Annotated in this window: 79 protein-coding genes and 1 tRNA gene; 40 read left to right on the top strand and 40 right to left on the bottom strand. The window is 58.8% G+C overall.

The features are described 5' to 3' along the window. On the bottom strand, positions 1-1720 hold a 1720-nt coding region (locus EII11_RS07940; protein WP_205649268.1), incomplete at its 3' end, for an N-acetylmuramoyl-L-alanine amidase. Positions 1721-1861: 141 nt separating this feature from the next. Here EII11_RS07940 and rfbB point away from each other — a divergent pair. Continuing rightward, positions 1862-2866 carry a dTDP-glucose 4,6-dehydratase gene (rfbB, locus tag EII11_RS07935; RefSeq protein ID WP_124871233.1) on the top strand — a complete coding sequence of 335 codons (1005 nt, stop codon included), beginning with the start codon at positions 1862-1864 and terminating at the stop codon, positions 2864-2866. Then, positions 2863-3828, top strand: coding sequence for a glycosyltransferase family 2 protein (locus tag EII11_RS07930; RefSeq protein ID WP_124871202.1), 966 nt, complete (start codon positions 2863-2865; stop codon positions 3826-3828). Before rfbB ends, EII11_RS07930 begins: the two co-directional genes overlap by 4 nt. 138 nt (positions 3829-3966) lie before the next feature. On the opposite strand, the gene EII11_RS07925 is transcribed toward EII11_RS07930, so the two are convergent. The 3 genes from EII11_RS07925 to EII11_RS07915 all read right to left on the bottom strand — a co-directional run bounded on the left by EII11_RS07925 (position 3967) and on the right by EII11_RS07915 (position 7009). Beyond that, entirely contained in the window at positions 3967-4866 is a 900-nt protein-coding gene (locus EII11_RS07925; protein WP_165867117.1) for a lysylphosphatidylglycerol synthase domain-containing protein, read from the bottom strand. 44 nt (positions 4867-4910) lie between these two features. Continuing rightward, the gene (locus tag EII11_RS07920) at positions 4911-5738 is read right to left on the bottom strand and encodes a glycosyltransferase (RefSeq protein WP_165867116.1); all 828 of its coding nucleotides are present in this window, start codon (positions 5736-5738) and stop codon (positions 4911-4913) included. 284 nt (positions 5739-6022) lie between these two features. Then, complete coding sequence (locus EII11_RS07915) at positions 6023-7009, bottom strand: glycosyltransferase family 2 protein (RefSeq protein WP_124871192.1); 987 nt, start codon at positions 7007-7009, stop codon at positions 6023-6025. Between the two features lie 172 nt (positions 7010-7181). On the opposite strand from EII11_RS07915, the gene EII11_RS07910 reads away from it, so the two are divergent. Both EII11_RS07910 and glf read left to right on the top strand, forming a co-directional pair. Next, positions 7182-8507 (top strand): UDP-glucose dehydrogenase family protein, encoded by a 1326-nt coding sequence (locus EII11_RS07910; protein ID WP_124871189.1) that lies wholly within the window; start codon positions 7182-7184, stop codon positions 8505-8507. A gap of 20 nt (positions 8508-8527) precedes the next feature. Then, positions 8528-9688 carry a UDP-galactopyranose mutase gene (gene glf / locus EII11_RS07905; protein WP_124871186.1) on the top strand — a complete coding sequence of 387 codons (1161 nt, stop codon included), beginning with the start codon at positions 8528-8530 and terminating at the stop codon, positions 9686-9688. Between the two features lie 93 nt (positions 9689-9781). Here glf and EII11_RS07900 read toward each other — a convergent pair whose 3' ends face one another. Further along, entirely contained in the window at positions 9782-10573 is a 792-nt protein-coding gene (locus EII11_RS07900; RefSeq protein ID WP_124871182.1) for a TIGR03089 family protein, read from the bottom strand. A 112-nt stretch (positions 10574-10685) separates the two neighbouring features. On the opposite strand from EII11_RS07900, the gene EII11_RS07895 reads away from it, so the two are divergent. Genes EII11_RS07895 through EII11_RS07885 form a run of 3 tightly spaced genes read left to right on the top strand, consistent with a single transcriptional unit; the run spans position 10686 to position 16023 of the window. Beyond that, on the top strand, positions 10686-10982 hold the full coding sequence (locus EII11_RS07895) for a WhiB family transcriptional regulator (protein ID WP_124871178.1): 297 nt from the start codon (positions 10686-10688) through the stop codon (positions 10980-10982). Between the two features lie 8 nt (positions 10983-10990). Further along, complete coding sequence (locus EII11_RS07890; protein ID WP_165867115.1) at positions 10991-14176, top strand: glycosyltransferase family 2 protein; 3186 nt, start codon at positions 10991-10993, stop codon at positions 14174-14176. Further along, complete coding sequence (locus EII11_RS07885; RefSeq protein ID WP_124871172.1) at positions 14173-16023, top strand: DUF5719 family protein; 1851 nt, start codon at positions 14173-14175, stop codon at positions 16021-16023. Before EII11_RS07890 ends, EII11_RS07885 begins: the two co-directional genes overlap by 4 nt. A 9-nt stretch (positions 16024-16032) precedes the next feature. Here EII11_RS07885 and EII11_RS10875 read toward each other — a convergent pair whose 3' ends face one another. Then, a complete protein-coding gene (locus EII11_RS10875; RefSeq protein WP_240623109.1) occupies positions 16033-16509 on the bottom strand; it encodes a metallopeptidase family protein in 477 nt (158 codons plus the stop codon). A gap of 79 nt (positions 16510-16588) precedes the next feature. Here EII11_RS10875 and EII11_RS11015 point away from each other — a divergent pair, with 79 nt between their 5' ends. Further along, positions 16589-17224, top strand: a complete 636-nt coding sequence (locus EII11_RS11015; protein WP_124871169.1) for a DUF3499 domain-containing protein — start codon at positions 16589-16591, stop codon at positions 17222-17224. A gap of 111 nt (positions 17225-17335) precedes the next feature. On the opposite strand, the gene EII11_RS07870 is transcribed toward EII11_RS11015, so the two are convergent. Next, the gene (locus EII11_RS07870; protein ID WP_165867114.1) at positions 17336-18187 is read right to left on the bottom strand and encodes an RDD family protein; all 852 of its coding nucleotides are present in this window, start codon (positions 18185-18187) and stop codon (positions 17336-17338) included. Positions 18188-18206: 19 nt separating this feature from the next. On the opposite strand from EII11_RS07870, the gene EII11_RS07865 reads away from it, so the two are divergent. Beyond that, the gene (locus EII11_RS07865) at positions 18207-19199 is read left to right on the top strand and encodes a stage II sporulation protein M (RefSeq protein WP_124871162.1); all 993 of its coding nucleotides are present in this window, start codon (positions 18207-18209) and stop codon (positions 19197-19199) included. A 60-nt stretch (positions 19200-19259) separates the two neighbouring features. Here the strand turns inward: EII11_RS07865 and EII11_RS07860 are convergent, their stop codons facing one another. From EII11_RS07860 to EII11_RS07840, 5 genes are read right to left on the bottom strand one after another with little or no spacing between them, the layout of a single operon-like run. Next, a complete protein-coding gene (locus EII11_RS07860; RefSeq protein WP_124871160.1) occupies positions 19260-20636 on the bottom strand; it encodes a DUF58 domain-containing protein in 1377 nt (458 codons plus the stop codon). Next, positions 20636-21805 carry an AAA family ATPase gene (locus EII11_RS07855; RefSeq protein ID WP_240623108.1) on the bottom strand — a complete coding sequence of 390 codons (1170 nt, stop codon included), beginning with the start codon at positions 21803-21805 and terminating at the stop codon, positions 20636-20638. The genes EII11_RS07860 and EII11_RS07855 overlap by 1 nt, the downstream gene beginning before the upstream one ends. Beyond that, positions 21792-23096 carry a DUF4350 domain-containing protein gene (locus tag EII11_RS07850; RefSeq protein ID WP_124871157.1) on the bottom strand — a complete coding sequence of 435 codons (1305 nt, stop codon included), beginning with the start codon at positions 23094-23096 and terminating at the stop codon, positions 21792-21794. The genes EII11_RS07855 and EII11_RS07850 overlap by 14 nt, the downstream gene beginning before the upstream one ends. After that, positions 23093-23719 carry a DUF4129 domain-containing protein gene (locus EII11_RS07845; RefSeq protein WP_124871154.1) on the bottom strand — a complete coding sequence of 209 codons (627 nt, stop codon included), beginning with the start codon at positions 23717-23719 and terminating at the stop codon, positions 23093-23095. Before EII11_RS07845 ends, EII11_RS07850 begins: the two co-directional genes overlap by 4 nt. Further along, on the bottom strand, positions 23719-24915 hold the full coding sequence (locus EII11_RS07840; protein ID WP_165867113.1) for a DUF7847 domain-containing protein: 1197 nt from the start codon (positions 24913-24915) through the stop codon (positions 23719-23721). Before EII11_RS07840 ends, EII11_RS07845 begins: the two co-directional genes overlap by 1 nt. A gap of 206 nt (positions 24916-25121) precedes the next feature. Between EII11_RS07840 and mtrA the strand changes: the two genes are divergently transcribed. From mtrA to secA, 6 genes are all read left to right on the top strand, one after another. Beyond that, entirely contained in the window at positions 25122-25802 is a 681-nt protein-coding gene (gene mtrA, locus EII11_RS07835) for an MtrAB system response regulator MtrA (RefSeq protein ID WP_124871148.1), read from the top strand. A 27-nt stretch (positions 25803-25829) separates the two neighbouring features. Then, complete coding sequence (gene mtrB, locus EII11_RS07830; RefSeq protein WP_124871145.1) at positions 25830-27458, top strand: MtrAB system histidine kinase MtrB; 1629 nt, start codon at positions 25830-25832, stop codon at positions 27456-27458. Further along, a complete protein-coding gene (locus EII11_RS07825; protein WP_124871142.1) occupies positions 27455-29119 on the top strand; it encodes an LpqB family beta-propeller domain-containing protein in 1665 nt (554 codons plus the stop codon). The genes mtrB and EII11_RS07825 overlap by 4 nt, the downstream gene beginning before the upstream one ends. Positions 29120-29197: 78 nt before the next feature. Further along, entirely contained in the window at positions 29198-29863 is a 666-nt protein-coding gene (locus EII11_RS07820) for a ComF family protein (protein WP_124871139.1), read from the top strand. A 198-nt stretch (positions 29864-30061) separates the two neighbouring features. Next, entirely contained in the window at positions 30062-30712 is a 651-nt protein-coding gene (gene hpf / locus EII11_RS07815; protein WP_124871136.1) for a ribosome hibernation-promoting factor, HPF/YfiA family, read from the top strand. A gap of 359 nt (positions 30713-31071) precedes the next feature. Beyond that, positions 31072-33861, top strand: coding sequence for a preprotein translocase subunit SecA (secA, locus tag EII11_RS07810; RefSeq protein ID WP_124871133.1), 2790 nt, complete (start codon positions 31072-31074; stop codon positions 33859-33861). A gap of 45 nt (positions 33862-33906) precedes the next feature. Here secA and EII11_RS07805 read toward each other — a convergent pair whose 3' ends face one another. Then, positions 33907-34458, bottom strand: a complete 552-nt coding sequence (locus EII11_RS07805; protein WP_124871130.1) for an Rv3235 family protein — start codon at positions 34456-34458, stop codon at positions 33907-33909. Between the two features lie 9 nt (positions 34459-34467). Continuing rightward, positions 34468-35667 (bottom strand): LysM peptidoglycan-binding domain-containing protein, encoded by a 1200-nt coding sequence (locus EII11_RS07800; RefSeq protein WP_124871127.1) that lies wholly within the window; start codon positions 35665-35667, stop codon positions 34468-34470. A 117-nt stretch (positions 35668-35784) separates the two neighbouring features. Here EII11_RS07800 and EII11_RS07795 point away from each other — a divergent pair, with 117 nt between their 5' ends. Beyond that, positions 35785-36342, top strand: coding sequence for a hypothetical protein (locus EII11_RS07795; RefSeq protein ID WP_124871124.1), 558 nt, complete (start codon positions 35785-35787; stop codon positions 36340-36342). Between the two features lie 72 nt (positions 36343-36414). On the opposite strand, the gene EII11_RS07790 is transcribed toward EII11_RS07795, so the two are convergent. Next, positions 36415-36627: a helix-turn-helix domain-containing protein gene (locus tag EII11_RS07790; RefSeq protein ID WP_124871121.1), complete on the bottom strand. Its 213-nt coding sequence runs from the start codon at positions 36625-36627 to the stop codon at positions 36415-36417. A 146-nt stretch (positions 36628-36773) separates the two neighbouring features. On the opposite strand from EII11_RS07790, the gene EII11_RS07785 reads away from it, so the two are divergent. Genes EII11_RS07785 through EII11_RS07775 form a run of 3 tightly spaced genes read left to right on the top strand, consistent with a single transcriptional unit; the run spans position 36774 to position 39556 of the window. Next, positions 36774-37403: a hypothetical protein gene (locus EII11_RS07785; protein WP_124871118.1), complete on the top strand. Its 630-nt coding sequence runs from the start codon at positions 36774-36776 to the stop codon at positions 37401-37403. Beyond that, entirely contained in the window at positions 37400-39061 is a 1662-nt protein-coding gene (locus EII11_RS07780; RefSeq protein WP_124871114.1) for a CpaE/TadZ family protein, read from the top strand. Before EII11_RS07785 ends, EII11_RS07780 begins: the two co-directional genes overlap by 4 nt. Positions 39062-39097: 36 nt before the next feature. Continuing rightward, on the top strand, positions 39098-39556 hold the full coding sequence (locus tag EII11_RS07775; RefSeq protein ID WP_124871111.1) for a DUF6912 family protein: 459 nt from the start codon (positions 39098-39100) through the stop codon (positions 39554-39556). Here the strand turns inward: EII11_RS07775 and EII11_RS07770 are convergent. The 5 genes from EII11_RS07770 to EII11_RS07750 form a co-directional block, all read right to left on the bottom strand. Beyond that, positions 39553-42771: an AAA family ATPase gene (locus EII11_RS07770; RefSeq protein ID WP_124871108.1), complete on the bottom strand. Its 3219-nt coding sequence runs from the start codon at positions 42769-42771 to the stop codon at positions 39553-39555. The genes EII11_RS07775 and EII11_RS07770 overlap by 4 nt on opposite strands. Before the next feature lie 2 nt (positions 42772-42773). Next, the gene (locus tag EII11_RS07765; RefSeq protein ID WP_124871106.1) at positions 42774-44219 is read right to left on the bottom strand and encodes an exonuclease SbcCD subunit D; all 1446 of its coding nucleotides are present in this window, start codon (positions 44217-44219) and stop codon (positions 42774-42776) included. A 408-nt stretch (positions 44220-44627) separates the two neighbouring features. After that, positions 44628-45746 (bottom strand): ribosome small subunit-dependent GTPase A, encoded by a 1119-nt coding sequence (gene rsgA / locus EII11_RS07760; protein WP_124871103.1) that lies wholly within the window; start codon positions 45744-45746, stop codon positions 44628-44630. Then, complete coding sequence (locus EII11_RS07755; protein ID WP_124871100.1) at positions 45746-47329, bottom strand: 3-phosphoshikimate 1-carboxyvinyltransferase; 1584 nt, start codon at positions 47327-47329, stop codon at positions 45746-45748. The genes rsgA and EII11_RS07755 overlap by 1 nt, the downstream gene beginning before the upstream one ends. Positions 47330-47337: 8 nt before the next feature. After that, on the bottom strand, positions 47338-47838 hold the full coding sequence (locus EII11_RS07750) for a DoxX family membrane protein (protein ID WP_124871097.1): 501 nt from the start codon (positions 47836-47838) through the stop codon (positions 47338-47340). Positions 47839-47990: 152 nt separating this feature from the next. Here EII11_RS07750 and EII11_RS11010 point away from each other — a divergent pair, with 152 nt between their 5' ends. Then, entirely contained in the window at positions 47991-48065 is a 75-nt protein-coding gene (locus tag EII11_RS11010) for a 50S ribosomal protein bL37 (protein ID WP_420820448.1), read from the top strand. 372 nt (positions 48066-48437) lie between these two features. Here EII11_RS11010 and EII11_RS07745 read toward each other — a convergent pair whose 3' ends face one another. Further along, positions 48438-49037 (bottom strand): GDSL-type esterase/lipase family protein, encoded by a 600-nt coding sequence (locus EII11_RS07745; RefSeq protein WP_124871093.1) that lies wholly within the window; start codon positions 49035-49037, stop codon positions 48438-48440. 173 nt (positions 49038-49210) lie between these two features. Next, positions 49211-53086: a multifunctional oxoglutarate decarboxylase/oxoglutarate dehydrogenase thiamine pyrophosphate-binding subunit/dihydrolipoyllysine-residue succinyltransferase subunit gene (locus EII11_RS07740; protein ID WP_124871089.1), complete on the bottom strand. Its 3876-nt coding sequence runs from the start codon at positions 53084-53086 to the stop codon at positions 49211-49213. Positions 53087-53449: 363 nt separating this feature from the next. On the opposite strand from EII11_RS07740, the gene EII11_RS07735 reads away from it, so the two are divergent. From EII11_RS07735 to fucO, 10 genes are all read left to right on the top strand, one after another. Further along, on the top strand, positions 53450-54778 hold the full coding sequence (locus EII11_RS07735; protein WP_124871224.1) for a hemolysin family protein: 1329 nt from the start codon (positions 53450-53452) through the stop codon (positions 54776-54778). Next, positions 54775-55821, top strand: coding sequence for a hemolysin family protein (locus EII11_RS07730; RefSeq protein ID WP_124871086.1), 1047 nt, complete (start codon positions 54775-54777; stop codon positions 55819-55821). The genes EII11_RS07735 and EII11_RS07730 overlap by 4 nt, the downstream gene beginning before the upstream one ends. A gap of 178 nt (positions 55822-55999) precedes the next feature. Beyond that, a complete protein-coding gene (locus EII11_RS07725) occupies positions 56000-56914 on the top strand; it encodes a M23 family metallopeptidase (protein ID WP_240623107.1) in 915 nt (304 codons plus the stop codon). Beyond that, the gene (locus EII11_RS07720) at positions 56911-57708 is read left to right on the top strand and encodes a glycerophosphodiester phosphodiesterase family protein (protein ID WP_124871083.1); all 798 of its coding nucleotides are present in this window, start codon (positions 56911-56913) and stop codon (positions 57706-57708) included. The genes EII11_RS07725 and EII11_RS07720 overlap by 4 nt, the downstream gene beginning before the upstream one ends. 55 nt (positions 57709-57763) lie before the next feature. After that, complete coding sequence (locus EII11_RS07715) at positions 57764-58468, top strand: SA1002 family membrane protein (RefSeq protein WP_124871080.1); 705 nt, start codon at positions 57764-57766, stop codon at positions 58466-58468. 127 nt (positions 58469-58595) lie between these two features. Continuing rightward, a complete protein-coding gene (locus tag EII11_RS07710) occupies positions 58596-59591 on the top strand; it encodes an ABC transporter ATP-binding protein (protein ID WP_124871077.1) in 996 nt (331 codons plus the stop codon). Between the two features lie 78 nt (positions 59592-59669). Next, positions 59670-60521, top strand: a complete 852-nt coding sequence (locus EII11_RS07705; protein ID WP_124871074.1) for an ABC transporter permease — start codon at positions 59670-59672, stop codon at positions 60519-60521. A 47-nt stretch (positions 60522-60568) separates the two neighbouring features. Further along, a complete protein-coding gene (locus EII11_RS07700; RefSeq protein ID WP_124871071.1) occupies positions 60569-61867 on the top strand; it encodes a sensor histidine kinase in 1299 nt (432 codons plus the stop codon). Then, a complete protein-coding gene (locus tag EII11_RS07695) occupies positions 61864-62469 on the top strand; it encodes a response regulator transcription factor (protein WP_124871068.1) in 606 nt (201 codons plus the stop codon). The genes EII11_RS07700 and EII11_RS07695 overlap by 4 nt, the downstream gene beginning before the upstream one ends. Positions 62470-62684: 215 nt before the next feature. Then, positions 62685-63836, top strand: coding sequence for a lactaldehyde reductase (fucO, locus tag EII11_RS07690; protein WP_124871065.1), 1152 nt, complete (start codon positions 62685-62687; stop codon positions 63834-63836). Positions 63837-63968: 132 nt separating this feature from the next. On the opposite strand, the gene EII11_RS07685 is transcribed toward fucO, so the two are convergent. From EII11_RS07685 to EII11_RS07670, 4 genes are all read right to left on the bottom strand, one after another. Next, the gene (locus EII11_RS07685) at positions 63969-64808 is read right to left on the bottom strand and encodes a hypothetical protein (RefSeq protein ID WP_124871062.1); all 840 of its coding nucleotides are present in this window, start codon (positions 64806-64808) and stop codon (positions 63969-63971) included. A gap of 16 nt (positions 64809-64824) precedes the next feature. After that, complete coding sequence (locus EII11_RS07680; RefSeq protein WP_240623106.1) at positions 64825-65520, bottom strand: endonuclease III domain-containing protein; 696 nt, start codon at positions 65518-65520, stop codon at positions 64825-64827. Positions 65521-65529: 9 nt separating this feature from the next. After that, positions 65530-66156 (bottom strand): CPBP family intramembrane glutamic endopeptidase, encoded by a 627-nt coding sequence (locus EII11_RS07675; RefSeq protein WP_124871059.1) that lies wholly within the window; start codon positions 66154-66156, stop codon positions 65530-65532. Between the two features lie 282 nt (positions 66157-66438). Beyond that, positions 66439-66511: transfer RNA gene (locus tag EII11_RS07670), tRNA-Arg, on the bottom strand. A gap of 244 nt (positions 66512-66755) precedes the next feature. On the opposite strand from EII11_RS07670, the gene EII11_RS07665 reads away from it, so the two are divergent. The 4 genes from EII11_RS07665 (at position 66756) to EII11_RS07650 (ending at position 73267) form a co-directional block, all read left to right on the top strand. Further along, complete coding sequence (locus EII11_RS07665; protein WP_124871056.1) at positions 66756-67205, top strand: ribose-5-phosphate isomerase; 450 nt, start codon at positions 66756-66758, stop codon at positions 67203-67205. A gap of 132 nt (positions 67206-67337) precedes the next feature. After that, entirely contained in the window at positions 67338-69017 is a 1680-nt protein-coding gene (gene argS / locus EII11_RS07660; protein ID WP_124871208.1) for an arginine--tRNA ligase, read from the top strand. Positions 69018-69020: 3 nt separating this feature from the next. Continuing rightward, positions 69021-70478 (top strand): diaminopimelate decarboxylase, encoded by a 1458-nt coding sequence (lysA, locus tag EII11_RS07655; protein ID WP_240623105.1) that lies wholly within the window; start codon positions 69021-69023, stop codon positions 70476-70478. A 176-nt stretch (positions 70479-70654) separates the two neighbouring features. Continuing rightward, positions 70655-73267: a S8 family serine peptidase gene (locus tag EII11_RS07650; RefSeq protein WP_124871053.1), complete on the top strand. Its 2613-nt coding sequence runs from the start codon at positions 70655-70657 to the stop codon at positions 73265-73267. Between the two features lie 118 nt (positions 73268-73385). Here EII11_RS07650 and EII11_RS07645 read toward each other — a convergent pair whose 3' ends face one another. The 4 genes from EII11_RS07645 to EII11_RS07630 form a co-directional block, all read right to left on the bottom strand. Beyond that, positions 73386-74225: a class II fructose-bisphosphate aldolase gene (locus EII11_RS07645; RefSeq protein WP_124871050.1), complete on the bottom strand. Its 840-nt coding sequence runs from the start codon at positions 74223-74225 to the stop codon at positions 73386-73388. Next, complete coding sequence (locus EII11_RS07640) at positions 74225-75166, bottom strand: 1-phosphofructokinase family hexose kinase (RefSeq protein WP_124871045.1); 942 nt, start codon at positions 75164-75166, stop codon at positions 74225-74227. The genes EII11_RS07645 and EII11_RS07640 overlap by 1 nt, the downstream gene beginning before the upstream one ends. A gap of 52 nt (positions 75167-75218) precedes the next feature. Then, entirely contained in the window at positions 75219-76154 is a 936-nt protein-coding gene (locus tag EII11_RS07635) for an ROK family protein (protein ID WP_124871042.1), read from the bottom strand. 100 nt (positions 76155-76254) lie between these two features. Next, a complete protein-coding gene (locus EII11_RS07630) occupies positions 76255-77136 on the bottom strand; it encodes an SIS domain-containing protein (RefSeq protein WP_124871039.1) in 882 nt (293 codons plus the stop codon). A 227-nt stretch (positions 77137-77363) separates the two neighbouring features. On the opposite strand from EII11_RS07630, the gene EII11_RS07625 reads away from it, so the two are divergent. The 5 genes from EII11_RS07625 (at position 77364) to EII11_RS07605 (ending at position 83976) form a co-directional block, all read left to right on the top strand. Beyond that, a complete protein-coding gene (locus tag EII11_RS07625; protein ID WP_124871037.1) occupies positions 77364-78158 on the top strand; it encodes a DeoR/GlpR family DNA-binding transcription regulator in 795 nt (264 codons plus the stop codon). Between the two features lie 73 nt (positions 78159-78231). After that, complete coding sequence (gene gnpA, locus EII11_RS07620) at positions 78232-80403, top strand: 1,3-beta-galactosyl-N-acetylhexosamine phosphorylase (protein ID WP_124871034.1); 2172 nt, start codon at positions 78232-78234, stop codon at positions 80401-80403. Between the two features lie 186 nt (positions 80404-80589). After that, the gene (locus EII11_RS07615; RefSeq protein ID WP_124871031.1) at positions 80590-81933 is read left to right on the top strand and encodes an ABC transporter substrate-binding protein; all 1344 of its coding nucleotides are present in this window, start codon (positions 80590-80592) and stop codon (positions 81931-81933) included. Between the two features lie 268 nt (positions 81934-82201). Beyond that, positions 82202-83065 (top strand): carbohydrate ABC transporter permease, encoded by an 864-nt coding sequence (locus EII11_RS07610; protein WP_124871028.1) that lies wholly within the window; start codon positions 82202-82204, stop codon positions 83063-83065. Then, positions 83065-83976 (top strand): carbohydrate ABC transporter permease, encoded by a 912-nt coding sequence (locus tag EII11_RS07605; RefSeq protein ID WP_124871025.1) that lies wholly within the window; start codon positions 83065-83067, stop codon positions 83974-83976. Before EII11_RS07610 ends, EII11_RS07605 begins: the two co-directional genes overlap by 1 nt. A gap of 88 nt (positions 83977-84064) precedes the next feature. On the opposite strand, the gene hrpB is transcribed toward EII11_RS07605, so the two are convergent. From hrpB to EII11_RS07555, 10 genes are all read right to left on the bottom strand, one after another. Continuing rightward, complete coding sequence (gene hrpB, locus EII11_RS07600; protein WP_165867112.1) at positions 84065-86899, bottom strand: ATP-dependent helicase HrpB; 2835 nt, start codon at positions 86897-86899, stop codon at positions 84065-84067. A gap of 11 nt (positions 86900-86910) precedes the next feature. Then, complete coding sequence (locus tag EII11_RS07595) at positions 86911-87831, bottom strand: aldose-1-epimerase (RefSeq protein ID WP_124871019.1); 921 nt, start codon at positions 87829-87831, stop codon at positions 86911-86913. A 9-nt stretch (positions 87832-87840) separates the two neighbouring features. Beyond that, positions 87841-88674 (bottom strand): HpcH/HpaI aldolase family protein, encoded by an 834-nt coding sequence (locus EII11_RS07590; RefSeq protein WP_124871016.1) that lies wholly within the window; start codon positions 88672-88674, stop codon positions 87841-87843. Further along, entirely contained in the window at positions 88659-89444 is a 786-nt protein-coding gene (hpaH, locus tag EII11_RS07585) for a 2-oxo-hept-4-ene-1,7-dioate hydratase (RefSeq protein ID WP_124871013.1), read from the bottom strand. Before hpaH ends, EII11_RS07590 begins: the two co-directional genes overlap by 16 nt. 210 nt (positions 89445-89654) lie before the next feature. After that, positions 89655-91529: an FAD-dependent monooxygenase gene (locus EII11_RS07580; protein ID WP_124871010.1), complete on the bottom strand. Its 1875-nt coding sequence runs from the start codon at positions 91527-91529 to the stop codon at positions 89655-89657. Positions 91530-91669: 140 nt separating this feature from the next. Then, a complete protein-coding gene (locus tag EII11_RS07575) occupies positions 91670-92332 on the bottom strand; it encodes a GntR family transcriptional regulator (protein ID WP_124871007.1) in 663 nt (220 codons plus the stop codon). A 138-nt stretch (positions 92333-92470) separates the two neighbouring features. Continuing rightward, on the bottom strand, positions 92471-93877 hold the full coding sequence (locus tag EII11_RS07570) for an MFS transporter (RefSeq protein ID WP_124871004.1): 1407 nt from the start codon (positions 93875-93877) through the stop codon (positions 92471-92473). Continuing rightward, a complete protein-coding gene (gene hpaD / locus EII11_RS07565) occupies positions 93874-94941 on the bottom strand; it encodes a 3,4-dihydroxyphenylacetate 2,3-dioxygenase (protein WP_124871001.1) in 1068 nt (355 codons plus the stop codon). The genes EII11_RS07570 and hpaD overlap by 4 nt, the downstream gene beginning before the upstream one ends. A 78-nt stretch (positions 94942-95019) precedes the next feature. After that, the gene (hpaE, locus tag EII11_RS07560) at positions 95020-96552 is read right to left on the bottom strand and encodes a 5-carboxymethyl-2-hydroxymuconate semialdehyde dehydrogenase (RefSeq protein ID WP_124870999.1); all 1533 of its coding nucleotides are present in this window, start codon (positions 96550-96552) and stop codon (positions 95020-95022) included. Between the two features lie 61 nt (positions 96553-96613). Continuing rightward, complete coding sequence (locus EII11_RS07555; RefSeq protein WP_240623104.1) at positions 96614-98068, bottom strand: fumarylacetoacetate hydrolase family protein; 1455 nt, start codon at positions 98066-98068, stop codon at positions 96614-96616. Positions 98069-98383: 315 nt separating this feature from the next. Between EII11_RS07555 and EII11_RS07550 the strand changes: the two genes are divergently transcribed. Further along, on the top strand, positions 98384-99871 hold the full coding sequence (locus EII11_RS07550; RefSeq protein WP_124870993.1) for an NAD-dependent succinate-semialdehyde dehydrogenase: 1488 nt from the start codon (positions 98384-98386) through the stop codon (positions 99869-99871). Positions 99872-100045 lie beyond the last annotated feature (174 nt).

The following is a 100045-nucleotide window of genomic DNA, read 5'->3' as shown; positions in this document are numbered from 1 at the left end:
GGGTGTCCTGGTCGAAGGTCCATCCCTTGATGGTTAGGGTTTGTGTGGCGCTGTTGGAGATGACCTCTTCAAAGTTCCCACGAGGGCTGGTACCGGGATCGTGGTGTTGCAGGTCCGATGCGGAGGGGGCGGTGGTGCTGTAGATCTCCTTGTGGGCTAGGGAACGGATAAGGGGCAACGCTTTGTATCCACCTTCGCCAGGACAAGCGGTGGCGAAGGTGTCGCGGTGCCCGGAGATACGTGGAAGCTGGATAGTTTGCCCTTTGCGGAACTTACTATTCCCACCCTTAGTCGTAAAGGGGGCAATTTCTTCAGGGTCAACACCGACTCGTTTCAGTTGCCATGCGGCAAGCTTCGCGACGGTGGCAATAGTCGCCTCCGAAGGGCTCTCAATGGAGTAGTTCCCCATCATCGAGATACCCATGGTGCCGGAGTTGAAGCCTGCCGAGTGTGCGCCGATTACCATGTTTCCTGAGCGCGATGCGAGGGTACCGTAGCGTCCTTCAAAGGCGCGTCCCCACTTATCAACGAGGAAGTGGTAGCCGATGTCCCCCCATTGGAGGGTGACGGCATGGTAATGGTAGATGCCTCGGACAATGTCGGCCGATTGACTCATGGAGTAGTTGTTGGTGCCGACCGTGTGATGAACAAGAACGTGCGATGCACGGTGGTATTCAGGATCCCAATCCCGCTTATTCTCGTCAGCTTTCCAGTCTTGGCGAGAAGAAACGGGGACAGGGAGGTCGCTGACATTAGCTGTGCTGGGGAGGAGAAGTCGAGTGATCGCAGCATTCTGAGTCCCTGACATGCCACCACCGGTTCCACTTCCACTCGGAGTGAGTCCGGCGGTTTTGGAATTGATTGGCGCGGGTGTATCTGCAAGCGGACGAGTGGAGGCATTCTCTGATTGAGGGGCCTCAATGGGGGACACACTGGTATCGCTGTTAGCCTCCGTGGGAGTTCCGCCGTCCACAGGGGTGTCGTCATGATTGGGAGGCTGCGTGGTCGGCGAATAGCGGTTGAGGAGGGGATGAGGGGAATTATCACGCTCGTTGAGGTGAGTGAGAGCATGTTCAGATCCCGCATCAATGCCGGTGTTCTCAGCTGAGATGGCGGTGACATCGTCTTCGGTGAGTGTGACTTCCTCTCCCGAAGGATTGGTGGGGATGAGGGCGACTTGCAGATTCGCCGGCAGGGATGATTCGTCGCCTGTGACGCGCACCTGAATGGCATCTGCTCCGCCGGTCACGAAAGGTTCTGTTGCGCCTTGGAAGCCTGTTCCGTCGCGGCTACTCTTCTCTTCAGCGTGGACGAGGAACCAATCGCTCCACTGATCTGTTTCCCGGACACGTACCCATAGTTGGGTCTCGGGAGAGAGTGAGGTTTTCGCATCCCATGTCAATCCCAACACCATGAAGGGGGATACCTCAAGAGGGTGGGTGAGAATGGCGGCATCTTCGGTAGGCTCAAGGGGCTGGCCTCCGTTGGAGGAGCGGGATGTCACTTTCCATGCAGGAAAAGAGTGCAGTCCTTGCCCCGAACCAAGGGGAATCTCCTCAAGTGCAGCCGTCGCGACAGAGGTAGGCAGGGCTGCCATTGTTGTTAGGGGAAGAATCTCAACGGGGTCTGCTGATCTTGTTGCTGTGGATGCTGTTGGCAGGAGCGGCGAGAATCCTAAAGCGAGCGCAGCAAATACAGAAAGGGCGTGTGAGGCAGACATGCGTCAATGCTCCTGGGGCCAGTGGGGCTAGTGTTGAGGGATTGTGCCAACCGTAACGAACCGAAACGGATAGGATGATGCTTAGCATAGCGCGGTAAGGCATAATGACAAAGAAACATTCTCGTGATCGGAGTTTTCCTCATGCGTATCGTCGTCACCGGTGGCGCTGGTTTTATTGGCGCAAACTTTGTCCACACTCTTTTAGAGGACCACCCCGATGTGGATGTCGTTGTGCTGGATGCTTTTACTTATGCCGGTAACAGAGGTTCCCTCATCGTTGCTTCAGAGCTCGCTTCTCGTCTGGAGATTGTCGAAGGTGACGTGGCTGATGCTGACCTGGTGGATTCGCTTGTTGCTAAAGCCGATGCTGTCGTTCACTTCGCTGCAGAGTCGCACAACGATAACTCATTGAATGATCCGTCTCCTTTCATGCATACGAACCTTATGGGAACCTACACGCTGCTCGAGGCTGTGCGGCGTCATAAGGTACGTTTCCACCATATTTCTACCGATGAGGTCTATGGTGACCTGGAGCTTGATGATCCGGCGAAGTTCACTCCGACAACCCCGTATAACCCTTCCTCCCCGTACTCATCCACAAAAGCCGGATCGGATCTGCTGGTGCGCGCATGGGTGCGCTCATTTGGCGTAGAGGCCACAATTTCAAACTGCTCAAATAATTACGGACCATACCAGCATATTGAGAAGTTCATCCCCCGTATGATTACGAATCGCCTGTGTGGGGTGCGTCCGCGTCTCTATGGCGACGGCCTTAACGTTCGCGACTGGATCCATGTACGTGACCACAACACAGCGGTGTGGGACATCCTGACACGAGGGCGCATTGGTGAAACCTACCTTATCGGAGCTGATGGTGAAACCAATAACCGCCAAGTTGTCGCCATCTTGAATGAACTCATGGGTTACCCTGCCGACGACTTCGATCATGTTGCAGACCGTGCTGGACACGACCTTCGCTACGCTATTGACGCTACCAAGCTGCGTGAAGAACTCGGGTGGGAGCCTACCTTCACTGATTTCCGTTCAGGATTGGCCGACACTATCGACTGGTACCGACAGAATGAGGACTGGTGGGCCCCCTTGAAAGAGGAAGTTGAAGCGAAGTACGCCGCAAAGGGACAATGACATTCGAACAGACACAAAACCAGTACGCGGAGGTCAAGCTCCCCCGCGTACTGGTTCTTATGGCCACCTTTAATGGCGCCCAGTGGCTTCGCGAGCAGATTGACTCGATTCTTAACCAAGTGGGGGTTGAGGTCCGCATCATTATCTCCGATGATGGATCGACAGACGGGACTGTGCGCATTATTGATGACTATTGTCAGCGCGATGCTCGGGTCCATTCCCTCCCTCGAAGAGAAGGGGAAGCAGGCGTCGCTTCTAACTTCCTGCATCTCTTTCTGCATTGCGAACCGCAAGACGGAGAATTCATCGCTTTTTCCGATCAGGATGATGTGTGGCATCGAGACAAACTCTGCCGCCAAATCGCACTCTTGAATAACAAGAAGGCAGATGCAGTCTCGTCCAATGTCGTGAGTTTTGATAGCAATGGCCATCGCTCAGTGATCCTTAAAAGCCAACCTCAGCGTCCTTGGGACTATGTCTTCGAAGCAGGTGGACCGGGATCTACCTACATCTTTGCCCCCGCCTTGTCTGCTCAACTCCGATCCCTCGTTGCCTCACTCGGTTATGAAGGAGTTGGAGTCCATGATTGGTATCTCTACGCTCTTGCTCGCGCACGTGGTGCGCATTGGATTATCGATGAGGTTCCAACTGTCGAGTACCGCCAACATGCCGACAATGTGATCGGAGCGAATAGGGGCTGGGGGGCTTTCCGCGAACGTCTCCGAGACTTGCGCTCTGGACATTATCGGGGGCAGTTTCTCATTATGGCTCGGGCCGCCTATGCTGCAGGCCGTCCTGTACACGACAGTGAATGGGACAAAAATATGCGCGCACTCATACACGACCTGGAGTCAACCTCGCTGAGGTCACGATGGAGCCTTGCCATGCGTTGGCGCGACCTTAGGCGTCGCCCGAGCCAAGCTCTTCAACTCGTCGTTCTTGCTCTTTTGGGTGTCTGGTAGCCTGTGGCTGCCTCTCGGCTAAACGATCGTGAGGACGGCGGAGGCAAACTGCCGTTACCGTGATAACCAAGGAGCAGTCTTCAGCAGCCCTCGCGAGAGGGCCTTTCAGCGGAGAGACATGTCTTCTCGGGGGAACTGTTAAGGAGCGTTTTCTTGGACAGTTTCGGCTCGCGACGAGAATCGCGACAATAGGACAGATCCTAAGCCCCAGAATATATCGGCGCAGGTAAACATCACTCTCGATACCACAACAGCCACCAGTATTGTCCCAGGTGTGAGGAAGTGAGCTAATAATCCTCCAAGGACAGCCTCGCGTACGCCTAAACCGGCGGGAACGAAGAAGACCATGAAGCCAGCCGTCCATGCTAGAGCGTACCCTCCGGTGGCAAGGGTGAAGGTTTCTATGGACTGTGGCATTCCCAGCGCGGTGAGAATAATCCACACCTGAGCTCCAGCCAATCCCCATGCAACAAGAGACCATGTTGATGCAAAGAATAGGCCCTTCCACGTCAGAGGACGTTCTAAAGGTTCCTTTTTTAAAAGCCTAAATACGCGGGTAATGAGGCGATTAAATACCGGTGGAGTCAGGCAGAGAGAAACTCCTACAAAGAGCACCCCGATGGAGAGCAACGAAACGGAGGAAGAGGGAGAAAAGCTCAGTAATAGAAGCGTTGAGAGGAAAGCACCAGTGCCGATAGAGACGGCTACAGCACTTAGAAGGACAGTGAAAGAGCGGCGCCGTGAGATTTGGTAGCGCGCGCCTTCTTCAGCGGCAGCGAGGAAATTCCATACTCCTCCTGGCAAATACTTCGTCAACTGAGATACAAAGAAGATTATCGACGAGAGGCGGACAGAGATAGACTCTCCCGTATCGTTTAACAGCATCCGCCATGAAAGCATCGTTGCCGCCACGTAGAGAATCGACGTGACGAGGATGAGAAACAGCGAGACAAAGGACATTGAGAGCAACTCAGAAGAGAAGTCATCCCAACGTATGACAACACCCCACACTGCTGCGCCAAGTGCGAGGATGAGCAAGAGCCGACGAAAGGCGGGACTTTGTAGGAAAGTGAGGAGTCGTTTCATTGCAGAGTCCGGATTAACGGAAGGACAATCTCTTTTGGAGCGAAGGTGGAGTCGGCACACTTAGCAGCGCGACTTCTGGCGTTTTGCAACAAGGCATGATCGCGAGACAAAGCAATAAGGGCCCGCGCAATACTGTCAGAATCACCGGGTTCACACCACATCACACCGTCACCAAGAAGTCGTACTTGAGGAGGGGTGCGGGAGGTCAGGACGCAACAACCAGCCGCCATTCCTTGGAATACCTTATTGGGAACGACACGTAGGGATTTAGGCGTGTCTCCCGCGATGCCAAAGCACACGTCGTGTTGGGCCACGAGTGCGGGCAAAGCATCCGCGTCGACCCAGTCAATCCACTGAACAGGCAGTTCCCCAAGGATTTCCCGGCAGGAATTGTAGTCCTGACCACTGCCGACCATGGTGATCTTCATAAGAACATGAGCAGCGGCCTCGGCAATACCGCGAGCAATCACAGGGGCCCCCTGTAAAGGGGTGAAAAGACCATAAAAGATAACGGAGAGCTCACCAGAATCAGGTGTGGAGTCAGACAAGCGCGCGTCAAACCACGTTAAGGGAGCTCCTACGGGGACAGTGACAACCCGTGAGCGAAACTCGTCAGGAACGAGATCGCGGTGCTCATCTGTATCGACGACGATGACGGAGGCTGACCTTAGTGCCAATCGATCAAGAGCATGAAGGAGACGGAAAATAATGGAGGAACGATTCCCTCGGTCTTGTGCAGTATCTGCTGCAAAAATGAGGTGGTCGAGAATAATCTGACGGGTGGGAAAGAGAAGGCGAGCAAGGAGTACATCGAAGTGCCCCATGTATCCCACAAGAATATTTGATGACCCTAATCGCCTGCGATATTTGAAACTATCGCGAAAGAGTCGAGCCCAGCAACGGCCTAAGGCAAACGAGAAGCGCAGAAACTCAAGGGGATTCGACAGGGCTGCGACCCTGCCCGCTGTCCCAACAGGGAGGGGATGATTAAGCTCTTCGCAGACATAGCCATGCGCACGCAGGCCCTCGAGAAGGATGCCAATGCGGGGGTGAGACCTAACGTTGTACGTTCCAAAAGCCAGAACGTTTCGGTTGCCTGATGATGCGCTCATGGGAGATCAGAGGCTTGGCCGTCAGTGGAGCCAGCGCGATGTCTTTGGTGGTACTCGACACGTTTGACGCGTTCAAGAACGTCCTCGATGAGGACGCGGTTTGTCCGTTGAAGATCGGCCACCACGAGGATCGAAAGTGTGACCATCGCGCCTGTGGTGAGAGCAGATCCGAAGATCAGGGACTGGATATGGCCCGACGCATCATCGAAGAGCCACTTGATGAGAAAACGGATCATCGGAATAATGCCGATTACCCCCATGATCGCTGCAATCCAGCCCAAAACTAGGTGCGGGCGAAACATGAGGTAGGAGCGGATAATCGCCGCCCCAGACTTATACATATGTTGCCAGATGTTCTTAAACAGTCGTGACTCGCGGGTCTTGGGGTTAGTTGTGATTGGAACTGAGGCGATTTTCAAACGCTTGTTGCCCGCTTGGATAATGGTTTCCATACAGTAGGAGAACTGAGTGATGATATTAAGGCGGTAAAGCGCTTGGCGTGAGTAGGCCCGGAACCCTGATGCCGCATCGGGCAATTGGGTGCCAGCAGCGGCGTTGACCACTTCTGATCCAAAATGTTGCATCCGCTTCTTGAACCAGGAAAAGTGGGCAATCTTTGCGGTTTGCCTGTCCGCAATCGCAATATCGGCCTCGCCTGCTACAACAGGAGCGACGAGCGCAGGAATCATCTCTTGGGGATACTGATTATCTCCGTCGGTGTTGACAACAATATCTGCACCATGGGACAGGGCGTAGTGAACACCGTCGGCGAAGGAACGCGCTAAGCCCATAGTGTTGGCATGGAAGACAAAGTGTCGGACACCAAGTGCTCGAGCTACCTCAACGGTGCGATCTGTTGACCCGTCGTCAATGACGAGGATTTCGACTTCGTCAATGCCCTCAATGGTGCGAGGGATTGATGCAAGAACGAGGGGCAAGGTTTCTTCCTCATTGAGGCAAGGAATCTGAACAAACAGACGCACGGCGCACTCCTGAATAATGGACACATCCAATCCGTAACACTAGCACTTAGGGTGTCACGACGATCCGCAGAAAGAAGGGGCGAGCTTGTGAGGTCTTCCCCTCAAGAGCGGCATGAATGGGACACGGGAGTCGTAGCCCTCTTGGGAGGAGTGACCCTGATAGAGTCAAGGAATGCGAATTTCGGTTATCGGTTGCGGTTACCTTGGTGCCGTTCATGCAGCAGCAATGGCTGAGCTTGGCCACGAGGTTGTCGGCATTGACGTTGACACTGCCAAAGTAGAGGCCCTCTCGCAAGGGAAAGCCCCCTTTTTTGAGCCCGGCTTGCCTCAACTACTTGAACGCAATGTGGCTGCTGGACGTCTTCGATTCACTACCGACTATGAGGCAATTCGCGGCTGTTCCGTTCACTTCATTGGCGTGGGCACACCACAGTCGGAACAATCCGGTGCTGCCGACCTACGTTACATTGATGCAGCCGTTGAGGCCATGCTTCCTCACCTAGGCCTCTGCGAAGCAGGTATTGAAATTATTGCAGGAAAATCAACGGTTCCGGTAGGCACCGCACATACTGTCGCCCAGCGTGTCGCATCCACAGGTGTGGTCGTCGTGTGGAATCCTGAATTCCTCCGGGAAGGCTTTGCCGTGAAGGACACCCTTGAGCCCGACCGGATGGTGTACGGCCTCCCCGAAGATCCAGAGACTGCCATTCGAGCTCAGCGCGTCCTTGACGAACTCTACGAAACAATTATTGACGCAGGCACGCCGCGCTTGGTGATGGACTACGCTACCGCTGAGCTTGTCAAAATCAGTGCCAATGCCTTCCTCGCCACCAAAATCAGTTTCATTAATGCCATGGCTCAGATCTGTGATGCCTCCGGAGCTGATGTCACCGCTCTAGCGGGAGCAATTGGCCTTGATGATCGTATTGGACGACGCTTTTTACGGGCCGGCATTGGTTTTGGTGGGGGCTGCCTCCCGAAGGACATTCGTGCCTTCCAAGCTCGAGCCCACGAGCTTGGTGTAGGGGACTCTCTGGCCTTCCTGCGTGAGGTTGACCGCGTCAACGAGACCGTCCGTTTGGGAGTTATTCATACTGTGCGTGAACTACTGGGCTCCGACTACTCCTCCGCGCGCATCGCTATTCTTGGCGCCGCCTTTAAGCCAGATTCAGACGACATGCGTAACTCGCCATCACTGGACCTCGCTCATCATTTTGCGCGGGAGGTTGGGTCGGTGATCGTGATGGATCCAGAAGCTGGCCCCGTGCTTCGCGCTCATGGAGACCATCCCTTCGAGGTCGCTTACTCCCTTGATGAGGCTTTGAAGGGTGCTGATTTAGTCCTTTTAGGGACCGAATGGACGATCTTCCGTCAGATTGACCCGACCCATGCGGGTTCCCTGGTTAATCGAAGGCTTATCGTGGACGGGCGAAACGCGTTGTTGCCAGCCTCGTGGAAAGCGGCAGGTTGGACCTATCGCGGTATCGGCCGCCGTTAGCTTGAGAAGAGGCATAAGAGATGAACTACGATCTGATCGTTGTCGGTTCGGGTCTTTTTGGCTTGACTGTTGCTGAGCAAGCTGCGAGCCGTTGGGGCGTGCGGGTCGCCATCGTTGAACGGCGCCCTCATATTGGCGGGAACGCCTACTCCGAGGTTGAGCCTCACACGGGCATCGAGGTACACCGTTACGGTGCCCACCTCTTCCACACGTCGAATGAGCGCGTGTGGGAGTACGTCAATCGCTTTACTTCGTTTACTGACTACGTGCATAGGGTGTGGACCACGGTTGGGGGAGTGGTCTACCCCATGCCGATTAACCTTGGTACGATTAACCAATTCTTCGGCACTGCTTTGAGCCCGGATGAAGCTCGAGCATTGATTATTCAGCAGGCTGAGGAGTGTTCTTCTAGCGAGGCCCATGATTTTGAATCAAAGGGTATCTCTTTGGTGGGGCGCCCCCTCTTTGATGCCTTTTTTAAGAACTACACTGCGAAGCAGTGGCAGACCGCTCCTCAGGATCTTCCTGCCTCGATTGTGACACGCTTGCCCGTTCGCTACACATACGACAATCGCTACTTCACAGATACATATGAGGGGCTTCCACAACAAGGATACACTCATTGGCTATCGAATATGGCTGATCATCCCCGCATAGATATTTACCTTGAGTCAGACTTTCTTGACCCCAAGAATCCGCTAGGAAAGGTTGCGACAGTAGGGCAGATCCCGGTTGTCTACACCGGGCCAATTGATCGCTATTTCGATCATACTGACGGGCAGCTTTCATGGCGCACGGTTGAGTTCCAAAAAGAGATTGTCGAAACAGGTGATTTCCAGGGATGTCCCGTGATGAATTACGGCGATTTGGATGTGCCATACACGCGAATTATTGAGTTTCGGCATTTTCACCCCGAGCGGAACTACCAGCGTGAGCGAACGGTTATTTTTCGCGAATTTTCACGTTTTGCTGGGGTGTGCGATGAACCCTACTACCCCGTTAATACCGCCCAAGATCGGGCTGTCCTTCACGCTTACCGGCAAAAAATACAAGAGGAAAAACAAGTCTTCTTCGGGGGGCGTCTCGGCAGCTACCAGTACCTGGACATGCATATGGCGATTGCCTCTGCATTGGCTTTGGTGGACGGTCAATTGGCGGAGATTTTCAACTCGCGTGGGTAATGGGAGAGCGTCGCTACCCCCCCTTCATATTGGGCCGGGTAAATTGCCTGATCTTGGTGAAGGTGCTTATGTGTTTGAGATCTATATTCATCGCTAGGTGGGGAGTTCAACCTGCATGATTGAAGCGGCCTCCTGACGGCTGTGGTAGGCCGGGTCGATGATGATGGCGCTGCCGCCCTCGGCCCAGAGTGCGGTAAGAGGCATGTAGAGGGCGAGGGCGTTCGCCTCGTGGAGGACGAGGCGATGCTGCTGAGGATCACTCAGGGCAGCTTGTGGAGCGTGAAGTGCTGGTTCGTCACTGTGCTCTCGTGGAGCATGGGAGGGCCAGGCTACGGCCTCGTAAACGTCCTCAAGTTGATCACTGTGGGACATGAGTGCTTCGAGGGCGTCAATCGCCCCTGGGGGAAGGTCATCATCCCAGCGCAGGGCAAGTGGGGAAAGATTGTGGAGCAGAATATCGGTGCCGTCTGCTTGAGCCTGCTGGGCGCTGGCATTCATTCGCTCGGTGACATAAAGGGTGATTGGGGTATGCGTGAGGCTGGCAGCATCTGATAGTTCGTGATGAACGAGGGCGGTGCCAGCGGGATCGTTGGCGTCGAAGTCCTCCTGACGTGCGGGGACGCTGACTGTCCATCCGCACAGTGTTGCGGTGGATACCCAGATGATTTTCTGCCAACACGAAGGAAGATCGACAACGATATGTTGTGAAACCCCTGATGAGGGTGCAAAAAGGTCGGCGTAATCGTGCGAGAGAAGGTTAGCTGTTTTTGAGAACCATCGAGCAAGTACGGGGCCGCCTAGCTCAACACGTGCCGAACCGTACCACGTTAGTACAGGTCGAGCCTGCGTGTATAAGGAATCAACAACCTGATTGAGTGAAAACATAGAGGATAGCCTAACGTGGGGAGAATCCCAAATACATCTTTTGGGCTTGACTTTCACGTATGACACGCGTGTAATTCTTATTGTTGACCGAACAGAGACGAAGGGGCGAACAATGTGGAACATCCTCGGAGATGGACCTATCGCATGGTCTGACGCCTCTGAGTTCGAGCTCATCGGCCTTGACGACGGCCCCTTGGGGTGGCAACAGCATGCCCTGTGTGCCCAGACGGACCCGGAAGCATTCTTCCCTGAAAAGGGCGGTTCCACCCGTGAAGCAAAAGCCGTATGCCAGTCCTGCTCGGTGCGCTCTGAATGCCTGGAATACGCTCTGCAAAACGATGAACGCTTCGGAATCTGGGGTGGTATGTCAGAGCGTGAACGTCGTAAGCTGCGCCGCTTCGCCATTTAAGTTCCATCGTGACTGCTATCGGTCAGAGCACCTGCGCCGTCCTCGTTACAGTTGCCGAGGATGACCACTTTCGCGCCACGGTCGAAGCTGTATCCGCTCAAACCCATGTGCCCACTCATCTGGTGGTCATTGATGCCTCCGATAAGGGCGTCATCAATGAAGAATCCCTCCCCGAGCATTCGTACCTCTACCATGCGCGTTCGGCAGCGAATCTTGGGCGAGCCATTGATGAAGCCTTCCACTCCCAGGCCCTCGCTCCTTTGCTCACGCAGGTGCGTTTCCTGTGGATTTTGCACGCAGATTCCACCCCTGAAGCGGATTGCCTTGAGCACCTGCTTGCGATGGCCGATACGGGGACGACTATCGGAGTCATTGGCCCGAAACTTCTTGATGCCACGGGAACGCGCGCTCTTGCCGTCGGTATCACGGCCACGCGAGGTGCACGCCGCCAAGAAACATCCCTGCCCGATGAGATCGACCAAGGACAACACGATGGGCGTGTCGACGTCCTTGCAGTGAGTACCGCAGGCATGCTCGTGTCGTCTGAACTATGGAGGCTTTCAGGGGGCTTCGATCCGATCTTGGGTCCCTACGGTGACGGTCTAGAGTTTGGTCGGCGCGCACGGCGTTTAGGCTACCGCGTCGTTGTGTGCCCGAAGGCCCGCGTGCGACATCACAGGCGCTCTTGGCAGGACAAACAATCCATGACGCAGGTGCTGCGTGCGCGCACCTACAACTGGCTTCTGGCTGTTCCCGCATGGCAGTTGCCCACTGCCATGTTTCTTGCATGGGTGTCAGCTCCGATTCGTGCCCTGGTTTTTGCTGTCGCAGGACAGGGAAGCCGAGCCTGGAGCGAGCTGCTTGCTGGATTGTTCGCCCTGACCGATAGCCCGCATCTTTTTGCCAGGCGCGCGTGGATCCACCGTCATGCGCGTGCTCCTCGACGGGCGGTGGCAGGCCTTGAACTGCCCTCAAAAGCTCTACGTGAACGGCGCCTGGAGCTCCGCAAAGGTGTGGAACGGCTTCAGGGGAGCGAGGTCAGCCCAGAACTAGCTGGAGCGGTTCGGCTGCACCGCGCGCGAAGCCTAGTGGGGGTGGGCGTAGTTGCGTTCCTCTTGACAGTTGTCGCCTTACTCATGTCGATGCCCGTGCTTGACGGTGTTGCTGGCGCTGCCTGGGCACAGCTCCCGTCCTCGTGGCAACTGCTGTGGGATGCGGCCTGGACGCCGTGGATTCCCGGCGCGGATGGGGCGCCGGGGGTGAGTGATCCGCTGGTGGTCATCCTGGCGTTCATGACTGCTCCGGCCGCACTTTTTGGGGTGAGTCCCTACGAGTTTGCCCCGTGGCTTCTTGCTCTGGCAATGCCTGCTGCGGGTCTGAGCGCCTGGGCTTTGGCAAGCACGTTGACGCTACGTGTGGGTGCCCGAGCTGCTGCGGCGCTTCTATGGTCCTGTCTGCCGATGATGACGATGAGCCTGTCCTCCGGTCATCTGAGTGCGGTGCTTTTCCATGTCTGTGTTCCGCTGACCTGCGCTGTCTGGCTCAAAGCGTTGGGGATTCGTTTCACCCGAGAACTCGCTGGTGAACTTCACGCCGTTATCATCCCTTCGCGAGGCCGTATGCGTTGGTGGGGGCCGGCGGCATTGACGCTCTTTGTCGCCACTGGACTAACCCCGGGATTCTTCATGCTGGCGTTAGCGGTTGCGGCGGGGGTGTTCCTGGCGCGCATCTTCGGACGTCGGCGCCGTCAACGCGTCAGCCGCAAAGCGTCCTCTATCCTGCCAGTCGCACTGGCGTTCCTCCCAAGTTTCCTTCTTGTTGTGCCCTCCACCGTTGATGCGGTGCGACGCGGAGGGATCGGTGCCTTCCTTGCTGTGATGGGCCCGGCACATCCGGCGCAGAGCGGCCCGGCAGTAGTGCCGTGGCAGTTGATTCTCGGCATGCCACAGGGATGGGAGTATGCTCCGCACAACAGCAGCGAGGGGATGCTGTGGGCGCTGTTGAGCGCGCCCGCACTGTTCCTCCTGGTCTGGGCGTTGATTCGTGCCTCCCGCAGCGCCTACCGCTGGGGGCAAATCGATGCTTCCTCCCATGAACACGGCGAAGCATGGCGCCTGTGGATCCCGCCGGTCGCTATTGCTGCGGCAGGTCTGTTCATCTGTGCCGCGTACGGGATGACGTTCATTCCTGTGGGAGTGTCAGAGCAGGGAATAGTGGCACACGCATGGCCAGCCCCCGCATTGTCTTGCGCAGCATTGTGCCTCCTTGTGGCAATCCTTTCATCTACTGGGAAAACGGTGGGGGAGCGCAGGCTCTATCAGCTTGTCTCTGTGGTGAGTATTGGCGCTCTTGCGACCTCCCTGGCCTTTATGCAGGGGATAGTGTCACTTCCTGTGGGGGAGCGCATCTATGATTCGGCAGAGGAGGCCCTACCTGCAGCAAGCGTGCATGCTCAAGACAGTGCGCGCAGCGCCCGCGTGCTTCATGTGGACCCGTCGGTCACGCCGCTGCAGGTGCGCCTCTATCGTGGCCGAGGGCCGGTTATCACTGATTCTTCAGCCTATCTACGCTACGCCGAAGTGAACGAGCACGGTGAACGTGACTCCGATCCAGCATGGCGTTCCCTCGCCACATCTGCCCTGACCGCTTTGACAGCCCCTGATCATCAAGCGATTGAGAGCCTAGCTGAGCATGGTATTGACGCAATTGTTGTCGCGTCCATTGATAGTGAAAATGCGGCGCCCGTGGTTCGGGCGTTGGATCGGGCCCCGGGTGTGGAACGTGGCGCTCAAACCAGTGCCGGCGTGAGCTGGCGTATCCGCCCGCGAGGGGTAGTTCCTGCACGCGTAATGTTCATAGGAAATGAACATGAGGCGGCACAGAAAGAGGCCGGAGCCCGCGGGGCTGGGCAGGTGCAGAGCCTTGACTCCTCTGGGTTGACGGTGACTGGGTACGTTCACGAGGGCGGCCGGGTTCATCTGGCTGAGCGCGCATCTGAGCATTGGGTGTTGCGAGCTAACGGAGAGGTGATTGCTCCCGCGACACATCAGTGGGCGCAAAGTTGGACTATCCCTGGAGAGGCCTCGCTTGTCCTGACCTATGACGCCCCCTGGATGAGCGTATGGAAGTGGCTGATCATCGCCAGTATCTTCCTGGCTGCGCTGGGAAGCATTCCTGTCGGGAGGAAGCAATGACCCACACCCCCAACCAGGACGTTGACGCTGAAAAAGACATGCCCGGGACTGGCGCAGAGTTCGAACCCAGTACCGAACCCAACGCCGAATACACCGCCGAGTACACTGCCGAGGACGCCGCCGACTCATCTCCGGCGCCCTCCGTTGAGGACTCCGTTGAGGACTCCGGCGAGAGCGTGGACACTGACGTACACAATGATGTTGCCTACCTTGTGCGCGTACGCAAACGACAATCAGCTCTACTAGGTGTGTCCTGGGTTGTGGGGGTTGGCCTTATCGCTGCTGTCGCCGCCACCAGCCTTATCGCACCCCCACCAGCACCTGAGCCGCTGCCTGCCACCCGTGTCAGTGCCCACCCCTCACAGCTCACACTTGGCTGCCTGGACGCCAGCATTGATCCCTTTGCTCCCCTCGGGAGCGAAGATGCATCGACGAACGCCCAGAGGGACAATGATGGGCAAGGTTCAGCGCGCACCGCAGCCGCTACACTCTGGCACCCCACCGGTTCTTCACATACCGATTTCCTTCTCGGCGGTGAAGTCTCCCCTGAGCCTCCCGCACGCGTTGACGGCCGCTCCTGGGCGCTGACAAGCACGCTTTCTCACACCAATGACCATGTCGATGCCGCAGCAGCAGGCAGTGCCAACAGCGAGCTCCCTCACGGGGTGAGCCTCCTCGCCCAAAAAGGTGGGGAACTGCGGGGCCTCTCCCTGCTGCCCTGCACCCCGCCCGCACTCGAACACTGGTTCGCGGCGGGAGCTACCTCTGCAGGCGAAGACACAATCATCCGCGTAGCCAACACTGGCAGCCAACCATCGGTCGTCACCCTGAGCGCCTGGGGGGCGAGCGGGCCCCTCGATGAACTCTCCCAGGGGGAGGTTGTCGGCGCTGGCGAAACCCTCACAATCCAACCCGGACGCTACTTCTCTAACGAGGAACGCCTGCTTATCCGCCTCCAGGCCGATGGCCCCGGTGTATCCGCATGGCTCCACAGTTCAGCGATCTCAGGAGAAATCCCCCAGGGTGCAGCGTGGATCGGCTCAACTGTGCCCAGCAGCCGCATTCTTATCCCAGGGTTAACAGCACAAGGAAACCACTCACTACGCATCGCCGTACCCGCAGCCTCGGGCACGACAGCGGACACCACAGGCCCCCAATCCGATGGCGTGCACGAAGGCACTCAGGTCCACACAGATACTCAAGTAACAGTTCGCCTTATTGACGCTGAAGGGACTCGCGATATTCCAGGAGGGGCGCTCTCCCTTGCTGCAAATAGCGTTCTCGACCTTGACCTGCCGTCCATAACAGAGACTTCCACACTTCTTGTGGAATCAACCCAGCCCGTTGTCGCCCAAATTCGCGCTCTCTTCCCAGGAGCACAGTGGCCTTCCGGCTCTACTCAAACCACACCACACACCTCGGGAGAAGCACCACAACAATGGGTGGGAAGAGGCCTGCTTGCGCCCGCTACCCCTATCCAACAGCTCACCATTCCCGCAGCTACCGACATGGAAGCATCCCTGACGCGCGCCTTCGACGCTGCGATTGTACGACCGACTTCGGTGACAACCCCAGCTCAGAGCAGTATTGCTGGCCAGGAACTCCTGCTCATCAACCCGACAATGCAAGAGCTCAGCGCCGGCTATGGCGATGACAAGATAACGATACCGGCCGGAACCAGTGTCACCCTGCCCATCGCTGACTCACAGCGTTCTCTTGGCGGAGACGAGGGACTTCACGCCGCTATTCTCATCCACATTGACATGCCGACCGGCAACGTCAATGCCGTATGGCCTCTGGGAAATGTTGCCATGAGTGGGCTCACCCGAGCAATCGACCTGCGATAGTCGAAGCAGCTACTGGCTCAAAGCCTCATCATATTCATCAGGGGGAATAATCAACACACGGTTAATGCGCTCAAGAAGGATATGGCGCACCATACGCTCCAACTCTTCACCCTGAGCCCGGGCAACAACCGGCAGACGATACACGACAATCCGATCCTTCAGCGCGCGACGTCGATCCGCAGGGAAAAGGCGTGAAAGCACGCAGGAATGATCCTCCCACGCTGCAGGATCAGAAGGAGGCACGTCCTCACAGGCAAACTCGATTGTCGCCACCGCAGGCCAGCGGCGCGTGAAATCCTCAATAACGCGCGCCATCACTTCCTCGAAGCGCTCGCGGCGCGTTCGCCATGCGGGCGTGCGAGGAAAAAAGAGGGGAGAACGCATGCCGCGACCATGGCGATCTCGATAGGGATGTCGCGTAGAGAGCATGACTCCACGATAGCCCACTACCTGAGCGTCAACGATGGGCACGACACCGCCGAACATTCCCTGAGGAATACGTCAAAACGCAGGCGCACCCACCGATGTCACCCCCTGACAGAGAAGAAAGTCGTATGGTAGAGCGGTGATTGCGGCTCGACCTTGCTCTAAACCCGGATGCCCCCACCCTTCCGTGGCGACGCTGACCTTCAACTACCACGATTCAATGGCGGTTTTGGGACCGTTGGCAACCTCACCCGAACCGCATACCTATGACCTGTGTGAAGGGCACGCCACCAACCTCACTGTGCCCGTAGGCTGGCAGATTGTGCGCCTCCAAACCACCTACGAACCCGCACCGCCCTCCTCCGATGACCTGCTAGCCCTCGTTGACGCCGTGCGCGCCGCTGCCCGGTCTGAAGCGACGATGCGACGCCGCGAGGCCCATCCTGTCAGCGACCACAGCGTCGCGGACAACATCCATGACGACAGTGCCCCACACGAGGGGACATACGCCACCGTGACCCAACTACGCCCCGCCCCAGCGGATGCGGACACTCCAGGGCGAGGCTCGTCGTCATTCAGCACATCACAGCCACCCTCAACACCGCCGGTTACCTCGTCACGCTCGGCCTTATCCTCACACCCATCCAACGCATCCCAAAAGGGCACTGGCCCGCGCAGCGCCGCTGAACATGTGGCACGTGAACTGGGCCCCTTCGCACAACCTCGCCCGACAATGCCTGAAGAAAACAGCACTGACGCACCCGCAGGTCACTAAACACGCAACGAAAACGCCCGGGCCTCGCCCTTCATTTTCTTGTGCGTTCCCTCAATGGGGGCACAGAAACACGAAGGTTCCAGAAAGAACAAGAAAAGAGCGTCTGAAGTCCTACAGCCCGAAAGACTTGTCAAGCCCGAAGGGTGAGGCAGTGGCACGCTCAAAGCTTTGCTGGCTCAGCCCATCACGCGCGATCAAACGACTCAGATCCCGATCACGGCACACGACAAGGACAGCGGCAATAAAACGCTCAGGATGAGTGCCAGAAGGGGGCGCAGGCTCAACAAAGGTCATGAGCTGTTCAGCGATCTTTTGTGCGCCAGCCTCGCGCACATGCGGAATCAAAGAAGCACTCGTGCGCATGAAATGCAGTGCCTGGGACGACACACTTGGCGGCAAGGAAACCACCTGGGCTGTGGAGGCCCACTGAGCAAGGTCGGGAGGCATGAGCAGCGGGGCATAAAGCTGAGGCTCAGGTAGGCGAATGACCATTGTTCCCGCAGCTAAATCACCAAGACGTTTAGAACGAGGCGCAACCAGGGTCGTTACCATCGCAATCGCCCCTAGCGACAGCCACACTTCCAATATCCCCGCCAGCATACGCACCAGCGAATGGCGAGCTGTAATGACTCCACCATCATCACGAACCACCTGCAGGCCAAAAGCCCACTTCCCCAAGGAACGACCGCGCGTAGCAACCTCGACAATCAACGGAAGAATTACGGTGAGCAAGGCGACGCCACCGATCAGCACCACGCGCGCCATCGAGTCAGAGGAGATGTCAACGTAAAGCTGGAGGACATAGGCAGCGATCACCGCGTAAAAGATCGTCAAGAGAATATCCACCAGGGTTGCTGCCGCACGCAGCAAAGGCGAGGCAGGGGAGATCTCTAAGGTGACAGCCTCACCTGTGACGATTGATTCTTGCTGAATATGGCGTAGCGGCACGACAGAAGCACTCATATATGACACGCTAGCGGATGTGGACATTGATGCGCTAAAGACTGCCCGAACATCCTCATGGTCGCGCCTCCATGAGCTTGCTCGTTCATCGTCACTCACAGGACCCGAGATCGACGAACTTGCTCGCCTCTATAGAGCCGGAACAGCAGACCTTGCTGCCATCCGCTCGGCAACACCTGACCCTGACCTGATCCGTGTACTCTCCCGGGACCTGGCCGCAGCGCGAGCACGTTTGACGGGAACCTCGGGGACTTCGGCCTACAGCATTGCGCGCTGGTTCCGCGCCGAGCTACCCGCAGCGCTTTATTCCATCCGCTGGTGGAGCATTACCGTGATGATTCTGTTCATCGTGGTCGCAGCCGTTCACGCGGCATGGCTCTTCGCTGACCCTCTACGATTTAGCGCATTAGGCACCCCTATTGAACTGGAAAGGTACGCCAAGTCCGACTTTGTGCAGTACTACCATCAAGACACGAATGCTGAATTTGGAGCCTCCGTGTGGGTGAACAACGCCTTCATCGCCCTTCAATGCGTCGGGGCAGGCATCACGGGCATTTACCCCGCCTACGTCATGTTCAATAATGCTGCCGCTATTGGACAAGCAGCAGCTATCGTCATTCAATTTGGCGGAGTGTGGCATTTCTTCCGCTTTATCCTGCCTCACGGATTACCTGAACTCACCGCAATCTTTATTGCGGGTGCAGCAGGCCTGCGGGTCTTTTGGGCGGCCCTCGTTCCCGGAGGGAAGCCTCGTATGCAGTCTGTGGCTCAGGCCGGTCGCGCAATGGTTACAGTTTCCTTGGGCCTGGTCATCCTCCTGTTTATTTCCGGCATTCTCGAAGGCTATGTCACTCCTTCGGACCTACCCGACTGGGTTCGCGTTGGTCTAGGTAGTCTTGTGACAGCCGGAGTATGGGCCTACACCTTCATTGTCGGTGGGCGCGCCACTCGCGCCGGATACAGCGGTGATCTTACCGAGGACGCTGGCTACAGCACCCCTGTGGCAGGCTGAAGCCGCCGTATCCGTAGTAACCCGCAAGCATTGCTGGCGGGGGAATGTACGGGTGAGGGATTACAGAATGCCCTGACGCTTAAGGTCAATGTAGGTGTCGGCTGTTCGAGCCGCCAACAGGCCAGCGTCTTCTGATACAGCGATTGCCCCCATGCGGCGAAGCTGCATCACACCAGCCGCACTTTCATGAGCGAGGGCGGAAGCCGCAGCAGCCGTATAAATGTCGGCAGACGTCTCACGCGCCGCCAAAAGCTCAGGCACAGTGGGGTCATTGGCACTCGCCACAACGACGGTGTGAGAGGACGCCATATGAGAGATCGCCTCAAGGAATTCTGGATCTGTTCCCACCGGAGGGATCTCAGTCAATAAGAGAACCAGACTCCGCTGACGAACCGTCCGTCGAACCTCCCGAGCAACTAGCTGCCAGTCAATAGGCTCAAGAGAGGGGGAAATCTGTTGGAGAGCGCGGGCAGTGGCATTGAGTAAACTCGCGCCCTTAAGTCCCGAGACTCGGGCCCGCACCTGGCGGTCAACTGCAAGGAAATGAACCTTGTCGCCTGCTTTATCCGCAAGGGCTTCCATTAAGAGCGCAGCCTCAATCCCCGCATCCAGACGAGGGGCCACACCAAGGTCAAGGGTGTCACGCTGGACACGATCATCCTCGGCCGAAATAGTACCTTTCGTGTGGGAGCCAGCAGCCTTTGGTGCTCCCAGGAGAAGAGCTGACGCCCTGCCCGTGTCCACGACCAGCACAACATGGCGGTCGCGTTCGGGGCGCCACGTCCGCACAACCAAATCATCCGAACGAGCCGAGGCGCGCCAATCAATGTCACGAGGATCGTCACCGCGAACATAGTCACGCAAAGAGTCGAACTCCGTGCCCGGTCCACGCAAGATCACAGCACTGGAGCCTTCGAGTTCTTGGAGTTGGGCAAGCCGCGAGGGGATGAGACGACGTGAACGAAACTCCGGGAGAACATCCAAGGAGCAGGGAGCAGCCACAGAGATCTGCCGGGCAGCCAATCCCAAAGGGCCCCACACGCGCACTGTCACATAGTCAGCTTGGCGGATACCTCGCCGTTCAGGGGCGAGGGTGGTGACAAATGTTGCCGGTGCTGGAGCGGCAACAGAGCCCCGATGGTGAGCAGGGGAAGGGCGAAGGGAAGGCGGCCATGCATCACGGACTTCAATGCGCGCCGCGCGAGGGAAAGGGCTTCGGACGGTCACGGTGGAGGTTGTCGTCTCATCAGCGCGAATTGGTCCGATGACGTGCCGCTCCAGGGTATACATGCGTGGGCTTTGCGCAACCACAGCGTCAATCAGGCTGATGGCTGCGACGCACAGGAGCCACGCCCACGCGCTTGTCCGCGAGGGGAAAAGAATTGTCAGGGGAAGCCCCAGCGCCGCTAGAAGGGCGGCACGCCACGACAGTGCCATTAGCGTGGGACCGGAACAGACGCGAGGATACTTTCGATGGCAGCCCGAGCGGTAATTCCCTCAAGGTCAGCCTCAGCACGCAGGCTCACGCGGTGAGCAAGCGTCGAAATCGCCATCGTCTTCACGTCATCAGGCGTGACGTAGGACCGGCCCTGGAGGAAAGCCCACACGCGGCTGGTTCGCAAGAGAGCAGTGGCGCCACGTGGGGAGACCCCTAAACGAAGTGACGATGAGTGCCGGGTTGCCTGCACAAGGTCAACGATGTAGGCAAGAACAGCAGGCGACACATCAATCTTTTCTGCCGCAGCTCGGGCGGCAAGAACATCATCTGCTGAGGCCACAGCGGAAAGACCAGCCTCGCTCAATGACAAGGGGTTGAAACCCTCCTGGTGGCGCGCCAGGATGCTGATCTCCGCATCACGTTCAGGCAGCGGTAATTCGATCTTCAGGAGGAATCGGTCCATCTGAGCTTCAGGCAGCGGGTAGGTGCCCGAGTGTTCAATGGGATTCTGCGTGGCGATCACCATAAAAGGCTCTGGCAAGCGGCGCGTCTGGCCATCAACAGAAACCTGATGTTCCTCCATTGCTTCAAGCAATGCGGACTGGGTCTTAGGGGGCGTGCGGTTGATTTCGTCAGCCAGAAGGAGATTCGTGAAAACTGGGCCGGGACGGAACTCAAAGGTCGAGGTTCCCGCGTCCCACACCAGGGAACCGGTGATGTCAGCGGGCATGAGGTCAGGTGTGAACTGGACGCGTGCCATCTCGACATCAAGGGAGGCTGCAAGGGAACGCACGAGCAGGGTCTTTGCAACGCCGGGAGGGCCTTCAAGGAGTGCGTGTCCGTCGGCAACGAGGGCAATGATGAGGCCGGTGACCGCACCTTGCTGACCGACGACTGCTTTCCCAATTTCGGCGTTCAGGCGTTGCAGGGCAACGAGGGATTGGCGTGCCTGATCAGAGAGAGGAGCCGGGGGCGTTGGCTGCTGCTGGGCCGCTGCCTGTTGGGCAGGCTGAGCGTGCTGCGGAGGCTGGCCGGGGTGGTGGGGCTGGTTGGAGAGGCCCTGCTGGCCGTGGTGGTAAGGCTGGCCCGGCTGGGATGGGGCACCGGGGGGCATCTGGCCGGAAGGATTTCCAGGATCAAGTGGGGCGTAGGGGTTAGTGCCGGGCATTGCGAATCTCCTCTTCAATCGCGGCGAGCCTGGAAGCCACTTCGACCAGGTCATCATCGTTGGCGGGTTCAGGTGACCACAGCCATTGACTATCGGTTTCGCTCACGCCAGCGCCACGCAGCGCACTACGGAGCATTTCGGGATCCTCGCCTTCGGGAACTCCAAGGCGAGCAGCGAGACGACGAGCGGTCGCCACCCTGAGATGATGAGCCGCATGAGCGTGTTGGCCCTGACGGCGTAATAGACGTCCACGCCCCGTAATCGTTTCTGCAGCGGGAACGTAGGAGGGCAAATCTTCAGGTACGAGGCGTCCAAGGCGCCTCCCCTGTGCAAGCGCTAAGAAAGCAACGGCGCCGCAAAGCAGCAAAGCAGATGCGTGCAGCCACGAGGGCGCACCGGGGGCTTGAGGGCGCAAAGTATCGGTCAGTGAGGCGGTGTACCAGACGATGCGCCCCAGATCTTCGCGGGGAGCTGGCGCTGTAAGCACATTGAGCATCAATGTGGCGTTACCTTCATGGAGGATCCACTCGTTAGTGGCCAATAAGTCGTTGGTCACTAAAGCCCTGTAATGCTCGCCGTCCCATTTTTCAGCATAGAGCGCCCCAGGGAAGCCCTCGGGGCTTCCATGTTCGTCCTGATTGGACGAGTCAGGGGAGGAAGAGAGGGGATTTCCCGAGTCATCGACGAGGAAACACCATTGCCATCCAGTGGGGATGCTGGTGCTGGCGACCTCTCCATTAAGGGAAAAGTCTGCCAAAGCCGAGGGGGAGAAAAGATAACGACGCCCGGCAGTAATCGACTGAGCGGCCTGAGCTGAAGGGCTTGAGCATCCCTCAGCGTCCAGAGGCACACGGACAGGAGAATCAGGGGAGGGCACAATGCCGGTGACGATTGTCTCGAACCCGGGAAAAATATCTGAATCTACCGGGGGAAGGCCACCGATACCGACCACACGAGGAAGTGCTGCGGCGGCCTCGTCTATCTCGGAAGATAAAAGATCGGGGTGGGTGATGACAAGGGTACTGTTGGGCTGTTTGGCTTCGAAGATCGCTTCTGTCGCGTCCGCAGCATAGATGACATCTGCCCCCATGTTCTCGAGGACCTGGGCTAAAGCTCGTGCACCATGGTGGCCGGGATTGATGGGGGAGAGGGGGTAACTGTCATACTCGTCCTGAGGAATCAGGATAAAAAGTCCTCCTGAGATGACTGCGATAAGGGCGATAGTGATGAGTGTGCGCGAGGCTCGTAGCCGTTGGGAGAGCTTCGGCGTGACAACAACGGTTGAGGTCATTGCCCTCCTCCTGCCGCCACCAGTTCACTTAATGCACGCATACGCAGCCACATTGCCTCATCGGCATGAGCAGTACCGTAGCGAACGCCGTCAAAGTCAAGACGCCCCTGTTTGAGAAGGTCTGCCGAGCTCGCAAAATGAGGTAAGAGCCGATCAACAACTTCCTTAGCGGTCAGACCTGGAGACAGGACCAGCAGGTTTTTCTCATGCGCGACCAATGCACATGCGCGGAACTCCCACACCACAGCTTCATCCCACGCTCCCGAGGCAGCCGACGAATTCGACTTTTCTTGAGCGATGGGAATTGTTGTTTCTTCCTCTCCGAAAAGGTCAGCAGAGGGGCGACGCAGCAAGCGCACCGGATTAAGAAAAACGAGGATCAGCAAGACAACGAGGAATACCCCGAAGAGAAGCAAAATGACGGAGGAGACAGGCACTTCACTGAAGCCTTCGCCACTGAAAAGATCAACGATCCCCCGAATGATCTGAGCGAAGAATCGTGTCAGAGGCGAAACTTCAGTTCCATACTCTGGGCGCGCCAGCTCCTCAGCCAGCAAGGACTGGCCGGTTTCCGGATCAGGAATCAGCGGATCAGGCAGTGGCGCGGCAAAGGAAAAGGTCATTATTGAGCCTGGGAAGCCTGAACCAAAGAGGGGGCAAGATTCTCTTTACGCATGCGCTCATCAATGTACATCAGCGTCTGGAAAGCCGCAGAAACCGGAATGAGGAAGGCAGTTAGTAGGCCGGTCAGGAAGGTGCCAATGGCCATTGAGAGCGCGTAAGTGGTGAAGAACGGCAACACTGACTGCAAGATACCCGAAATGCTCCCCAAGATCGCCCCAATAAAACCGGTCACCAGGGTGATGAGTAAAAGACGACCAAGCACACGCCAGAAGGAGCCCTTCGACAGGGTGAAGGAGCGTGAGATTGAGGCAAAAACTCCCTGACCTTCAATGGCAAGAACAGTGGGGGCAAAAAGGAGTTTCACCTGAACGAAAAATGCCACGATCATCATCACAGGAAGACCAAAGAGGATGATTAAGACGGTCACAAGAACGGGACTTTCTGTGGCTGCATAGGTGGCAGCTCCAAGGGCAACGAAGGCAATAACCACGATGCTGGTAGCGGCGACTGAAATGAGACCGACAATCAGGGAAAGTCCAAGTAACTTCCACACGCGAGGACGGATCCGTTCCCAGGCGTGTTCAATGCTTGTCATACGACCAAGAACCGCGTCGGTCACGGTCAGGGCCAGCATGCCCGACAAGATCATGATCGCAATCGCATTGACGGCGCTGCTACCAAGACCGGTCAACAGCGTTGACGAAAAGAAAGACGCAAAACTCTCAACATCATCAGGCTGGAAGGCCATCGGATCGGACAAGGTTGCAAAGAGTGATCCGAAGGAATACCAGGTGAAAAACGCGGTGATCAGCGAAAGGATCGCCATGACAGCCACCGCAAAGCCAAACATGACCGTCGGATTTGAACGAATGGCGCGGAAAGTCCCGTCAAAAAGATCGCCCAAATTCAATGGACGCAGAGGAATAATGCCCGGCTGGGGTGCGGGAGCCCAGGAGGCGTATCCGCCATAGCCTTCCCCAGGCGCAGCCTCAGGCCCAGTGCCGTGAGGATACGGGGATTGGCCGGCAGCATAGTATGGTGAGCCAGCCTGACCGGCCTGAAAACCCTGACCACCATTGGGGGCAGGAGTGTGCCACTGAGAGGAAGACGCGGACGCAGAGTGGTAGCCCGGAGAGGAATCGGGAGCCTGCCATCCCTGTGCAGTGGGCTCATCATTACGTGGCTGCTCGGTCATGCCGAGTCCTCTCTGTCGATAACGGTTAATCACAAGGTACCGGTATACATCGTGCCATGTTTCCCCTGACTTTTCGTTCATGAAGAAGCTGAGGACGCGAAATTGCCTCCCTCACAGTGGCTTGTCGATACCTTCCCAGGCGCGGAGTGACAACAAGCTGAGGAAGGAAGGTGCATAACTGGCCGCGTCGTGACAAAATCGTGATCATGACTTCGCGCATCCTCGTTGTCGACGACGACGTCGCACTGGCAGAAATGATTGGAATTGTCCTCGAATCAGAGGGCTTCGTCGTGATGGACTGCGCCGACGGCGCTCAAGCCCTCGAGACTTTCCGCGCCACCACGCCCGACCTCGTCCTGTTAGATCTGATGCTCCCCGGTATTGACGGCATTGAAATCTGCCGTCTTATCCGACGCGAATCCGATGTGCCGATCGTCATGCTCACCGCGCGTACCGACACCGCCGACGTTGTTGCAGGTCTGGAAGCTGGCGCAGATGACTACGTCCCCAAGCCATTCAAACCTAAGGAACTGGTCGCCCGCGTACGAGCACGCCTACGCGGGCGGGAAGACTCCGGTGAAGAACATCTGACTCTCGGTGACATCAGTATTGATGTCCAAGGACATGCTGTACGCCGGGGGGAAGAACTGATCTCACTAACCCCCCTAGAATTTGACCTGCTCGTCGCTTTAGGGCGTGCCCCGTGGAAAGTTTTCTCACGCGAAGAATTGCTGGAGAAAGTCTGGGGCTACCGTCACGCGGCTGACACCCGTTTAGTCAACGTTCACGTCCAGCGTTTGCGTTCCAAGATTGAGCGCGACCCCGAGCACCCAGAGGTCGTTGTCACAGTGCGTGGCGTCGGCTACCGTGCGGGAACGACCTCGTAAAACGACAACGGAAAGCGAGCGCTGCGGATGACTTGGCGGACGGCACCCCCGCAGTCACCATCGGATAAGATCACGCAGACGAAAGGGTGGATCGCGCGCCTCCTCCGCGACCACCCAATCGTTGAGCGCCTGCGCTCATCCCTGTCTTTGCGCATCGCTTTAGCCATCACTGCCACGGCGGTCGCGGTCCTAACAGCATCTTCAATACTTGTCTCAAGCCAGCTCACCGACTCCATGTTCGAGACGCGTCGAGTCGTCGTCCTTGAGGACGCCTCAGTCCGCTTCTCAGCCGCCCAAGCATCCTTGGAGCAATCGACAGCCTCCTCGCCAGATCAGGTTCAAGAAGTCGCGCGGCAAATCGTTGAGAATATCCAATTCTCTGCAGCAGGTGCGGGTGCTGTAGCTGCCGTACTCTTGCGTTCCCCCGAGGCATCCTCAGTGGTACGCATCAACGAAATCATCCCCGCCAACGCAACGGCAATTATTTCCGATGACCTTCGTGACGCCGTACAGCATAGTGGCCAAGCGCATTGGCAATCTGTCCTCATCCCCGCAACGGAAACCCGACCTGAAGCACCGGGCATTATCGCCGGCACCCAGGTTCTTCTTCCACGCGCAGGCGCTCACGAGCTTTACATCGTCTACTCCCTCGCTGGGGATCAAGCGATGGTCAACACCACCTTGCAGGTGCTGACCATCGCGGTCCTCCCCATACTCCTGCTCCTGCCTTTTGGCGTTTTTTGGGGTGTCTACCATCTTCTGCGCCCAGTACGGCGAACAGCCCAAGCGGCCTCGGGTCTTGCTGCAGGCGACCTTGATACCCGAGTTCCCGTCGAAGGCAATGACGAAATGGCTCGCCTTGGTCATGCCTTCAATGACATGGCTGCCTCCCTCCAACAGCAAATCTCCGAATACGACGAACTCTCCCAGCTTCAACAGCGTTTTGTCACCGACGTTTCGCACGAACTGCGAACCCCGCTGACAACAATCCGCATGGCAGAGGAAATGATCTGGGAGGAACGCGAGGAACTGACCTCCTCCGGGCGCCGCTCTGCTGAACTCCTCCACGGGCAGGTCGAACGTTTTGAATCCATGCTTGCTGACCTGTTGGAAATCTCGCGACATGATGCCCAATCGGCCTTGCTTGAGGCCGAATCTACCGACATGCGCCCCATTATTTCTAAAGTCGTTGAGGCAAACGATGAACTGGCGAAACGCCTTGGCGTGGAGGTGCGCGTGCATCTGCCAGAAGAGCGCTGCGCCGCCGAAGTAGACGCCCGTCGCATCGAACGTGTGTTGCGAAACCTCCTTGTGAACGCCATCGAACACGCTGATGGAAGCACTGTTGACATTGACCTTGCTGGAACCTCATCAGGCGTTGCTGTGAGAGTACGCGACTACGGCGTGGGGATGACCGAAGAGACCGCCGCGCGCGTCTTCGACCGCTTCTTCCGTGCAGATCCAGCTCGCGCTCGAACCACCGGTGGGACCGGTCTTGGACTGTCAATCGCCGCCGAAGACGTCCACTTACACAATGGTGTTCTAAGCGCCTACGGGGAATTAGGAAAGGGAGCCTCCTTCCTCATGCTCATTCCTCGCAACGTTGGCCAGGATCCCGGCCCATGCCCACTGAGCATCTGGGAAGGTGAAGAATGACCACCCCCCGCCGCCACTTTTTTGCCGCACTCATGGCGTGTCTCTTGCCACTCACCGCCTGCTCGGCCCTTCCATCCTCTGGCCCCCCTCAGCCTTTCGACGTTAACACCCCAACTACGGGCACGATTAACTTTGTGGCGGGCGCTCCTATAGCGGGGGCATCACCCGATCAGCTTCTTGAAGGTTTCCTCCGCGCCTGCGCGGCCGGTTCCTCTGACGACTTCGAAACGGCCCGCCTGTTTTTGTCCAAAGCCTCTCAACGAACGTGGAAACCCCGCGCGAGCATTCAGATTTACTCCACTGATTCGACTCCTCGCCTTGACGTTGAAGAGCACGAGGGCCGGGCGGTCGTCACTGTTAATGCCCCCGCTGTGGCCAGCGTCGACGCTGAAGGGACCTTGACTGAGGCGGAGGCTACGGCGGAGGTTCAAACTCGTTTCCAACTCATTCAAGAGGATGGTGAATGGCGCATCAACACTCCTGATGACGGCATCATCCTCTCACGTGCTTCTTTTACAGCGGCTTTTGAATCCGTGAACTTGTACTTCCCCTCGCCTGACGGCAATGCTCTGATTCCAGATCCACGGTGGTATCCGCGAAAGAGGGTTGTTTCGCATATGGTTGAGGGCCTCTTGAAGGGGCCCCACGCTGACATTGCCTCTGCGGTAGCCAGTGCCATCCCTGAAGGCGCGCGACTAGGCGGTGCAGGCGCGAGTGTGAAAGACAATGTGGCGACCGTTGTCCTTGAGGGCGCCCAAGCTCCGCCCGAAGCCGAGCGCGCCCTCCTCATGTGGCAGGTTGCTACGACCCTCAAACAGTCTGCACTTGTAGCTGATGTCAGTTTGACCGTGGGGGGAGAGAGCATTACCGCGGCTTCCCTTCCGTCGGGGCCGAGCTATCGTCTTGATTCTGCGATTGCCTCCACCAATGAGGGAATAGGTATTCAAACGGGATCGACCTTCACCCCCCAGCCTTTCCCCGAAGGGCACAGTGCGCCACTTCCTCGTTTAGCCATGAGCCCTGTGACTGGCGACTTACTGGCATGGGCCTCTGACAGCACTTTGACCCTCTGGGAACGAGGCCGAGGCACCAGCCAATCTATTGCGGTAGCGCAGCCGAGCTGGCCCTCGATTGACCGGTACAACTGGGCGTGGACCGCTTCGCGTGACAAGGGCGTTTTAACGCTGACGCACCTTGGTGGAACGACAAGCCCCCTAACGGGCAGCACCTATGAGGATGAGATTCATGCTCTGCGCGTCTCACCTGATGGTGCCCGCGCAGTGATGCTACGTCGAGTGGGGCAGGCTCAGGGATTATGGCTGGCCACTATTGCTCGCGATCAATACGGAACACCGATTGCTCTGTCGGATCTGCGGCCTTTGGCACGTCTTTCTGAAGGAGTCGTTGACGTGTCGTGGGCGTCATCAACGATGGTCGTTGCGTTGCATCAGCACAACGCCGGGCACATGCAGTTGGAGATCATTCCCCTGGGGGGATTCATTCAGTCTCTTGCCGCTCCAGAAAACTCGCTCTATGTGACGGCAGGGTTGTCGCCTGCGTCCCTGTATGTGACAACGGCCGACGGTAAAGTCTGGGCGCGCTCGAGTGCGATCTGGCTGCAGGTGCCGCAAAAGATTGTCGGTGTGCGTTTCCCTGGATAGTGCTCTGCTACGGGCAAGTTATCCACAGTCAGACGACAGCCTGCGTGTTTGCATTCCGCTGCTGGTGGAATGGACACTATGAGTCTTTTTGCTGCGTGTGAAAGCCTCACCTTGCCGACGCAGTGCGTGGGGTGTGGGCGATGGGATACGGGACTGTGCGATGAGTGTGCAGCGCTTTCTGGTCGTTTTCCCGACGGGTGGGCCATTCTTGACGGCGACGGTGACGACCTTCCAATGTGGACCCTGGGGGATTATGAGGGGAGTTTGCGACGTATTCTTCTGGCGGCAAAACATCGTGACCGCGCTGATACGGATGCTTTCCTATGGCGGGCTGGGCGCACTCTTGGTCTGAGTATGAGCCGAAGTCGCATGATGGGCGGCGCTGAGGATATTTGGGTAGTGCCAGCGCCCTCACGATGGCGACGCCGCTGGAATGGACGAGAGGTTGCCTGTGTCATTGCACACGGGGTGGCGCGGGGCATATACGAGGGATGCGGTGTGCGCGTTCGGCTTGTCCAGGCCTGTGCTTTGCGTTGGGGTGCGGGCACTCAGGCTGGGCGTAGTGGTGCCGAGCGGCGACGAGGGCGGGCGGGAACAATGCGGTGCCGCTTGATGGTGCCCCGGCAAGTCGAGGTCGTGTTGGTCGATGATGTGGTGACGACAGGGGCGACGATTCGTGAAATGAGTCGGGTCATGAATGCTCGGATCGTGGGTGTCGGTGCGCTATGCCACGTCGCTCGATGAAAATTTTCGCATCCCAGGCATCTATGATGCGGATCACCCCTAGAGCGTAGTATTGTGTGTCACAACACAGTCGGCGGGAACTCATCACCCGCCGGTGCAGATGGGAGGTGGTAGCCGGACGCACAGCCCAAGGCGATGACGCACTTGGGATCCACCACGCGGGGTTAAAACCCGCTCTTACTCCCATGGAGGAACATCATGGACATCACTGTTGTGGCACGTAACGCCGAGATCCACCCCAACTTCCGTGAGTACATCGAAGAGAAGGTCTCCAAAGTCACCCAGTTCTACCCTCGCGCTCAGAGGATCGATGTTGAACTCACTCACCAGCGCAACCCCCGTCAAGCCGACACCGCCGAGCGGATTGAGCTGACGGTTTATGGGAAGGGTCCAGTGATTCGAGCTGAAGCCGAATCTGCCGATCGTTACGCCGCAGTGGATATCGCAGCAGGAAAGCTTTTCGAGCGCCTACGCCGACTCCGCGACCGTGCAAAGGATCATCGTCGTTACCCAGGTATTGACGACATTGAACTGGCAGAGATTCCAGTTGATCTGCCGGTCGAAGAGGTCGAAGAAGTCGAGGTTGACGATCATCTGCGTTCAGCAGAAGACCTCAAGGTCGGAGAGGCTCGTGAAGAACAACTGGGTGATTCCCCGGTCATTGTCCGTCAAAAGGTGCATGAGGCTGAGCCAATGAGTGTTGACGAGGCTCTCTATCAGATGGAACTCGTTGGACACCCGTTCTTCCTCTTCGTTGACAAGGACACGAAGCAGCCGTGCGTGGTCTACCACCGCCATGGCTGGACCTATGGTGTCTTCCGCCTCAACGTTCAGGTCTGCGACGACTAGAAGACTCTATTCGTCACTGACATGCTGTCATAGTTCTGGGGCCACCGCGAAGAAGCGGTGGCCCCAGAACCGTGTCCGCGCCGTTGTGTGGCGGATGTCTTCCGGGGTGTGTGATGTACGGGTTAACGCTGAATGTACGTGGTGGACCACGTACATTCAGCGCCATCCTGTACATCGGGCGATAACCCGGATGCCGTATCTCATGGGGGAGGGGTAAAAGGTGTGCGTCGCCTGCGCTCTGGGCGAACGTGTGCAAGGCAATGAGGAAAAAGGCACCGCATAAACGTAAAATAGATGGGGTATGCGCCAATGCGTACCCGAAAGCGTAATGGCTTTTGGCCATGATCTCAGGAGCACCTGTGTCCCTCATTGACAAGATCCTTCGTGCAGGCGAAGGCCGCACCCTGAAAAAGCTCGACCGTATTGCTCACCAGGTTGACGCCCTTCGGGAAGACTTCGAAGCCCTCACCGATGAGGAGCTGCGCGCCAAAACCGCGGAGTTTAAGCAACGCCTCAACGAAGGTGAAACCCTTGATGACCTGATGGTGGAGGCTTTCGCTACCGTGCGTGAAGCCGCATGGCGTACGCTGCGTCAGCGCCCCTTCCATGTGCAGGTCATGGGTGCTGCTGCCCTGCACCTGGGCAATATTGCCGAAATGAAGACCGGTGAGGGCAAGACCCTTGTGGCAACAATGCCCTCCTACCTGCGTTCCCTCACCGGTGACGGCGTGCATGTTGTGACGGTGAATGACTACCTCGCCAAGTACCAGTCTGACCTCATGGCCCGAGTCTTTAACTTCCTCGATGTTTCGGTGGGTTGTATCCTCGTGGGTCAATCTCCCGACGAACGCCGCGCGCAGTACAACGCTGACATTACCTACGGCACCAATAATGAATTCGGCTTCGACTACCTGCGTGACAATATGGCCCAGCGCGTTGAAGATATGGTTCAGCGCGGCCATAACTACGTCATCGTCGATGAGGTCGACTCCATCCTCATTGATGAAGCCCGTACTCCTTTGATCATTTCAGGCCCGGCAACTGGCGACGTGAACCGCTGGTACACCGAGTTTGCTCGTATCGTCCGCAACCTTGAGGCTGGCGTTGATTACGAGGTTGATGAGAAGAAGAAAACCATTGGCGTTCTCGAACCGGGTATTGACAAGGTCGAAGATGAGTTGGGTGTCGAAAACCTCTACGAGGCGGCCAATACTCCACTAATTGGTTTCCTGAACAACGCTATTCGCGCCAAGGAACTTTTCCATCGTGATCGCGACTACATCATCGCTGATGGTGAGGTCCTCATCGTTGATGAGCACACGGGTCGTTCCCTGCCGGGCCGCCGCTACAACGAGGGTATGCACCAGGCTATTGAGGCGAAGGAAGGGGTGGAGATCAAGGCAGAAAACCAGACTCTTGCCTCGATCACGCTGCAGAACTACTTCCGCCTTTACCCTGAGGGCTCCCGCGCGGGTATGACGGGTACCGCAGAGACTGAAGCTGCTGAATTCGTCTCCACCTACAAGATCGGCGTTGTCCCGATTCCCACGAATAAGCCGGTTCAACGTATTGACCAGCCTGATTTCGTCTATCCCTCCTTGCAGGGCAAGCTCAACGCGATCATTGACGATATCGCTGAGCGCCATGCTGCTGGCCAGCCGGTTCTTGTTGGTACAGCGTCGGTGGAAAGCTCTGAGCTGGTGTCAGATATGCTCAAGAAGCGTCGCATCCCCCACCAGGTTCTTAACGCCAAGCAGCACGCTCGTGAAGCTCAGGTTGTTGCTATGGCTGGCCGTAAGGGCGCTGTCACCGTCGCCACCAATATGGCTGGTCGAGGCACCGACATTATGCTCGGCGGCAACTCTGAGTTCATTGCCCAGGCGAACCTCGCTCACCGTGGTCTTGATCCGAAGCTCAACCCGGAAGAGTACCGCGCGGCATGGCCTGATGCTTTGGCCGAGGCCGACGCTGCCGTACAAGCTGAACGTGAAGAGGTTCGTGAACTTGGTGGCCTGTACGTTCTGGGAACGGAACGTCACGAATCGCGTCGTATCGACAACCAGCTTCGCGGCCGTTCGGGACGTCAGGGAGACCCGGGTGAATCCCGTTTCTACCTGTCGATGCAAGATGATCTTATGCGTCTGTTTAGTTCAGGCCTTGCCCAGCGCATCATGGCTTCAGGTGCCTACCCTGAGGACATGCCCCTAGAGTCGAAGGTCGTGTCGCGTTCAATCGCTTCGGCTCAAAGCCAGGTGGAGGGCCGCAACTTTGAGATCCGCAAGAACGTCCTCAAGTATGACGATGTGATGACTGGTCAGCGTGAACTCATTTACGAAGAACGCCGCCGCGTGCTTGAAGGTGAGGACCTGCAAGATCAGATGCTGGGCTTCATGGAGCGACTGATTATCGGCCTTGTTGACGAGAAGACCGCTAACCTGTCGCCCCGCGAGTGGAATCTCGACGAGCTGTGGGACATGCTCCGCGCCTACTACCCGCCGTCAGTCACCTACCAGGAGGTCGAGCAGGCTCACGGCGGTAAGGGGTCACTGGTACGTGAGGAGCTCATCAACGAGCTTGTGGGCGACATTCACTCCGTGTACGCAGATGCTGAAGATCGCCTGGCCCAAAACCCCATTGCTCTGCAGCAGCTCGGCCCTGAGCCGATGCGCACACTGGAACGTCGTGTTGTTATCGGAACGGTGGACCGCCTCTGGCGCGAACACCTCTACGAGATGGATTACCTGAAGGAAGGTATTGGCCTGCGCGCGATGGGCCAACGCGATCCCCTCGTGGAGTATCGTGATGAGGGCGCCAAGATGTTCAACATCATGATGGAGCGTATTCGTGAAGAATCCGTCCAGGCTGTCTTTGGGTATAGCCGCCAGTTTGATGTGGTGCTTGCCCAAGCAGTTGAGGCTGCGGCTGCCGAGCAGCAAGCAGCTGAACAGGGTGGTGCCCAGGTGGAGGAAGAAACGGAGGCTCCCTCACGAGTGGCTGGTGCTGCGGCTGCGAAGGCTCGGGCAGTTATGGGTGATCTTGGTCGTGAGAAACGCGCCGAACGATTGCAGTATTCCGCTCCTTCTGAGACAGGCACTGACTCTGGGATGAATCGGGCTCAGCGCCGCGCCGCCAAGAAAGGCCGCAGGTAAAGGGCCGAGGTATTCCTCCTGGAGAGTGAGGAACTCAGCAGAGCTTTAGAGAATATCGAGGGCAGTGGCGATCCACCGCCCTCGATATTCTTCTATGCGGACTGATACGGCACGTCGACGGCTCCGCGTTTGGACGATGACACAGCTTTCGACAATGCGCTCACTAATTGAGCAGGTGCGCCAACGGACGAGGGTGCAGGTGCCGGGAGCCACCCCTTCATCGACGGCGCAGCCCCGAGCGAGTGCAAGCTCGTCGTATAGTTCAGGGAGCACCCATCGGCGTACCTGTGCCAGTGGCCGAGTGCCTTGCAGAATCTCCACCAGTCCGAGGGCGAGATTAGCCGCCCACGTTCCAGCAGCGGGAAGGTTCTTGTTCCACACTGTCGAAGTATGAGAATCTCGCAGGCGCTCACGCAGAATTGCGACATCGCCACGAGGGAGATCGCGGGCCATGTCCCATCGGAAACAGAGGCCATGGTTGCGGGGGATCCGAACAGGGGCGCTGTTCCTTGATGGCATCTGACGCTGCTGGTGGGGCAGGCGTCGTAGGGTTGTCTGGGTCTGTTGGTATGGGCGTGAAGCAAGCGCAGTTGACATAGCAGACTCCTAGAAAGATGCGGGCAGTGTAAGAACTGTGCCCGGAAGGATGAGATCAGGATTTGAGCCAATAGTGGTGCGGTTAAGCGAATAGAGACGTTGCCAGGCATCGTTGATAGCCGCGTCAGAGCTTTGTTCCCCCAGGAGGGCGGCTGCAATATCCCACAGGCATTCCCCTTCGCGGACGATATGGCTGCGAGAGGAGCTCTCCCTATCTGCACTGTTGGGAGTGCGAAGCATGTCTGTGGAGAGAGAGTGGGAGGTAATGTCCGTGTGATCGCTGTCGTACTGGGCCTGAGCTGCGCTTATTCCGGCCTGTTGTCCCTCATGGCGTGCGGCAGAACTGTCGGGGCGCACATATGGGCCGTGGATGTAAACGCTACCTGTATCGGCAGAAGCTGGTGCGTAGCGGCCGCTGTGCTCAAGACGCTGCTTTGCATCCTGTGCAACAGGGTTTGGCGAGGCCGCTGAGATGGCCGGCCCAGTGGTGGGAGTGCGTGCAGGTACGGTCGCTGACGAGGGCGAAGGCGCGGGCGCCGGCACGTGTGCTATTGGCGGTCCGCTTTGGAGGGGGTCTGCCTCTGCGGCACTGTCGGGTATCCCAGGCGAGGAAAGTAGTGGGGAGGGGAGCAGGGGCAAAGATGACAGTGGGGAGGGGAGGGGAGCCGCGTCGGAGCCTTCGCTAGCCCCTGATGGTTCAGGAGATGCCTCAGGGAAGACAGCGGGTTCAGATACGCTCATTGGTGCATCGACCTGGGGAATCTCGGGGGATGGCAGATCTGACGCGAAAGCAAGTGGGGTGACCCCGAGGCTGAAAGTAGAGACCCCAAGTGCGAGCTTAGCTCCTGAGCGCATGAGAATGCGGCGTGCATGCTGTGTGCCCCATCGAGAAATGAAGCCTGTGCAAGCTCGCGTTAGCCATGCTGGGGCGCTCCGTAGGTTTCCCAAATGGGCGAGGGCGGCGTTGAAAAGATTCCATGCGGCCAACACTGTGCCTGCAATGCTGATGATGAGGAGAAAACCTTCATGTGGCTGTGGTGCGGGACGCGCCTGTAGGTTCTGCCAGATGTGAGCGGCTATTGCCCCTAAGCCCACGGATGACACAAGAAGGAAGAGATCCCATCCCAGGAGCGCGAGGACTCCTGCACGCGATGCGCGCGCAAGGTCTGAGGTCTTTGCCTCGCTTTGGTCTGAATAATTCCGTCTCATGCCGAATCATCTCGTATCGTGTCAGTTCATTGCAGTTGTTTGTGTCAATAGTGTTGCCTAAGAAGTGCTTGATGTCAACTGGGTGCAGTTCATGCGTTTTTGTGGCAGGCTGAAGTTATGGATTTAAGCCTCTTTCTGGCCGATATGGAAAGCCGCTTCGACCAACAGCGGAGAGATGAGCATGACGAGATGCTTATCGAAATGCTCGACGCAGAGCGCGCGACTGTCTCCTACGCAGAGCGTCTCCTTGCCACTCTCCATCGGGAAATAGAACTCACCTTGAGAGGAGGTCAGCGCCTCAAGGGGCGTGTTGGTGACGTTGCCCTTCAGTGGATACGGCTAGAAGGCGAGAGAGATCAGCACATTATTCCCCTCCATGCCATCGTGGCGGCTGTGGGGCTTGGCGCAACGACTACCAACGCTGACTCCCCGGCGTACCGTGTGTCGATCGGTCATCTTTTGCGAGGGCTCGGGGAAAGGCGCGCGGCTCTGGTGATCGATCATGATGCAGGTCAGTACAGTGGGCGCTTGCAGGCCACTTACGCTGATCATTTTGACATCGTCATGGGCGGCAGGGATTCATGGGATCTGCGGGATCAGAGTCCATCAGTCACCGTCTCGCTCTCGCTGTTGGGAGTGCAAAAAATTACCCTTGCACGTCACTGGCAAGGGTAAGGAAGGAGTTGGCCGTGCGGATATGCTGTCGCACGGTCACAGCGCTCGTGGAAAGAGGAGGAATGTGGATTATTAGTCGAGCTGTGCGCTCTTGACTCGCTCCCGGGTAGCTGCGTACTGATCTTGGATGTACTGCTCAAGAACAGTGTCCTCGATCCGCCATGCCTTCTTTCCGCCAACCTGGATAGCGGGAAGTTCTCCAGAATTGACCAAAGAGCGAGCCGCTGAAGGCGTAAGGTTCAAAATCTCAGCAACATCGGTCAGGGTGAGAAAACGTGGGCTCATGGAAATATCATGCCACTTCCCATCGGTTCGCGCGAAATGATGATGTTCCCTGTGGATAACTGAGAAGTGCCACAGACGTCCCTTCTGAGAAAAAATTAGCCTGTGGATAAGCCTCCTTGCGAAGAAAAATGCGCAATGATGTGAGAATGGTTAGTCATCGACGCTCTATTTCCATACCGCGCTCCACAAGCGTATGGAAAGATCCACGCCTCGTTATTGGAGTCATTATCCTGCTTGTCTCCATCATCGCCTGCACCCAACTCATCGCTTCAGCGCGCGCAGGCATCCCGGTGTACCGTGCGACCCGCCCGATCGCACAAGGAGAAGCCCTCGGCGCACACAACACCGTCGTTATCGATGCCCGACCAGAATCCACCGCCTACCTCCCCGGAGGTGAACTGCCGGATAAGGCTCAGGCAGCAATCAATATCGGCGCAGGAGAACTCATCGCCCGTTCTGCTGTCACCACCGACGCACTAAAAGACCGGCGCAATATCGTGATCGCCGTCTCTGACGGACTGCCTGATACCGTGACCCCCGGAACCACACTTGAACTCTGGTTCGTCCCCAGCTCACAGATCGGCGCTAAGGAGAGTCCTAAACCCAGCCTTGTCACAGGGGAAGCAACACTGGTGAAAGTCCTCGGTGAGTCAGGCATCCTCGCAGGCCAAGGCTCACTTCGTATCGAAGTCCGCCTCAACTCCTCTGATATATCAGGAATTCTGGAAAGCGCCCATGGAAACGGCACGCTTTCTGCTGTACCGGTGGGACTATGATGACCCCCGCACACCCACACGCCCCCGTATCAATTGCCCTGTGTATCCCAGACGATGCCGACACCCACATACTTGCCCAGCTAGAAGAACACGCGCGCACGCTGAAGGTCGTCCGTCGCTGCGCCGACCTCGTTGAATTGGAAGCGGCTGCGCGGGCAGGTATCGCACAGATCGGTGTTCTCAGCGGTAACGACCCCGACTGCGACAAGCCTTTTATTCAAAGCCTCCACGATGCGGGGATGAAAGTCATCCTCCTCCAGGACTACACCCCCTCAGGCGAAGCCATCGGAACTCAAAGCCTGATGGACCTCAAACCCGACCTGCTCGCTCCCGCACTCGATCCAGAAAGAATTGCGCACGCTCTTCTCAGCCTCGCACGCGGACAGAGCGCGGATCAGCATGACCCGGGCTCACCTGCCGCGAATACAGTACAAGCGCATGCGAGTGTGCAGAGCAGCCCTAACTTAGACCTTTCCCACGCCAAGAGCGAACACCCGCCAGCAGGCACTGATGGGGCATCCTCGTCCGCCGACATCTCAGCCCAGGATGCTGATCGCAACCAGAGCAGCGATGAGGCTCTCACAGACCCACAGGTCAATGGGCAAGATCCACACGAACACAACCAAGCCGCCCATCGCAACGAGGTTGAGGATGAGCACCCCCTCACCCCCGCTGATAGCGCTTGGCTGCACAATGCCGCCACTCGCCAGCGCCCAGGAAAAATCATCGCCATCTGGGGAACCAGCGGCGCTCCGGGGCGTACAACCGTTGCCATCAACCTTGCGGCCTCCCTCCAGCACACAAATGCGCTGCCTCGCATGGAGGTGCTCCTCATTGACGCCGATACCTACTCGCCTTCAGTCGCCCACGCACTGGGAATGAGCACGGACGTCTCATCCCTATCTGCCATTGCTAGATACGCCGCGCGAGGAGAAGTACACGCAGAACACATCGACAGCGCCCAACAAGTCAGTGATGAGGGAATTGTGACCCTCACAGGGCTAAGCTCGCCCCACCGATGGCGCGAAGCATCACCCGCAGCACTGACGCAATGCCTACAGGCAGCGCGCGAACAGAACGAATATGTCATTGTTGACTGCGCCTCGGGCACCCTCGATCCCCTGGATGAGTTTGGACGCTTCAACGCAGGACGAGATGAGGCCACCGCCGCAGTTCTTCAAGCAGCCGACCTCGTTGTCGTCGTCGCTCGCTCCGACGCGGAAGGATTGCACCGCCTCATATACTCCTTGGAATGGTTGCGCACACACATCACCGGAGCCCAGGTGCACATTGTTGCCAATATGGTCTCTGAGCACCGAGCAGGCTCACGTCCAGCGCAAGCTATTGCCCAAGCTCTTGCGCCCTACCTTCCCGGAGAAGACATCTCCCTCATCTACGAAGATCCCCTCGTGCTCAAGGCACAACTCCAAGGTCGCTCGGTCATATCAGCACCTCACAAGGGCTCAGCAGAGCGTGACTTTGCTGAACTTTCCCAGCGGCTTTTACGGATACTCGCTCACACAGAACGCCCCATTTCCAGCGATCAAATTCCCACGCGCCCCCGGGCACGACACAGAAAAATCCAGGCTCCACGGATGCTTTCACTGGCCCAAAACCTGAGAAAACGACGCAAAGCTCAGACGCGCGACAGGTCATAAGTAGGCGAAAAAGCGCAGCTATGACACACTGGCCCTATGCGTGTCTATGTTCCAGTACTCAGCCACGAGCTCACCGGGGAACACCCCCCTGTTCGCACGGCATGGATGGCCCTCATCCCGCAGGGGACTCATCCTGAAGAAGCCGAAGTGATTGAGGATGATGCCCAAACAGAAGCCTGCTTGGATGGCCTGACACTCCTGCGCGATACATCCCCGCAGGGCGCCTTACGCCGTATTGTCCTCGCCGTTGATATTCCCGGCCGGGCCCCGCAAACGCAGGAGGCGGGCACCGATACCATTGAACCCCCAACATACGCGTGGGCAGACGTGGCCGCTATTCTCGCAGACGGAGCTGACGCCCAAGACGCGGTCAGGGCAGTGATCGACGCTGACGAGCAGGACGCTGCCGACAACGCTGTTTCTGAACTGTGGGATCACGCTCTCGAATGGTTCGACTCTTCCGAGCGACTAGGTTTAGCTGCCTCCCTTGCCTAAGCGCGGATCTTGACCGTCGATCCCTCCTTGGAGCTCCACCGCACCTGAATTTGATCGGGGATGAGCGTTGCCATCTCGTGAACGTGGCTAATCACGCCCACTGTTCGACCCGAATCACGTAAACGGTGAAGCTGAGCCATAACCGTCTCAAGGGTCGCAGCATCAAGGGAGCCAAAGCCCTCATCGATAAACATCGTATGCAGCTCCACGCCCCCGTTTTCTCCAGTGACAACATCAGCAAGACCAAGAGCAAGGGAAAGCGAGACATAGAAAGACTCCCCACCTGAAAGCGTGCTGGGCAGACGCGTTGTCTCAGTGTCGTGATCAACGACTGCCACCCCCAGGCCCGACTTGCGAGACTGTGAGCCATCATCGTCAACACGAATGAGCTCGTAGCGGCCTTGGGAGATCGCCAACAGGCGTGGGTTGGCCGCAGCAAGCACTTCCTCAAAACGCGCCATGAGCACCCAGGCCGCCAGGGGAGTGCGCGTCAGATTCTCCGGCGTTGTCGCTGAAGCCAAAGCATGAAGCCGCCGAGCTGGTTCAGCAGCCTGTACTGCCGCCTCAAAGGCCGCATTGGCTTGGCGGAACCTGTCGATTGCGCGCTGTGCAGACTCGTCGTGGGCAGCCGCGCGCTCGTGACGGGCAAGCGCCTGGGTATAGGCATCCTCTGCGGCCGATAGTTGTTCGCAAAAATGCACCAAGCGGACATCTTCATCACCTCGAAGATCCTCAAAAGCGGGATTCTTGAGGCCATCACGAGCGCTCGCCACGGCAGCGTGGTAGGCGTCGAGCCGACTTTCCACGCCGTTTAACTCTTCTGCGCTGCGCAAGCGTTCACGGCACTCGGTCACCGCCCGTCCAACCTTTTGGAGATCTTCCAATTCCGTGTCTCCAGTTGGGTCAATACCCGCATCGAGACAGTCAATATAGGCAGCGGCAGGAATCTTGATGGAGAGCGCCTGGCTGAGCCGTGCCGCTGATGCAGAAAATGCCTCGCTCTGGTGTGCCCACTCTGTCAGAGACGATATCACCTGCTCAACGACGCTAATGCGAGCCGCCAGGGCCTCATCATGAGCGCTCAATGAAGCGAAAGGAGCAGCGGCCTCATGGCAGCGTTGCCGATCGGCAGCAATGCCCGTAGCCAGCAGGTCACGTTGCTGCGTGAGCGCAGCAGCTTGCTCCCGTAGCTCCACGCTTTGCGTGAGGGCTCGCTGGTGTTGCTCCCGGAGTTCTTCGATTCTTGCGCTGAGAGAGGCAAGGTCGGAAGCAGCTTGCTGGGCCACCTGCAGATCCGCCTCTGCGGCGTCAATGGCCGCACGGAGTTCTTCGCAGGAACCATTAGCGTTGAGACGCTCCTGCTGGAGGCGCATGGTCAAATGGGCGAGAGCATCACGGTGGCTCAGGAAAGCCCGATCCGCAGCCTGACGGGCAGCGTCCGCTTCCTCTACGTGAGCGTGGCTGACGGCCTCGCCTTCCACCTGAGGTGTTGCGGGGGATGGGTGGGTGGCTGAACCACAAACAGGGCAGGGGGTGTCATCGTTGAGTTCACGGGCCAGAGCCGAGGCAGCGTCCGCCATCCATGCTGTGCGAAGTGCGCGGGCGTGAGCATCCGCCTGCTGGGCAGCCTGGGCCGCCTCATCGACCTTTCGCTGAGCCTCAGGGATGCGGGCCTCGTCCTCTTCAGCAGTGCGCGCGTGCTCGTAGCGTTGCCGCAGTGACTGTAATTTTTCCTCGTACAAAGGCAGGTCGTGGGCGCTACCTTGGGCCTGCGCATAATCCTTTTGTGCCTGCTCGAGGCGCGTGGGTAATTCGCTGATAAGAACCTCAGCTTGCTCGCGGGAGGAATCAATATCAGCGATGCGCTGCGCAAGGTCTGCCAGATTGGCCTCGCGTTCAGCAAGGCCTTCTTCAACAGGGAGCAGATCGCTCAGACGCGCGCGGAGTTTTTCGCAGGCTGTGGCGTGTGCACGCAAGTTGCTCAGAGGAACAGGCAGAGCAGTTTTTTCTTCCTCGTCGCCGCGTGCCGTGTTGCTCCAGGTCAGGCAGAGCGTGTGAAGAGACTCTGGTAGGGGGAGATCTTGCGAGGATTGACCTTCGAGCTGGTCAAGATCAAGACGCGCCTGCGCATGAGCGGCGCGGAGAGCCTGATACGAGGCATCAAAATCCTCAATGAAAGGGCGGGCGATCTCGGCCTCGCGCGCCTGGGTGAGCTCCTGGCGTAGAGCAGTGATTTCTTCAGCTTGGCCCTCAAGCTCCGTAAGGCGCTGAACGAGGCTGTCGCGGGTGGCGAGGTCGGATGCCGCCTGCTGGGCACGTTGCTCGTGGCGGCGGGCATCAGCGAGGGCTTCCTTCCGTCGCTCATGCTCCTCTTTGAGGCGTTCGCCGCGGTGTTCGAGAAGCTGCGTGAGACGCATAATCAGCGTCTCATCATCTTCTGGGGCGTCTATCGAAAAGAGGTCACCTTCGACAGAGGGAGCATGAGGCGCGGTGGAGTCAGCGGAAGAGTTGAGCTCATCGGAGGCGTTGAGTTGATACAGCTCAGTGAGTTCGTGAAGCTGGGCGCGGGCCTCGCTGACTCCAGCCCGGGCCGCATCAACGGCTGCAGCCTGCTCGTTTGCAGCCTCACGGAAGCGTTCTTGCAGAGCTTGGTAAATGTGTGTGCCGAAAACATCTTGGAGAATCTCACGACGTGCCTCTGAACGGGCACTGAGGAAGGTCGCGAACTTTCCCTGCGGAAGAACGACCGTCTGCAGGAACTGTTCCTTCTTGAGGCCAACAAGTGCGGTAATCTCTGCGTCGGCTTCAGCATGGGATCTCGATAGCGTTTCAACGCTATGAAATGCGCCTTCCTTATCCTCGGTTACTCGTTCAAGCTGGACGGTCGCATTGACCTTGGTTTTACGCCCGGGCTTGACGTAGCTCGGGGTTCGAGTGACTCGATAGAAACCCGACATGACTTCAAAGACGCACTCCACGCGGGAGGGATCATTGGGGGCACAGTATGAGGAACGCAGACGATCCTTCGACGCATCCGAAAGGCGGGCAACATCACCGTAGAGAGCAAAGGTAATGGCATCAATGATCGATGATTTTCCTGAACCTGTCGGGCCTTCCAAAAGGAAAATGCCAGACGCGTCGAAGCGAGAAAAATCAATAGTCGCCGCGCGTGCAAAGGGGCCCATGCCCTCAATCCGCAGATAGTGGAGCTTCATATTTAGACCTCCCCGCCGATGGATGTGTTGTGAGCCGACACGCTATCCATAGATGCTTCAGTGGCCGGTGCCCCTGCAGGGCCACTGGCTCTGTCGCCTCGTTCGATAATGCGCAGATCCGTCCACAGGTCATCAATGAGCTGACGTTCCGCATCATTAAGTGCCGCTCCGCTTATCTCTTCAAAGAAATCGACAGCGACATCATGGGCAGAGCGCCCTTCACGCACTGCGGCGGCACTTGAAGCGCGAGGAGAATACGTTCCTTCATGCATGACCACCAGCGCGTGAGGAAAAACCTCGCGAACTCGGGTGGTCATCTGCGGCGGACGCGCATCGTCGGTGACAGTAATTGACACAAAATGCGAACGCAGAGCAGCGTAATCCTCACCGAGGACCGCTTCGAAAGAATCTCGAATAACACTGAGCGGGCGTAGACACGGCGTCGCTAGATGTTTCATGGAGCGCACACCGTCGGAGCCAAGTTCCACAAGCGTCACCAGCTTGGGGGTGGCGGCCTCAGAAAATGAGTAGGCGATAGGGGACCCCGCGTAGCGAATTGGTGAGGTTGAGCCCTGAATATCTTGAGGACGATGCAGGTGGCCGGCCGCAATGTAGTCAAAACCATCAAAGGTTGCTGCGCCAACATTTTCAACGCCTCCGACGCGAATGTCACGTTCAGAGTCAGAAGGCGTGGCGCCGGTAATAAACGCATGCACCATGACGATTGCCGGAGCAGCGTCGCCACTATCAAGGCGCTTCTGGCGATCAGCACGAATGAGGGTCATGGCGGCATCCATCACGGCTTGGTGGGAGCGGCCAACGAGTGGAACAGCACTGCCGTCACCCTCCGCGAGGGGCCCTTCTTCCTCTCCTGAAGGCAGGCCCTCTTGGCCTGTGGAAGGAAAATTCAAAGGCAGTTCACCTTGGGAGGCAATGCCTGGGGAAAGGAGAGCGGAGCGAGAAACAGCAGTGGGAGAAGAAGACGCTGGAGGAATACTTCGAGACGTGAGAACCGCAAGACCTTCGCCAAGTTCTTGGCGGACGAGGTCAGGCTCAAGGTAGGGGATGGGGTAGACAAGGCACCTTTGGCCATCATTTCCGACACACTCAATAGGAGTGCCAATAGCTGAAACTGGACTGACAATGCGTAATTGAGGCTGCATGAGGTCAGCGGCAAAGCCCAAGCGCAGTGCAGAATCGTGATTGCCCGGCATGGCGATGACGGTTGCGTGCTGACACAAACGCGATAGTGCATCCGACAAGCGCCGCACCTCACGCACAGGTGGAACAGCTCGGTCAAAGATGTCGCCAGAGATCAAGAGAACATCAACGTCGTGCTCATGAAGCTGGCCCTCCAGCCAGTCAATGAAAGCATCAACGGCATCAGAAAGATCTGCCCCGTGCAGGGAACGACCAAAGTGCCAATCCGACGTGTGCAGAATCCTCATGACCTAAGTGTGCCTGCCTGACCCCGTATTTGAGGACACGACGCACGCGCAGCACAGTCACATCAGTGTGAGAGGTCATTCAGGCACGCCCCTCACACAGCAGTTGGCCTGGGCGTGGAGCACCCGCCTAGCAGCACCGTTACACGACAGGGCTGCTATTTCTTGTTCGTCGTCTGACTAAAAGCCCATGCGATTAATCCCAGCATGACGAACATGCCGGTCATGGCCAAGGTCAATGAAAGGGCAGAGTAGATACTTGCAGCACTCACGATCATCACTCCCTTGTGACGCTCTTGTGACTAACTGATGATTATCTTGTGATGTGATGCACAATGTTGCGCATGCTTCAGCATAGCGCGACACGCACCAAAAGTCAGCGCATAACTCCAGGCGCATCCCAATCACACATTAACGAGCAGCCTTCGATGCAGCCTCAGCAGTCGCCACAGCCTCCAATAAACGCCGAACAGATGACGCCCGTGAGAGCCTGCGAGCCGACTCAGCCTCGACACTGGTCTCCACTGGAGTCTCCAACTGAACAGCAGCCTCCAAAGGAAGGAAAGGTTTGGCCCCCACTACCCACCGGTCAATCGCGCACGATGTCTCCGACTCCGCATGACTACACAGCGGCAAACACCATTCGGCTGCCTCTTCCACATCAGGAAAAACCGCCAGCACATCCCCAACGCTCACATGCCCCAAACCGAAAGAGCGCACACCCGGAGTGTCTACCACCCAGCCCCCGCCAGGCAGTTCAAATGCCTCCGACGAGGTCGAGGTGTGCCGACCGCGACCCGTCACCTCGTTCACATGGCCCGTGGCCCGTCGAGCCTGCGGCACAACCGCATTGATCAGCGTCGACTTACCAACACCCGAATGCCCAACGAATACGCACCACTTCTCGCGCATAATCTCACGCAACTGTTCAATGCCGGGCTGATGAAGATCCTTATCCGAAGGCGTATCACTCAGAGTCGTCACCACCGAACGCACACCAAAATCCGCATACGCATCAAGCAGCGTAGCCGGATCAGCCAGATCCGCCTTCGTCAGGCACAAGACAGGCTCCATTCCCGCCTCGTAAGCAGCCACGAGGCAACGATCGATCATGCCAGTGCGCGGCGGAGGATCCGCCAACGCCACAACGATGACCATCACCGAGGCATTGGCGATAATGGCCTTCTCGCCGCGTTGATCAGGAGCATCCTCCAGGGAACGACGCAAGACATTCTCACGTTCCTCCACCGCAACAATGCGCCCCAGGGTGTCAACCTTCCCTGAGAGGTCACCGGTGAGGCGCACCCTGTCTCCCATAATGACCGTGCCGCGGCCCAACTCCTTAGCGCGCACAGTCTGGACGCGGGTGCCGTCCTCGTCCAGCACGACCGTGTACCGGCCCCGATCAATAGCCACCACGCGGCCTAAAGGCTTGGTCGACCAATCCGGGCGGACTTTGGTGCGGGGCCGTGACCTCTTGCCGGGGCGAATCCGTACACGAGGATCATCAGTGCCGGTGTCACGGGTCATTACTGGGCCTCCTGAGACGACGATGGGGGCAAAATGACAGGATCACCAGAATAGGACTCCACCCGCGCAGGTGAAGAAAACCCCGGCGCAATCGGCATTTCTGTAGGCACACAAGCCTGCCACATCTGCGCAAAACCCGGAAAAGTCTTCGCAGTTGTCTCAATATGAGCGACGCGCACACCCGGCACGCGCAGACCCACCAGAGCGCCAAAAGTCGCCATCCGGTGATCGGCGTAGGATTCCAAATCCGCACTCCGCAGAGGGTGAAGTAAACGAGCCTGCGGAGTAATGGTGAGGCCATCATCGTGCTCAACCACCTCGCCACCAAGGCGTCGAATCTCTGCCGCGAGGGCAGCGAGGCGATCCGTCTCATGCCCGCGAATATGGGCAACGCCGCGCAGTTCACACGGTGACGAGGCAAAAAGTGCAAGGGCAGCAATAGTGGGAGTGAGCTCCCCAATAGCAGAAAGATCCCACGAAAAACCCGGGTAAGAAGGACGTCCAGACTGATCGCGTGGCCCGGTCAGGACAAGATCATCATGATCGCGGACAACCTTGGCACCTAAGGAAGCCAACAGAGAGCGCCAGGCATCTCCCGCCTGCGTGGTGTGCTTCGGCCAGTGACGAATCCTCACGCTACCCGCCGTCAGCATGGCTGCGACTAAGAAAACACCGGCGTTGGAAAGATCAGGCTCAACAGAAAAGCGGCCCCCCGCAGGTAAGCCCGGATGAACCGTCCATGAAGGTCTTTGTACATCATCATCGTGAGCCACATCATGCCAATGCTCATCATTTCGAGTGGCTGCACCATGGAGGCTCTCAACATCGGCATCAGAGACCGGATGAGAGCTCACGCGGATTCCCCGAGCAAGCAGAGACTCAGCAGTCATGTGGACATGCGGAAGAGAAACAACCTCACCACGGGGGCGGATCACATGTGGTTGCCCGTCAAGCGCCCCCACAAGAGGAGCGGCCAGCAACGCAGCACTAAGAAATTGCGAGGACGATGACGCATCAACCTCAATCACCTGCGGGAAGGAAAAGTGACCATTCCTTTGAGGTGGCACTCCCATCACGGTAAAAGGCAGGTGGCCCGGTTCGCCGTGACAGATCACCTCAGCGCCGAGCTGGCGAGCAACATCCAACAGCGGAGCCATAGGGCGCGCCAAGGCTTCCAGATCGCCCTCGAAACGAGTAGCGCCAGGGTAGAGGGCCGCAATAAGAGGCAGAAAACGCATGACGGTTCCCGCCAGGCCGCAGTGGATGACGCGGTCAGCGATAGCAGAATGTGCGGGGGCGGGCATGGGCTCAATATGCAGCATCCCAGCATGTGCCTCACCGCTATGCTCGGCATCGGCGGGGGTGATGGTTGCCCCGAAGGTCCGAAGAGCCTCGGCCATGAGCTCCGTGTCGCGTGAGGCCAAAGCACCCTCAAGTAGGGAGGGTCTATCCGCTAGTGCTGCCAAGAGAAGCGCCCGCGCGGTCACAGACTTTGACCCAGGCACGCTAAGGACAGCCGACAGGGGAGCGCTGGCCACCGGCGCGGGCCAGAACGGGCCTTCAGCGGCGCGATGATGCGACATGCACGCCCTCAGGACAGCCCGTGGTCAGCCCGGATCTGCTGGGCGGCAAGGGCGCGTTCGGCCTTCCACTTGCGGACACGCCACGCTGCCGAGGGCGATCCCTCGCGATCTGTCATCGCAATAGCAAGACCACCCGTGAGGGCCAGCCCACGGAAGAGCCCCGAAGCCATCTCACTACGAGCATTCGATGTGCGTGCGGTCCACAAAGGGTTATTGACGAGGGCCACGGGGACAGACAAAGCCGTGAGGACTGCTGCGCTGGTACGAGGTGCGCGACCGGTGGCCAGCATCAGGCCAGCGACAAGACTGGTGGCGCCCATTGCGCGTGAGGCGAGGGTGAGATCCTCGTCAGTGCACTCAATACCAAACTTTTCAAGGACGGGCTGGCAAGGCTCGGTGATGGCGCGAGCACGGGCAACGTGAGATTCAGGAGCGAACAGAGCACTGGCCCCATCGACGATGAAGGGAGCAGCCAGCAGAGGGCGTGAAAGGAAACGCAGAAGATTCATAATGTCTATTGTCTGTGTTTTCCTTCGATCATGCGAGCCGCAGTGTCAGGTGCGGCGCAAAATGGGACACATTATGGGCTGCCGCGTTGTGAGTGCTGCGCAGAATGTGGGAGAATAACCCAGTTGAGTCCGATCGTTGAATGGAGACGGAAATGTCGAAGCGTGGCCGTAAGCGTCGTGCACGCGCCAAGCGCGGTGCAAACCACGGCAAGCGTCCCAACGCCTGAGTTGTTGGAACGACCTCGTCGTTAAGAAGTGCCCGGAGGCGAAAGCCCCGGGCACTTTTTCATAGCGCTTCTCTCTGCGCCGCTTCTTTGCGTTTCTTCTTCGCATTTCTTCTTTGGGCTGTTCTCGCCCTGCAAGCAGATGCGGTCCTTGCTGTACGCCTCAGCACTTCATGTACACGGTAGCGCTTTATGTACGCGGTACACCGTGTACATAAAGCGCTAAGTGGTACAGCACGCGATAACTGGTACACAACCAGCCTCCAGAGAGGCTGAACCTCGTGAAGTGAATGCTGAGCTCAGCACAAGGATGCCGTCGAGGCTGGGTTTTCACGGTGCCGATTGGTCAGGGACCTACACTCCAATAGTGAAACCTCAGGTTCTCGGCTCGGTGCCCGTCCACTCGTACCAGCCCTGATGCAACACCAGCCACGCCATTAAGGCATACCCAGCTTGCCCAGGCAAAGTCGCCCCGGTAGCAGAACGAACCTCGGAAATCGCCATCTCTTCAAACCACTGGTCGTGCCCGAGAAGCGGGGTAAAGGTGTCAATAAAGGGAATACCGCGCCGTTGGGCAACCTCAGAGCACGCGCGCGAGAGCTTTTGAATTTCGACGCGATCAACACCGGCAAGGGGCGGGGGGCCAACAACCATGCAGGGAATCCCCCGCGCGGCAGCCTGGTCAAGGATATTCGCCAGATTCAGGCGAGAGCGAGGCGTGGAAATCCCCGAAGTAATATCGACGGTTCCAACAGCCACCACAAGGAAAAAAGGATCGTCTTGTGCCCAGCGTGAGACAACCTCATACTCCCAGCGAGCCATTAAAGCAGCGGTGCTCTCTCCTGGAACAGCTAAGGACATCACAGTAGGAGAGGTGGGAAAAACTGTGCGAGCGATGACGCGACCAACCCAGCCGAGGGCACGAGGGTCTCCAGTTCCAGCAACAAGCTCGTCACCGATTACGCAGATACGCATGGGTCACCTTCCCTCGGACGTCTATAACAACGATACCCATCGCTTAGCACTTCCAGCATGGGCACACCCCGATAGTCGCTGAGCCGCAATAAAAGCCTCACAAAAAGTGGGCTCCCACGGTCGAATCTGGGGGTGTGACCGTGGGAGCCTGAGGGGTTGGAAGAGAACTCACCTTAGCGGCGGAAAGTCTCTTCCAAGAGGGTGGCGTGCTGCTCCTTATGCAGAGCTGCACGGCCCGCCGCCGTCGTTGCTGAAGCCGGGCGGGACACGAGGCGCACGGGACGGCCCAGTTCAGGCACCAGATTGAGCGCCACGAAAGGCCACGCGCCCTGGTTTTGAGGCTCGTCTTGAGCCCACACAAGTTCAGCATCAGGCCAGCGTCCAATAAGGTCCTTCACCTCATCGGTCGGTAAGGGGTAGAGCTGCTCAAGGCGAATAATGGCCGTGCGGTTTTCGCCTCGGGCGTCGCGCTCGCGGACCAGGTCGTAGTAGAGACGACCCGAGCACAGGACAATACGATCGACACTCTGGGCGAGGACGTCGGCGTTGACCTCGTCAATGACGGGCTGGAAGCCTCCACCGGTGAAGTCCTCCAGGCTTGAGGTAGCGGCCGGGAGGCGCAGGAGCTGCTTGGGAGAAAAGACCACAAGAGGCTTACGCGGACGGCGGTAGGCCTGCTCGCGCAGCATGTGGAAGTGGTTGGCCGGGGTTGACGGCTGCACGATCCACATATTGTCTTCGGCGGCAAGCTGCAGGTAACGCTCAATGCGGGCTGATGAGTGGTCAGGGCCTTGGCCTTCAAAGCCGTGGGGGAGCAAGAGCACTACAGATGAGCGCTGCTGCCATTTCTGTTCAGCCGAGGAAACGAACTCATCAACAACTGTCTGGGCGCCATTGGCGAAATCACCGAACTGGGCTTCCCAAATGACAAGAGCGTCGGGCCGCTCAACGGAGTAGCCGTATTCAAAGGCCATCACCGCATACTCAGACAGGGGAGAATCATAGATATCAAACTCTGCCTGGTCGCCTGTGAGGAAACGCAGTGGCGTGAACTCGCGGCCATTGGTGTTGTCGTGCAGGACAGCGTGGCGTTGGACGAAGGTCGCACGGCGAGCATCCTGGCCGGATACGCGAACGGGCGTTCCCTCCATGAGCAGTGACCCCAGGGCAAGGAGTTCACCAAAGCCCCAATCGATAGGCACTTCACCACGCGCCATCTGAGCACGACGTTCACACAGTTGTGCGATCTTGGGGTGGGGTGTGAAGTCAGCGGGGAAGGCCACGTGGGCCTCACCGATGCGGGCGATGGTGTTGGGGTCTGCGGCTGACGTCCAACCAATCATCATGCCCTCGCCGGGACGCTGGGATTCGGGCAGTTCCCAATCCTTGGGAGTATCGCCCTCGACCTCGTCGGGAGACCATCCCTTCGCGCGAGTTTCAACAAGGATGTGCCCGAGTTCTGCCTCGTAGGCATCGATGGAGGATTGGGCTTCCTCAGCAGTGAGCTGGCCGCGGCCCACGAGGTTACGCGTGTACACCTCGCGGGTGGAGGGCAAGCGGTGGATCATGCCGTACATGACGGGTTGGGTCATTGAGGGGTCGTCGCCCTCATTGTGACCGCGGCGGCGGTAGCAGACCATGTCGATGATGACGTCCTTGTGGAACTCCTCGCGGTACTCGGCTGCCAGTTGAGCCACTCGTACGACGGATTCAGGGTCGTCAGCATTGACGTGCAGGATCGGGATTTGCAAGCCCTTGGCCAGGTCAGTGGGGTAGCGTGTCGAGCGGCCCGAGGTCGGGCCGGTGGTGAAGCCGATCTGGTTATTGACAATAATGTGGATGGTGCCGCCGGTGCGGTAGCCGCGTAGCTGGCTTATATTGAGGGTTTCCTGGACGACGCCCTGGCCAATGAAGGCGGCATCGCCGTGGATGAGTACGGGCACGATGGGCAGTGAGGGATCATCGAGGCGATCCTGCTTGGCGCGAACGATACCTTCAAGGACGCCGTTTGCGGCCTCAAGGTGAGAGGGATTGGCAGCCATATACACCTTGGTGGCCATTCCATCCCCAATGGTGTAGATACCTTCGGTGCCCAGGTGGTATTTCACGTCACCGGATCCCTGGACGGTTCGAGGATCCTGATTGCCCTCAAACTCGGAGAAGATTTGGGCATAGGACTTACCAGCAAGATTGGCAAGCACGTTCAAACGCCCGCGGTGGGCCATGGCGATGGCGACTTCATGGATGCCGTGAGTGGCGGAGTGAGCCAAGATCGCATCAAGCAGGGGGATGAGGGACTCGCCGCCTTCAAGGGAGAACCGCTTCTGGCCGACGTACTTGGTCTGAAGGAACTCTTCGAAGGCCTCAGCGTGGATGAGGGTATCGAGGATGTGGAGCTGCTCAGAGTGAGTGGGCGGCTCGTAGGGCTGTTCAATGCGCTGTTGAACCCAGACGCGCTGCTCGGGGTCTTGGATGTGCATGTATTCGATGCCCACTGAGCGGGTGTAGGTGTCGCGCAGGCGGAAGAGGATGTCACGCAGGAGCATTTGGTTTTCCCCGCCAAAACCTCCGGTGGGGAAGGCCCGATCAAGGTCCCACACGCTCAGGCCATAGCGGGTGATGTCCAGGTCGGGGTGGCGGCGCACCCGGTAGGCCAGGGGGTCAGTGTCAGCCGCGAGGTGCCCGCGGGAACGGTAGGCGTGGATGATTTCAGTAATGCGTGAGGGCTTGCCTTTGTCGCGCTCAGGGTCGTACTCGTGGTCGGGCTCCCACCGGTAGGGCAGGTGGGGGACTTGGAGGGCGTCAAAGACACGGTCGTAGAAGCCGTCTTGACCAGAGAGTTTTTGGGAGATGAGGCGGAGGAACTCACCTGATGCTGCACCTTGGATCACGCGGTGGTCATAGGTGGAGGACATGAACATGGTCTTGCCGATGCCCATGCGGGCCAGGCGTTTGGGAGAGACACCGGCAAACTCGGCCGGGTATTCGGTGGCACCCACGCCAATAATGAGGCCTTGGCCGTTCATCAGGCGAGGTACGGAAGTGGTGGTGCCCAGGGTGCCGGGGTTGGTGACGGAAACGGTGCCGCCCTTGAAATCGTCGGCGGTAAGTTCTCCCTTGCGTGCGCGAGCCACGATGTCTTGGTAGGCGGCGACGAACTCTGGGAAGGTGAGCAGGTCAGCTTGCTTGAGGACGGGGACAATGAGGGAACGACTGCCGTCAGCTTTGGGCACGTCAATGGCAAGGCCAAAGCCGACGTGGGCGAGGTGTTCCATGGTGGGTTTGCCGTCAACGACGCTGTAGCGCACGTTCATCTGCGGCATTTCACAGAGGGCCTCAACGATGGCGTAGCCGATGAGGTGGGTGAAGGAAACCTTGCCGCCAACGGTACGGGCCAGGTGAGTGTTGAGTAGGGCGCGGTTTTCGATGAGGAGCTTAGCGGGAACCTGGCGGGTGGAGGTGGCGGTGGGAACCTGGATGGATTCATCCATGTTTTTCGCGGTAGCTCGGGCAATACCGCGAAGTACCTCGGAATAGTCCTCTGCCACGGGGGCTGCGCCTCGGGCAGCGGCACGTTCGTCGATGATGCCACGGCGTGTATAGGGGCTGGTGGCGTCAGCGAGGACGGAGGGTGGTGCGGGGGGAAGGTCGGATCGTGTGACGGAGACGGTGTTGGGGCGTTCTTCGTCAATATGGGCGGTAGGAGAGAAGGATTCCTCGGCGGTGACGCTGACTTCCGGGGTGGCCTCGGCCGGGGGGAGGGCCTCGTGGTGGTGTTCGCCGCGTGGTGGGAAGGGCTTTGAGGGGGTTTCCGCTTCTGCCACGGGTGTTGGGGCGGGAGCTTGGTGGGGCAAGGGCTGGCCGTGGCTGTCTGACGAGGGCGGCGCGGGAGGCGGCGGGGGAGCGATGGGACGGATTTGTTGGGGGGCACCGGCGAAGTGATCGCGCCAGGATTGATCGACCGATGAGGGGTCTTCCTGGTATTGGCGGTGCATACGTTCGACGATCCAATCGTTAGGGGAGGAAGTGTCCTTCACCGTCGTCTCCATTTTCCATACAGGTTGATATCAACGTTGATAACTGTTGGCTCTCATAATATGACGAAAGTCCCAGGTGTGTGTGCTTTTGACAACATTTGGGAGGGTTTCAGAGCTGTGCTGTAACCACTCTTGACCATTTCTTTGAAAGAGGGTGCGGTGTGTCGTGCCCACCGATGTCGACCAGGGTGAGCGTCGGCGCGTGTGGAGGCTCAGGATCGTCCACATACGTCACATTCACATCTCTATCGCCCTCGCCTGCCTGTAGGATCAATGCATCATGGACAGTGACAGTTATCGCCAACAGGCATCCGCAACCTCCCCTCATGCGCGCGAACGTGGCATCCCGGCGTCATTGAGGTGTGATGTCGCGTGATCGTTGACATTCTCATGCTCATTCTGGGCGTGGTCCTGACAGCAGGAACCTTCCTCTTTGTTGCGGCAGAGTTCTCTCTCGTTGCTCTCGATCAAGCTGTTGTCGAACGCCGTTCTGTTGAAGGAGACAAGCGTGCTGCGCAGGTTTTGCGAGCGACACGCACGCTATCGACCCAGTTATCTGGCGCTCAGATCGGTATTACTCTCACGACCATCTTGTTGGGGTACACGACCCAAACATCTTTGACGAATATCCTGGCCCACTTCATGGGACATATAGGAGTGGCCTCCGCACTTGCCACCGCTATCGCCCTGGCTGTGTCAGCGGTAGTTGTCAACGCTTTTTCCATGCTGGTTGGAGAACTCATCCCCAAAAACCTTGCTTTGGCAAAGCCTTTAGAAACCGCTGGCGTGGTTGTCCCCTTCCAAATGGCATTCACCGCCATCTTCAGCCCTCTGATTCGGGTCCTTACCCGTGTCGCTAACGCCATGCTGCGTGCCGTAGGCATCGAGCCCCAAGAGGAAATCTCAGCCGCGCGCTCATCGTCGGAACTTGCCGCCCTGGTGCGTCACTCCGCTCAGGAGGGCACCCTCGATACCTCAACTGCGGCGCTGCTGACCAACTCCATCCGCATTGGTGAACTCACTGCTGTGGACGTCATGACCGACCGTGGACTCCTCCACACCCTGCCTGAATCTGCCAGCGCAGCCGACGTTGTTGACCGAGCCCGTGAAACCGGACATTCTCGTTTCCCCGTGATCGGTGATGACAGTGACGATATCGTCGGCATTGTTAGCCTGCGCCGCGCCATCGCCGTCCCTTACGAGCGTCGCAGTGAAGTTCCTGTCGTCTCGTCATCCCTGATGACTGAGGCACCCAAGGTGCCCGAAACCGTGCCCCTTGGCCCGCTCATGCTTCAACTCCGTGACGAGGGCGTCCAAATGGCCGTCGTCGTCGATGAATACGGCGGCGTCTCTGGCATTGTCACCCTCGAAGACGTTGTTGAAGAAATTGTTGGTGAGGTTGCCGATGAACACGATATGCGACGCCTAGGAATCCGCCAACGTCCTGATGGGACATACCTTGTTCCGGGCACGCTACGCCCAGACGAATTAGCCCAGCGAGTCGGCATCATCCTGCCCGATGATGGCCCCTATGAAACCCTTGCCGGACTGGTGATGACCCACCTGGGACGCGTACCCGTGGTGGGGGATCGCCTCAAGATTGCTGGCGCCGTCATTGCCGTTACCCAGATGCAAGGCCGACGAGTCACCCAGCTTGCCCTTCTTCCCCCCGCCCCGGCCGAGGACGAGGAGGTCCACCTGTGAACCCCGTACTTGCCATTGTGCTGACCGTCCTCCTATTGGCCATCAACGCTTTCTTCGTTGCCGGTGAGTTTGCCACCACCTCCTCACGCCGATCCCAGGTCGAACCCCTTGTTGAACAGGGGGTTCGAGGTTCCCGCCAGGCAATGTACGCCCTGGAACACGTTTCCCTCATGCTGGCAATCTGCCAGTTAGGTATTACCGTCGCTTCCACTTCCCTAGGTGTTGTGGCCGAACCCGCCATTGCCCACCTCATTGAAGAACCACTGGTGAAATGGGGCTTGCCCGCAGCAAGCGCTCACGTTTTCGGCTTCGCTATCGCCCTCGCAATCGTGCTGATTTTGCATGTTGTCGTAGGCGAAATGGTGCCGAAGAATATTTCCATCTCGACCGCCCACCGTGCACTTCTCGTGCTTGCTCCACCTCTGGTGGCGATCGGTCACGTTGTGCGTCCACTTATTGAAGCGATGGACCGCCTGGCTAACTGGTTCCTGCGTCGGTTTGGGATTGAGCCTCAATCAGAGGTCTCCTCAACTTTTACCGTTGAGGAAGTCGCCTCCATCGTTGAACTTTCCCAGCAGGAGGGCATGCTCGAAGACGACCTGGGGCTGCTCAGCGGCACTCTTGAGTTTTCAGAGGAAACTGCCGGAGACTCCATGGTGCCCCTCACCGAGCTCATCGTGTTGCCACACGATGTCACCCCTGCTGCTGTTGAGCGTGAGGTCGCGCAGACCGGGTATTCGCGTTTCCCCCTTGTTGGCGAAGATGGAGCGCTCGTCGGATACGTTCACCTGAAGGACGTGCTGTATGCCGAAGCAGAGGCCCGCGACGAACCGATCACCTCGTGGCGCATACGTCGGATGGCCTCGGTCAATGCCACCGACGAGGTGGAAGATGCCCTGCGCCTCATGCAGCGCACGGGATCGCATTGTGTTGAGGTGCGCGACGAGGTTGATACCGTCGTGGGAGTTTTGTTCCTTGAGGACATTCTTGAAGAACTCGTCGGTGAGGTACGTGACAGCCTGCAACGGGAAAGCAATCCGTAGGTGTGGACAGAAAACGCACAAGTGCGAAGGGGAGGGCATGGTTAAGCGCACATGCGTGATCTGATGCTCAACTGCTCGCACTGACAGCGCTAACGAGGTAGGTTTAGAACAGTTGCCATCTGGTGACGTCAAAGGGTGAAAACCCGGATCCCATGGAACAAAGAGGTAAGGAGTCGGAGTGACCCAGGGCATGCAGGGAGAATATCCGTTCCCCTCACGCACTCAGTTGCATGGACGTTCCCGTACCGCTGAAAATCCCTACGCATCTGTGATGGCTACTGAGCCCACGCCTGCTCCTCCTTTAAGCGTGTCCAACGCTGCCCCTGAGAACGCTGCACTGTCCCACCCGATGCGCCGAGCGATCAAGGCATCCGCCCTTGCCCTGCTGACTGTCACCACAGTCGTTGTGCCTGTCGCTGGTTTTATCGGACCCGATTCCTCCGTTCAACTGCCGGTGAAGATTCTGTCCGCTGGCACCGGTGGACACACATGGGTCGGTGACATCAGCTCATCCATTGAATATGCCTCCCTTGAAGGTGCAGTTGCCGCCGCCTCGCGAACCCGCGTGCGATCCCCTCTGCTCGCTACCGCCTGCGTACCAGCAGAAACTGCAGCTAACGGCGACCGCGCTGTTGTGAAAAAGGAGCAGGTCTACTGGCCACTTAAGCCCGGAACCTACGAGATTACCTCCGGCTTCTCAATGCGTATTTCACCTGTCTCTGGGCAGATGCTCATGCACGAAGGCGTGGATATGGCTGCTCCCTTGGGCACCCCCATGTATTCGGCTGCCGCCGGTGTTGTCACTGAAGTCGCGGAAAACTCTCGATCGGGTGCCTACATTGTCATCCGACACGAAGCCCAGGACGGTACGCCCTACTTTTCTGCCTACCTGCACCAATACATGAATGACATCGTCGTCACCCAAGGCCAAAAGGTCGAAGCTGGGCAGCTAATCGGCGCAGTTGGCAATAACGGTTGGTCAACTGGCGCTCACCTACATTTCGAGATCCGTGACGCTGCCGATAAGCCAATCGATCCCGTGCCTTTCATGGAAGAAGCCGGGGCAACCTTCCTGGGACAGGAGTGTCAATGATTCCCGTCGTCGCTGATGGATGCCCGCTGGTTTTCGCCCACCGTGGTGGCGGTGCTGAAGTAGCCGAAAACTCGATGGCTGCCTTTGATCGGATGCGTAGCATCGGTGTACGCCATATTGAAACAGACGTTCACGTTACCGCCGATGGCCGCGTGGTCGTCCATCACGATGATTCCATTGACCGCACCTATGACGGGTACGGCCGCGTTGAGGACCTCACCTGGGATGAACTCGTCACGATGCGCAATGCCGCAGGCGAGCGGATGCCTCTGCTTGAGGAAGTTTTCGAAGCCTACCCCGATCTGTGGTTCAACATTGATGCCAAGAGTGACGCTGTCGTTGAGCCTCTGCTGGCGACCTTAGAGCGCTGCCAAGCTTTCGATCGTGTCATGCTTGCGTCTTTCTCAGAACGTCGCCTGCAGCGTATCCGCCGTATGGCAGCAGGGAAGGTGTCAACGTCCCTGGGCATGAGCGCTGTGGCGCGGCTGGTGTTAGCTGCGCAAACGGCCACGAATGCTGGATCCTGGCATGTGCCAGGGCCTCGTCAGGGAGTGCGAGCCGTGCAGGTCCCCCACTACCAGGGGCCCATCCGCGTGGTGGATCGCCGTTTTATTGCGACCGCTCACGCTCTGGGGCTGGCAGTACATGTATGGACCATTAATGAGCCTGCAGAAATGATTGAACTCATTGAGATGGGTGTTGATGGTATCGTCACTGATCGCCCCACGATGATGCGTGAATTGCTGATTGCTCGCGGCCAATGGCGTGAGCTGCCCGCCCCTAACGCGCGCTGAGTCTCTGTCTCGCATGCAATGAGTGCGTGACGATCTTGGGAAGTAGAAGAAGATTATGGCAGTGCTGATCCAGGCCGTTATCGTCCTCATTCTTCTGTACGTCATCGGGCGGATTGTCTACAGAGGCCGCAGCGACGCTGAATATTCCTTCGTCGCAGTCATGCTGCACTTCCTCATCATGCTTGCGACCACAGCTATTGTTCTGCCCGTGGTGGCAATGGGAATGATGTCGCTTGCGACCATTATTGAACTCATTCGAGATCCCTCCATTTTCGTCGATATCGAGACCTCGCCTTTTGGGCAGACTTTTGGCAAGTTTGAAGGCGGCTCTTTCCTTCTGGGACTCCTCATCATGATTCTGCTGACAGCAATCGTGCATTATTGCTGGCGCCAGATGGTCATGCAGGTTCTTCCTCTGCTGCGACTCAGCGGTGACGACTACGAAATCTCAGAGTATTTCATCCAATGGATGACGATTTACTTGGCTGTCTACCAGTTCTTCTTTGACGGTATGCGCAGCATTGTTGTCCTGATCGATGGGGAACTCACTGCTGAAGAAACCTTTGACATCATTTTGAATCCCGCCAACGTTAACCTGGTTATCCAGCCGCTGCTGATCTCCACCTGGATCGTGATTGTCATGGAGAAACTACGGGCCCGACACCATGAGAAGCACGAACAGTCGGCCAACGCGAGTTTTGACAGAGCACCCATTCAGGGCAGCGGAGAAAAGTCAGCGTCAGTAGAGCAGCCAGAATAACTACTGACAAATGTCATGGGATGGGCCTGAAAAACCCACCAGAACTCATGACAGCGCTCAGTAGGGGAGCGCCATTTTCGGGGGAACACTAGAGATATCAGTTGTTCACCACCCCAAGGAGCCTCCCATGAGCATCATCGAAGCCCACACTATTGTTCGCAGCTACGGCAAGGGGAGCGCGCGTTTCACCGCCGTTGACGGCGTCTCCTTCCAAGTTGAGCGAGGCGAACTCGTCGCCCTCCTAGGAACTAATGGCGCGGGTAAGACCTCGCTCACTGAAATCCTCCAGGGCACCGCCTCGGCAACGTCTGGCGAGGTACGCCTCTTTGGGCACGACCCCCAAAAAGAACGGGCTGCGGTACGCCCTCGCACCGGCATTATGCTTCAAGAGGCCGGTTTCGCTGACGACCTGAGCGTCGCAGAAACCCTCACCATGTGGCGCGGCACCATGGCTCAGGGACGCAGCGTTGCCGACGCAATGGACCTCGTCAACCTCAGTCACCGCGCAACAGTGCGCGTCAAGGCTCTCTCGGGCGGAGAACGTCGCCGCCTTGACCTGGCCATGGCCACCCTGGGACGGCCCGAACTCCTCTTCCTTGACGAGCCCACCACCGGCCTCGATCCCGCATCCCGACGCGCCACCTGGGAGCTCATTAGCTCCATGCTCAACGAGGGCACCACCGTCTTCCTCACCACTCACTACCTTGAAGAAGCTGAAGCCCTGGCGGACCGCGTCATGGTGATGGCCGCTGGACGCATCCTCACTGAAGGCAGCGTCGCACAGATCGTCGCCTCTCAACCTTCAACGATTAGTTTCGTTGTCCCAGAAGCCCAGGCAGGTGCTTTGAGGATTGACGAGGCTGTTCTTGCCACCCTCCCTGCGCTCAGCGGCGCAGTGGCCCGCGAGCGCCAGCGCTTCGTTCTGCATAGCTCGGACCTGCAAACAACCCTGGGGGCCTTGCTGGCACTCGCAGATAGTCACGGTGTGCGTTTGGAAGCTCTCGATGCGCGCAGCGCGTCTCTTGAGCAGGCCTTCTTAGCACTGACCACACAGAGCACAGGAACTGAGGCTGGTGTCTCTTCTTTGGACAATCCTGCCTTCCTGGCCACCGCATCCCGTTAGGCGGCACTCCTCAAAGTGTCGTTGCACTCCCTATGCCTTTGACCCTTGTCGTTCTCCCTCCTTGGAAAGGAATCCACCATGAGCTCCCTGACCCTTCACGGCCCAACCTCCACCCCCGCGTCGTCCTCGTCCACCCCTCGCGCCGCCGGTATTCTTCAACGCATGAGCGCACTGGTCGCAGCAGAAAGCAGACTCTTTTTCCGTAACCGCACGGTGCTGCTCAACGCGCTCCTGCTCTCACCTCTGATGGCCCTCGCTTTGGCTCCGCTTCTGCTTGAAACAGTCGGTGCTGAGAGCTTCGCTGTTCTCATCATGCAGATGCTGGTCGGTTTTGGCGCAATGTTCATCATCTACTACAACATCACCACCATCGTGGTTGCCCGACGCGAGGCAGGCATCTTCCAACGGATGAATACCGGTCAGGCTAGCGTGTGGGAGGCACTTGTTGCTGCTGTTGTCCCATCGGCTGCGGCCCTGGCTGTGCAGGTGCTGACCGGCATGATTGCCGTTGCTGTTCTGGGTAAAGTAATGCCACTGGTCAACCCGGTGGCCCTGATTGTTGCCATCGTGGGTGCTGTCGTGATTTTCGCTGGATTGGGAGCGTGGACCTCAGCGTGGAGTTCAAGCGTTGAGGCCGCGCAGTACTCCTCAATGCCTCTGATGCTTGCAGCGATTTTCTTTTCTGGTTTGTTCTTCCCCGTCCAGTTCATGCCCGAGACTTTGCAAACCATCTGCTCCTACTCGCCCCTTTACGCGGTGAACGCGCTGGTGGGGATCTCAATGGGGTTTGCTCCTGTTATTGACGGGGGCGCTGCACTGAGTGTGGGTGAATCCTTCTTGGCCATGATGATGCCCACCGTGACGGTCATTGCCTGGTCAGCCGTAGGAATCTTCCTCGCCCAGTACACGCGTTTTAGCCGCCGCGCCTGAATATGTCCTCACGCAGGATGAGCCCGACGATCTGAAAGAATACGACCATGACCTTACAACGTGCAGTTCCCGCTGGCAGTGGACGCCTACGTTCTTATGTGCTATGGTCCTTCTTCCTTCTCTTTGCGGCATCGCCCCTCTTCTCTGCGATAGTTCTGGTCATTGTTGACGCTGATATAGCGATCTCGTGGTGGGGGCGGGCCCACATGATCCTCATCAGTGCTGAGGCCCTCCTCGCCATCATGTACGGGCGGCGCCTGCTCAGTTACGCGCTTGACGGTACGCCGCTACCACGCTGGGTTCTCCCCACGATTGTCACACTCGGTGGGGCCTCGGCCCTGGCAGGCGGCCTCGTCAAGCAGATCGTTTCCGACCGTGAGAACGTTTTTCTATCAACCCTGCCGGTGCTCCTGCCTCTCTTGCTGCTGCTGTGGACATTGGCTTTGCTCACCTCGGCGCGCTTGAACTACATCATTGCTGGAGCAGTGGTGGGCATCGTCCTTCTCCACCAGGGCGTGAGTACCTACTCCCTTGTTGTCACAGAACCCCAGTATTGGGGTGCACGGATGGTCTCAACCGCTATTGCTACGACTTTCGCCGTGGCCCTGAGCGTGTGGAGCTGCCAGTGGACACTCTCCGTCACCCGAGCGGTGGATGCTCACGCCAAAGTTGACGCGGTGAAAGCAGATCTTGCTGCGGCGGAGGAACGCCTGCGTATTGCCCGCGATCTGCATGACGTCTTTGGGCGAACCCTAACGGCGGTAGCCGTAAAGTCTGAGTTAGCGGCAGCCCTGGCAGAGGCCGAGGGTGCTGAGCGTGCAGCCGAAGAATCCCGGCGTGTGCGCGCCCTGGCTGACGATGCCCTGCGTGAAGTGCGTTCGGTATTGGCCGAGTATCGCCGCCCTGAACTTTCTACGGAACTGAGCGGCGCCCACTCGCTTCTGACAGCAGCGGGCGTGCAGGTACGCATCATTGGCGAGGATGAAGCCTTGCCTCCCCCAGTCGCTGAGGGCTTGGCGCTTGTGGTGCGCGAGACGGCAACAAATATTGTTCGCCATTCTGAGGCGACGCGCGCCACCTTCCGCCTGTCCATTGAGGACCCCGGCGTGACACTCACAGTGACAAACAATGGAGCGCGCCCGATGACAAGCCAACACGAAGAAACGCCCGGATCAGGACTGGAAAGCCTGGCCGCACGGCTTTCCTCAATGGGGGGAGCCCTCACCTGGGAGCGCAAGGATGATACCTTCACTGTGGTGGCGCATATGGAGGGCGCGCAGGACATGCCTTCTGGGACGCGCAGTGGGATGCGCAGTGGGACGCCTGAAAGAAGGACACAGTCATGATTCGAGTCATTATTGCTGACGATGAGACCCTTCTTCGGGAAGCTCTCGAATCAATACTGGCGCTTCAAACTGATATTGAGGTGGTCACTGTGGCCGCTTCTGGCACCGAAGCGATCGCCCATATCAACCACCACCAGCCTGATGTGGCACTCCTTGACCTGCAAATGCCAGGAGCTGACGGCATTGAAGTGATTGAGAGTGTTCGTGCATCCAGCCCCACGACGCGCAGCATTATCCTCACCTCTCACGCCCGCCCGGGCCACCTCAAACGCGCCCTGGAAGCCGGAGCGCGTGGCTTTGTCCCCAAGACAACCTCGGCAAAAGTGCTGACCGACGTGATCCGTAAGGTTCACGAGGGCGGCCGCTACGTTGATCCTGAGATCTCTGCCGAAGCAATCGCCGCGGGGGATTCACCCCTGACCCCACGCGAGGCTGACGTCCTCGAACTTGCTGCCGGAGGCGCGCCTGTGGAAGAGATTGCCGAACGGGCGCACCTGAGCATGGGGACGGTACGCAACTACCTTTCCAGTGCTGCTCATAAGCTGGGGGCGCCTAATCGCCATGTGGCGGTGGAGGTGGCGCGCTCGCGGGGGTGGATCTAGGCGGCACCCTGTGGCGGGTGCGAATTTTATATGCCCTGTTTGATACTGTCCAGAGTCTTTCCGTGAGCTGGGAAAATGTGCAAAAGGGGCTTAGGTGTACCTAAGAAATTGGGACTCTTGGGCCTTGGGGAGTGAGTGACCAGCACCATAGGCTGGCGATGTCCATGCACACACCGTGCCCACTATCCCGCCAGAAGAACTGAGGTGTTCGAACAATGACGTATCGGATGATTTTCAACCAGACCGGCTACTTCGGCCGTGGTTCCATTGCCAACATCCCCCATGAGATCAATAAGCGAGGCATCACCAAAGCGTTTATCGTCACCGATCCCGCCCTTGTCAACAATGGCACTGTCACCCGCATTACCGACCTGCTTAACGAGGCCAACATTGCCTGGGATGTCTTCTCTGACGTCGTCCCCAACCCACCGGTTGAAAAGGTTCAAGCAGGCCTGTCTGCCTTCCGCGAATCAGGCGCCGAGATCCTTATCGGTCTTGGCGGTGGCAGCCCACAAGACACCTGCAAGGCCATCTCCGTGATCGCCACCAACCCTGAATTTGGAGATGTCCTCTCCCTCGAAGGCCTCTCGCCCACAAGCAAGCCCGGCGTGCCCATTATCGGCGTTCCCACCACCGCAGGTACTGCCTCGGAAACCACCATTAACTACGTCATCACCGACACCACCAACCAACGCAAGTTCGTCTGTGTTGACCCCCACGACATCCCCGTCGTTGCCGTTGTCGACCCAGACCTTATGGATGGCATGCCGCGCAGCCTCAAGGTCGCTACCGGTCTTGACGCCCTTACCCACGCCATCGAAGGCTACATCACGCCCGGCGCATGGGAGCTATCTGACGCCTTGTGCTTGAAATCCATCCAGATGATCGCCGCCAACTTGCGAGCAGCAGCCGACGGCGACCGTGACGCAGTGGAACAAATGGGCCTGGCTGCCTACATCAACGGCATGGCCTACTCCAATGTCGGACTCGGCCTCGTCCACGGCATGGCACACCCTCTTGGTGGCCGCTATGACGCCCCGCACGGACTGGCCAACGGTATCCTGCTGGCCAAAGTCATGGCCTTCAATGCCGACTACACCGGCGAAAAATACCGCGATATCGCCGCCGCTTTCGGTGTTGAGGGCGCCCACACCATGCCCCTGGATGAAGCGCGCCAAGCCGCCGTTGACGCTGTCGCGCAGTTGACCGTTGACCTGGGCAACCCCACGACGATCTCAGAAATTGGTGTCACAGAAGATGGCATTGCTGGTCTGACAGAGGACGCGTTCGCCGACGTGTGCACTCCGGGCAACCCTCGACCCGTCACCCGCGAGGACATTGAGGCGATCTACCGCTCACTCATGTGAGACCTCGCCTCGTTCGTGAGGAAAGTAAGGCGCTAGAAAGGGCGTGGCCTAACCGCAAGGGCAGGCCACGCCCTTTCGTATGTGCGAGTCCTCTCTTTGCGTGTCCGCGCGAGTGTGCTCGAAGCAGCGTTCCTAGCCGCGCGCACGCTCCTCGTTCAAAAACTCACTGCGATGCTCAAGGGTGTCGCAGCGAACGGTTATCCGTTTAAAGGTTGTCGCGCTATTGGTGGGTGTGCGATGCTCACTGAGTCCCACATAAAGCGTTGCTGTCTCTGCCTCCCAATGCAGGTGCATCTCATCTTCAAGGCCCTCGCTGGTGTCAACGATTTGCCAATCGTCAATGTGGTGAAGGGTCAAACTCCACGGCTGACGAACATAAATATCGCCGGTGTACCAGTCATCAAAGTAGGGATCAGAACTCGTCCACAATTCGCAGCCGTGCTCAGAAACGGGGGTGAGCCGTGCGTAGGAGGAAGAAAACGCAACAACAAGAAGACCGGCAAATCCGATGAACACCGTCGCCGTGCCCGCTGCGATGAAGACCCCAGCCCGCCAGATGAATGACCACCACGCCTGTACTCTGCTCGGCGGGATCGAGGTTCGCGCAGTGATAAGGAGATAGGTAGTGAACCAGATGCACACCGCAAGCGCCCCAAACCAGGCAAGAACCAGACTGGAACCGTCGGCAACAAAAAGCCCCAACATGAGGGGAGGGATCTCCACCTCGAAGGAAGCAAACCACAAGGAGATCTCACGAACAAGCGTGGACAAGCCAGGTACGTAGTCACCTAAAAACATGTCCAGGAAAGGTGCGCTGAGGATCAGCGTGACAATTCCCCAGCGCCACATTCGGGTACGTTCACGCCACGAGGGCGGGGAAGGGGCCTGAGAGTTTTCCTTCGAGGCATCCCCGTCATTGGAAGAGAGTGGCGTATCCGCTGGACTCCCAGAAAAGTCAGCTTCACCGTCCATCGAGAGTCCCTTCCGCTCATGCCTCCAGCACGGCTTTGTACGAGCCTCGCTTGTGAGCTACTTTACCGGCCTCAACAATCAGGCCGTGGAAGACTGCGAGTTCTTCGACGCTAAAAGCTGCCGCCTCAACATGCTTGCTCAGCGCGCGGCGGGCGCCCTCGTAGGTGGAGGGAACCGGATAGCCCAGATGAGTGAGCAGACGGCGCGCGTACGCATCCCAGATGAACACGGGACGCTTGTAGACGTAGAGAAGAATGTCATCAGCGGTCTCAGGGCCCACGCCCTTGACCGCCAACAGGCTCTGACGTACGGCCTCGTCCTCCATTGACGAGGCTAACGCGTGGTTGGCCCGAAACCACACAGTGACATTGTGCAGATAGCGGGCTTTAGCGTTCATGTAGCCCGCCGGACGAATCAGCTCCGCGAGAAGCGCGTGCTCAAGAGCAAGGACCCCCTCGGGATGCAGGTGCCCGCCCTCCTTCAGCGCCGCAATGGCGTATTCAACATTCCTCCACGCGACGTTTTGCGTGAGCACCGCCCCGACGACGATCTCAAAATCCGATTCCGCTGGCCACCACTGTATGCGCGGGAAGATGGCGGCAAGAGCCTCGTAAATTGAACGAAAAGAAGGAAGATCCATGCAGGAAGCGTCGGCAGAAGGAGGCACATCCAGGCCCGAACGATGCGGCACACCGGAAAATGTCGACGTCATACGAGCAGACTAAGCCGCCGGAGTGACGGTAAACAACTCAAAGGCCATAGCGAGTCCGGCAAGAAGATTGGCGCTTGCGTGAATGAACCAGCTCGGCAGGATGGACCCGCCAGCCAGGCGTTCGTTCACCATCCCCAGGCTCCACCCGATTGCGCCCGTAAACACCACAATCAGGAGCGTCGAGAAGAAAGGCAGCATCGTGAAAAACATGATGCCGTGGATAAGGCCAAACAGCACCCCTTGAAGGACATTGGCCCGCTGGAAAGTCATGAGCGTCTGGAAACGTTTCAGCAGGAAACCACGGAAGAAAATCTCCTCACCAAAAGCAGTGCCAAAGACAGCGAACACAAGGATTGCCGGAAGAGCCGCGTATCCAAGGCCCGCGAACTTGGATGCTGCAACAGGAGCCCCTGCCAACAGCCATTGGATGCCCACGCCCAGCGCAAAGGTGGCCACCACAATGAGGAAGCTCCAGGCAACAAGCGGAGCGCTGATCCGAGCAGGTGCGTGAAGGCCAATCCATGATCTAAAGCTGGTGTGCGTGCGCGCCAAAATGGCCCACAGTAGAAAAGGAAGCAGCGAAAAAATCAGCAGTTGAATGAGGGCGCCAACAACCTCAGAGAAAAACAGTCCCATAACAGCCTCCTTGCTGTAACGACAACCCGCAATCGGACCACGCCACACTGTGAACGTGACAAGACACTGGGCAACAAGACAGTTGGTGGGAAGGTCACTGGGCGGGAGGCGCCGGGCGGGAAAGGCCAAGGCGTAGACCGCCGGGCGGAAAAACACCCCGCGGAAACGGGCACTGAGTCGAAAGAATGGGTCGTCCTCATTCTAAAAGTGACGCTCGCCATTAGCCACAGGAACGAGGGGATAAAAGCCCAGGTGAAGGCGGAGAAGGGGAGGAAGATAATGTGCCCCGAACAGGATTCGAACCTGCGACCTTTCGCTCCGGAGGCGAACGCTCTATCCACTGAGCTATCGGGGCCAACGGAGCAACACTTTAGCAGGATTTAGCCGCGCAAGGTATCACGCCGCACTGCAGTATCGGACACGTCGATGCGCATATTGCCGTAGCCGGGCTACTTGTGGCGACTCTGAGCGCACAGATGTCGGATATTCCCGAGCAAAGGTGCACCACACGCGGGGCTATAGTCCAGGGGTCGCCAGCCTTCCCTTTTGGCATACTTATCAGCGTTACTGACACTATATCGACCCGAAGGAGGGTCCCTATGCGCGTCCATATCGCCACCGACCACGCAGGCTTCGAACTCAAGACCTACCTGGTTGAACACCTCAACGCCGCAGGCCACGAAGTCATTGACCACGGTGCCCACGAATACGACGCCCTTGATGATTACCCCCCCATGTGCATCGAATGTGGCGAGGCAGTCGTCGCTGATCCCGGTTCGCTGGGTATCGTCATTGGCGGTTCAGGCAATGGCGAACAGATCGCCGCCAACAAGGTCAAGGGCGTGCGCGCAGCACTGGCCTGGAATGACGCCACCGCCCGCCTGGCTCGCGAGCACAATGACGCCAATGTCATCTCCGTGGGTGCCCGCCAGCACAGCCCTGAAGAGTGCGCCGCCCTCGTCGATGCTTTCCTTGAAACCCCCTTCTCTGGCGATGAGCGCCATCAGCGTCGCATCGACCTGCTCTCTGACTACGAGGCCGACCGCTGACCCCATCCCTTCAGCGGTCAAGCAGCCCCGTGCTCTCGAAATCTCATGCAACCCCCTATGATTTCGATGACACGGGGCTGTTTTTACGTCAAGGAATGGAAACTCACCGCCTGAGGAGACTAACCTTTGGGTGTGACTCCTGAAGAACTTGCTGTACTCATCCGCTCCGCCCTGGAAAGCGCGGTCAACGTCGGCACTCTTGCCCTTGACCCCGCCGACATCCCCGACCCCGTCAAGGTCGAACGCCCCCGCAACCGTGACCACGGTGACTGGGCCACCAATATCGCCATGCAGTTGGCGAAGAAATCCGGCATGAACCCACGCGACTTCGCTACCGTTCTGGCTGACCTGCTTGGCGCACACGAGGGTATCGACGCCGTTGAGATCGCTGGCCCGGGCTTCATTAACATTCGCCTAGCCGCCGCATCCGCTGGCGAACTCGCCCGCACCATTGTCGAAAGCGGCTCCGATTACGGCACGAACTCTTCCATGGCTGGCACCCACATCAACCTCGAGTACGTGTCAGCTAACCCCACCGGCCCCGTCCACCTCGGCGGTGCACGCTGGGCGGCTGTCGGTGATTCTCTGGCTCGTCTCATGCGCGCCTGCGGCGCCGAAGTTACCCGCGAGTACTACTTCAACGACCACGGCTCGCAGATTGACCGTTTCGCCCGTTCCCTCTACGCCCGCGCCCTGGGCCAGGAAGCACCCGAAGACGGCTACGGCGGCCAATACATTGCTGACATTGCCGAACGCGTCCGCACTGACGCTGCAGCGGCCGGAGAACCTGACCCCATCACCTTGCCCGAAGAGGAAGCCATTGAAGCCTTCCGCGCTCGCGGCGTGGAGCTAATGTTCGGTGAGATCAAGGAACGCTTGAGTTCCTTCCGCTCAGAGTTTGACGTGTTCTTCCACGAGGACTCCCTGCACGAGTCGGGCGCTGTGGATCGCGCTATTGCTACCCTGCGTGAGCGTGGTGAGGTCTTTGACGAGGGCGGTGCCGTTTGGCTTCGTACCACCACTTACGGTGACGATAAGGACCGCGTCCTCATTAAGTCTGATGGTCAGGCAGCCTATTTCGCTGGCGACGTCGCCTACTACCTGGATAAGCGCGAACGTGGTGCAGATAGTGCCATCTACTTGCTGGGCGCTGACCATCACGGCTACATCGGCCGCATGATGGCCATGTGTGAAGCCTTCGGTGACACTCCCCAGGTCAACATGCAGATCCTTATTGGCCAGATGGTTAACCTCGTGAGGAATGGCGAACCCGTGCGCATGTCTAAGCGTGCCGGCACCATCGTCACCCTTGATGACCTGGTTGATGCTGTCGGCGTGGACGCCGCGCGCTACGCCCTGGTGCGAGTCTCGATGGACTCTAACCTGGATATTGACCTTGACCTGCTGAGTTCTCGCACGAATGACAACCCCGTGTACTACGTGCAATACGCTCACGCCCGTACCTGCAACGTGGCGCGCAATGCTGCCGAGCACGGGGTAAACCGCGAGGCTGGCTTTAACCCTGCAGCTTTGGATAGCCCGGCTGACGCCGACCTGCTTGGCAAGCTCGCTCAGTTCCCCGCGCAGGTCGCCCAAGCCGCTGAACTGCGCGAACCACATCGCGTCGCCCGCTATCTTGAATCCTTGGCAGGCGCCTACCACGCATGGTACGGCCAGTGCCGAGTGACCCCGCGTGCGGACGAGGCCGTCGAGGAATCCCATGTTGCTCGCCTGTGGCTGAACGATGCCACAACGCAGGTGCTGCGTACGGGCCTTGATCTGCTTGGCGTCGCAGCTCCCGAAAGGATGTGACAGGTGAGCGCACCCTCCGCCTCTGAATCCACTTCTCCTGCTGACGCGCTGCCTGTGGGTGCCCTCGTGTGCCCCGAACCCGACCAACGGCCAGACCTGTGGCCGTGGACAGTCATGCGACGCGAAAACGGTGCTTTGGAACTTGGAGGGTGCGCCCTACCTGAATTTGCCGAAGAATACGGCACACCCATCTTTGTCATGGATCGTGCGGACCTGCGCGGACGGGCTAATGTCTGGGCCACCGCCATGGCTGAAGAGTTCTGGGACGGCTACGGCATGGCCGGAGGCGACGCCTTCTACGCGGGCAAGGCCTTCCTCTGCGCTGACGTCATCCGCACTGTCAGCGAGTGCGGTATGGGCATTGACACCGCCTCCTTGGGGGAACTCACCCTTGCTCTGCGGGCTGGGGCTGAACCCCGCATGGTGGGCTTGCACGGGAATAACAAGACCGACGTCGAAGTAGAAACAGCCCTGAACGCGCTCAACGCTGCTGGTGAGCGCACGGGTATTGCCCGCATCTTCCTTGATTCGCCCTGGGAAGTCACCCAGGTTGAGTCCATCGCCGCGCGGCTAGGCGTTGTTGCTCCTGTGATGGTCCGCGTTAAAACCGGCATCCATGCAGGGGGCAACGAGTACATTGCGACCTCCCACGAGGACCAAAAGTTTGGGGTTTCCGTTGCTGGCGGCGAGGCTATTGCCGTGGCTGAGGCGGTGTTGGCCAGCGAGCACCTGGAACTTCGAGGGTTCCACAATCACATTGGCTCACAGATCAATGGCACCGAGGCTTTTGAGGCTGCCGCACGTATTGTCATGGACTTGCGTGCCGAGCTCGCGGAACGTACCGGTGTGTGCGTGCCCGAGATTGATCTTGGCGGGGGAGTGGGCATCGCCTACACAGGGGCGGACCCTGAGCCGACCTCGCCGGTTGTGGTCGCCCGCGCATTGGCCACCATCGTTCGCGAAGAATCAGGGGCGGCTGGCCTGCCTGTTCCCCATGTCTCTGTTGAGCCCGGCCGTTCCATTATCGGCCCGACTATGGTGACCCTCTACCGTGTGGGGGCCATTAAGGACGTCATCATTGACGAGGGCGGCACGCAGCGTCGCTACGTCAGCATTGACGGGGGAATGTCAGATAACATCCGACCCGCTCTCTACGGCGCTCACTACACGGCGACCGTTGCCAACCGCCATGTTGAAGGCCCGCTCATGCGCTGCCGAGTGGTGGGCAAGCACTGCGAAAGCGGTGACATTGTTGTTCACGATGTTGATTTACCCGCCGATCTACGTGCCGGTGATCTGCTGGCCGTTCCAGCAACGGGTGCTTATGGGCGTTCAATGGCCTCAAACTACAATCTGCTAACCCGCCCCGGGGTTTTGGTCGTGGAGGAAGGGCAGGCACAATGGGCACTGCGTCCTGAGACACTTGAGGACATCTTCGCTACGGATCCTTGCCTGCGTTGACGGTTACGCTTGAGGGCGGCTCATGTCGCTGCGGGGAGTAGCAACGTTCAGAAGTCCTCGGAGAAATGTAACTTTGCCCACGATGTGGATAGCGTCACCGCTGGTCGAAGCATTTTATTTACCGTGTGGTAACGGCATATTGCCGAAGATCACACGACGAGCGAAAGAATGGCGTGATGAAGCAAACCCGTCAAAGCCAGTCCAAGAGATGGATGCGTTCGGTGATTGTGGGCGCATCGGCACTGAGCGTGCTGGCACTGCCCAACGTCGCCCTTGCAACCTCACACGGGGATAGTCCTGCCTCCGTTGCGGACGCTCCATCCTCCACTGTGGATAGTCCCGCCTCCGCCGAAAGTGCCGCCTCACCTGCCGCATCCCCGGCCGATGCCCAAGCGAATAATCTCGCACAAAGTGGGGACTCAGGTGACGCCCCCACTGCCTCTACGCAGGCAACCTCAGCCATCATTTCCGCGCCGCGCGCAGCCGACGGTGAGGTAATGAACTACGCCGTGAACCTTGCTCCTGAGGCAAGCGCTGAACAGCTCGCTCAGCTCGTAGCAGCCGCGAAAGCTCTGGGCGCTGCAACCCTGGCTGAATACCCCGATCTTGACGCTTTCTTCGCCCAATCCGCGAAGGCAGCCTTTGCTTCGGACCTGAACGCGGCAGCGCAGCAGGCAGGAATCCCCCTGCACTCTGTTGGCCCAACCCGTTTCGCCCAGGTGAGCGGTGCCGAACGCGTCGTTTCTGACGCTGCGGCAGCAGGCGGCAACGGCGCTGGCGGTGGCGGAGCTGACGCTGACTCTCAGGTGGATGACTATGTGCCTGACCCGCAGACCGCGCAGGCGTGGGGTCTGACCGCAATCGGTGCTGTTGAAGCACAAAAAGTTGACGTCCCCCGCGCCAAAGCCACCGTCGCTGTCCTCGACACCGGTGTTGATGGCACCCATGTTGACCTTGACGACCAAATCGACGTGGAAAACTCTGTCGGCTGTCACGTCAATGGCATTCCCAATAACTCCCGTGAAGCCTGGCAGGATGACCACTACCACGGTACTCACGTTGCTGGCACCATTGCCGCTGAACACAATGGCCAAGGCGTTGACGGCGTCGCTCCCGGTGCACGCATTATGGCGGTAAAAGCCTCGAACGCCGAGGGCTTGTTCTACCCCGAGTATGTCACCTGCGGTGTGATGTGGGCTCTGGCTAAGGGCGCTGACATCACGAATAATTCCTACTACGTTGACCCCTGGTCTTTCTGGGTGCCCACCGAACCCTCACAGGCTGCCGGCTACGAGGTCGTCCGCCGCGCCTTCGACTACACGAACCAGCAGGGACTGCTGCACGTCGTGGCAGCGGGCAACTCAAATTACGACCTGGACAACCCCACTACTGAAAGCTCTAGCCCTAACGACGTTGAGGGCGCTGCGATCAAGGATCGCGACGTGAGCAGTGGCGTTGATATTCCCGCAATGCTTGACTCTGTCGTTACGGTCTCCTCTGTTCGTCTTCCCGCACGCGGGGCAGACCCTGCCACGGCCGTCTTCCAACGTTCGGGTTTCTCGAACTACGGTGAAAAGCACATTGAGGTGGCAGCCCCTGGCAGTGCAATCCTGTCAACCTTCTCTGCTCTACACGGAGGTGGATGGCGAAGCATCAGCGGTACCTCAATGGCCTCGCCTCACGTTGCCGGTGTTGCCGCACTGCTCAAGAGCATCCACCCTGATGCGAAAGCACCACGTTTGCGTGAACTCTTGCTCAAGCAAGCAGGGAACACAATGGATCGCCTCGCACCGGACGCAAGCGCCAAGGCCTACCAAGGACGCGGACTTGCCAACGCACTTGACGCTGTCACAAAGGACCAGCCCACCCCCGTTATTGGAGAACTCGAATACTCCATTGACGGTGGCAACACCTGGCAGCCAGTTGGAGCTGAATACAACGTCAATCGGGCACAGAAGGCACGCCTGCGCGTGGCTGTGACCGGCCCTGTCACAAAGGCGTCACTGCAGGTCTTTGACTTCCCTGCTGTGTCTGCACAAAGCGCTGAGCCTTTTGGTGAAGACCTCGTGCTCGCCACTGAAGAACTCGCTTTAGCTGACGCGCTTGCCGCCTACGATGGCGAGTTCCTCTCCATCCCCGTGACCATCAGCGCTGAGGGGCGCAATAAGGACCCGCGCGCCGATGACGACATTGTTGACGAGGGCAAACTGGCTCTAGTGAAGAAGGAAGTTGTCCCCCACCCCGAGGATTTGAAGGTCGAAGTATCAGATGCGTCGATCGTCGTCGGGAACGCAATGACCTTCACTGCCTCAGGCTTCGCTATCGGTGAGGAAGTGACCTTCACGGTCTACTCTGACCCCGTTGTCGTTGGCACGGTGGCAGCCGATCAAGAGGGGCGCGCGTCCATCACCTGGAATGTTCCGGTTGATTTCCCCGCAGGCACGCATACGGTCAAGGCCGTTGGAACGTCGGGACGTGCCGCTGAAATGACCTTCACTGTCAAGGACGTGTCCACTATCGTTCCACCCACGAGCAACCAGGGTGGCACTGACACCACACCTCCGCAGAAGGATTCGGGCGCGCCGAAGGGAAGCGAGAAGGACTCCGACACCTCGGCTGGCACTCATACAGGCAAATCTGCTGACGCCGCTACCCAGAAGAACGCAGGAAAGGCAAAGGGCTCTGGTTCCCTTGCCGCAACCGGCGCTCAGGTGACGGCTCTTGTCACCATCGCAGCAGTCGTTGCCCTGGCTGGCGCAGCGGGTATTGCAGCTCGCAAGCGGAGCTGAAGCACTCAGCTAAAAAGTGGTGGCCCTTGGGGAAGCGAATTCGCTTCACCAAGGGCCACCACTGTGACAGGAAACAGCGCCTTAATGCCCCGCGGAAGGACTCAAGCGTAAGAGGGCATTAGGCGGTGGTGTACAAGGAGAGCAGGCGGGCAACCTCGTCAGTGACATGAGCTCGGCCTGGTCCAACGTATTTGCGTGGGTCAACGATCTTCTCGTCCGCATTGAGGATCTCACGCACAACGCCGGTGAACCCCACATTGAGGTGGGTAGAGACGTTGATCTTGGTCATGCCCGCCTTAATAGCAGCCACCATGCCCTCATCAGAGACGCCCGAGGAGCCATGCAACACCAGGGGGACAGGAACAGCATCACGAATAGCGCTAATAAGCTCAGTATCGAGCACAGCGCCGCGGGTTGTCATGGCGTGAGAGGAACCGACGGCCACAGCGAGTAGATCCACACCTGTGTCAGCAACGAAGGCGGCAGCATCTTCAGGGTTCGTGCGCGCCGAGGGGTCGTGCACGCCGTTCTTTCCCCCAACCTCACCAAGTTCAGCTTCAACAGCAACACCCGCAGCATGGCAAAACTCCACCACAGCAGCCGTGGTGTCACGGTTCGTCGCATCATCCAAATGGGAGCCGTCATACATGACCGAGTTAAAGCCCAAGTCGACTGCAGCCTTGCACAGGTCAACGCTTTCGGCGTGATCGAGATGGACAGCAACGGGTACGCTCGCCTCATGAGCTAGGGCCAGCAGTGCAGCACCCAGTGGCGCGATCTTCCCACCGTGATACTTAATGGCATTCTCTGAAAGCTGGAGGACGATAGGCACACCGACGCGTTCAGCAGCCTCAACCTCAGCGTGAGCGAACTCAAGGAGCACCACGTTGAAGGCACCAAGACCAACCTTGGCGGCTGCGGCTTCGGCAGCCATCTGGCGAATATCGACAAGAGGCATCAGTAGGACTCAACTTTCACTAGAGGGAGCATTTCTTCATAAAGATCGCGGTCAACTTCGCCCGCAACGGGGCAGGCGACAGCCGCCCCCGAAAGAGCAACAGCTTGGGGCAGGGCATCGGCAAGAGCAGCCGCAGTCATTGGACCGTCGTAGGAGGAAAGGAAAGCACACCATGCCGCCACCGAGGCATCCCCAGCACCCGTAGGATTTCCTGCAACTGAGCGAGCGGGAAGCGCGCGGAAGGCTCCATCGTTGCCATGAACGCTCATGCCGCGAGCGCCTTCTGACACGATCACCACACTCACCCCGTCGTTCAGGAGAGTGCGTGCGCCTTCTTCGACACTGTCCTTCCCCGTTGTCTGACGGAGTTCAATGTCATTGGGCTTAACCAGGTCAGCACCAGCGTGGCACGCCGCAGTTAAGAGGTCACCACTGGCATCAACGAGGATGCGTGCGCCGGCCTCGTGGACGGTACGGATAATCGCTTCAATCCAGGTAGGGGAGGAGTCCCCTGGGAAGGACCCGCAGCAGGCAACGATGTCACCGGGGCGAACCTTTTTGGCAAGGAAGTCGCACAGGCGTTCCCAGTCTGAATCCTGTGGGGCGATTCCCGCTTCATTGAACACGGTCGCGTCCGAATCGACAACCGCGATACTCATGCGCGTTTGCATATCGGTGTCGATAAAACAGGGGCGGAGCAGGTCAGAAGGGGCGCATTGGGTGAGCAGATCTCGAAAAGTGCTGCCGTTGCTGCCTCCAAGGAATCCTGTCACGCAGGACGCATACCCGAGTTGAGCAAGGACGCGCGCCACGTTAATACCTTTACCGCCGGGGCGTATATCAACGTGGTCGACGCGATGGCTATGCCCGTAGTTCAAGGCAGGCACCCTGTAGGTGAAATCAAGGGCGGGGTTGGGGGTGATGGTCCAGATCGTCGTCATGCAGACGTCTCCTGTGCTGCTCTGGTGAGGCTATCGCGGCTGCGTTTTTCCGTTATTGTCCGAGAAGGTCGTGACATTGGAAGGCGCTCAGCGCTGCCCCAAGAACTTGGGAGCGTGAGCCGAGGGTGGCGGTCATGACCGGAGGTGGGGGGATGATGCCTAGGGCAAGGCTTAGTTCCATTTCAAGGTGATCGCAAAGGGGGTCGCCCTCATTTGCTAGGCCGCCACCCAGAACAACGGGAATGGGGCCAAATGCTGCCAGGGCGGGGGCGATACCGTGGGCAAGGGCGCAGATTGCGTCGTTGATGATGTCTTGCGCGTCCTCATTACCTGCGCCGGCAAGAAGGTAGACCTCTGCGGCGCCGGCGTCCTCTCCTACGAGGTCTGCTTCGATGGCCCGCTTGGCAATAGCGGAGGCACTGCTGACCTGTTCAAGGGGTAAAAGGGAGCCTTGGCGTTGAGGATCGGGGACGGGCACCTGACCGATTTCACCTGCCCAGCCGTGTGGGGCTACAGGCGCGCCATTGATAACCAGAACCGAGGCGATACCTGTGCCGATAGCAATGTAGAAGAAGTTGGGTAGGGCGATGCCCCAGTGGGATTCAGCTTTGGCGCCGTTGCGAACGTCGTGGCCAAAGGCAACGGATGTGCCCAGTGCGGCTTCAAAGTCGGCGTGGGCTCTCCAGTTTTCCCAGCCGAGATTTGCGGAAAACTCGGCGATGCCGCGTTGTTCGTCAACGATGCCGGGTACGTCAACGCCGATGGTGCTGATGAGTTCATCAGGGTGGATAGGGCCATTAACGCCTTCAAGGTCACCGGCGTTGACGCGGTCACGCAGGGTGGTGACCAGGGTGGAGCATGCGGAGGTGATGGCTCCGGTGGAGTGGGGAGTGTCCATGCTGATCGAGTCGTATATTCGCGCATTCTCGCCGATGAGGGCCGCTTTGATGGTGGTGCCGCCTACGTCAATGCCGATCGCGTATCGCATGGTGTACTCCTCAAATGTATGGATGGGATAGGGGTATGAGGAAGATGAACGCCTTCGCGGCGTACACGCTGAGTGTGGCACGCCGCGAAGGCTCTGTAAATCAGGCGTCGAGAATTACCGAACGGGTGAGGTGGCGGGGGGTGTCGGGGTTGAGGCCGCGCGCCTCTGCCCGGGCCACAGCAAGGCGTTGGGCGATGATGAGGTCAGCCATGGGATCAAGGTCAGAGTGAACGAACTCTGCGCCGGTGGCGCCAACTTGTTCTTCGAGGCCTTCGGGAACTTCACCGAATGCCCACACGAGTCGGCCAGGTTCAGCAATGGAGATCGGGCCATGACGGTACTCCATGGCGGAGTAGGCCTCGGTCCAGGATTGGCTGGCTTCACGCAGTTTCAGGCCAGCTTCGTTGGACAGGCCGATGGTCCAGTTGTAGCCAAGGAAGGTGATCTGAGTGGCTTCTACCCAGCGCTGGGGGATCTCGACTTCAAGAGCAGTGCGAGCATCCGCAATGGTCTGGGTCAGATCCTGGCCAAGGTTAAGGCGGAAGTATGCGAGGGCGGAGGTGGCAAAGCGCGTCTGGACGACGGATTCTTCGTCCGCGAAGTCAAGGACAATCTCGGTGTGAGCGTAGGGTGAGGCGGGGCCAGGGGAGACTGCGGTGATGAGGGTAGCGGGGCGGCCGGCCTCGTGGAGTTGGCGCATGACGTCGATGATCTCGGTGGTGGTGCCAGAGCGAGAGAGGCAAATGACGTGATCGTAGGCGCGTTCAACGGGGAACTCGGTGGCGGTGAAGGCATCGGAAACGCCCTTGCCCATGCTTTCGCGCATGCGCGTGTAGGCCTGGGCGATGAACCATGAGGTTCCGCAGCCGACGACGGCGACAGAGTCTCCGTCGGCAACGAGGGGGGCTGCGTCGGCGGCACATTCGACAACGCGGGTCCAGACCTCGGGCTGGGAAGCAATTTCGGCGCTGGTAATGCTCATGAGGGGCACCTTCCTTGTGGGCGATGTGGTCAATAACGAGAGCATCTATTGACTAAACATGATTACAGATAGACTGTATCAATCAGTATTGATCGTTAGTGTACTCTGTGCAGTGACACTTTCACCACCAACTACGCACCACTGTTTTCACATTCTCCCCTTCACGTCCACTCCTGACGCACAATAGGGAAGAAAACGGGCAGAAAACATGGGAAAGGAGAGCTGCCGTGAACCGCCAAGACCGACTCTCGGCACTGGCCCATCTGGTGATGGAACGTGGCACCCTGCGCGTCGAAGATGCTGTCGAAGAACTCGGCGTATCTCCAGCAACTGTACGCCGTGACCTCGACACACTGGCCAACCAACAGCTCATCATGCGCACCCGTGGCGGTGCTAGCGCCAACCCCTCCAGTGGAGAACTGCCCCTGCGCTACCGCTCAGGCGCACAATCAGATGCCAAACTCGCCATTGCCCGCAGTGCTGCCGCAATGGTTGCCCCAGGCGACGTCATTGGATTCAACGGCGGTACAACCACCACCTTGACCGCCCACGAAGTTGGCCTACGAGTCAGCGCAGAAGAAGACTTCGAAAATGACGGCATCACCCTGGTCACCAACGCCATCAACATCGCCAACGACCTTGCTATTCGCCCCGGAGTGCGCGTCGTCGTCACAGGCGGGGTCGTGCGGGCACGCAGCTATGAACTGACTGGACCTCTCTCCTCCCTCATCCTGCCGCACATCTCCGTTGACACGCTCTTCCTGGGAATCAACGCTCTTGACCTGACGCACGGCCTCTACACCGACCACGAGGGCGAAGCCCAAGTGAACGCCGCGCTCGCCAGTGCAGCCCGGCGCGTCGTCGTCGTTGCCGACTCAGGAAAAATCGGACAGAGCGCCTTTGCCAAGATTGCCCCACTGACAGCAGTATCGGCCGTCGTCACCGACACCGGCATCTGCGATGAACACGCCCACGCCCTACGAGAACACGGGATTGAGGTCGTCATCGCCCCCGCTCCCTAAAACCAACCCCCATCCCCTTCTTTCCTTCCTTCATTCCCCGCCTTTCATTTCCCGCGAGTTCAGAGGAGAACCCATGACAACCCACGGCCGCGTCACACTCCCCATCGAAGTTGGTATCGATGAGGACGTGAAAAAACTGATGCAGCAACTCGGCGCCGATGCGGTGCGCAACTCAGATGGCACCCACCTGCCCGACCTCGTTCACGAACTCGCCGCAAAGGTCTACTCCACCTACTTCCCCGCACGCGGTGACCAGGAATGGGCCCTCGACAACCCCGACACCACCATCCACCAATACCTCCAGTCCCCCCGCACCCCAGCACTGGGAGGCGACCTCGTCATCGACATTATGGAGGGCTACCTCACCGAACAATTCGCCCCCAACACCCAGGTTGACCTCGCCCGATACTGGCAGGTCATTGACCGCACCACCGGACGCACCCTGGCGCGCGAGGAATGGGAACTCATTGACGACAGCCATGTGCGCATCCTCGCACCCGAACTAGGCCACCTCTACACCGTCAACTTCCTCGCCCGCCAAATCTGGGACTCCACCCAGATGTACAACTACATCACCAATAACTGGGACGATGACCCCACCCGCCACCAAGAACGCCCCTACGATGTACGCCTCCCCAAGGTGTGGGAACGCGTCCGCAGCGAACTCGACCGCTGGCTGGCTGAGCACGACGAAATTGACGTCGTCCGTTTCACCACCTTCTTCTACCACTTCACCCTGGTATTCAATAACCAACGCAAAGAAAAGTACGTTGACTGGTTCGGGTACTCCGCATCCGTCTCCGTCGAAGCTATGGAGGCTTTCTACGCCGAATACGGCTACCGTCTGACCCCTGAGGACTTCGTGGACGAGGGCTACTACAACTGCTCCTTCCGCGTGCCCACTAAGGCATTCCGCGACTGGATGGACTTCCAAAACCGCTTTGTTACCTCCCGCGTGCGCGAACTCACCGATGCCGTCCATGCCGCAGGCAAAGAAGCAATGATGTTCCTCGGGGATAACTGGATCGGCACCGAACCCTACGGGGAGCGTTTTGCTGAAACAGGCTTGGACGCCGTCGTTGGCTCCGTGGGCAACGCCGCAACCTGCCGCATGATCTCTGACATCCCGCATGTGCGATACACCGAAGGCCGTTTCCTGCCCTACTTCTTCCCCGACGTGTTCAACCCGGAAGGCGATCCGGTGGGGGAGGCCAATACCTCGTGGATGGCAGCCCGCCGCGCTATCGTACGCTCCCCGCTCGACCGAATCGGATACGGCGGCTACCTCTCTCTGGCCATCCAATTCCCCGAATTCGTTGAACGCATTACCCAGATCTGCCAAGAATTCCGCGACATCTACGAGGCTGCTGCCGGAGAGCGCCCCCTGGCAGCGCCGGTGCGCGTAGGCGTACTCAACGCCTGGGGCAAGGTGCGTTCCTGGCAGACCCACATGGTCGCCCACGCCCTACCGTTTGAACAGACCGAGGCCTATGTGGGTGTACTCGAAGCGCTCGCGGGCCTGCCTTTCGACGTCGAGTTCATGTCTTTTGATGACATCCGAGCAGGGGTGCCCGAAGGGATTGACGTGCTCGTGAACGTCGGTGAAGCGGGAACAGCCTTCTCGGGCGGAGCCCACTGGGCCGATGTGGAGCTGCAATCAGTGGTGCGTCGCTTCGTCGCTGACGGCGGCGGCATTATTGGTGTGGGAGAGCCCTGTGCCTATATCGCGAACGGTGCAGTGAACCAACTGTCAGATGTCTTTGGCGTTGACCAAGAACAGTCCTTCTCTTTGTCGACAGACCGTTACCCGACGCGCGCCGAAGAGCATTTCATTATGCAAGGTGAAGGTGGAGCAGCGCTGAGGCTCAATGCTGCGGGGGGCTCGCGTTTCTGGGTGCCGGTGACTTCCAGCGTGGAGGTGGTGGCCTCTGAAGGAACGAGCGTGCATGCAGCAGTAAATGCGTACGGCCAAGGGCGCTCGGTCTACCTGGCTGGTCTGCCCTTCAGCCAGGAGAACGCCCGCATTTTGGCCAGGGCGATTTACTGGGCGGCGCGAGCTGAGGACTCCTACGAGGCCTCCATCCACGCTGAAGATCAGCGTGTTGATGTAGCCAGCTACGCCGATGGAGCAGTCTTTGTCTACAACTCCTCCATGGAGACGGTCTCCACCGTGCTGCATGGTGTGCCGCAGGAGAAAGCTGCGGTCACTTTGGAGCCTTTGGGTTCGCTGTGGTTGCGTCCCTAGTGTGATGCGCGCCTGATGGCGTGTGAGTAACGGTGGTGGGGAAGCGTGTTTTCGCGCTTCCCCACCACCGTTATGTGATTGTTATGGGCAAATTGTCAGCCGAGGATGAGATTTATCGATTATGCGCGCTAGTATGGGTCTGCAATCAGAATTAATCATTTCTGATCCTCGAAGGAGAGTGACTTCATGTCGAAATCGACCTCAATGACGAAGGCCGTAGCACTGTTCGCTACCGCCTCCATCGCAACAATGGGCCTGGCAGCCTGCTCATCCTCGGAAACCCCTGCAGCCAGCAGCGGTGACACCCAATCAGCCACTGCAGCTCCTGAAGCTGCAGGCGATGCCATCGAAATCGAATACCTCCACCGCCTGCCTGACGGCGACGGCATGGTCAAGGTAGACGAAATCGTTGCACGCTGGAACGAAGAGCATCCCGACGTTCAGGTCAAGGCCACCAAGTTCGATGGCAAGGCCCTCGAAATGATCAAGAAGCTCGAAACCGACATCAACGCCGGGGCAGCCCCCTGCCTCGCCCAGCTTGGCTACGCCGAGGTTCCCGCCTTCTTCACCAAGGGCCTCGTCGAAGACGTCACCGCCGAAGCTGAAAAGTACAAGGACAACTTCTCCGGCGCCTACTCCCTCATGTCCGTGGGCGGTAAGGTTGTCGGCCTTCCCCAGGACACCGGCCCCCTCGTGTACTTCTACGACAAGGCCGAATTCGACGCCCTCGGCCTGAAGGTTCCGACCACCCTCGACGAACTGAAGGAAGAAGCAAAGAAGGCAGCCGAAAAGGGCAAGTACATTCTTGACTTCGAGGCAGACGAACCCGGCTACTGGCTTGGTGGCCAGGCTGTCGCCGCCGGTGACACCTGGTACAGCGCCAAGGACGACAAGTGGAATGTCACCATCGAAGGTGAAGGCGCAAAGAAGGTTGCCGCATTCTGGCAAGAACTCATCGACGCCAAGGCAGTCCTGACCTACAACCGTTGGGACGACGCCTACTCCAAGGCCCTGGTAGACAAGACCCTCATCGGCAACATCGGTGCCGCATGGGAAGCAGGCTTCATGCTTGATGGCGTCGTGCCCGAAGGCGAAGACGGCACCTGGCAGGTCGCACTCCTGCCCGACTTCGGCACCGGCAAGACCGGCCACGACGGTGGCTCCGGCGTAGCCGTCCTCAAGGGCTGCGCACACCCCGCAGAAGCAATGGAGTTCAACAACTGGTTCAACACCCAGACCAAGGACCTGGCCACCCAAGGCCTCGTCGTTGCAGCAAAGGGTGAGGTTGTCACCTCCGACAAGATCAAGAAGCAGTTCGGCGGCCAGGACGTATTCGCAGAGCTCGCAAAGGCCAACGAAACCCTCGCAGACTTCGCCTTCATCCCCGGCTTCCCCGCAGTGGCTGACGCCATGGTGGAAACCGCAGGCAAGGTAGTCAAGGGCGAAGGCAAGGTTGCAGACATCTTCACAACCGCTCAGGAAGCATCGGTGAAGACCCTCAAGGATCTCAACCTTCCCGTTGCAGAGTGAGATGACCATCTCCTGATGAAGGGGGCATCCGCCTCACTGAAGCGGATGCCCCCTTCATCATCCCCTTTCCTTCGTCTCCTCACGAGGTGCCAAATAGCGCACCCCGAGGAAACGACCACTACAGCGTGAACACTCAGGTGACATCGTGAATGCACACACACAACACGGCAAGGGCGAGGCGCACGGCGCATCCTCCACTACCGGAGCCCCAAGCACTCACTCGCGACGGAATAGGGAACGGCGCGAAGCACTAACGGGATGGGTCTTTATGGCACCCTTTTCCCTGGCCTTCATCCTGGTTTTCCTCGTCCCTATCCTCGTCTCGATATACTCATCCTTCTTCAAGCCCCTCAGCACAGGCGGCGGCCTCTATGGCGGCGGAGAACTCACCAATCAATTCGTTGGCCTCGAAAACTACCACGACGTCGTCACCAACCCCGTGTTCTGGCAGGGCATCGCGCGCGTCATCGGCTACACCATCGTCCAAGTGCCCATTATGATCCTGTCAGCACTGGCGCTCGCCCTCGTCCTGGACTCCTACCTCACCCGCCGAGTCACCATCTACCGCCTGGGATACTTCCTTCCCTTTGCTATCCCCGGCATCGTTGCGGCCATGATCTGGCTCTACCTCTACACCCCTGAGATTTCACCCCTGGTATCCACCCTGCGCGCAGTGGGCATCGACATTGACTTCTTTGGCCAGTACACCGTGCTTGCCTCCATGGCGAATATGACGACATGGACCTACACCGGCTACAACATGCTGATCTTCCTGGCTGCACTCCAAGCCATTCCCACCGAGCTGTCCGAGGCCGCTCGCATTGACGGAGCAAGCGGATTCCAAATCGTCACCAAGGTGAAGATCCCCATGGTGCGAGGAGCCGCCCTCCTGGCTGTCTTGCTCTCCATTGTGGGCACCATCCAGCTCTTCAATGAGCCCGCCGTCATGTCTCAGGTGGCCACCTGGATGGGACCGGCCTACACGCCCATGATGATGGCCTACAACACCATGATGGGCACTCTGACACCCTCAGGGGATGGACCCGCTTCAGCAGTATCCATCGTGATGGCACTGATTGCAGGCGTCTTGGCTATGGCTTACGCCCTCATCGACAGGAAGTTGGACAACTAATGGCATCGGCACACTCAACACTTCCAGACGGGCGCACATACACCCCCTCCATTGAGGGAATGCCCATCCGATCGGTTGCGCCCTCCTCAGCAGCTCGCTGGCTGACCGCCGCCATCTTGCTCATGGCCCTGGTGTACTTCCTCTTCCCCGTCTACTGGGTCATTGTCGCCTCATCCAAAGACACCGGCCAGCTTGCCTCGACAAACGGCTACTGGTTTGCCGACCAGATCAAATACCTCGAAAACTATGCTGCTTTGATGGCATGGACGAAGGGAAACTTCTGGCGCTGGGTGCTTAACTCCTTGCTGTACTCAACGGTGGCAGGCGTCGTTGGCACACTGATCTCCGTCATGGCAGGCTACGCGATGGCAAAGTTTAACTTTCCCGGAAAAAACCTGGCCATGGGCGTCATTATGGCTGGGCTGCTCATGCCCATCGCCCTGCTGACCATCCCCATGTACCTGGTCTTTCACAATCTCGGCCTGACCAACACGATGCTGGCAATCATCATCCCCTCCTGCGTGAGCCCCTTTGGCGTGTTCCTCGGAAGGGTCTACGCCCAGTCCTCCGTCCCCACGGAACTGATCGAGGCAGCCCGCATTGACGGGGCCAGCGAAGCGCGGATCTTCTTCACCATGGTGCTGCGCCTTCTCGCGCCCGCCATGGTGACGATCTTCCTGTTCATCTTCGTAGCAACCTGGAATAACTTCCTTCTGCCCTTGATGATGGTCTCTTCGGACACGCTCAAGCCCGTCACCTTGGGCTTGTACGGCATGATGACCTACTTCGCCCCCGAAAAGGGTGCCGTCATGCTGGGTGCACTATTGGGTGTTATCCCGCTGATTGTCCTCTTCCTGGGCCTGCAAAAGTACTGGCAGTCCGGCCTGGCTGCTGGCTCGGTGAAGGGCTAGGCCGCGTAGGTCGACACATCGCTCTGATGGGGCGTGTGAGTCCGGCAGTATCTGCTGAACTCACACGCCCCATCGGCATCGGGCAGTCCTATGTCTGGCGAGGCTTTGCCCGCGAGGTCGGCGCCTCGCTGAAAGGATCCTCCGGCCAGGGATGCTTGGGGTATCGGCCGCGTAGCTGGGCGCGCACCTGCTGGTAGGGGCCCGCCCAAAAAGACGCAAGATCCGCAGTGACAGCGACAGGGCGACCCGCAGGATCAAGCAGGTGAATAAGAATCTCTCCACGCCCATCAGCCCAGGTGGGGGTGGCTGTCCACCCGAAAGCTTGTTGGACCCGTAAAGAGAGCACAGGACGCCCCGAACTCCAGTCCACCTCTCGCGTTCCCCCAGCAGGAATTGGCAGGCGCATTGGAGCAAGATCATCGAAACGTGCCGCCTCCGGCCAGGGCAGAAGCCGATGCAGGGCAGCCTCACAGTCAACGCTGCTCACTGCCGCACCCGCCGCTAGGCGATCACAGTCAGGCCCTAACCACCCCTCGTAGGTAGCGGCAAGGGCCTCGTCACTGACATCTGGCCAGGGGGAGCCGATAACCTCATGCAGGGCAGATAGGCGGGCGCGCAACTGTCGAGCAGCGGGCGACCAGTCGAAAAAATCAACGCCCTCACGCGCAAGAGCCTGGGCAAGAGCCTCGCGCGCTGCCTCGGGAGGGCACCGGTCAAGCTGACGGTGGCGAAGCTCTATCGCGCCCAGCATCTCGCGTTCACGGGCGCGCAGACGGCCATTGTGCCACTCTGTCACAACGTCACGGCGCAGCAATGCAGAAGCTGTCTGGCGGGCCAAAGCCTCGTCAGCAGGAATCGCTGCCCGGATGAGGGCATCGCGTGAACCGGGGGCACGCCCAAGGGCGGTGACGACCAACCACTCAGTTCCCTCCAGAGGGCCAGCCGACAGGGAGCCTTGAGGGGAAGACGTGCCTGCACCACCAGGGGCAGGAAGGCGGGCCCCCAGGCCACAGGCAAGCAGATAGTGGTGACTATCGGGGCGCTTGCGCGCTATCCAGCCCGGCCAAGCGTAGGCCCCAAGCAGAGCAAGGTCAGCATCGAAATCCTGGGCTGGCGTCGCTGAGGAAGTTGCGGAGGACGTCGCTGAAGGGGAAATGGCGGCATGGCGTTGCATAATCGCCTTCAGGCGTTTTTCGCTCTCTGCAACGGCCGCCGCACTACGGGCCTGCGTGAGGGATCCTGAACTGTCGCGGCCACGAGTCCTGCGAAGAGCGCGGGCCGCTGAACTGAGATCAGCCCCCTCAGGGCGGAGTTCCTCTGACAATAGAGCAACCGCCCGAGCCGTGCGGTCCACCCCGATCATCCGTGCGCCATGTTCGCAGGCATTTGCCCACGCGGGTTCGAGAGGATACGCCACGAGGCGCCGCCCGTGCTCGGTAATACGCCCCTGAGAGTCGCAGGCCCCCAAAGCAACGAGCCTTTCCAGAGCGGCAGTAGTCGTCCCCTCAGAGGGGCGATCCAGCAGGGCGAGGTCCTCCCACGCCGGGGCACCCCACGCTCGCGCCTGAAGCAGGGCGTCAGTGATGTCGGCAGACAGAATCTCTGGCTGAGAATGAGCGGGCCGCTTCGCCCACTCCACGTGATCGGCACAACGCACGACCACGCCCGGCCCCAGGCGTGCAGCGCGGCCAGCACGCTGAGCGCCTCGGCCTCGTGAAACCGGGACTGTCACCAGCGCATCCGCACCCGTCATTGCCTCGACGCGCGGCTCACGTGAAAGTCCCGCATCCACGACGACGCGCACACCGGGGACCGTCAGCGAGGATTCGGCCACTGCAGTTGCCACAATAATGCGGCGCCGACCGTCTGCGTGCGGGGTGAGGGCGCGGTCTTGCTCAGCGGGGGAGAGGCCGCCATGCAGAGGAAGGATATCGACGCTACCCGCCCCATGGGACGAGGAGACAGCAGAGGCGAGGGAGTCGCTGACCTCGTGAATCTCGCGCACACCAGGAACAAAGACCAGAACGTCGGCAGCCCCATCCAACCCGCTGGTCTTTTCCAGAGTGCGAATAGTCGTGTCAGCGACGTGACGAAGGAAATCGCGCGCAACAACGAGTTCCCCTCTGGCCGAGGTCGTCATTGCCTGGACGCCGCGTGGAGGTGGCGCCCACTGTTCATCCAACGGGTAAAGCGGGACGGGCACATCGACATGTTCGACGTCCCCAAGCCACTGGCGAAAAAGTGCACAAGTGCGTTCAACATCCAAGGTGGCCGAGGTAACGGCAAGGAAAAGATCCTCACGTAGCGTAGCGCGCACATCCATGCTGAAAGCGCAGGCCAAGTCAGAATCGAGGTGGCGCTCGTGGAACTCATCAAAGAGGATTCCTGCCACCCCAGGGAGTTCAGGATCAGCGTGGAGGCGGCGCAGCAGTAAACCAGGCGTGAGGAACTCAATGCGGGTAGCGTCGCTCACTGTGCTGTCGCCGCGCACGGAGTAGCCGACGCTGCGGCCAATGTCTTCGCCAATGAGGCGTGCAAGACGCCGGGCAGCCGCGCGGGCGGCAATCCTGCGCGGTTGGGTGACCAGAATCCGCGAGGGCGGGGGTGAGGACAAGGGTGGGCCTGCAGAATTGTGCGTATTCAGTGCGGTCGGGGCCAGGCAGGTAGCGAGCAGTGGAGGTAATAGCGTTGTCTTACCTGAGCCAGGTTCAGCCGTGACCACGAGAGCGCCCCCAGGGACGCACAGGGGTGCGATCTGCGGGAGGGCCGCAGCGACAGGTAGTGCCGCAAGGCTGGCCTGCTGAGGAAGACCGGCCTGTGTGGGAAGATTGGCCTGTGTAGCGCTCTGGTGAGCGCCGAGAAGCTGAGCACTGAGAAAAGGCGCGCAGAGGGCCGCAAAAGGCTCCGCAATGAGAGGGTTCACCGATGAATCGCTCAGATGCCGCTGGCGCTGATCCGGTAGCTGAAACGATGCGTGGCACCGGGAGCCAAAGCAATGACATCTTGACCGGTATTAAAGGCATCGGGCGGGCAGGTCATTGGCTCAACAGCAATACCCAGGCGGCCAAAAGCATCCCCCGTATATGCCTGTACCCAGGGGGCTCCACTATGCAAGTGCGTGGTGAGTCCCGTGGCAGGATTGCGCAGGTCAACACGCCAGGCACGATGCGTTGGCATGTCTGTGAAGCAATGATCGATTGTCACCCCGCGCAGGGAGCGCGCCTCGCGGAAATCTCGATCGAGGGCAGTAACGGGCAGCTTCTCGATGGGGATGAGCTGCTCGTCGGCATCCATGACCGAAGCCGCTGGAAGAGTCAGTTCCCAGTCATCCACGCTGCCTTCACCGGCCGTCAGATAGGGGTGGTGAGAGGTGCCGTAAGGGGCAGCACTATCGCTGAGATTGCGCGTTGTGATTGCAACTTTCATGCCCTCGTCAGCATTGAGGGAGTATTCTACGCGGGACTGCAACGTCCAGGGGTAGCCGTAGGAGGCAGGGCTGATGACATCGAAAATGCAGTGGTCATCGGTATATTCGTGGAGCTGCCAGTGCGTCCAGGACAACAAGCCGTGTAGCGCGGTGTGGGTGGCAATATCTGTGCAGGGTAGCTCGTAGTCTTGCCCCATCCACGAGTAGCGGCCATCGCGAATGCGATTCGGCCAGGGGACAAGGGTCTTCCCCATGTAGCCCGGCGGACACTGGTCAGCGCTGTGGGCTAACACAAGGTCGTGCCCTGTGAAACTCAACGAGGCAAGGCCCGCCCCAGCATTGACAAAAGAAGCGCGGTAGGGGCCAGCAGCACACTCAAAGGCGTGAAGGCCAGGACTGGTGGGGTATTCCGAAGTGACGCGTGCCATGACTCCAGCCTAATAGCTTGGACGCTCCTCGGGGGCATGATGCGTGAACTCTGACGCAGGTGTCGCACAGTAGCGATCAGCCAGCGCCTCACTGCCTCGTGCCAGCAGCGAAACGTCAGCACCCACAAGAATGAAGTCAATCCCCTCATCAAGGTAACGCTGCGCCAAACGTGGATCAAAGGCGTTAATACCCACGGGCTTTCCGGCCTCGCGGCCAGCGGCAATGGCGCGGTGAACAGCGGCAATCACCTCAGGGTGATCCTGCTGTCCAATCAGTCCCATTGATGCTGCCAGGTCAGAGGGGCCAATAAAGAGTGCATCAACCCCGTCGACCGCGGCAATAGCGGCAGCGTTCTGAACGGCCTGAACCGTCTCGATCTGCACAATGACACAGACATGCTCATCATTGGCACGCTGAAGATAGTTCTCCACACGATTCCAACGCGCCCCGCGCGCCAGTGCAGAACCCACCCCGCGCACTCCCTCGGGCGGATAGCGGGTAGCGCGCACGGCTTGGACGGCATCCTCAGCAGTATTAACCATGGGGATCAGAAGATTCTGCGCGCCCAGGTCAAGGTATTGCTTAATGAGCACCCAATCGTTGATTGGCACCCGCACCACCGGCGTCACCGGGTAGGCCGCAACCGCCTGAAGCTGACGCTGGATGTTCTCCAGCGTCAAAGGCGCGTGCTCACCGTCAATGAGGAGCCAATCCAAGCCGGCACCCGCGCAGATTTCAGCAACGGTAGGGCTGCCTGAACATACCCACATGCCGACGCGGCCACGCTCGCTGCCACGCAGTTGCTCACCGAAAGTGGGGGGAAGATTCAGACGAATCGGCATGAGATTGTTCCCATCTGTCCGTAGTCACACAGCACAGAGTCGCCGCGGCTGACCCACATTGGGCGCGTAAAGGAGCCCGCAAGAATAATCTCTCCGGCTTCCAGTCGGGCACCATGCTGGGCGAACTTATTGGCCAGCCAGGCGACGCCAGTGGCCGGATGGTTGAGGACGCCGGCGGAAACCCCGGTTTCCTCGATGCTTTCATTGCGGTAGAGCATGGCCGACACCCAGCGCAGGTCAAGGTCGTGGGGACGCATAGGGCGCCCACCGATCACCATCGCACCGTAGGCAGCATTGTCAGAGATCGTATCAACAATGGTGCGCCCCTCAAGTTCAATGTGGGAGTTGAGGATTTCCAAGGCAGGAGTGACGTACTCGGTGGCACGCAGAACGTCGAAGATCGTGCAATGAGGGCCTTCAAGCGCGTCCTTGAGGACAAAGGCGAGTTCAACCTCAATACGGACATTGAGGAAACGGTCAAAGTCAATAACCGACCCATTCTCGTACACCGTATCGTCGAACATCACGCCATAGTCAGGTTCGGTGATACCGGTGGCGGCCTGCATGGCTTTCGACGTCAAGCCGATCTTACGGCCCACAAGGCGCCGTCCGGCAGCGATTTGTTGGTCACGCCAGACGCCTTGGATCGCGTAGGAGTCCTCAACGGTGGCCTCGGGGTAGCGCGCGGTAATACGAGGGATGGGGACGCGAGTCTGGTCGGCCTGAGCCAGTTCAGCCGCGATAGCGTCAATCTGTGAGGGTTCCAGCATGATCCAATTCTCCTGTGTCAGAGGCGTAAAAGTATGGTGTGTGCCGCGTGTTGTCCGCACAACCATATCTGTCTTGCGGTGACACGAAGCAGCAACAAACGAGTGATCGTCGCAAGGCAGTGCGGGGTGGGCTGACGTCACGCTGAGATCCCAGCCGGAACATCCCCGCACCGCCTCGCGAGCTCAATGGCGGCCCGTCACATGCACCGTTTAGCTCAGGTCAAAGACCCCAGTGAAGAAACGAGCCAGAGAATCGTGATCGTCCAGGGGCGCAATATGAGCGACATACATGTCGGGGCGAACCACCACCACCGCACCTGTTCGAGCAATCCCGCGCTCCTCGAAGATATCCTCGCCCTCAAGCGCGGCGTAGACCTGATTCCAGTCCTCTACCTGGAAGGGGCCGTTCTTCGGGCGGAAAGCCGACGGAGCATCCGTAATGTCAAAGTCGTGGATGTGCTGCTGGTAGATCACCTTCATCTCAAAAAGGGTGTTGGGGTCGGCACCGGCAGGGGTGTGGCGCAGCATGGGAGATTTATGGTCACCCGTCCACCACTGGGCGAAGTCATCCACCGCCGAATGAGTGGTGGGGTGAGCCTGGTCAGCAAAGACGTAGATACGCCAGCGGCCGTCAGCTTGATGTTCGTGGCCGATATGCTTGACATTCGCATCGCAGCGACGCATTGCGCGCGCGGACTTGAAGCGCTTGCCCAGCGGGTAGCCGGTAGCGAGTTCTTGCCGTGCCTCACCGGAAATGATCTGCGAGGGCGGGTACTGAGTCATGAAGCCAGCGGGGAACTCTGCGGTGCGCACATAGAAGTCCTCAATGCTCTCACCATCGCCACTGCCTGCCATACGGCCTGACCATTCAAGGTCAAAGTCAATGAGATCCTGGGCGATCTGTTGACGCTCAGCGTTGTAGGTGCGCAAGAGCTTTTCAGAGGACAGGCCGCGCAACACCTGGGCGAGTTTCCACCCCAGGTTGAAGGTGTCCTGCATGGACACATTCATCCCCTGGCCCGCCTTAGCCGAGTGAGTGTGGCAGGCATCGCCAGCAATGAATACGTGAGGCATCCGCTCGGGCGGGGCATCGGAGGGCACATCGTCAAAACGCTGGGTGACGCGGTGTCCGACCTCGTAGACCGACCACCAGGCGACGTTCTTCACGTCGAAGGAGTAGGGGGCCATAATCTCGTTGGCACGACGGATGATTTCTTCCAGCGGGGTCTGGCGTACCTTGTGGTTGTCGTCCTCTGCAAGGTCGCCCAGGTCAACATAGGTGCGGAAAAGGTAGCCGCCCTCGCGGGGAATATGCAGGATAGACCCCTTGGAGGAGTTAATAATGCACTTGGTGCGAATGTCGGGGAAGTTCGTGTCGACAATGACGTCAGCAACGCCCCAGGCGTGCATGGAGATCACCTTCGAATAGGTGGCGCCGATACAATCACGCACCTTTGAACGCGCCCCGTCACCACCAATGACATACTTCGCGTGCACGGTAATCTCTTCACCGGCGCGCTCGCCCTCGATACACCGCAGCGTGACCTTCACGGGGTAGTCGCCCTCGTCCAGCACCTCCAGGCCCACGAACTCGTAGCCGTAGTGGGGGCGCATACGCGAAGGGGAGTTCGCCATAAAGTCACAGAAGTAGTCGATGACACGCGCCTGATTCACGATCAGGTGAGGAAACTCAGAGATCCCGTGCGGGTCATCGGGGGTGATCTTCGTGCGGACAATATTTTCGGGCGTGTGCGGGTCAGCCTTCCAGAACGCAGTCTCGGTGATCTGGTAGGCCTCGTCGATGATTTCATTGGCGAAACCAAAGGCTTGGAAAGTCTCAACGGAGCGCGCCTGAATGCCGTCGGCATGGCCTAATTCGAGGCGGTGCGGACGCTGCTCGACGAGGACAGCGTTAATGTCTGGGAAGGCGGCAAGTTGAGCGGCGGCAACAACGCCGGCAGGGCCAGAACCGACGATCATCACGTCAACCGTGTCGGGCATCGCGGGGCTGCGGTCAATGCCAACGCCTGCAGCCTCTTTCACGCGGGGGTTTGTGGAGACGTATCCATGATGGTGGAATTGCATGATTGAGTCCCTTCACATCATTGTGGGGTGGCCTTCACCAGCCCAGCATGCTCACAGGTGAGCCGCAGGGGAGTAAGGCGAATGTGGGTATACGAAGCGGTTGCACCCGGTGGTGCAACGTGAGCAATAGTGACGAAAAGTCAGAGTGAGCGCAGCGGAGTCGATACCTTTGAGTGGAGCGATGCCATCTTGTGCTGACGGGCGAAGCTCTCTATCTCAGCAGGGTCGGCTCCTGTACGGATCAGGTCAAGAAGGTGATCGTGTTGGGCGATGGAGTCCACTGATTGCGCACTCTCAAATTTAAGTGAGGAACGGCGAATAATAGTGACTCGTTCTGCCTCATTCGTCACCAGTGACACGATGCGGGAGTTTGGACAGGGGGCGCAGAGCACCGAGTGGAAACGTCCATTGAGCCTACGGTAGGCGTCAGAGTCGAAGTAGGAGGAGCGGGTGAGGGCTTCCATGTCGCGGTTGAGGGAATAAGCGATCTGCAGATCCTCTTCCGTGATATGAGGGGCAGCCAGGGCTGTTGCCATGCCTTCTAAGAGCGCTAGGGAGACCATTGACTCGTAGTAGTCCTCAAGATTGACCTCAGACACTCGAGCGCCAATGTTGAGGGTGTATTCCACTAAACCTTCTGCTTCGAGGGAGCGAATTGCTTCACGTACAGGAACGGTGGAGACCCCGAACTCTTCTGCCAGGGCAGAAAAAGTCAGCCGGAAACCGGGGGTGTACTGGCCGTCAACAATGCGTGAACGCAGTTGCTGATAGACAGTGTCCGATTTCGAGGTGGGGGCTGGCATGGTCAGGGTGTTCCTTTAATCCGTGCGACGGCGAGGCATTCGCTGTGGTCATGCTTGAGGGTGCTTGTGGGAGCCACTCACACCCCCAAGCATAGGGGACGAGACATTTTCGGCGGGCTGCTGACCGTTATTGGACGCTCAGTAGCCAGCGCCCCGTTCGAAGTTCACGGGCGTTGCGCGGACTTCAGCGGCAACCTCGTCAATGCGCTTGTTGGCATCGGCGTCGGCCGAGGCCGTCAGCGGCGCACCGGTGCGGTCCTTCGTGGAAAGCATGGCGATAGTGCCGACGAGGGTGACTGCGAAGATGTAGCCAGCAACTGCCAGTGAGGTCTTGAACTCTGCCTGAAGGTAGGTGGCGATCAGCGGGGCAAAGGCGCCACCAACAATCGCACCAAAGGCATTGGCCAGGCCAGCACCCGAGTAGCGGATGCGTGCGGGGAACATTTCGGAGAAGAGCGCAGCCTGGGGGCCGTATGTGAAGCCCAGGGGAATGGTCAGCACGAGCATACCCAGAGCGATCATGCCCAGGCTTTGCGTGTCGATAAGTCGGAAGAGGATGAAGATCCACACCAGTTGGATCACAAAACCAATGAGGTAGACCGCCTTGCGTCCAATCTTGTCCGACAGCCACGCTGCCGTCAGCGTCGTGATAATCCACGAGGCCGCCGCCAGGGTGATGAGGTGCAGGATCGGTTCGCGTTCCATCCCCAGGTCCTTCGTGGTGTAGGACAGGATGTAGCCGCCGGTAATCATGTAGCCGGCCACACCGTTACCCGCGAAGATCAGGGTGCCTTGGAGCAGAGGCTTCCAGGAGGTGCGGAACATGTCGAGCAAAGGCAGGCGGACCTGCTCCTCGCTGGCTGAGATTTCCTTCATCACCGGTGATTCGGACACGCCCATGCGGATGGCCATACCGATGATGATGAGCAGGAAGGACAAGAGGAAGGGGACGCGCCAGCCCCAGCTGAGGAATTGTTCTTCCGTTGTCAGGGCGTCGGTGACAGCTAGGGCCAAGGTGGCCATGAGCATGCCCAGGGGCACGCCGATCTGGGGGAAACCACCAAAGAGGCCGCGCTTATTTGCCGGAGCGTGTTCGACTGCCATGAGGGCTGCACCGCCCCATTCGCCACCTGCGGCAAAACCTTGCGTGACGCGCAGGACGATGAGCAGGATCGGTGCCCATACGCCGATGGTTTCAAAGGTGGGCAGCAAGCCGATGAGGAAGGTGGCCACGCCCATGAGCACCAGGGTGAGGACCAGCATGCCTTTACGGCCGATCTTGTCTCCGTAGTGTCCTGCCACGGCCGCGCCGAGGGGGCGGAAGAAGAAGGAGATACCGACGGTGGCGAAGGAAATCAGCCGGCCGGCCAGTTCACCGCCGCTTTGAACGAAGGGGTCAAAGTAGAGGGGAGCGAGGACGATAGCTGCCGCGTTGGCGTAGATGAAGAAGTCATACCATTCGACGGCTGTGCCGATCAGGGTGCCGAGGGCGACCCTACGATCCTCAGGTTTCTTGGCATCGAGGACAATATTTGCTGCGCTCATACCTGGCCTCCCAGCTTGAAGCCCGCCTCGGTGTCGCCCTTGCGGGTGTAAGAGAAGCCGTCGGCACCGATGGTGACGTCGATTTCCTTGGCCTCGGTGCGCTCGATGACGGGCTGAACATTGCCGTCCAGGTCGAGGACGAGGGAGGCCTCGCGGTACCAGGAGGGGACGACCTGGTGGCCCCAGAAGTCGCGGCGCTGGTTATCGTGGACATCCCAGACAACCTCGGGGTTGTCGGGGTCGCCGGTGTAGTAGTCCTGGGTGTAGATTTCGACGCGGTGACCGTCAGGGTCACGCAGGTAGAGGTAGAAGGCGTTGGAGACGCCGTGGCGTCCGGGGCCGCGCTCGATCATGTCTGAGCGGCGCAGACCCCCGAGCTTGTCGCAAATGTAGAGAATATTGTGCTTTTCGTGGGTGGCGAAGGCAACGTGGTGCATGCGGGGGCCGTCACCGCCGGTCATAGCGGTGTCATGGACGGTGTGCTTACGGGTCATCCACGCGGCGTAGGTGACGCCAGCATCATCCTTAATGGATTCGGTGGTCTTAAAGCCCAGGTCGTTGAGGTAGGCAGTGCCCTTGACGACGTCGGGGAACACCTGGTTAAAGTGGTCGAGGCGCACCAGGGCGCCCGCTCCCTGGAGCTGGTAGGCCCAAGCGAGGCGTTCGACGTGTTCAACCTCGTAGAAGAACTCGTAGGGGAAGCCTAAGGGGTCAACGACACGCACAGCGTCCGGGATTCCCTTTGTGAAGGAGCCACGGCGAGTCTCGCAGCCGAGTTCTGTGTAGTAGGCCTCGGCCTTGTCCACGTCCTCAGGGGAGCGGACACGGAAGGAAAAGGCGGCGACAGCCGCAACATCGCCCTTACGCAGGACAAGGTTGTGGTGGATGAACTCTTCGAAGGAACGAAGGTAGATGGTGTTTTCGTCCTCTTCGGTGACAACCAGGCCAAGAATGTCAACGTAGAATTCACGCGACTTGGCCAGGTCAGTGACGATGAGCTCCATGTAGGCGCAGCGCAGGATATCGGGTGCGGGTGCGGTGGGGGTGGGAACAAAATCCGACATGTCAGTCTCCTTTGGCTGAAAATACGGGGGTGGTGGAGTGCCGCCGGTGCGGCATGTTGGGCTGCCTGAACGCAGGGATCAGGCAGAGGGGCCGCCCAAGCCGAGGTCATTCTCGGCGTATCCGGTGGCTCCAAAACGAGTGGTGTGAACGTCACCGAGGGTGACGTGGATGGATTGCTGGACGGAGTAGAAGTCCAGGGAACGGTAGCCGCCCTCGTGACCCAGGCCCGAGCCCTTCACGCCGCCAAAAGGCGTGCGCAGGTCGCGGACATTGTGGGAGTTGATCCACACCATGCCCGATTCGATGGCGTGGGCGACGTTGTGGGCGCGGGCAACATTGCTTGTCCACACGTAGGCGGCCAGGCCGTACTCAACGTTATTGGCCAGTTCAATGGCTTCTTCGTCAGTGTCGAATGGGGTAATGGCCACGACCGGGCCGAAGATCTCTTCTTGGAAGATGCGCGCGTCGGGAGCAACGTCAGCAAAGACGGTAGCTTCGACATAGTTGCCTTCGGGCAGATCTGCGGGGCGTCCTCCGCCAGCTACGAGGCGAGCCTCGCCCTTGCCGATTTCGATGTACTCGCACACCTTGGCGTAGTGCTCAGGGTGGACGAGGGCGCCGATTTCGGTGTCAGGGTTGGACGGATCACCGACGACGATGCGCTTGGCGCGCTCGGCGTAGGCCTCGACGAAACGGTCGTAGATGGGGCGCTCGACGAGGATACGCGACGAGGCCGTGCAGCGTTCGCCGTTGAGGGAGAATACGCCAAAGAGGGTGGAGTCTAGGGCGGCTTCGAAGTCAGCATCAGCGAAGATGACAGCGGGGGACTTACCGCCAAGCTCCATTGACATGTGCTTCATATTCTGCGCGCAATTGGCGTAGATGATTTTTCCGGTGCCGAGTTCGCCGGTGAAGGAAACCAGTTGGACGTCGGGGTGCTTGACGAGGGCATCACCGGCGCTTTCCCCGAAACCGTGGACGACGTTGAATACGCCTTCAGGTACACCAGCGCGCTCCATAATGCCTGCCCAGAGCTGGGCGGAAACGGGGGTGAATTCGGCAGGTTTGAGGACGACGGTGCAGCCCGAGGCTAGCGCGGGGGCGAGCTTCCAGGATTCCTGCATGAAGGGGGTGTTCCAGGGGGTGATGAGGCCGGCAACGCCCTTGGGCTTACGGTTGACATAGTTGATTTGGCGTCCGGGCATCTTGAATGCGTCATCGACCTGGGCGACGATGAGGTCAGCGAAGAAACGGAAGTTTTCGGCTGCACGGTTGGCCTGGCCTTTGGCCTGACGGATTGGCAGACCCGAGTCGAAGGACTCAATGGCGGCCAGCTCGTCGTTAATGGCGGCAACCTCGTCGGCGATACGGTAGAGGACCCGTGCGCGCTCGCGCGGGAGCATTCGGGGCCAGGGGCCCTCGTCGAAGGCTTTCTTCGCGGCTGCAACGGCAGCATCAACGTCAGCCTGCTGGCCAGAGGCACAGGTGATGTAAGGGGTATTGGTGGTGGGCTCGAGCACCTCGAAGGTTTCTTTGCCGATGGAGTCGGCGAAGGAACCACCAATGTAGTGCTGGATCCGGTCGGGTAGGCCCGAAGGCTTCGTTGCCATCGTGTTTCTCCTGAAGGGTAGGGGATTGGGGGCAGGGGTTAGAGGAAAACGCGCAGTGGAGTCAGTTGTGGCACCACTCGTTGTAACGCTCACGCCAGGTAGCGTTCATGGGGTAGAGACCATCAACGCTGTGGCCTTCTTCGACCATCTGAGCGATAAAGGTTTCTTCCTTTTCCTGGATCTCCGAGGCCTCCAGGACCTCAACGACCAGGTGAGGGGGAATAACAACCGCACCGTCATCATCACCGACGATAATGTCACCTACCTGCACGGTCGCTCCGCCACAGGTGATGGTGATGTCGGTATCCCAGGGGACGTGAACGCGGCCAAGCACCGAAGGGTGAGGGCCTTGAGCCATGACGGGTAGGCCAACCTCGGCCACAGCAGCCCAGTCGCGCACGGCACCATCGGTAATAATGCCTGCGGCTCCGCGTACACGAGCACGCAGGGCGAGAATATCCCCCAGGGTGCCAGCAAACTCAAAGGAACGGGCTTCCATCACGAGGACTTCGCCCTCGTTCACGGTGTCAATGGCGCGCTTTTGAGCGTTGAATCCGCCTCCCTTGGCTTTGAACAGGTCAGGGCGGTGAGCAACGTAGCGCAGGGTACGAGCCGGGCCGATGACCTTCATGCCTGGAACCATGGGACGCACACCGTCAATGGAGGCGTTGGCGTAGCCGCGGGAGCGCAGTTGGGAGGACAGGGTAGCAACGGCGACCTTGCTGAGGCGCTCGCGGAGTTCATCGGTGAGGACGAACTCGGGTTCAAGTCCGGCTGCTTCGCGTGAACCCCAGGCGTCAATGCGCTGCTGTTCGCTGGCTACGGGGGCTGAACCAATCGGGGCCAGGGCGGGTGCCTCGACAACCTGGGTGGTGAGGGGGCCAGAGGTGAGGCTCGGGTCGTCTTCGGAGTAGACCTCAACGGTGACGCTCTGGCCGGGCTGGAGGACGGAGGAACCTGCGGGTGTGCCGGTGAGAATGACGTCTCCTGCTTCGAGGGTCATCACGCGGGAGAGATCAGCGATGAAGTGGGCGAAGGAGAAGAGCAGTGTGGAGGATGAGTCGTCTTGAACGATCTGGCCGTCCACGGTGGCGCGAACGTGCAGGGCCTCGGGGCGGATACTGCGAGCGTCAATGAGGGTCGGGCCCAGGGGAGTCATGCCGTCGCCTGACTTGGAGCGGACGTTGGAGCCTTTGTCGGCGGCGCGCAGGTCAAGGATGCCCATGTCATTAGCGGCAGTCACCCAGCCGACGTGGTTCCATGCTGTGTCGGGGGTGACATTGCGGGCGGCGCTGCCAATGACAAGGGCGATTTCAGCTTCAAAGACAAGGAGCTCGGCGTTGGAGGGGCGCTCAACGTTGCCTCCGGTACTGAGGGAGGAGGGGGCCTTGAAGAAGTACGAGGCTTCTGCGGGGGTGCGTCCGCGTTGCGCGGCGCGGGAGGGGTAGGACAGGTGGACGGCAATGATCTTACCGACCGGGAGTCCGAGGGTGTCGGTGATGATGTTGGTGCGCAATGCCTGCTCCTTCATCTGGGCCTATCTGGGGCCTACCTGGTTTAGCTGGGCTGTCTGTTTAGGTGAGCTGCCTGGTTTGGCTGGGCTTTCTAGTTGAGCTGCGGGTTTATCAGGGCCCTGCTCCGTTGCGAAGCCCTGATTCGTTTGGGGGGAACGGGGGTTATGCCGCTCGCGATAAACATATCTGAGATCATATCTGATCTGTGATACGATCATGCTGCATTGATGGAGTATTGTCAACAGGTAGGCTGAAATTACTCGGCACCCTCTTCATACACACCTCTCCACAATGCTGAGCTTCAAAGGAGAACTCACATGACAGACCCTCGTATACGCGACCTTCTTTCCCGCATCCCCACGGACCTTTTCATTAATGGACAGTTCCGCCCCGCCTCATCCGGGGAACGCTTCGACGTCCTCAACCCCGCCACCGGAGAAGTCCTCACCACCGTCGCCTCGGCAACACCTCAAGACGCTGCCGACGCCCTCAACGCAGCCTTTGCCGCACAAGACGCCTGGCAATTCACGCCACCTCGTCAACGTAGCGAGATCCTTCGCCACGCATTCGAACTGATGACCACCACCTACCGCGAAGACCTCGCCCTGGTCATGACCCTGGAAATGGGCAAACCCCTCGATCAAGCAGACGGCGAAGTGACCTACGGAGCAGAATTCCTGCGCTGGTTCGCTGAAGAGGCGGTGCGCATCCGCGGCGATTACTTCCGCGTCCCCGAAGGGCACCTGCAAGCCATTGTCGTGCGTCGCCCCGTTGGGCCCTGCCTCTTCATCACCCCCTGGAACTTCCCCCTGGCAATGGCCACGCGAAAAGCAGGCCCCGCTTTCGCGGCAGGAAATGTCGCCATCCTCAAACCCTCCAAAGAAACACCACTAACAGCGCTCCTCTTTGCCAAGATCATGGCTGAAGCGGGCCTACCAGCAGGCGTGTTGTCAGTTATTCCCTCTGAACAAACCCGCGCCATCACCGGCCCTCTCATCCAAGATCGTCGCCTACGTAAACTCTCCTTCACAGGCTCGACCGCAGTGGGGCGTGCCCTGCTCAAGGAAGCCGCCGATCAGGTGCTCCGCACCTCCATGGAACTTGGCGGTAACGCCCCCTTCATCGTCTTTGAGGATGCCGATGTCGACCACGCTGTCGAATGTGCGCTCATGACCAAGCTGCGCAATATGGGAGAAGCCTGCAACGCTGCCGACCACTTCTTCGTGCACGACTCGATCTACGACACCTTCACCCAGCGTTTCGCCCAACGCCTCAGCGAACAACGAGTAGGCGACGGTATCGAAGAAGGCACCAATGTCGGCCCCCTCGTGTCCGAACAACAAATCAGCACCATTTCCCGCATGGTCGACAATGCCGTTGCCAACGGTGCCACAGTCCTCACAGGCGGCAGTCGGCTTGAGCGTCCAGGCTTCTTCTTCCCGCCCACCCTCATCACAGATGTTGGCGTTGACGCGCCCATCATGACCGAAGAAATCTTCGGCCCCGTTGCCCCCGTCGTTCGATTCCACGACGAAGAAGAACTCATCCGCATCATCAACTCAGACTCAGTAGGTCTAGCGGGATACTTCCACACCGCCGATATTGGCCGCATCATCCGACTGGCAGAGCGCCTTGAAATCGGCATGCTCGGCGTCAACTCAGCCACCATTTCCAACGCTGGTGCACCTTTTGGTGGCATGAAGCAGTCGGGGATGGGGCGCGAAGGCGGCAAAGAAGGCATCGAAGACTACCTCGAAACGGTCTATGTGGGGATTCCGGCCCCCGACTTCCTCAATGGCCGCTAATCTCTTCTCCCTCTGAAGCGGGCGGGGTGGGGCGCGTGTGCCCATGAGCCTGCTGCTTCGCAGCGGCTCATGTGCCTAGCCGTGCCGCACGCACCCCGGCCGCTTGCTTTCATGTACGGGTTAACGCAATAGGTACGGCATAGTGCATTGTGTACATGGTGTGCCAGGCACATT

It is taken from the genome of Schaalia canis, assembly GCF_003858455.1.
In the GTDB taxonomy this organism is placed as follows: Bacteria; Actinomycetota; Actinomycetes; order Actinomycetales; family Actinomycetaceae; genus Pauljensenia; species Pauljensenia canis.
The sequence above is the reverse complement of the archived record's forward strand: the minus strand, read 5'-3'. Positions and strand labels throughout refer to the sequence as shown.

What these genes read in the sequence shown, in the direction of transcription:
- rfbB (WP_124871233.1), top strand. Translation starts at nt 1,862, where the DNA reads ATGCGTATCGTCGTCACCGGTGGCGCTGGTTTTATTGGCGCAAACTTT.
- EII11_RS07930 (WP_124871202.1), top strand. Translation starts at nt 2,863, where the DNA reads ATGACATTCGAACAGACACAAAACCAGTACGCGGAGGTCAAGCTCCCC.
- EII11_RS07920 (WP_165867116.1), bottom strand. Translation starts at nt 5,738, where the DNA reads ATGGGGCACTTCGATGTACTCCTTGCTCGCCTTCTCTTTCCCACCCGT.
- EII11_RS07910 (WP_124871189.1), top strand. Translation starts at nt 7,182, where the DNA reads ATGCGAATTTCGGTTATCGGTTGCGGTTACCTTGGTGCCGTTCATGCA.
- glf (WP_124871186.1), top strand. Translation starts at nt 8,528, where the DNA reads ATGAACTACGATCTGATCGTTGTCGGTTCGGGTCTTTTTGGCTTGACT.
- EII11_RS07900 (WP_124871182.1), bottom strand. Translation starts at nt 10,573, where the DNA reads ATGTTTTCACTCAATCAGGTTGTTGATTCCTTATACACGCAGGCTCGA.
- EII11_RS07895 (WP_124871178.1), top strand. Translation starts at nt 10,686, where the DNA reads ATGTGGAACATCCTCGGAGATGGACCTATCGCATGGTCTGACGCCTCT.
- EII11_RS07885 (WP_124871172.1), top strand. Translation starts at nt 14,173, where the DNA reads ATGACCCACACCCCCAACCAGGACGTTGACGCTGAAAAAGACATGCCC.
- EII11_RS10875 (WP_240623109.1), bottom strand. Translation starts at nt 16,509, where the DNA reads ATGTTCGGCGGTGTCGTGCCCATCGTTGACGCTCAGGTAGTGGGCTAT.
- EII11_RS07870 (WP_165867114.1), bottom strand. Translation starts at nt 18,187, where the DNA reads ATGAGTGCTTCTGTCGTGCCGCTACGCCATATTCAGCAAGAATCAATC.
- EII11_RS07860 (WP_124871160.1), bottom strand. Translation starts at nt 20,636, where the DNA reads ATGGCACTGTCGTGGCGTGCCGCCCTTCTAGCGGCGCTGGGGCTTCCC.
- EII11_RS07855 (WP_240623108.1), bottom strand. Translation starts at nt 21,805, where the DNA reads ATGCCCGGCACTAACCCCTACGCCCCACTTGATCCTGGAAATCCTTCC.
- EII11_RS07850 (WP_124871157.1), bottom strand. Translation starts at nt 23,096, where the DNA reads ATGACCTCAACCGTTGTTGTCACGCCGAAGCTCTCCCAACGGCTACGA.
- EII11_RS07845 (WP_124871154.1), bottom strand. Translation starts at nt 23,719, where the DNA reads ATGACCTTTTCCTTTGCCGCGCCACTGCCTGATCCGCTGATTCCTGAT.
- EII11_RS07840 (WP_165867113.1), bottom strand. Translation starts at nt 24,915, where the DNA reads ATGACCGAGCAGCCACGTAATGATGAGCCCACTGCACAGGGATGGCAG.
- mtrA (WP_124871148.1), top strand. Translation starts at nt 25,122, where the DNA reads ATGACTTCGCGCATCCTCGTTGTCGACGACGACGTCGCACTGGCAGAA.
- mtrB (WP_124871145.1), top strand. Translation starts at nt 25,830, where the DNA reads ATGACTTGGCGGACGGCACCCCCGCAGTCACCATCGGATAAGATCACG.
- EII11_RS07825 (WP_124871142.1), top strand. Translation starts at nt 27,455, where the DNA reads ATGACCACCCCCCGCCGCCACTTTTTTGCCGCACTCATGGCGTGTCTC.
- EII11_RS07820 (WP_124871139.1), top strand. Translation starts at nt 29,198, where the DNA reads ATGAGTCTTTTTGCTGCGTGTGAAAGCCTCACCTTGCCGACGCAGTGC.
- hpf (WP_124871136.1), top strand. Translation starts at nt 30,062, where the DNA reads ATGGACATCACTGTTGTGGCACGTAACGCCGAGATCCACCCCAACTTC.
- EII11_RS07805 (WP_124871130.1), bottom strand. Translation starts at nt 34,458, where the DNA reads ATGTCAACTGCGCTTGCTTCACGCCCATACCAACAGACCCAGACAACC.
- EII11_RS07800 (WP_124871127.1), bottom strand. Translation starts at nt 35,667, where the DNA reads ATGAGACGGAATTATTCAGACCAAAGCGAGGCAAAGACCTCAGACCTT.
- EII11_RS07795 (WP_124871124.1), top strand. Translation starts at nt 35,785, where the DNA reads ATGGATTTAAGCCTCTTTCTGGCCGATATGGAAAGCCGCTTCGACCAA.
- EII11_RS07790 (WP_124871121.1), bottom strand. Translation starts at nt 36,627, where the DNA reads ATGAGCCCACGTTTTCTCACCCTGACCGATGTTGCTGAGATTTTGAAC.
- EII11_RS07785 (WP_124871118.1), top strand. Translation starts at nt 36,774, where the DNA reads ATGGTTAGTCATCGACGCTCTATTTCCATACCGCGCTCCACAAGCGTA.
- EII11_RS07780 (WP_124871114.1), top strand. Translation starts at nt 37,400, where the DNA reads ATGATGACCCCCGCACACCCACACGCCCCCGTATCAATTGCCCTGTGT.
- EII11_RS07775 (WP_124871111.1), top strand. Translation starts at nt 39,098, where the DNA reads ATGCGTGTCTATGTTCCAGTACTCAGCCACGAGCTCACCGGGGAACAC.
- EII11_RS07770 (WP_124871108.1), bottom strand. Translation starts at nt 42,771, where the DNA reads ATGAAGCTCCACTATCTGCGGATTGAGGGCATGGGCCCCTTTGCACGC.
- EII11_RS07765 (WP_124871106.1), bottom strand. Translation starts at nt 44,219, where the DNA reads ATGAGGATTCTGCACACGTCGGATTGGCACTTTGGTCGTTCCCTGCAC.
- rsgA (WP_124871103.1), bottom strand. Translation starts at nt 45,746, where the DNA reads ATGACCCGTGACACCGGCACTGATGATCCTCGTGTACGGATTCGCCCC.
- EII11_RS07755 (WP_124871100.1), bottom strand. Translation starts at nt 47,329, where the DNA reads ATGTCGCATCATCGCGCCGCTGAAGGCCCGTTCTGGCCCGCGCCGGTG.
- EII11_RS07750 (WP_124871097.1), bottom strand. Translation starts at nt 47,838, where the DNA reads ATGAATCTTCTGCGTTTCCTTTCACGCCCTCTGCTGGCTGCTCCCTTC.
- EII11_RS07745 (WP_124871093.1), bottom strand. Translation starts at nt 49,037, where the DNA reads ATGCGTATCTGCGTAATCGGTGACGAGCTTGTTGCTGGAACTGGAGAC.
- EII11_RS07740 (WP_124871089.1), bottom strand. Translation starts at nt 53,086, where the DNA reads ATGGAGACGACGGTGAAGGACACTTCCTCCCCTAACGATTGGATCGTC.
- EII11_RS07720 (WP_124871083.1), top strand. Translation starts at nt 56,911, where the DNA reads ATGATTCCCGTCGTCGCTGATGGATGCCCGCTGGTTTTCGCCCACCGT.
- EII11_RS07715 (WP_124871080.1), top strand. Translation starts at nt 57,764, where the DNA reads ATGGCAGTGCTGATCCAGGCCGTTATCGTCCTCATTCTTCTGTACGTC.
- EII11_RS07710 (WP_124871077.1), top strand. Translation starts at nt 58,596, where the DNA reads ATGAGCATCATCGAAGCCCACACTATTGTTCGCAGCTACGGCAAGGGG.
- EII11_RS07705 (WP_124871074.1), top strand. Translation starts at nt 59,670, where the DNA reads ATGAGCTCCCTGACCCTTCACGGCCCAACCTCCACCCCCGCGTCGTCC.
- EII11_RS07700 (WP_124871071.1), top strand. Translation starts at nt 60,569, where the DNA reads ATGACCTTACAACGTGCAGTTCCCGCTGGCAGTGGACGCCTACGTTCT.
- EII11_RS07695 (WP_124871068.1), top strand. Translation starts at nt 61,864, where the DNA reads ATGATTCGAGTCATTATTGCTGACGATGAGACCCTTCTTCGGGAAGCT.
- fucO (WP_124871065.1), top strand. Translation starts at nt 62,685, where the DNA reads ATGACGTATCGGATGATTTTCAACCAGACCGGCTACTTCGGCCGTGGT.
- EII11_RS07685 (WP_124871062.1), bottom strand. Translation starts at nt 64,808, where the DNA reads ATGGACGGTGAAGCTGACTTTTCTGGGAGTCCAGCGGATACGCCACTC.
- EII11_RS07680 (WP_240623106.1), bottom strand. Translation starts at nt 65,520, where the DNA reads ATGACGTCGACATTTTCCGGTGTGCCGCATCGTTCGGGCCTGGATGTG.
- EII11_RS07675 (WP_124871059.1), bottom strand. Translation starts at nt 66,156, where the DNA reads ATGGGACTGTTTTTCTCTGAGGTTGTTGGCGCCCTCATTCAACTGCTG.
- EII11_RS07665 (WP_124871056.1), top strand. Translation starts at nt 66,756, where the DNA reads ATGCGCGTCCATATCGCCACCGACCACGCAGGCTTCGAACTCAAGACC.
- EII11_RS07650 (WP_124871053.1), top strand. Translation starts at nt 70,655, where the DNA reads ATGAAGCAAACCCGTCAAAGCCAGTCCAAGAGATGGATGCGTTCGGTG.
- EII11_RS07645 (WP_124871050.1), bottom strand. Translation starts at nt 74,225, where the DNA reads ATGCCTCTTGTCGATATTCGCCAGATGGCTGCCGAAGCCGCAGCCGCC.
- EII11_RS07640 (WP_124871045.1), bottom strand. Translation starts at nt 75,166, where the DNA reads ATGACGACGATCTGGACCATCACCCCCAACCCCGCCCTTGATTTCACC.
- EII11_RS07635 (WP_124871042.1), bottom strand. Translation starts at nt 76,154, where the DNA reads ATGCGATACGCGATCGGCATTGACGTAGGCGGCACCACCATCAAAGCG.
- EII11_RS07630 (WP_124871039.1), bottom strand. Translation starts at nt 77,136, where the DNA reads ATGAGCATTACCAGCGCCGAAATTGCTTCCCAGCCCGAGGTCTGGACC.
- gnpA (WP_124871034.1), top strand. Translation starts at nt 78,232, where the DNA reads ATGACAACCCACGGCCGCGTCACACTCCCCATCGAAGTTGGTATCGAT.
- EII11_RS07615 (WP_124871031.1), top strand. Translation starts at nt 80,590, where the DNA reads ATGTCGAAATCGACCTCAATGACGAAGGCCGTAGCACTGTTCGCTACC.
- EII11_RS07610 (WP_124871028.1), top strand. Translation starts at nt 82,202, where the DNA reads ATGGCACCCTTTTCCCTGGCCTTCATCCTGGTTTTCCTCGTCCCTATC.
- EII11_RS07605 (WP_124871025.1), top strand. Translation starts at nt 83,065, where the DNA reads ATGGCATCGGCACACTCAACACTTCCAGACGGGCGCACATACACCCCC.
- EII11_RS07595 (WP_124871019.1), bottom strand. Translation starts at nt 87,831, where the DNA reads ATGGCACGCGTCACTTCGGAATACCCCACCAGTCCTGGCCTTCACGCC.
- EII11_RS07590 (WP_124871016.1), bottom strand. Translation starts at nt 88,674, where the DNA reads ATGCCGATTCGTCTGAATCTTCCCCCCACTTTCGGTGAGCAACTGCGT.
- hpaH (WP_124871013.1), bottom strand. Translation starts at nt 89,444, where the DNA reads ATGCTGGAACCCTCACAGATTGACGCTATCGCGGCTGAACTGGCTCAG.
- EII11_RS07580 (WP_124871010.1), bottom strand. Translation starts at nt 91,529, where the DNA reads ATGCAATTCCACCATCATGGATACGTCTCCACAAACCCCCGCGTGAAA.
- EII11_RS07575 (WP_124871007.1), bottom strand. Translation starts at nt 92,332, where the DNA reads ATGCCAGCCCCCACCTCGAAATCGGACACTGTCTATCAGCAACTGCGT.
- EII11_RS07570 (WP_124871004.1), bottom strand. Translation starts at nt 93,877, where the DNA reads ATGAGCGCAGCAAATATTGTCCTCGATGCCAAGAAACCTGAGGATCGT.
- hpaD (WP_124871001.1), bottom strand. Translation starts at nt 94,941, where the DNA reads ATGTCGGATTTTGTTCCCACCCCCACCGCACCCGCACCCGATATCCTG.
- hpaE (WP_124870999.1), bottom strand. Translation starts at nt 96,552, where the DNA reads ATGGCAACGAAGCCTTCGGGCCTACCCGACCGGATCCAGCACTACATT.
- EII11_RS07550 (WP_124870993.1), top strand. Translation starts at nt 98,384, where the DNA reads ATGACAGACCCTCGTATACGCGACCTTCTTTCCCGCATCCCCACGGAC.